The organism is Agrobacterium vitis (genome assembly GCF_037039395.1).
GTDB classification, from domain to species: Bacteria; Pseudomonadota; Alphaproteobacteria; order Rhizobiales; family Rhizobiaceae; genus Allorhizobium; species Allorhizobium vitis_E.
On record NZ_CP146242.1, the window covers coordinates 3,626,264 to 3,740,981 of the forward strand.

Genomic DNA, 114,718 nt, shown 5'->3' on the forward strand with positions numbered 1-114,718 from the left:
GTGACCATTGCCGCCATCCCGGATGAAACGGGCAAGCGGTTGCAGTTCTCCATGGTCAATGACACGGCTGACAGTGTGGATATCGATCTGACCGTGTTTGCGCTGACACTGTCTGGTGAGCGCCGGCCACTCACGACGGCAAGCGGATCATGTTCACCAGACCGGGCAGAGATTTTAACCTCCATCGAACTATCAGCTATCCCCAGTAATGGACTGATAATATGGAATTTCAAGGCATCCAACGGCATGAAAGGCGAGGGCCATTTCATGCCTGGTGGCACCTATAAATCTCTGGAACTGGAGCCATCAGGGCTTGGCTTTGACGCCACACCACAGGCCGATGGTTCGCTAGAGCTAACGGTTACAGCCTCCGGTCTCGCGCTGTTCGTGATGATCGAAAGCCGCATTGATGGGAGCTACAGCGACAATGCCTTCGACCTGACCGCCGGTGAAAGCCGCCGTGTGATCTTCACGCCAGCCACGCCGCTGCCGCCGGGCGAAGTGCCTGATTTCACCCTCTACGATCTCTATTCCTGCCAGGCTACCCAATAGTCCCACACAAACCAGTCATCCGACACATATCGACAGCCCGCGTCATGGGAGGCGCGGCGCTTCATTCAGGAGGAAATGACCATGACCGATCTCGGCTTTCAGCTCTACAGCGCCCGCAATTTCCAACCGTTTTCCGCCATCCTTCCGAAATTAAAGGCGGCAGGCTACACCCATGTCGAAGGCTACGGCGCCATGTATGCCAGCGCCGATGACGCGGCACTGAAGGCGCTTCGTGACGATCTCGACGCCAATGACCTGACCATGCCGACCGGCCATTTTGGCCTCGACCTGCTGGAAAGCGATCCGGCCAAGGCGCTGTCCATTGCCAAGACGTTGGGCGTCAAAGCGGTCTATTGCCCTCATCTCGTTGCGGACCTGCGTCCAACGGATGCAGCGGGTTGGTTTGCTTTTGGCCAAAGGCTGGAAAAGGCTGGCAAGCCTATCGTCGATGCCGGGCTGCTGTTCGGCTGGCACAATCATGATTTCGAATTCGTAGCACTTCCTGACGGCTCGACGCCGCAGGAGCAGATTTTTGCTGGTGGCCCCAGCCTGACCTGGGAAGCAGATCTCGCCTGGGTGGTGCGTGGCCATGCCGATCCCGTGTCCTGGATCGAGAGCTATGGCAAGCGGATCACCGCCGTGCATGTCAAGGATATCGCCCCCGCAGGTGAAAACAAGGACGAGGACGGCTGGGCCGATGTTGGCCATGGCACGGTCGACTGGAAGGGACTGATGGCCGCTCTGGAACGCTATAACGTCCAATATTATGTGGTCGAGCATGACAATCCCAACGATATCGACAGGTTGATCACCCGGTCTATTGCTTCCTTCAATTCCTTTTGAATCATATACTTGTCAGGACAACCTAAGATGACACGTGAACTTAATGTCGGCATCATCGGATGCGGCAATATTTCCTCGGCCTATTTCACCCTTGCCCCGCTTTTCAAGGGCATCACAGTGGTGGCCTGCGCCGATATCAACATGAATGCGGCGGAGCTGCGCGCCGAGGAATTCGGCGTCAAGGCCCAGACGGTGGAAGAGCTACTGGCCAATCCGGATGTGGATGTGGTGGTCAACCTCACCATTCCGGCGGTGCATTACGCTGTCTCCAAACAGATCCTCGAAGCAGGCAAGCATGTCTATTCGGAAAAGCCGCTGGTGCTGAGCCTGGAAGAGGGTGAGAGCCTGCGGCGGATCGCAAAGGAAAAGGGTCTCTCGGTCGGCTGCGCCCCCGACACTTTTCTGGGCGGTGCGCATCAGCTGGCGCGCAAGCATATCGATGAAGGTGGCATTGGCCGCGTCACATCCGGCACCTGCCATGTGATGAGCCCCGGCATGGAAATGTGGCACCCGAACCCGGACTTTTTCTTTCTGCCGGGCGGCGGTCCGGTCCTCGATCTCGGGCCTTATTATATTGCCAACCTCATCAACCTGATCGGCCCGATCAAGCGGGTCGGGGCATTGACCTCAATGGCCAACGAGACCCGCACCATTACCAGCGAGCCGCGCAATGGCGAGGTGATCCCGGTCAAGACTCCGACCAACATTCACGCCCTGCTGGAATTCGTCAATGGCGCGACCATCACCCTGTCAGCCAGTTGGGATGTCTGGTGCCATCGCCATGCCAATATGGAGCTTTACGGTACGGAAGGGTCGTTGTTCGTGCCGGACCCGAATTTCTTCGGTGGCGTGGTGGAAGCCACAGGCCGCAACAAGGAGGTCAAGCCGCTGGAGGACTGGGACCATCCGTTCGGCATTAACAATCAGGAAAGTGCCCAGGGGCCGCGTGCCAATTATCGCACCGCCGGTCTTGCCGACATGGCCCTGGCGATCATCGAGGGACGCGATGCGCGTTGCTCTCTGGACCGGGTTTTGCATGGCGTCGATGTGATGACAGCCATTCTGAAATCGGGTGAAACCGGCGAATTCATCACGCTCTCCACCACCTGTACCCAACCAGCGGCTCTTGGCGTAGAAGAGGCAAGGGCGCTGCTTCGGTAAGGCGCACGAGAGCATTCCAGCCAAAGTGTATCGCGGTTTGGCGTTCGGAAATGCGTAAAAACAAAGAGCTAGAGCATCTCCGCGATTCAACGAAACGCGGAGATGCTCTAGACAAAGGCGGCGGCACTATGCCGTCGCCCATTTCAAGGAGCACATCATGAACTGGCAACCGGCTGAAGACCGCTACGAGCGGATGACCTATAATCGTTGCGGCAAGAGCGGGCTTAAATTGCCAGCGATCTCGCTTGGTCTCTGGCATAATTTTGGCGATGACACGCCGCATCAGTTGAAGCGGGACATGTGCCGCCGCGCCTTTGATCTTGGTATCACCCATTTCGATCTTGCCAACAATTATGGCCCTCTGCCGGGTGCTGCGGAACTCGCCTTCGGCGAAATCCTCAAGACGGATTTTCATGGGCTTCGTGACGAGCTGATCGTCTCGTCCAAGGCGGGTTACAACATGTGGCCCGGTCCGTATGGCGAATGGGGCAGCCGCAAATATCTGATCTCATCCTGCGACCAGAGCCTGAAGCGCATGGGTCTGGACTATGTGGATATTTTCTATTCGCACCGTTTCGACCCTGATACACCGCTGGAAGAAACCTGCGGCGCGCTCGATCATATCGTTCGTTCGGGAAGGGCGCTCTATGTCGGGATTTCCTCCTATAATTCGCAGCGCACCCGCGAAGCCGTCGAGATCATGAAGGGTCTCGGCACGCCGCTGCTGATCCACCAGCCGAGCTATTCCATGCTCAATCGCTGGGTGGAAGATGACAAGCTGCTCGATACGCTTGAGGATGTCGGCATGGGCTCCATCGTGTTTTCACCGCTGGCGCAGGGCATGCTGACCACCAAATATCTCCAGGGTATTCCCGAGGACAGCCGCGCCGCCCAGAACCACTTTCTGAAGCGCGAGTTCATCCGCCCTGAAATAATCGACAATATCCGCAAGCTCAACACCATTGCCGAAAATCGCGGCCAGACGCTGGCGCAGATGGCGATTGCCTGGGTGCTGCGCGGTGGTCGCGTCACCTCTGCCCTGATCGGCGCCAGCCGCGTCTCGCAGATCGAGGATTGCGTCAAGGCACTGGACACGCCTGATTTTACCGAGGCGGAACTGGCCGAGATCAATGTCTATGCCAAGGAAGCCGATATCAATCTCTGGGCGAAATCCGCCGAGCGCGATTGATCGAACCAATCCTCCTTGCTGGCGAAGGCAAGGAGGGTTTTCTCGTGGAGGAGGAAGCATGATCGTCAACCCAATCCTGCCGGGCTTCAACCCGGACCCGTCCATCTGCCGGGTCGGGGAGGATTATTACATCGCCACCTCAACCTTCGAATGGTATCCGGGCGTGCAGATCCATCATTCGCGCGACCTGGTGAACTGGACGCTGATCCGCCGTCCGCTGGAGCGCCAAAGCCAGTTGGACATGCGCGGCAATCCCGATAGCTGCGGCATCTGGGCGCCGTGCCTGTCCTATGCCGATGGGCTGTTCTGGCTGGTCTATACCGATGTGAAGCGCCTCGACGGCAGCTTCAAGGATGCGCCCAATTACATCGTGACATCGCCAAGCATCGAGGGTGAATGGTCCGATCCTGTTTATGTCAATGCTTCCGGCTTCGACCCCTCGCTGTTTCATGATGACGATGGCCGCAAATGGTTCGTCAATATGCAATGGAACCACCGGCTTGAGGCTTTCAATGCCATCGGCCCGCATCCGGCCTTCGACGGCATCCTGTTGCAGGAATGGGACCCGGTGGCGAAAACGCTGACGGGGCCGGTGCGCAACATCTATGCCGGGACCGAGCTTGGACTGGTCGAGGGGCCGCATCTGTTCAAGCGCAATGGCTGGTACTATCTGACCGTTGCCGAAGGTGGCACAGGCTATGACCACGCCGTCACCATGGCGCGGTCGCGCACTCTCGAAGGCCCCTATGAGACCCATCCCGACCGGCATGTGATCACCTCCAAGGATAATGCCAAGGCAGAGCTGCAAAAGGCTGGCCACGGGCAATATGTGGAAACGCCTGACGGGCAGGCCTATCACACCCATTTATGCGGTCGCCCGCTGGCGCCTTATCGCCGTTGCACGCTGGGGCGTGAGACATCCTTGCAAAAATGCGTCTGGAAGGACGATTGGCTCTATCTGGAGCAGGGCGGTCCGGTGCCTGCGGTCTACGTGAAGCCGCCTTTACCGGCAGAGCGTTTGGAAAAGCCTGCGATCACCGAGTACCGTTTCGATCCGTCGGGCCTGCCGATGGATTTTCAATGGTTGCGGATGCCAGAGCCGGAGCGGATTTTCAGTGTGGCGGCTCGACCTGGCTTTTTGCGGCTTTATGGCCGGCAAAGCATTGGCAGCTGGTTCGAGCAGGCACTGGTGGCCCGCCGCCAGCAGCACCACTCATTCCGGGCGCAGACCCGGATCAGTTTTGCGCCGCAAACCTATCAGCAGGCGGCGGGCCTGACCCATTATTATAATCGCTACAAGTTTCATGCCCTGACTGTGACCTGGCATGAGACTTTGGGCCGGACGCTGACCATCCTGTCTTGCCCCGGCGACTATCCAGACGGCAAGCTGGTCTTTCCCATCGATGCCGGATTGTCTCTGCCGGATGGCGACATTGATCTGGCGTTGGAGGTTGCCGATAACGATCTGCAATTCCTCTGGCGTCCAGCAGGCGCAGGCCCGGCCGGTTCCGGCGAGGCATGGCAGACGGTCGGGCCGATCCTCGACGCGGGCGTCATTTCCGATGAAGGCGGACGCGGCTTTGATGCCTCCTTCACGGGTGCTTTTACCGGCCTGTTCGCATTCGACCTGACTGGTCAGGGCAAACAGGCCGATTTCGAGGGCTTCGTCTACGAGGCGCGTTGAAAGCTGGCGTTATCACGGGGCAGGGCCACAACATCGAAATGATCCGGTGCGTGGCCCGCCCTGGCGCGGTCTGCCATGGTGTTATAAGCAGCCTCCAGATGGCGGCAAAACCGTGTTGCATCGAACAAGGGCGCTATGAACCGTTGTTCGGCGATATGCGCCTTCAACCGTGCAATTCTGTCGGGATCATTGATCAGCGCCGTGGCAAGCTCGACGAAATCGTCTTCGTCTCGCGCCACCAGTTCATCGAGACCGATGGCTTTCAACAGGCTTTCCGAGACGCGAGACGCGAAATTCGTACCCCGCTTGGTTATGACAGGCAAGCCTGCCCACAGCATATCCGAGGTGGTGGTGTGGCCGTTACAGGGAAAACTGTCGATGGCAAAATCGGCAGCCCGGGTGCGGGCGATATGGTTTTCATACAGCATTTTCGGGGCAAACAGCAGTTGCGATTGCTTGACGCCCAGCGATTTGAAGAAGGTGGCGGTGGATTGGCGTGCGCCATTGCCATCGACCATCATCCAGAGCAAGGCCTTTGGATTGGCCTTGAGGACGCGCGCCCAAAGGCGCAAGGTTTCCGGCGTGTTTTTCGACTGGCTGTTGAAGGCGCCGATCACCACCCTGTCCGCTGGCAGGCCAAGCGCCATACGGGATGAGGCGGGAGGGAAGGGGCGATGAACCGGATCGTTCGGCTGATAGCTTTCCGGCATTCGGCAGAATTTCTCATGATAATGGGGCTTGGCGCTATCAGGCAACACGACATGATCGCCAATGACGTAATCGCAATCGACATCGCAACAACTGCCGGGAAAGCCGAGCCATGCGACATGAACCGGTGCGAGAGGCCGGTTCATCAGCCCGGAGCGGCCATCGCGCGTGTGGCCTTTCAGATCGACCAAGATGTCGATCTTCATCGCCCGGATCGTCGCTTCGGCCTCATCGTCAGTCTGGTCGGCAATCGAGGTGATCGCGCCCCATTGCTGACGGCCGCCCTTATCGATATCGACGAGATTGCGAGGCGTATGACAGAATAGAAAGATCTCGAAACGACTGGTGTCGTGACTGGTCAACACGCTGCGCAGCAAACGCATCGTGGCGTGATCGTCCCAGAAGTCACCGGAAAGATAGCCGATTCGCAGCTTTTCACCCCAGACATGTGGCAGATTGTGCCGTGTCGTCTGTGAGGCCGCCGCCATCACCTGGGTTATCGTATAATAGCGGGCGCGCCTGTTCAGGCGTTCATCCGCCAGCCACATCAGATTGGCATGGGGCGATTCCATGGTGAGAAAATCTACCTTACCAGCCGCTATGTCCCGATGCAGCAGAGCCTCCTCTGCTGTCAGGATGTCGTAACTGCATTGCATCCGGGCAATCTGTACCAGCGCCATGCGCACTTTCGGCAGGTCCGGCCGCAATTGCCGCAGCCGTGTGTAGATCGGCAGGCAGAGCGGATGATGGATGTCATTGCCGACAGCCAGGGCAGCAAGCACCAGATCATCGATATGATCGCTTGTCCCCAGCGTGGCGATCAGGGCGTCTTTTGCGGCGCTGGACAGAGGAACAGTTCCGGATTTCAGCACCACATAGGCGGCGTCTACGGTCGCTGGGCCAAGTGCGAGGCTGTTCAAGGCAAGAGCGACGGCCTTTTCCTGCTGCATGTCAGTCAGATAGAGACGCGCCGCATGGCCCAGAAATCCCGCCTGAGCGGAGGGATCAAACTGTGCGGCACTGTCGCCGAGAGCGGCAAAGGCTTGTGCAGCATCAACGATCTTGCCCGCCGCTTCCAGATTTTTTGCCGTGCGAATCCGAAGGTCGAGGTCCGAAGCTTGCGAACCCATCTCATCCACCAGCACCGTCATGGCGTCCGTCCTTCTTTTCCCTGAGGAACATCGAAATGGTCCGGCGGCAATCCGGCTTTGGCGCGTTCCGCCATCATGTCGTAGGAGGTTTCAAGGTGGCGGCAAAAGCGCGTTGCATCAAACAACGGCGTCTTGAAGCGTTGATCGACCAGATGCTGTTTCAAGGCGCGCATCTCTTGCGGATCGTTGATGAGCGCGGTTGCCAACGCCACGAAATCCTGTTCGTCCCTTGCCACGAGTTGCGGCAGGCCGACAGCATTCAGCAGGCTTTCCGACACGCGCGACGCAAAATTGCGCCCTTGCATGGTCAGCACCGGCAGCCCGGCCCAGAGCATGTCTGATGTCGTCGTGTGACCATTGCAGGGGAAGGTGTCGATGGCGAAATCAGCCGCCTGCGCCCGGGACAAGTGGGCTGCATAGGCCATTTTCGGCGCAAACAGCAATTGCGATTGCTTGATGCCCAGTGTCTTGAAATGGGCAGCGGTTGCCTGACGCGCGCCATTGCCGTCAATCATCAGCCAGAGCAGTGCCTTTGGATTGGCCTTGAGCACCTCGGCCCAAAGCCGCATGGTAAGCAGCGAGTTCTTGCGCTGGCTGTTGAACGCGCCAATCACCACGCGGTCAGCCGGCAGGCCAAGCGCCATGCGGCTGGCGGCCTCGGGCAGCGGACGATAGACGGGGTCGTTCGGCTGGTAGCATTCCGGCAGACGGCAGAATTTCTCATGGTAATAAGGTTTTGAACTGTCGGGCAGCACGAACCGGTCGCCAATCGCATAATCACAATCGATCTCGATACAGGTGCTGGGAAAGCCCAGCCATTGAACATGCACCGGCGCCAGCGGCCTGTTCATCAGGACAGAGCGACTACCGCGCGTATGCCCCTTCAGGTCGACGAGAATATCAATGTTGTGCGCCCGGATCGTCGCCTCGGCCTGGTCATCGCTCATATCGGTGATCGAAACGATCCTGCCCCATTGCTGGCGCCCGCCATTGTCATAGGCCAGGAACTGGTCAGGCGTGTAACAAAACAGCGTCACCTCGAAGCGCGCCGCATCATGAGCTGAAAGCACCGAGCGCAGCAGCCGCATGGTGGCATGATCGTCCCAATAATCGCAGCTCAGATAGCCGATGCGGAGCTTTTCGCCCCAGCTATGCGGCTGGTTGTGCCGCAAAGCCTGCATGGCCGGAGTGACGGGCGGGAAGCCGCTGATCATCGAGGCCAGACGGTTCAGCCGTTCGTCGTCTTCCCACATCAGGCTGGCATGCGGCGGCTCCTGGGTAAGGCACGCAATTTCGCCGCGTGCCAGTTTTTCCCGCAGTAGCGGCTCTTCTTCCACCAGAACCGGATAATGGCATTGTTCACGCGCCACCCGCAGCAGCAGCATCAGCACGTTATCGTCTTGCGGTCTAAGACGACGCAGTTTCTGCAACACAGTCAGCGTCAGCGGATTGCGGCTGTCTGCCGAGAGAATTTCACCGGCCTTTTGCCAATGCTCCGGCCTCTCGCTGGCGACCAGCGTGGCGAGCAGGGCATTCATGCGCTCCGGCGGGTAGGTCGCCTCTGTATCCAGCGCCAGAAACGCGGCATGAGCGCGCAACCGCGATCCCTCCGGCTCAGGCATGCGGCTTGCGGCAAACTCGAAAGCTTCGACCGCACCCTCCATCGCTCCCAGTTTCAGCAGGATGTCCCCGAGCAGGCCAGGTGCATCCGGGCCGGGATCGTTGGCAACCAGGCTAGAGACTGCCTCCAGTGCCGCCTGATATTGGCCACTATCATAAAGGCGTCTCGCCTCCTGGAGGGGGTGGGCAACATTCAACACGGTTTTCTGGTCTCCCTGCATGGTCGGAAACCGATTCGAGAGTCCGTCAGGTTCAAATTAAACCCGCCAGACTCCGGACACTCACGTTTCCGTTTGTCTTCTCGGGAAAACCCTAGGAAGTCAGGCTTGCCTGAGCCTAAACCTTAAGCAGTCCGGGTTGCCGCCTTAGCCAGTGCCGCCTTCTTGCGCTTCGCCGCCATCAGCCTTGGACGCACCAGCCGATAACCAAGCAACAGGATAACGATGCCGGTATAACTGGCGGGTTCCAGCGTGAAGGACTTGCGCGACAAGACGAAATGCAAAAGCCCAGCGGCAAGAATGATATAGCTCGCCTTATGCAGCGTGTTCCAACGACTGCCGAGCTTGCGGATCGACCAGCGATTGGAGGTCAGCGCCAGCGGAATGAGCAGGATGAGACCCAGCATGCCCAGCATAATATAGGGCCGCTTCAGGATGTCTCCGAGAATGGACGAGAGAATCAGCCCTCTGTCCAAGGTCAGATAGACGGCAAAATGGGCCAGAACATAGTAGAACACCAAAAGCCCCAGCGCCCGGCGATAGGCGATGAGGTTGACTTTCGCCAAATCGCGTAGCGGCGTGATTGCCAGCCCCAGACAGAGGAAACGCAAGGCCCAGAGCCCGAGACGATGCTCGAATTCGCGCACCGGATCGGCGCCGAGATCGCCGAAAATACCGAGATAAAAAGCGTAGAGGCCCGGTAACAAACCAAACGCATAGAGCGCCCAGATGGAGAGCGATTTTTGCCGCGCGGAAAGACTGAAAGAGGCCATGATCAGAAATTCTTGGTCAGGTCCATGCCAGCGTAAAGGCTGGCAACCTGGTCCCCATAACCATTGAAGGGCAGGGTGTCCTTGCGTGAGCCGCCAAACAGGCCGCCACCTTCACCGATGCGCCGCTCTGTCGCCTGGCTCCAGCGGGGGTGATCGACCTTGGGGTTCACATTGGCATAGAAGCCATATTCATTGGCGGCCAGAATGTTCCAGGTGCAGGGCGGCTGCTTTTCCGTGAGCGTGATCTTGACGATGGATTTAATGCCCTTGAAGCCGTATTTCCACGGCACGACCAGACGCAAAGGCGCGCCGTTCTGGTTCGGCAGCGTTTCGCCGTAAAGGCCGGTGGCAAGGATTGTCAGCGGATGACGCGCTTCATCCAGCCGCAGGCCATCGACATAGGGCCAATTGATCGACTGGAAGAAGCCGCTCTGACCCGGCATTTCTTCCGGCCGCACCACGGTTTCAAAGGCAACATATTTGGCGCTGGCCAGCGGCTCAACCCGGTCGAGCAAGGCCGACAGCGGAAATCCATCCCAGGGAATGACCATGGACCAGGCCTCGACGCAGCGCATCCGGTAGATCCGCTCTTCCATGGTGAAGGACTTCATGATGTCCTCAATGGCGATCTTTTGCGGCTTGGAAACCAGACCGCCAACCTCCACCGTCCAGGGGGTCGGCTTGAATTTGCCGGAATTGGTTGCGGGATCGGACTTGTCCGTGCCAAATTCGTAGAAATTATTATAGGTGGTGACGTCTTTTTTCGGCGTCAGCTTGTCATCGACCTTATAATCCGACGGCTTGGCGGTGAGGGGCGCGGCCAGCACATCACCAGCCGCCGCCAGCGCCAAGCTTCCCGCCGCACCACCAATCAGGCTGCGACGTGACAGATAGACGCTCTGCGGTGTAATCTCGGATGCGGGAATATGCGGTGGGCGAAACGCGGCCATGTTAATCTGCTCCCTGTCGATTATGATTGGTCTACGATTGAATACGGCAAATAGATCGAAAAAGTTACGATGACAGACCGATTTGATTGGTTGTTGACTTCACATTGTTGTGCGCCGCTACCATGTCGTTCTTTCCCCCAGCCGCGAGCGTACCGTTTTCGACCATGCTGATAGTGACACAAAGGCCCGACTGCCGTAGATAAATTGCAAAATTCGGCGCGTTTCCGGCGCAATAAAATAGTATCGAGGTGACATCCATGCCAGCCTATCGCTCAAGAACCACGACCCATGGCCGCAACATGGCAGGCGCGCGCGGCCTTTGGCGCGCCACCGGCATGAAGGATGGCGATTTCGGCAAGCCGATCATTGCCGTGGTCAACTCCTTCACGCAATTCGTGCCCGGCCATGTGCATCTCAAGGATCTGGGCCAGCTCGTGGCCCGCGAAATCGAAGCGGCTGGCGGCGTTGCCAAGGAATTCAACACCATCGCTGTCGATGACGGCATCGCCATGGGCCATGATGGCATGCTCTATTCGCTGCCATCACGCGAAATAATCGCCGATAGCGTTGAATATATGGTCAATGCCCATTGCGCCGATGCCATGGTCTGCATTTCCAACTGTGACAAGATCACCCCCGGCATGCTGATGGCCTCGTTGCGCCTGAACATCCCGACCGTGTTCGTTTCCGGTGGTCCGATGGAAGCGGGCAAAGTCGTTATGCATGGCAAGAAGGTGGCGCTTGATCTGGTGGATGCCATGGTCGCCGCTGCGGACGACAAGATTTCCGACGAGGACGTGGCGACCATCGAGCGTTCGGCCTGTCCGACATGCGGGTCCTGCTCGGGCATGTTCACCGCCAATTCCATGAACTGTCTGACCGAAGCACTCGGCCTGTCCTTGCCCGGCAATGGTTCGACGCTGGCGACGCATTCGGATCGCAAGCGGTTGTTTGTCGAGGCGGGTCATCTGATCGTTGACATTACCCGCCGCTACTATGAGCAGGACGATGAAAACGTGCTGCCACGCAACATCGCCTCCAAGCAGGCGTTTGAAAACGCCATGGCGCTGGACATTGCCATGGGTGGCTCCACCAATACCGTGCTGCATATTCTGGCTGCTGCATATGAAGGTGAGATTGATTTCAATCTTGACGACATTGACCAGCTGTCGCGCCGCGTGCCGTGCCTGTCCAAGGTCGCACCTGCCAAGCAGGATGTGCATATGGAAGACGTACACCGCGCTGGCGGCATCATGCGCATTCTCGGCGAATTGGATCGCGGTGGGTTGATCAACCGCGATTGCCCGACCGTTCACGCTCCAACGCTGGGCGATGCCATCGACCGCTGGGACATTACCCGCACCAATTCCGAGAGTGTGCGCGAGTTCTTCCGCGCCGCTCCCGGCGGCGTACCGACGCAGGTGGCGTTTTCGCAATCGTCCCGTTGGGATGAGCTGGACACGGACCGCGAAAATGGCGTGATCCGCTCGGTTGAAAAGCCGTTCTCCAAAGATGGCGGCCTGGCGGTGTTGAAGGGCAATATCGCCTTGGATGGCTGCATCGTCAAAACCGCTGGTGTCGATGAAAGCATCCTGAAATTTACCGGTCCGGCCAAGGTCTATGAAAGCCAGGATTCGGCGGTAAAAGCCATTCTCAGCAATGAGGTCGTGGCAGGCGATGTCGTGGTCATCCGCTACGAAGGACCGAAGGGCGGCCCGGGCATGCAGGAAATGCTGTACCCGACCAGCTACCTGAAATCCAAGGGCCTCGGCAAGGCCTGCGCTCTGATCACCGACGGCCGTTTCTCCGGCGGCACATCGGGCCTGTCCATCGGCCACGTCTCGCCAGAAGCCGCCAATGGCGGCACCATCGGCCTGGTGCGCAACGGCGACACCATCGCCATCGACATCCCGAACCGCACCATTGAACTGATGCTGTCCGAAGGCGAGCTCGCCGCCCGCCGCGTCTCACAGGATGCCGCTGGCTGGAAGCCTGCTGAACACCGCAAGCGCAAGGTGACAACAGCGCTGAAAGCCTATGCTGCGTTTGCGACGTCGGCTGATTTGGGTGCTGTGCGGAAATTGCCTGAGTAACGACGGAATTAATTTGTCATCAAGCCTCTTTCCGTCATTCGGAAAGAGGCTTTTTTATTTGAAGCGGCCTACTGCCTGATCACACTGGAATAATCAGGCGGTGAATTCCCCGCAGCCTGCGCTTTGGCGCTGATGGCGGCGCGGGCGCGCAATTCCGGTTCCGGCAGCTTCCAGACCGAGGCTCCATGCTCTGCAAGATAGCCGGGCAGGTAGCCCGACAGCAAAACGCGGTAATCCGTTGGAATGCCTGGCTCAATCTGGCGGGCAAGATCAAACACCACTGTGGTGCAATTGGTGGTGATTGTGTCGTAGAATTTGGGCTGTTTGGCAAGCTGATCTGCCGAGTTCACGTAGTTCAGAAACAAGGCCCTCATGGCCTGTTTGGGAATATCCAGCGGGTAAAGATAGGTGTCTTCTTTGCGCATATTGGTGCGGAGATAGAGAATGTCCCGCTCATCGGCGGCGAGGAAAGCCAGTTCGTAGGTTTTGAAAAAGCCTGCAATCGACGAATAGGATTCAGTCTTCTCGCGGCGTGTTTCCACCGAGAACACCACGCGCTGACCATCCTCAAACCCGAAACTGATCAGCGTATGGGCAATGGCATCCATGCCCCAATAGGACAGGACCATATCGGCTTCATTCAGCTTGTTGAGATCGTATTGCCGCGTCTCCCACTTGGCATCGGCAACCGTGTCGCTTGTCCAGTTGAAGTTGCGCACATTCTGGAGCGTCACGATGTTGTTCTCAACGCTCCCGGTGACTGTCCTCGACACATCCGTCGCCCAGTCCCGGTCAAGGCTCGGCTTGATCGACTGCCACCAAAGGCCGACGACGACTAGGCTCAGCACAAAAAGGCCGACCGATGCGAGCAGTGATTTTCGGCCCAACGAGATGATGGCAAGAACAAACACCAGCCAAAGCCCAGCCGCCGCTCCGCGAACATATTCCGGCCCGGGAGTGCGATACCAAAGCGCCAGAGCAATCCAGCCTGTCGCAATGATTGCTGCCAGAACCAGAACAGAAAGAAGGATCACACTGACAAAACGAAGAAGAAGTCTCATGCCGCATTCCATTTTTTCACGGCGCTTATCCGCGTACCTGACTGATAATGGTCAAGAATATAGCGAGCGAGTGCGTTTTAACAATGCTCAGAACGGGAGAAGAATAGAGCGTGGCATGCTCGTGGAGGTCGTAAAGAATGACGTTCAGAATGCATCAGTGAACCCTGCCATTTTCAGTTTCTCGTCCCCAGAGCTAGGCGGCAGGCCAAGCCCGTAAAGACGGTCGCGAGAAGATATTGGGGCAGTTTTGGAAAGCGGCGCATTGATGAAAGACGGCTGCGTATCCGGCTGCCGAGGACGATAACCACGCCATTCACCAACATTCCGATGACATTCAAAACTGTGGCAAGCAACAGCATTTGCACGAGCAGGGAGCCTTGTTCCGGATTCACGAATTGCGGAAACAGGGCAAGAACGAAAAGCGCCATTTTCGGATTGAGAAGATTGGTCGCAAGACCTTCGGTAAAAATGCGCTTGCCAGAGAGGCGCTTGAGTGACGATTGAGGAGCGAAGTCAGTTCCTTGCGACCGTATCGTCTTATAGGCAAGGTACAGCAGATAGATGCAGCCCGCCCAACGCACTATCTCATAGGCGACGGGAACGGTGAGGAAAAGTTGCGATAGTCCAAGGGCAGCGGCCGTTGCGTGACAATAGCAGCCAAAGGCGATGCCCGCATATGTCAGAAATCCAGCCGACCGGCCCTGGCTAACACTGCGCGAGGCAATGAGCAACATATCCGGGCCGGGAGTTGCTGTGAGAACCAATGAGGCCGCCGCAAAAAGCATGAATGTAGAAAAATCCGGCATAATATTCCCTCGATATAGTGGAGCCGGAATTGTTGATTATCATCCGCGACGTTGAATGCAATCCGTTTTTGAGGTTAAGGCCTCAATCACCTTATAGGTCATGCTCCGCCGTGTGCCGAGCATCTGCTAACGTCGAAATGCTATCGAAGGTGTCACCCTCAAGATAAGCCTGAGGGTGACATGATCCAAAATAATGCCATTAAAATTCAGCGCTGCTCAGGTCTCTTTCAGCCAAAAACCCGCTTGAAAATCGTATCGACATGCTTGGTGTGATACCCGAGGTCAAACTTCTCACGGATCTGCTCTTCGCTTAGCGCTGCCCGCACTTCGGCATCTCCAAGCAGTTCTTCCAAAAAGTCCTTGCCCTGTTCCCAGACCTTCATGGCGTTGCGCTGCACGAGGCGGTAGCTGTCTTCGCGGGAGACGCCAGCTTGGGTCAGCGCCAGCAGCACGCGCTGGCTCATCACGAGACCTCGGAATTTGTTCATGTTTTTCAACATGTTTTCCGGGTAGATTACCAGCTTTTCAACAACGCCTGCCAAACGGTTCAGGGCGAAATCGAGCGTGATGGTGGTGTCGGGGCCAATGGCGCGTTCAACGCTGGAATGGCTGATGTCGCGTTCGTGCCACAGCGCCACGTTTTCCATGGCGGGGACAACCGACATGCGCACGAGGCGGGCGAGGCCGGTGAGGTTTTCGGTCAGCACCGGGTTGCGCTTGTGGGGCATGGCCGATGAGCCCTTCTGGCCCGGAGAGAAGAACTCTTCGGCTTCCAGCACCTCGGTGCGCTGCATGTGGCGGATTTCGATGGCGACGTTTTCAATCGACGAGGCAATCACGCCCAAAGTGGCGAAGAACATCGCATGACGGTCGCGCGGGATGACCTGCGTCGAGACCGGCTCCGGTACCAGGCCGAGCTTTTCGCAGACATGTTCCTCGACGCTGGGGTCGATATTGGCGAAGGTGCCGACGGCGCCGGAGATGGCGCCCGTGGCAATTTCAGCGCGGGCGTTGACGAGACGGGCGCGGTTGCGCTCCATTTCGGCGTAAAACCGGGCAAAGGTCAGCCCCATGGTGGTGGGTTCGGCATGAATGCCATGGCTGCGGCCAATGCGCACTGAATCCTTGTGCTCAAAGGCGCGGGTTTTCAGTGCGGCCAGCACGCGGTCCATATCAGCCAGCAGCAGATCGGCTGCGCGGACCAGTTGAATGTTGAAGGTGGTGTCCAGCACGTCGGAAGAGGTCATGCCCTGATGCACGAACCGGCTGTCGGGGCCGATGAATTCGGCCAGATGGGTGAGGAAGGCAATCACGTCATGCTTGGTGACAGCTTCGATCTCGTCGATGCGGGCCACACTGAATTCAGCAGCGCCGCCCTTTTCCCAGATGGTTTTGGCGGCGTCCTTCGGGATCACACCCAGCTCGGCCAGCGCGTCGCAGGCATGGGCCTCGATCTCGAACCAGATGCGGAATTTGGTTTCGGGCGACCAGATGGCGACCATTTCTGGCCGGGAATAACGCGGGATCATCGGCTTGATCTTTCTTGCATGAATAACCTATGCCGCCCCATAGCAAACATGGCAGCCGATCTCAACGGCGACGGCGAGAAAGGATGGTGTCAGGGCTTGATTGGCACGGCGAGCCAACGCCCGTCGGAGCCTTCGGAGGAGGGGTTCATGACCAGGACCAGGGCGATCTGCACCACATTGCCACCGGGAACCTGATAGGTGACGACGCCCCCCAGCCTGTATCCGGTCGGACAACGGCGGCTGGCGGGCACATGGCCGTCTTCATAGACCACCTTATCCTGCTTGGCGCCGTTGATTTGCGTCATCTTCAGGCGAAAGCCCTTGATGGTCTGTACCTGGTCCTTGCAGGCGGCAGGGGCGCCTTCGTCCAGCTCTTCCAGCGTCAGCGTATTAGGCTCACCGACGGTCGGCTGGGAGGCGTGGACACGGTAGCTGAGCACATGCGGATCGACGCCAACCTCGCTCAAGGGATTGAAGGCCACCACTTCGCCCGGATGGTCCAGCAGGCCACGGTCCTGAACGGTTTTTGCCACCTGATCCATGCTCTGCTTGCGGATCGTGGCCATGCTGGCCTTGTCGTCATCACCGCGCAGGCGCACCGGCGTATCCGGCAGGAAGGTATTGTTATTGAGGTCTATGGCAAAAATATTCGAATAGGGCGTGTTGCCGCCGCTCTGCACGCCATATTCCTCAAAAGCGAAGACGGACCCGTCGGAAGAAAAACCGATAGGGCGAACAGCGGCGATATCGCCTGCCGTAGCGGGCAGGGCGGCAAGGCTGCCCACGGCAACCATGGCTGCGGAAAGCCAGTGGAGTTTCAAGACCGGCCTCCTTCAGCGGCATGGCGCAGTGCCTTCACCGTTTCGCGATAGGCATCGACACCCTGGCCCTTGTAGATGGCAGATCCTGCCACCAGCACATTGGCACCGGCCTTTGTGGCAATCGGCGCAGTTTCCACGGTAATGCCGCCATCCACTTCCAGCGCAATTGGCCTGTCGCCAATCAGCGCCCGCGCTTGGACGATTTTACCCGCCGCAGCTGGAATAAAACTCTGTCCGCCAAAACCAGGGTTGACACTCATGATCAGGATCAGATCGACATCATCGATGACATTTTCCAGCATGGAAACCGGCGTGGCCGGATTGATCGATACGCCAGCTTTCTTGCCGAGTGCGCGAATGGTTTGCAGGGAGCGATGCAAATGCGGCCCGGCTTCGGCATGGACGGTGATGTAATCACATCCCGCATCGGCAAAGGCAGCCAGGAACGGATCGGCAGGGGCAATCATCAGGTGGCAGTCGAACACCGCTTTGGTATGGGGCCGCAATGCCTTGATAACCGCCGGGCCGAAAGAGATATTCGGCACGAAATGGCCATCCATCACATCGAGATGAATCCAGTCGGCGCCCGCCTCCACCACGTCGGCCACTTCAGCCCCCAGCCGGGAAAAATTGGCGGCGAGGATCGAAGGGGCGATCAGTAGCGGAGGTGTCATTTATCTCATTCTTTCGAAATAGCGGATGTCGTGCCGCTCATAGCATTCCCGCATTAGCGCGACAACCTTTCCTGTGGCCCGGACTGCGAAGTTCGGTTGATTTTACAGCCGCTTTGCGGGTGATCATGATCCGGCCTTGGATGGGTGCGACAGCCGGGTTATGAATGCTTTGACATGACCTATGGGAGGAAATATGGGCAGGTTTGTGATCATCACCGGCGGCAGCACGGGCATAGGGCGCCAATTGGTCCAGGCTTTTGCCGGTCTGGGCGATACGGTCGCCTTCAGCTATCTCGGCGACGATGCACCGGCCAAAAGCCTGGTATCCCTGATGGAGCAACAGGGCCGCAACGTGCTGGCGCTTTCCGCCGATGTCGGAGACGGAGACGCCGTCGAGCAATTCTTCAATCAGGCCTGTGCCTGGGCCAAGACAAGTCCGGCTGTCCTGGTCAACAATGCCGGTGTGCAGACTTGGTCCAGTCTGCTCGATCTCTCTGAAAAAGACTGGAACCGGGTGATCCGCACCAATCTGACCGGCACATTTCTCAATACCAAGGCGGCGGCAAGCCGGATGGTGGCGGCTGGAAACGGTGGCGCCATCGTCAATATCGGCTCTGGCTGCAACAAGCTGGCCTTCCCGAACCTGGTTGATTACACCGCCTCCAAGGGCGGGGTCGAGCAATTCACCAAGGTTGCGGCAGTAGAACTGGGGCCGCATGGCATCAGAGTGAATTGTGTCGCGCCCGGTGCCATTGCCACGGAACGAACCTATGAGGAAGCGCCCGACTATGGCGAAGTCTGGGGCAAGGTTACGCCGCTGCGCCGGGTGGGGACACCGCAGGATATTGCCGGTCCCGTGCTCTATCTCGCCAGTGAGGCAGCAGCCTTCGTCACCGGGCAAACGCTCTGGGTCGATGGTGGCCTGTTTACACGGCCAGTCTGGCCTTACGAATAGGTAACGCTATTCGCTGAGCGGACGCGGCGGCTGAAAACCACCGTCCCGCCATTCCTGCAATTGAAACGGATTGTCGCTGAGTTCATGGCCGTCTGTAAATGATAGCAAACCGATGGCGGTGTCAGCCTTGGTCTTGCTGATGGCCTCAGACAATGACGGTTCGTTCAATGCTGCCGCGGCATGCAGAAACTGGACGCTGGCAAAGGCGGGCAGGGCATAGCCATCCGCTGCGCTACCCTGTGTTCGTAGCGCATCAACCGCCTTCTGGGCGCTCGGCATTCTGGCATAATCAGGCGTTATTACGGCCAATACGCCATCTTGCAGCGGCACGGGCCGGTCCACCGCCCTCATTGCCTCGCCACCCATCAGCGTCAGGGGAATATTCTCGGCTTTGGCATCGCGTGCGATGATTGAGACATCGCTGCGGTCACCGCCGATGAAGACATTGGTCGCGCCCGTCTTCTTCAAGCGCCGCACCAGGGCAATCTGTTGCTCCTGGGCCGGGCGGTAGGTATCGGTGAAAACCGGTTTCATGCCGCGCTGCTCCAGCGACACGCGGATGGCTTCCACCAGTTCACGGCTGCGGATCGTGCCATCATCGAGAAGAGCAAAGGCCGTTCCGGCCCATTGGCTGACGATTACCTCCACCAGCTTTTCACTTTCCGCTTTGGTGCTGGGCGCCAGACGAAAGAGTGGCCATTGGTTCTTCAAGGCATCTTCCATAACGGTGGGCCAGCGCACCGAAAGCGTCACCGCCGGAATACCGGCCGGACCAAGCTTGGCCAGCAAACCATCCAGGCTTTCACTGCACAGAAAACCGATCGCCGCATCGACCTTTGCCGCCACAAGCTTGTCGGCAATCGCCGGGCCGGTGCCCGTGGCGCATGGCTCGTCAATCAGCGTCAGCGTATCGCCGCTTTGCTTTGCCGCAGCGTCTGCCCCCGCCCGCATCTGCTGACCAAGAACAGCATAAGGCCCGCCCTGTGGCGCAACCAGACCGATGGTAAGCGCAAACGCACCCGGCGCTACGAATGCATAGCCCATGCCGAACAGCAGTGAAAAAACACGTAATATCATTTCATTCCGGATCATCATGAATTTTCAGTTACCTTAGCGATATCGCAACGGCAAGGGAATGAAAATGTCTCGGTCGCCGCGCCAGGATGCGGCCCGAGCGTGATGGTTTGGTAAAACTGCTTCACAGTTTTGCATATCTTGTTCTATAGCCATTCTTGACAGGCAAATTGGCAGGGAGTGCAGCGTGGCTATCGATCCTTTGGACTATCGTGAAGCGATGAGCCGCTATGCAGGCCATGTGCAGATCGTCACCACGGAATTTCAAGGCGTCGCCAGAGGCACGACCATCACTGCTGCCTGCTCGGTTTCCGATCAGCCGCCGATGGTGCTGGCCTGCATCAACAATCAGAATGAAAGCAACAAGCCTTTCTTCGAAAGCGACTGCTTTGCCCTGAACACGCTGGCCGCTCATCATCAGGACCTGGCCGGAGCTTTCGCCGGTTTTGGCAAGCTATCGAGCGAAGAGCGCTTTGCGCTCGGCACCTGGGAGCAGATGGTTACCGGCGCACCGCTGCTGACCGGCGCCATCGCCGCCTATGATTGCCGGGTCGTCGACAGGAAAATCACAGCCACGCATACGGTCCTGTTCGGTGAAGTGGTGGGGCTGAAGCTTGGTGAAAAGGCTGCAACGCTTCTTTACCTGCAAAGAGGTTTTCACACCGTCGAATAGGCCAGATCATGGACCCAAATCATGGACAATGCCGACATTGAAGAGATGTTTCAATCGCTGGGTCCGGTCAGCATCCGGCGTATGTTCGGTGGCAAGGGTATCTATCATCACGGCGTAATTTTCGCGCTTTATCTCTTTGACGAGATCATGCTGAAAGCCGACGCGCAGACGGCGCCAGAGTTTGCCGCCGCCGGCGCCCGGCAATGGGTCTATCAGCGACCCGGCAAGAAACCTGTCGCCATGCCCTATTGGTCTGTGCCGGAAGACGCGTTCGACGATCCCGACGAAATGGCACGCTGGGCAAGGCTGGCCTATGAGTCTGGTATCAGGGCAAAAAAGCCTTCAGCTTCAACACGCAGCAGGTGAACCTCGGCGCGGCAACTGCCGCTTAAAACGCCCGGACGCCGTAGCCAGAAGACTGTCGCTTTCGCCACAAAAAAGCACCCAAAAAAGGTCTTTTCGCGAATGCTAGGCGACTTGACGGATATCTAAATCAATAGTAGCAATTTTATTATATTCAACCAAAAGAAGCATTTAACGTCGTGAAGATTTACTCGATCGCTCTTTGAAATCCAGGGGATTTTGAAGGCAAGAATCATTCATATGGCTTCACTCACCAAAGTTTTATCACGGAAAATCAAGCTCGAATTTCCCAAAATTCAACGGACAACCTGAAGACAAAAGCATCATGATGATGCTGATTTCCGACGATGTACCAAAGGGTCCGCATTCAATGGCCAGGCCATTCTCTGCGAGTTCATAAGGGTAAGCCATTCGGCTGATCCCTTTTCCTCACCAACCGTAAGACGTCACTTCCCTCTCCAACGGCGAGATAGCGGGGGGAGGCGAAGCTTTGGCCTATGGGAGGAAAATCCAAAATTTCTGATCGTTTTTTCTTTAAATATCTGGGGGATAATATGGTTTACGTTCGTAAAAGTGTATGGGCAAATGGTAGTGATTTCAGCGATCCAATTCTCTACTGGTATGCCAAGGGTGTTGGCAAGCTGCGCCAAAAGGCATTGGCCGATAACACCAGCTGGAATTTCATGGCTGCGATCCACGGGATTGATATCGATGATCCCGATAGTCTCTGGACGAAATACGGATATTACACGGCTGGTGAGACCCTGCCGTCCCAAGCAGATCAGGATCTCTATTGGAAACAATGCCAGCACGGCAGCTGGTATTTCCTACCCTGGCATCGCGGCTATATCTGGTCGATTGAAGCGCTTGTGCGGGCGCAGATCGTCGCGCTGGGAGGTCCGGCGGACTGGGCCATGCCCTATTGGAACTACAGCGATACGACCAATCCCAAGGCACGGATGATGCCACCTGCCTTCGCGCAGGAAGAGTTTGAAGGTGGTCCCAATCCGCTCTACATCAAGCAGCGCTACGGCTCAGGAACGCCACCGATCATCGTGCCTGTCGAGGATGTGAGCCTGGAGGCACTGGAGTGGCCTATTTTCACTGGTGTGTCCTCAGGCGGTAGCGCCGGATTTGGTGGCGTCAAGACGGGCTTTTCCCACGATAGCGACACATTCGGCCTGTTGGAAAGCACGCCTCACAATGTGGTCCATATTGCTATCGGTGGCGAATATAATGGCGATGAAACCTTGCCAGGCCTGATGGCCATACCCGACACGGCGGGACTAGATCCGATTTTCTGGCTGCACCATGCCAATATCGACCGGCTTTGGGCGCAATGGAATGCCGCGTCCTCACAGCATAAGAACCCTGTCGATCCGGCCTGGTTGAACGGCCCGCAGGACCGTAAATTCGTCGTGCCGAACCCGGATGGAACGCCGTATTACTACAAGCCCTCTGATATGCTGGAGACCACAAGCCCGAAACTGGATTATACCTATGATCAGTTCGTTGTCGCTCAAGCCCCTGTTTTGGCGGCGGCTGTCGCAACAGGAGGAAAAGCAGTGACGCCACCCAAGGCTGCCGAACTGGTCGGGGCGAATGCGGATGTTCTTGCCCTGTCCGGTGAAAAAACCTCATCGGCGGTCCGGCTGGACGATGCCTCCTCGGCGCTATTCGCTGCACCGAAGACGTTGGCTTTGGGGTTGCGCAGTGTCGACGCCCCGCATGACAGGTATTTCCTCAATCTGGAAAACATTCGTGCACAACAGGATGGCTTCGTGATCGATGTCTATCTCAATCTGCCCGATGATGCCGATCATGCTCACCGTCTGGACCTTCGTGCTGGCTCTGTCGGCCTATTCGGCGTTCGCAATGCGTCGAAAACCGACAGCTCCCATGGCGGACGGGGCGTGACGCAGGTTCTTGACATCACCAGACTCCTGTCCGGCTTGATCCATAGTGGCAGTATCGCCAAGAGCGGCTTGAGCGTCCATCTTGTTCCCCGTACGGCTCTGCGAGAGGGTGCGAAGGTGACCGTCGAACGCATCAGCCTTTACCGTCAGCCCGGCTAAGCGGCATGGCTCCCAATCTGTCTCGGCTCAGGGCCGTGGTCTCCTTGCTGAAGGAGCCGCCGTGGCCCACCTTGCTTACTCTCAGCCTCCTCGGCTGGCTCGCCATGGCTTTCACAAGCCATGGCAATGATGCTCTGGATCTTTGTATTTCGGCCTCCGGAGCTCTTCTGGATCGCGGTTGGCGCGCGTTCCAGGTGCAAATATCGATGATGTCGGTGACCGGCGTCGCCTTGTCTCTGATGATCATGCTGATCGCAATGATGTCATTGATTTTGCGGGACCCGATCATGCATATCTGGAACCGTAGCCTCAAGAGGCGGCGAGTACGCTCGTTGGGCTTGTTCCTCATCAGCTATTGCGGGCTTTGGGCCGTGTGCGCACCGCTGCTGGTGGCGGTGGGCATATTGCTGCGGGTTGCAGCCATCATGGCCGACATGCCTGTTCTACTGCTGGCGGCTAGCCTTGTCGCCTTCTGGCAAATCACGCCCTGGAAACAGCATTTCTTGAACCTCTGTCACTGGACGCCGCGTCTGAGCGCGTTTGGCTGGGCGGCTGATCGCGATTGCTTACGCTACGGCCTGCGAGAGGCCTGGCTTTGTGTCGGCACCTGCTGGGCGTTGATGGTGTTGCCCTTCGCCGTGCATGACTACCACCTTCTGTTTATGGCTGCCGCATCGGCGATCATGGTCTCGGAGAGGCTCCGCCCCGGACGTCCCCCTCGCCGGAATGTCCCACGACGAGCGGTCCTGTTGTGTCAGGGGGCGCTGATGGGGTTACGGCGGACAAACACGACTGCTGTGCCGCATTTTATTGGTTCGATCAGCAGCGGCATACGGAAAAAATCAGCGTAAAAACGGCAATACAGCCTTCGTAAAAGCCGATAAAGGCTGCGGCAGGTCATCGAGAGCGAACCAGCCGAAATCCGATAGCTTGTCGGTTCGGTCAAGGTCGGGTCGCCGGAAATGTCGCTGGTCTTATAGAGAAGTGAGACCCAGTGCTGGCGGTCGGCTGCGATGATCTGTTCGCTGACACCGACAAATTCCACGGAGCCGATGGTCAGCCCGGTTTCTTCTTCGGCTTCACGTCGTGCTGCTTGCTCCGCAGGCTCAAGCACATCGACCTTGCCGCCGACAATGTTCCAGAAACCGACTTCGGGCGGGCGCATTCGCTTGTAGAGCAAAAGCTTGCCATCCCTGAGAATGGCAAGGCCAACACCGACACCCGGAAAATCAATTCCGGGCAGCATGTCAGGCTTTGGCACTGGCAACGATCAGCATGAAAGCAGGAATATCATCGCCGAAGCCAACAGGAGTCGGGCCGTCATCATGGTCGCGGTAATGCTGGCGGCGGCGTTCGCGCTGATCGTCATTGGCCGGGTTGGGCGCCTGATTATTGCGATAATCGCGGTTGCCCTGGCTTGGCCGTCTGTCTGTCTTGCGCTCTTGCTTCACGCTATCCACCTTGGTTGCGACGACTTCTACAGCCGCTTCGGTGCTAATCTGCTCTTCTGTCGTGTCAGGCTTGTGACTGCTGCGATGTTCACGATCACCGTCACGCGCACCGTCTCTGGAGCGTTCCCGGCCACGGCCCCGTTCACTACCGCTTCTGTCACTACCGCTCTTGTCACGAGCACCCTTGCCACCACGGCCACGGCGCTCATCACGATCACCTTCAGCCATAGGCGGCAGAGAGGCGACATCACCGTCAAGCCATTCTGGCTTTTCACCGATCAGTTTTTCAATCGCGTCGAGATATTTCGCATCGGACTTTGTCACCAGCGTGAAGGCACGCCCGGAGCGACCAGCGCGGCCGGTACGGCCGATGCGATGGACATAGTCTTCCGCATGAATCGGCACGTCAAAATTGAACACGTGGCTGACATCGGGGATATCGAGACCACGGGCAGCAACGTCGGAAGCGACCAGAAGAGTAATCTGATTATCCTTGAAGCCAGCCAGCATATTTGTACGTGAGCGCTGGTCCATGTCGCCATGCAGGGCGCCGACCGAGAAACCATGACGCTCCAGCGAGCGGAACAGATCGGCCACATCCTTCTTGCGATTGCAGAAGATGATGGCGTTCTTCAGATCGTCCTGGGCGCGGATGATGTCGCGCAGGGTGGAGCGCTTTTCATAATCCTTGTTCTGGCAGGCCACCAGCCGCTGCGTCACGGTCTTGGCGGTCGAAGATGGCGGAGCCACCTCGATCCGTTCCGGATTTTGCAGGAACTTGTCGGCCAGCTTCTGGATTTCCGGCGGCATGGTGGCCGAGAAGAACAGCGTCTGACGGGTAAAAGGAATGAGCTTGGCGATGCGCTCGATATCGGGAATGAAACCCATGTCCAGCATGCGGTCGGCTTCGTCGATGACGAGAATTTCCACGCCGGTCATCAGCAACTTGCCGCGCTCGCAATGGTCCAGCAGGCGGCCAGGCGTGCAGATCAGCACATCGGCGCCACGTTCCAGCTTGCGGTCCTGTTCATCGAACGAAACGCCGCCGATCAGCAGGGCAATGTTGAGCTTGTGATTCTTGCCGTATTTTTCGAAATTTTCGGCCACCTGGGCTGCAAGTTCGCGCGTCGGCTCCATAATCAGCGTGCGCGGCATACGAGCGCGCGCGCGGCCTTTTTCGAGCAATGTCAGCATCGGCAGTACGAAGGACGCCGTCTTGCCTGTGCCCGTCTGGGCAATGCCGCAAATGTCGCGGCGCATCAGGGCCGGCGGAATGGCGCCAGCCTGGATCGGTGTCGGCACGGTGTAGCCGGCATCAGTTACAGCGGAAAGAACTTTTTGGCTCAGGCCAAGGTCAGCGAATGTGGTCAAAGGGAAATGTTTTCCGTTCCGTTCTTGCGAACTCAAGATGAATCGCCCGCGAACAGGCGTTAACGCCAGCGCGGGATAGGCCGAAAACGCCTCAAAGTCAAGGAATAGGCCCTTCGCTGCGCCATAAAGCTTAACGAAACTTCAATTTCCGCGGCCAGATGCGAGGATAGCCACCCCGGCAGCGCCCAAAAAACCTCCGGTCGTGCGGTTGATCAACGCCACGCTGCGGGGTGTTTTCAAGAGGCGTCTGGCCCGTCCCGCCAGAAACACATGGCCGCCGATCACCACGGTCTCAACTGCAAGAATGATCGCGACAATATCGATCAGCGCCGACGCATCGAAGGATGCGGGCACGAAATTCGGCAGCAGCGCCAGATAGAAAAGCGGCATTTTTCGGATTGCCGAGATTGAGCGCGAAACCTGTCAGGTATACGGGAAACAGCGCCCCACGGCGCTCCATAGGCACCATCTGCGGCAGCACAGGCTTTGCCATCCAGAGGCGGATACCCATCCAGATGAGATAGACAGCACCGCCGTAGCGCAAAAGCTCCATCAGCCAGCCCATGTCCTGCGCCAGCACAGACAGGCCGAAAAACGCAAGCGTCAAATAAATCAGGATGCCGGTTAACGTACCCAGGCCATAGGCGAGGCCCGACGCAGGTCCATGGGAAAGAGTGCGGGCCATGATCGTCACATTATCGGGACCGGGACTGGCGGCAAACACCAGAAAGGCCAGCGCAAAGGTGAGCATTGAATGCAGATCCATGGCAATCCCCTTTTCATTCCCAGCGCTTCAGGAGGCCGATTTTGACAGACAGACTATGCCATAAAATTTGACAGACAGACTATGCCATAAAAAAAGCCGGTTGAAACAACCGGCGTTTTTATTTGGAAAAAGAAGATGCGCTGATCAGCGCAGCCGCTTGGCGGCTGGTTCCGGTACCAGTTCGCCTTCCAGGCGGCGATCCAGATAATCTTCGCATTCAGCCATCAGCGTTTCGACCTGGCCGTTGAAGAAGTGATTGGCGCCGGGCAAGGTCTTCTGGGTGATCAGAATGCCCTTCTGGGTCTTCAGCTTGTCCACCAGTCCCTGAACGTCCTTTTCCGGCGCAACCTTGTCGGCATCGCCATGGATGATCAGACCCGAAGAAGGGCAGGGGGCGAGGAAGGAGAAATCATAGGTATTCGGCTGCGGCGCAACCGAGATAAAACCTTCGATTTCCGGGCGGCGCATCAACAGCTGCATGCCGATCCACGAACCGAAGGAATAGCCGGCAACCCAACAGCTCTTCGAATCGGGATGCAGGCTCTGCACCCAATCCAGCGCCGAAGCTGCATCGGACAGTTCGCCGGCGCCGTGGTCGAATTCACCCTGGCTACGGCCAATGCTGCGGAAGTTGAAGCGCAGGGTAGTGAAACCACGTTTCTGGAACATGTAGAACAACTGATAGACGATCTGGTTGTTCATCGTGCCGCCAAATTGCGGATGCGGATGCAGGATGATCGCAATCGGCGCGCTCTTTTCCCTGGAGGGCTGGTAGCGGCCCTCTAGACGTCCTGCGGGTCCGTTGAAAATGACTTCGGGCATGGATACTCCGGTCTTGGCGTGTTTTTTTGCCTTCGCGCCCTTACCCGTCAGAAGATGACTTGACGGGGGCACTCAGCTTTTCTAAAACCCAGTTTAGAACCATTCGAAATTATGGGTCGCTGTGTTATTGAATGTGTCATAGGACAGTCGGGGTGAAAATTTCAAGAAAAATGCATCTTCTAAGGCAGATGCGTGATTTTCTCCGAAAACAGGGCATGATCTAAGACAATACGCAGGTTTTGCGCCTTCCGGTTCAAGATCGCGGCACAACAAAGCGGAACATATCAGAGAAAACATGGCTGAACGCATCTACATGGACTGGAATGCTACCGCACCGCTTCTGAATGAAGCGCGCGATGCCATGCTGGCTGCTTTATCCATGCCGGGCAATCCATCCTCTGTTCACGCCGAAGGCCGTGCTGCCCGCACCCTGGTGGAAAAGGCGCGCCGCCAGGTGGCGGAACTTGTCGGAGCCGCGCCTGCCAATGTCATCTTCACCTCAACGGCAACGGAAGCGGCAAATTTTGTCCTGTCGCCACGCTATAGAATGGGCCGTTCGCTACTGCCCATCGGACGAGCCTATGTCTCGGCCATCGAACATCCTGCCGTACGGCAAGGCGGACGGTTTTCGCCTGACTGTGTGACCGAAATCCCGGTGACCCGGCAGGGCGTGATCGATCTCGATGCACTGGAACAGGCGCTGGCCGACCATCCTGCCGATCAGGGCATGCCGCTGGTCGCCGTCATGCTGGCCAATAATGAAACCGGGGTTATTCAGCCGGTCGAAGCGGTGGGGCAACTGGTTCACGCCAGGGGCGGATTGCTGCTGGTGGATGCGGTCCAGGCGGTTGGGCGTATCCCGGTGGATATTGCGGCCCTGGATGCGGATTTCCTGATTCTATCGGCCCACAAGCTTGGCGGCCCCAAAGGGGCTGGCGCCGTTGTGGCTCGTGGCGAGGCGCTGATGCCGGAGCCGTTGGTGCGCGGCGGCGGGCAGGAAAAGGGTCATCGCGGCGGCACGGAGAACCCTGCCGCAATTGCGGGCTTCGGTGCTGCTGCGGACCATGCTACAAAAGACTTGATAAATCGCAATTTACAGATTGCGGCCTTGCGAGATGCTTTGGAAACAGGCATGCGCAGCATGGCTCCCGATCTGGTGATCCACGGCGCGGGTCAGACACGTATCGGTAATACGAGTTTCTTCACGCTGCCGGGTCTTAAGGCGGAAACCGGGCAGATCGCCTTTGATCTCGAAGGCGTTGCACTGTCCGCCGGAGCGGCCTGTTCGTCCGGCAAGGTTGGACAGAGTCATGTTTTGACGGCAATGGGGCTGGATGCCGGCATTGGCGGCTTGCGGCTATCGCTCGGTCCCGCCACCACGGCCGAGGATATCGAGCGGGTCGTGTCAATATTCGGCAAGATTGCCGGGCGGCGCCAGCTTGCCGGTCACGCGGCATAAGACGCGAAAAGAGTGCCTGAAAAGGCGGAATAAACCCAGGTTTGGGGGTGAAAACTCATCTCCATTCCCTATATGAGAGCGGATCCCCCGCTGAAACGTTGACAAGCTGCCGGACCTTGGACCCGGCGAGATTGGAGAACGCTAATGGCTGCCGTACAAGAAACGATCGATCAGGTCCGCCAGATCGACGTCGATCAGTACAAGTATGGTTTTGAAACCATGATCGAAGTCGACAAGGCCCCGAAGGGCTTGTCGGAAGACATCGTCCGTTTCATTTCCGCAAAGAAGAACGAGCCGGACTGGATGCTGCAATGGCGTCTGGATGCTTACAAGCGTTGGCTGACGATGGAAGAGCCAGAGTGGGCTCGTGTCGACTATCCGAAGATCGACTTCAACGACATCTATTACTATGCCGCGCCGAAAAGCACGGCTGGCCCGACCTCGATCGACGATGTCGATCCTGAGCTTTTGAAGGTCTATGAAAAGCTGGGTATTCCGCTGCGTGAGCAGGAAATCCTGGCAGGCGTTCAGACCTCGAAAATCGCTGTCGATGCGGTGTTCGATTCGGTTTCGGTCGTCACAACCTTCAAGGCTGAATTGATGAAAGCCGGCGTGATCTTCATGTCGATTTCGGAAGCCGTGCGCGAATATCCCGATCTGGTGAAGAAATATCTCGGCACAGTCGTACCGGTCACCGACAATTATTACGCAACCTTGAATTCGGCTGTGTTTACCGATGGCTCGTTCGTGTTCATTCCCAAGGGTGTTCGTTGCCCGATGGAATTGTCCACCTACTTCCGCATCAACGAGAAAAATACCGGCCAATTTGAACGGACGCTGATCATCGCGGAAGAGGGGGCTTACGTCTCCTATCTGGAAGGTTGCACAGCCCCGCAGCGTGATGAAAACCAGCTGCATGCCGCCGTAGTCGAGCTTGTGGCGCTGGATGATGCCGAAATCAAATATTCCACCGTCCAGAATTGGTATCCAGGCGACAAGGACGGCAAGGGCGGCATCTATAATTTCGTCACCAAACGCGGCGATTGCCGTGGAGCGCGCTCGAAAATTTCTTGGACGCAAGTCGAAACCGGATCGGCGATCACCTGGAAATATCCATCCTGCATTCTGCGCGGCGATGACAGCCGCGGCGAGTTCTACTCGATTGCCGTCTCCAACGGCCATCAGCAGGTCGATAGCGGCACCAAGATGATCCATCTCGGCAAGAACACGTCGAGCCGCATCATCTCCAAGGGCATTTCGGCGGGCTTTTCCAGCAATACCTATCGCGGCCAGGTTTCTGCGCATCGCAAGGCTGAAAATGCCCGTAACTTCACCCAGTGCGACAGCCTGCTGATCGGCGACAAATGCGGGGCGCATACCGTGCCCTATATCGAGGCGAAGAACTCTTCGGCTCAGTTCGAGCATGAAGCGACAACATCGAAAATCTCGGAAGACCAGCTGTTCTACTGCCTGCAACGCGGCATTCCCCAGGAAGCCGCCATCGCACTGATCGTCAATGGTTTCGTACGCGAAGTCATTCAGGAATTGCCGATGGAATTTGCGGTCGAAGCGCAGAAACTGATCGGGATTTCGCTGGAAGGTAGCGTGGGGTGATGAGCCGGACGATCGTACTTTTTCGTCCGGTCGGACTGGAAGAATTGAAGCTGATTGAGGAGAGTGGCTGGAAAACTTTTCCGCCCCGTCTGCCAGATCAGCCGATATTTTATCCGGTGACGAATGAGGATTATGCCGCGCAGATTGCGCGGGATTGGAACACCAAAGTTGGCTCCCGGTGTGGCTTTGTCACGAAATTTGAAGTCGACTCCACCTATGTTTCGAAATTCGAAAAGCGGGTCGTTGGTGGTCGAGAACATGAGGAACTATGGGTTCCTGCCGAAGAACTGGAAGAATTTAACCGGCATATCGTCGGAAATATTGTCGTGACGCGGAGCTTCGCGCCTTGAGAGCAGGAAATGCCTTGCCGAAGCAAGATTGAATATACGGGTCCTTGAAACCCGCCATATGAGGGAATTGGAAATGCTTGAAATCAGAAACCTTCACGCCCGGATCGCGGAAGATGGCACGGAGATCATCCGTGGCCTCAACCTGACCGTCAAGGCTGGCGAAGTGGCGGCGATCATGGGGCCGAATGGGTCGGGCAAATCGACGCTGTCCTACATTCTTTCGGGCCGCTCGGACTATGAAGTCACCGAGGGTGAGATCCTCTATAACGGTGAGAGCATTCTGGAGCTTGACCCGGCCGAGCGCGCTGCCAAGGGCATTTTCCTGGCCTTCCAATACCCGGTCGAAATTCCGGGCGTTGCCACCATGCAGTTTCTGAAAGTGGCGATGAATGAACAGCGCAAGGCGCGCGGCGAAGCGGAACTGACGACGCCGGATTTCATGCGCCGGGTCAAGGAAGCGGCTGCCGAATTGAAGATCAACCCTGACATGCTGAAGCGTCCGCTGAATGTCGGTTTTTCCGGTGGTGAGAAGAAGCGTGCGGAAATCCTGCAAATGGCGCTGTTGGCGCCGCAGCTTTGCATTCTGGATGAAACCGATAGTGGTCTCGATATCGATGCGCTGAAGATCGTTGCCGATGGCGTCAATGCGTTGAAGTCACCGGATCGCGCCACCATCGTCATCACCCACTATCAGCGCCTGCTGGATTACATCGTGCCGGACACGGTCCATGTTCTCTACAAGGGCCAGATCATCAAGACCGGCGACAAGAGCCTGGCGCTCGATCTGGAAGCCAATGGCTATGCCGATATCATCGGCGAAGCGGCCTGACCGGTCGAAAAAGGAGTGTTGCAATGAACATTCAAGCTGCCAATCGGTCGACAGCGGCCGAGGCTGCGCTGGTCGAAGCCTACACGGCCCAACTCGGCGACTTGCCGGGCGACGGGACGGTGCTGGGCGCGCGGGATATCCTGTTTGACGACCTGAAGCGGGCTGGCCTGCCAACCCGTCGCGTTGAAGCCTGGCATTATACGGATCTGAAAACCCTGCTGCGGGCCATTCCCGACGCCGCAACGCTAACGCCTTCCAAGGCCGTGGCACCGCTGGTGGAGGCGGCTCGTATCTTCGAACTGCGCCAGGGCTTGAGCCGTGACGTCTCTGCACCCGACGGTGTGACCGTGCGTGCCTATAGTGAAAGCCTGCTGGATGGAACGGCGGCGACCGATCTGGTTGCCTTCTCCAAGGACGATACGATTGGCCGGATCAATGGCAGTTTCGTGCGCGATGGCTATCGGCTGAACGTCGAGGACAATGTCGAGGTCGACAGGCTTATCGAGTTGCAGGCCCATCAGGGTGGCGGTCAGAGCCATGCGCGGTTTGTGGCGAGCTTCGGCTCGGGCTCAAAGGCGACAGTGATCGAGCGCCACCGTAATTCCGGCGAAGCCGCTGGCCTGATCTCCAGCGTCAGCGACCTGGACCTGGGCGAGGGTGCCGAGGTGACGTGGATCATCGTGCAGACCCAGGGTCTTGCCGATACCCATCTGGGGCAGATCAAGGTCGTGCTGGGGACAGATGCCAAGCTGAAGCTGTTCGTGATCAATGCCGGCGGCAAGCTGGTGCGTCAGGAAATCCATGTCAGAACGGCGGGTGAAGGCTCCGATTTCACCCTGCGTGCTGTCAACCTTCTGGGTGGCGAAAGCCATACGGATGTGACCATGACGCTTGGTCATGATGTGCCCAACACCACCTCGACGGAAGTGATCCGCAATGTGGTGTTCGACCGGGCGCGGGGCGTTTTCCAGGGCCAGATCCGGGTTGCTCCCGATGCCCAGAAGACCGATGCGCGCATGGCCTGCAACACGTTGTTGATGTCTGACGATGCCGAGTATTCGGTCAAGCCGGAGCTGGAAATCTTTGCCGATGACGTGCAATGCGCTCATGGTGCAACGGTTGCCGATATCGACCACAACCACCTCTATTATTTGATGGCGCGCGGCATTCCGCAAAAAGTGGCCCGTGGGTTGCTGATCAAGGCTTTCGTCGCCGAATTGGTGGAAGAGCTGGAAGATGAGGACCTGGTAGAAGCCCTGGAAGGGGTCATCGCCGACTGGCTGGAGACCCATGGCTGATCTTCCCGTCAACCTCGATCACGCCGTGATCCACGTTTCCGATTGGGAACGGGCGCGCGATTTCTACACGAACGTGATCGGGGCTGAAGCGGTCGCGACGGCAGCGGGCGGATATGTTTTTCGGCTTGGCGCACAGCAGTTGAATGTTCATGGCCCCGGCGCAATCGGTACGCCGGTGGCCCGCATTCCTGTCGCTCCGGGAAACAGCGATCTTTGCTTCCGCTGGCGTGGAAAGATCAGCGATGCCAAGGCCCATCTCGAGGCCCAGGGGATAGACATCGAACTGGGACCCATTCGTCGCTTCGGCGCTATGGGCGAGGGAACAAGCCTCTATTTTCGCGATCCGGATGGTTCGCTCATGGAGTTTATCAGCTATGACGCTTAATATGGCGAAACTTCCATCGACCTATGATGTCGAAGCCGTCCGAAAGGATTTCCCGATCCTGTCACGGCTGGTGCATGGCGATAAACCGCTGGTCTACCTGGACAACGGTGCGTCTGCGCAAAAGCCCCAGGCGGTGATCGACGCCATCAGTCATGCCTATTCCAACGAATATGCCAATGTGCATCGCGGCCTGCATTTTCTGTCCAATGCCGCGACCGATGCTTATGAAGCGGCCCGCGAAAAGGTGCGGCGCTTTCTGAATGCCGGATCGGTGGACGAGGTGGTGTTCACCAAATCCTCCACCGAGGCCATCAATACGGTGGCCTATGGCCATGGCATGAAAGAGATCGGCGAGGGCGATGAAATCGTCCTGACCATCATGGAGCATCACTCCAATATCGTGCCCTGGCATTTTCTGAGGGAACGCAAGGGTGCAAAGCTGGTCTGGGTGCCGGTGGATGATGATGGCGCGTTCCACATCGAGGAATTCGAAAAGCGGTTGACCGATCGCACCAAGCTGATTGCCGTCACCCATATGTCCAATGCACTCGGAACCGTGGTTCCGGTCAAGGAAATTTGCCGGATCGCCAGGGAGCGCGGCATTCCGGTGCTGGTCGATGGCAGCCAGGCGGCGGTGCATATGCCGGTGGATGTGCAAGACATCGATTGCGACTGGTATGTGATGACCGGCCATAAGCTTTACGGCCCATCCGGCATCGGCGTGCTCTATGGCAAGATGGACCGGTTGCGCACCATGCAGCCCTTCATGGGCGGCGGGGAAATGATCGTCGATGTGACCGAGGATATGGTAACCTATAACGATCCGCCGCATCGGTTCGAGGCAGGAACGCCGCCGATCGTTCAGGCCATCGGGCTTGGTCATGCGCTGGATTATATCGAGGGTCTTGGCCGCGAGGCGATTGCCGCGCATGAGGCCGATTTGACCGCCTACGCCCACGAACGGCTGACGGCGATCAATTCGCTCCGGATTTTCGGCAATGCGCCGGGCAAGGGTGCGATTTTCTCTTTCGAGCTCAAGGGTATCCACGCCCATGACGTATCGATGCTGATCGACCGGCGGGGTGTGGCCGTTCGGGCTGGCACGCACTGCGCGCAGCCATTGCTGTCTCGTTTCGGTGTGACCTCTACCTGCCGGGCCTCTTTTGGCCTATATAATACCCGTGAAGAAATCGATGCGCTGGTGGAAGCGCTTGACTATGCCAAGACCTTCTTCGGCTGAGGATTGAAACCATGAGCGTCAGCGACATGAATACCAGTAAAAATGACGAGAAGCCGGATGTGCGCGAAGGTATCGTTCATTCCAGCATTCCGCCGGAGGAAGTCGCCCGCTTGTCGGACGATATCATCTCGGCACTGAAAACCGTCTATGACCCGGAAATTCCAGCGGATATTTTCGAGCTCGGCCTGATTTACAAGGTCGATATCGAAGACGACCGCATGGTGAAGATCATGATGACACTGACGGCGCCCGGCTGCCCGGTGGCTGGCGAAATGCCAGGCTGGGTCGAAAACGCGGTCGGCTCCGTGGAAGGCGTTTCGGGCGTGCAAGTGGAGATGACCTTTGATCCGCCATGGACACCGGACCGGATGTCTGAAGAGGCGCAGGTCGCCATCGGCTGGTATTGAGTGAGGGCGGCTTGCTGAAAGGCGAGCCGCCTATTACATTGTCAACATGCCGGTTTTGTCTGGCACTGTTCCGGTTTAAAAACCGAACCCACTTTTAAAAAACACCGGGCCTTGAACCCGGATGTGAAAAGGAGAAAGCCCATGGGCTTCGCGGTGATGACCATGACTGATGCGGCAGCTGCCCGCGTCAAGGAAATCGTCGAGAATTCCGGCCCGGATGCCAAGGGCATTCGTGTCGGTATCAAGAAGGGCGGCTGTGCGGGGATGGAATACACCATCGACCTGGTGACAGAACCGAACCCTAAAGATGACCTGATTGCTCGCGATGGCGCCTCCGTCTGGCTGGAGCCAGCCGCAGTGCTCTATCTGCTGGGTACGGAAATCGATTTCGAAACCACAACCTTGCGCTCCGGCTTTACGTTCCGCAATCCGAACCAGACCTCGGCCTGTGGCTGTGGCGAGTCGGTGGAATTGAAGGCCGCGGACCTGGCCGAGCTGGCGAAACAGCGGCAGGCAGTCCACGTCTGATCAGGGCCTATTGTTTCAGGGCTTATTGCTGCCATAAAAGAATGTCACAAAAAGAAACGCCTCGCCTTTCACATGGAAGGCGAGGCGTTTCTCATAGATCCGAATAGAATTCAATTATTTCAACAGGGATCGCAAATCATCTTGCTCACGGCGTAGCGCAGAGATCGTCGAAACGACAGAGTAGACAAACATCGCGCTTATAGCAGCCGAGAGCACGCAGAGAAGCAAGAACATCTTGTTTTCCTTTGTGTCTGATCGTCACTTGTCCAGCCTCAACGGTCATCCTGCGCCAAGGTTCCAATCAGCGGCTGGCGCTGTGGTAAGGCTGTGAAATCGACGTACGGAAATTGGAAGGGGCGCGGTCTTCGTTCATGTGAAAACCAATGCTCGTTGCCAGCATAGCGCCGATCATGGCAGTCCAAACCAGATTAATCATCGTCACTTTATCAAGCATGGGTTTCGTCCTTCGTTTTGACGGGGCCAGTTGCAGCAACAATGGCTGCAACCGCGTCTTGTTCCTGTGAGCAGTGCACTCTTTTTACAAAAGCCGTGCTGAAGCTGCCCTTAACACTCCGTTCATCTGGCGTTCATCTGAGCGGCCAGAAATGCGAAGCAGTCGTCTTCATGTTCATCAAACCAAGCAACCAATGCTTCAAGAACAAATGCGCTGTCAATTGCGATACTCAAAACAACTGCAAGCATTGTTTGTTCTCTTGGCCTTGTCGTTGAACATGATCCCTGTATAAACACCCGGCCTTGAAGCGGGCCTGAATGTGCCGTTCATCAGGCATTCATGGGGCGGGCAGGGGACAGTCCGGCCACAAATATGAACGGAATGGGCGTGAAAACCGGGACGGTAGGCGCTTGCGGTTCCAGCCTGTCCGTGACAAAAGGCGGGCATAAAAAGATGAGGGCGGGGCGAACCGATGACAATTGCCTTTTATCCGGGCTCTTTCGACCCGATGACCAATGGCCACCTGGATGTTCTGGTTCAGGCGCTCAATGTCGTCCCCAAGGTTGTCGTCGGGATCGGCATTCATCCTGGTAAAGTGCCAATGTTCAGCTTCGAGGAGCGCGCAGAACTGATTGCATCCAGCCTTGGCGAGGCCGTGCCTGAGCGGGCAGGGGATGTTTCGGTTATTGCCTTCGATGGCCTGGCCGTCGATGCCGCCCGCCAGCATGGCGCGACGCTTCTGGTCCGCGGCCTGCGCGATGGGTCGGACCTCGACTATGAAATGCAGCTTGCGGGCATGAACCGGCAGATGGCTCCAGACCTGCAAACCGTCTTCCTGCCAGCCGGCACGGCGTCGCGGCCCATAACGGCCACATTGGTCCGGCAAATCGCCACCATGGGCGGTGATGTCAGCGCCTTTGTCCCCCCGCAGGTGTCGCGGGCATTGAAATCCCGGCTCAAGGCTTGAGCCGATCCGAGAAATTACGGAGCCTTCATGAAACTCATGTCTCTTGCTTTCGCGGGCCTGCTCGCGCTTTCCACCCTTGCCACCAACGCCATGGCCCAGGCCGGGGCTAGTGATAACGTCATGACCATTCAGTTGAAGGACGGCCCTGTCGTCGTGCAACTGATGCCGGAGGTCGCGCCCAAGCATGTGGCGCAGATCAAGACGCTGGTTAGCCAGGGCCAATATGACAATGTCGCCTTTCACCGCGTCATCGAGGGCTTCATGGCCCAGACCGGCGATGTGCAATATGGCAATATGAAATCCGGCTTCGACAAGAGCCGTGCTGGCACTGGCGCTTCCAAGCTGCCGAATATTCCGGCGGAATTTTCCAAGACGCCTTTCGTGCGTGGCACGGTTGGCATGGCGCGTTCCCAGGACCCTAACTCTGCCAATTCGCAGTTTTTCATCATGTTCGGTGACGGCAGCTTCCTGAACGGCCAATATACCGTGGTTGGCAAGGTTGTGTCCGGCATGGAATTTGTCGATAAGATCAAGCGCGGCCAGGGTGGCAATGGCGAGGTCAGCGATCCCGACCGGATGATCAAGGTCACCCTCGGAAAGAAGTAGGTTGCCGCCACTTAATTAAGCGCGTGAAGCAGCAGTCACCTCATCCGTTCCCTTCTCCGGTCCTTTCGGACTGCGGAAAGGGGACTGATTTCAAAATCGGGCAAAATGCCCGGAAACCGGAATACCAAGGAGAAAAACATGGCTGAGATCAAGGATCCGGAAAACACCGTCATCATGGAAACCACCAAGGGCAAGGTCGTCATCAGCCTTTTCCCGGACCTGGCCCCCGGCCACGTCGCCCGCATCAAGGAACTGGCCCGCGAAGGCGCCTATGATGGCGTCGTCTTCCACCGCGTCATTCCCGATTTCATGGCCCAGACCGGCGACGTGAAATTTGGCAAAAAGGGTGGCGAAAGCTTCAATCCCGGTCGCGCTGGCATGGGCGGCTCCGACAAGCCGGACCTGAAGGCTGAATTTTCGGCCACTCCGCATGTGCGTGGCACCTGCTCCATGGCCCGTTCGCAAAGCCCGAACTCTGCCAATTCACAATTCTTCATCTGCTTCACCGATGCGCCTTGGCTGAACAAGCAATATTCCGTCTGGGGCCAGGTTATCGAAGGCATGGACGTCATCGACGCCGTCAAGAAGGGTGAGCCGGTCACCGATCCGGATTCGATCATCTCGCTGAAAGTCGCCGCCGACGCCTGATTTCGGCTTTTTTCATAGCCCGCTCCGGTGCTTGGGCGCCGGGGCGGGTTTTCGCGTTCCAAACCCTGTTGCGGTATCATGCGTGTAGACCTGTTCGATTTCGATCTCCCAGACGAGAATATCGCGCTGCGCCCGGCCAGTCCGCGCGATCAGGCGCGGTTTCTGGTCGTTCGCCCGGATGGGTCACCAACGCTGGAAGATCGCCGGGTGTTCGAGCTGCCGTCCTTCCTTAGGGCCGGGGACGCGCTGGTCTTCAACGACACCAAAGTTATTCCGGCCCAACTGGAAGGTGTTCGCATCCGGGAAGGGGCCGAGCGCACGCCAGTGTCCTGCACGTTGCATATGCGCGTGGCCGCCAATCGCTGGAAAGCCTTTGCAAGGCCAGGCAAACGGATCAAGCAAGGCGATGTGATCGACTTTGACGGCCTATTGGCGACGGTTGCAGAAAAAGGCGAGGCGGGCGAAATCGATCTGGAATTTGCCGCCTCCGGTCCTGATCTCGACCGGGCGATTGCGGGTGTCGGCCATATCCCGCTGCCGCCCTATATTGCCGCGAAACGCCCGGAAGATGGGCAGGATCGCACCGATTACCAGACCATTTATGCGCGGGAAGAGGGGGCGGTCGCAGCACCGACCGCCGGTCTGCACTTCACGCCTGCCCTGTTCGAGGCGTTGGATAAAGCCGGGATCGAGCGCCATTTCGTGACGCTGCATGTCGGGGCGGGGACCTTCCTGCCCGTCAAGGCCGACGATACCGACGACCATAAGATGCATCAGGAAATCGGCCATGTCTCGGCTGAGACGGCGGCGGCCCTTAACGCGGTCAAGGCGCGGGGCGGGCGGATCGTCAGTGTCGGCACCACGTCATTGCGACTGCTGGAAAGCGCTGCCAGCGAGGATGGCTGTCTCCTGCCTTGGTCGGATGCGACGGGCATTTTCATCACCCCGGGCTATCGCTTCAGGGCGGTGGATGTGCTGATGACCAATTTTCACCTGCCGAAATCCACGCTGTTCATGCTGGTTTCGGCGTTTGCCGGGCTTGAAACCATGCGGGCGGCCTATGCCCATGCGATCGAGACCGGCTACCGTTTCTATTCCTACGGCGATTCCAGCCTGCTCTTCCGGAAAGACAAATAACAATGAGCGAGCAGTTCACGTTTACCCTGAAAGCCACCAGCGGCAAGGCCCGGCTTGGCGAAATCACCATGCCGCGTGGCACGATCCGCACTCCAGCCTTCATGCCGGTCGGCACGGTCGGAACGGTCAAGGCCATGTATCTCGATCAGGTGCGGGAAGGGGGCGCCGATATCATTCTGGGCAACACCTACCACCTGATGCTACGCCCCGGCGCCGAGCGCGTCGCCAGACTTGGCGGCTTGCACGAGTTGATCCGCTGGCCGCAGCCGATCCTGACCGATAGTGGCGGGTTTCAGGTCATGTCTCTCTCCGGCCTTCGCAAACTTGATGAGCAGGGCGTGACCTTCAAGAGCCATATCGACGGTTCGCTGCATCACATGTCGCCGGAAAGATCCATCGAAATCCAGGGCCTGCTGGACAGCGACATCCAGATGCAGTTGGACGAGTGCGTCGCCTTGCCCGCTGAGCCACGTGAAATTGAGCGCGCCATGGAAATGTCGTTGCGCTGGGCGGAGCGCTGCCGCGTCGCCTTTGGCGAACAGCCCGGCAAGGCGATGTTCGGCATCGTGCAGGGCGGCGATCAACCAGGCTTGCGCATTCGCTCCGCCGAAGGGCTGAAGCAACTGGACCTGAAAGGCTATGCTGTCGGCGGGTTGGCGGTCGGTGAGCCGCAGGAGGTGATGCTCAGCATGCTCGACATTACCCTGCCTGTGCTGCCGACCGAAAAGCCGCGCTACCTGATGGGCGTCGGCACGCCGGACGATATGTTGAAATCGGTCGCGCGTGGCATCGATATGTTCGATTGCGTCATGCCGACCCGCTCCGGCCGCCATGGCCTCGCCTTCACCCGGCGTGGCAAGGTCAATATCCGCAATGCCCGCCACGCCGAGGATAAACGCCCCCTGGACGAACAATCGTCCTGCCCGGCGGCACGGGATTATTCGCGCGCCTATCTGCACCACCTGGTGCGTTCCAACGAAGCGCTGGGCGGCATGTTGTTGTCCTGGAATAATCTATCCTATTATCAGGAGTTGATGCAGGGTATCCGCCAGTCAATCGCCGAAGGCAGGTTTGAGGACTTCATGGCCGAGACCATGGAATGCTGGGCGCGAGGTGATATCGAGGCGGCGTAATGCTTGATCTGCTCAGTGCTCTGCCATGTTCGATAGGGCTCCATTCAGATCAACGCCAGACAGATGCACGGATGAGATCGCAGGCTGCGAAGCCCGCAAGGCCAGGGCCTCGATCAAGGACTGCTGGATGGCATCGCGCAATTGATGCGATGTTTTTACCGTCTGTTTCTTGTCGAGCCACTGCGCCGCGTTGACAAGGTTGGCGCCTTCCTGAACCATGATCCTGTGCGCGCGCTCCAGCGCCCAGGCTTCCCAATCATTGTTGAGCCAATCATTGCCGAGAAAGTGATCAATAGACATATCATTTGCCCCCGGAAACATGTCCGTCATCAAAGCGATTCATTCGCCAAGGCAGACTAACAAATCTTATGATTCGCTAAAAAATAAAAACGCTTTAGATCGGCTTTTTTCGTGAGATACCTGAGATTTACAGGGAGTATTTTCGAGCCATCAAGTCTAAGTTGGGTATTTGACACAGTTGTTTTATTTAAAGTTGCCGACAGACGGACAAGAGTAATAGCTGGCGCGGTTTGAGCGTCAATTTCAATATAGCGCCGTGCGTTTTATAAAACGCACAAACGACGCTGTAACAGTTTAAATCTGCTGCATAATTTTCTCCTGAAATCGTTTCCGATTTAAGGAATTATGCAGTAGCCCCGGTGGTTTCGTCCTCACGCATGATGGGTGGCGCAAATAGGGCAAAATGACATGAGAACGAATAGGACATTGAGCTGGAGAGCATATGCGGATTTTTGTCGGATCGGATTTTCATGCGGACCATCAAGAGAACATGGACTGGCTCCGGCAGATCTCGACGCGCGACTACCGGCAGGACGTGCTGATCGTTGCCGGCGACGTGGCAAACGGCATGGCGCTGTTTCAGACTGTCATGGAACTCCTGGCCCAGCGATTTTTCAAGGTTCTGTATGTGCCGGGCAATCACGATCTATGGGTTGATGGCAAAGGGCAGGGCTCATCCTTCGACAAATTCCAGCGGCTACGAGCTGCCTGCGCCGATCTGGATATCGGCATGGAGCCACTGGCACTCGCCAACACGCTGATCGTCCCGCTGCTTGGCTGGTACGATTACTCCTTCGGCCCGCCCGGCTCTATCCTCAAGCAGTCCTGGATGGATTACCGGCGCTGTGATTGGGAAGGCGGTTCAGATGACGAGGTCAGCCGCTTTTTCGACAGTGGCAATGCGGAGCCCGATACATCAGGATTTTCCTCGATCCTGTCTTTCTCGCATTTCCTGCCACGCATCGACCTGATGCCGGAGCGTATGCCGGAGAAATACCGCTTCCTCTATCCCGTCCTTGGCTCCAGCCGGTTGGAAGACAGGATCGCTGCTCTTGGTTCGCACCTGCATATCTACGGTCACAGCCACCTCAACCGCCGTACCGTCAAGGACGGGCGCACCTACATCAACAACGCCTTCGGCTATCCTTCGGAGCGCCACATTGCGGCAAGGATGCTGATGCATGTGGGTGATGTCTAGGGGGCGTTTGTGCTGTGCTGGTTCCATGCGTGTTGTTGCGCCGGTTGCTTACTTTCAGCACAACGGTTTCCGGAGGGTTAAGCTCAATTTAAGGAGGACAACTCGTGGACGTTAATCTCAAAGAGGCCAGTTGGCTCAATCAACCGGCAGTGTGGCAGGCCACAAAAACTGGCCTTACTCTGACGACCGATGCGAACACTGATACCTGGCGTAAGACCCATTACGGATTTACGCGCGATAGCGGACATTTCCTCGGTACTCCCGTTGACGATGGTTTCACAGCGTGTGTCCGCGTCCAGGGGGAGTTCCGGTCACTCTATGACCAAGCTGGCCTTATGGTGCGCATTGACGAAAATCGATGGGTCAAGACGGGTGTGGAGTTCACCGATGGAGAACGCTTCCTGAGTACGGTCATCACGGATGGGAAATCTGACTGGTCAGTGTCCCAGCCTTTCAAAGACCTCGAGGATTTCTATATTCGGATTACACTGAAGGAAGGCGCGATGCGCATTCAGGCATCGTCAGATGGCAGGGTGTGGCCGCTACTGCGACTTGCTCCGTTTCCAGAAGCTTCTCGTTATCTTGTCGGTTTGACTGCGTGTACGCCGGAACGAGGGGGACTGGATGTTCGGTTCTCAGAGTTCACAATAGACGCGGCGATAACGACCGATCTTCATGACCTTACAGCGTAGCAGTGCCAACAAGCGTTCCGCTGAAAGTGGAATCTACCCCGATGTGAGTTCACGCTGAAGCGCGACCTGCGTGGCTTTCAAGCTAGCTGGCATGTCGCATCTGCGCGAGTAGTTTCTTGCGGAAGACCTCAGCCGGTGTTCGGTAGCCAAGGCATTTACGCGGCGTCTGATTGAGTTGATTGCAGATCTTGATCAGATCGGCATCGGCTACGGACAAGGGGTCGACGTCCCTGGAAAGCCATTTCCGCGCTCGCCTGTTGGTGTTTTCGACCGTTCCCTTCTGCCAGGGCGACTGAGGGTCACAAAACCATGTTTGCGTTCCTATGCCTGCCTGAAGGTACGGCCAGTCGGTGAACTCGGTGCCTCGGTCGAATGTCATCGATCGACGGGCGAGGCGAGGGAGGCTCTTCAGCGCCTGGATGATGCCATCCATGACCGGGCGAGACTGGCGATCATTGTTACGCAACAAGATCGTAAAGCGGCTCACCCGCTCAACGAGCGATGTCACATTGGCCTTGCCGAACTTCTTGCGGAACTGGATCAGATCGCATTCCCAATGCCCGAACTGCTTGCGGTCAGCAACGACATCCGGCCGGTGCAGAATGTTGAGTTCCGGGCCAAACCTTTGACCATGCTTGCGTCTTGCATGTCGTGGTCGTCGCCTGGCCCGATGCTCCGGCAAGTGACGCCACAGTTTGATGGCATGACCATCAGCCGAGTATGCGAACTTGTAGATTGTCTCGTGGCTGACAAAGATCGGATGGTGTTCCAGTCGCATGCGACCGGCGATCTGCTGGGGCGACCAGCCATGCATGATCCGGTCGATCACGGACTGCCTCACATTCGAGAAGCGCGCCAGCTTCCTCAGCTTGGCCCGCCGTTCGCACGCCATGTCATGCGCCGTGACGCAGTAATAGCCATTGAGGTCCGGGACCACCTCATCGATGAACGTATTCCGTTTGATTTCACGAAAGATCGTCGAGCGATGGCGACCGAGTGTCTCGGCGATCATCTCAATACTCTGGCCCGCCATACGCCAGCGAGCGATCTTACGGCGTTCGTCCAAGTCGATATGGGAGTAGGTGCGTTTCATTGCGCTTTCCTTGCAAGGGGTAAATCGTTGTTATCTATTGCAAGTCGCACTTCATCCTTGAACCCACCCGACTACATACAAAAGTTAGATAAGATAGATTATGGAACTAATTGCCATCCAAAGAACGCATTTTACCCGAACCGCGCAACTCGTGTGGCTGCGAGATCGGCCAGCACGGACAAAGCCAAGGACTGGGCATCCCGGGCTCTGTTGAAGATGCCGATTGGAGATTTGATGCGGGCTATGTCGGTTTCACTGTATCCGAGGTCTCGCAGCCGTTTCATCCGCCTTGCATGGGTTCTGGCGCTGCCCAAGGCACCGAGATAAAAAGGCTCCGCGCCAAGTGCTGCCTGAAGAACCGGTATTTCCAAATCGATATCGTGGTGCAGAAGTGCCACTGCCGTATCTGCATCAATCCGGCTGGCATCCGGCTCAAGGTTGGCGTTATCGTGACGATAAACCTCGTAGCCCGCAGCCTCGGCGATCCTGGCTGTCGTATCGACTTCGATGGATCGGCCAGACAGAAAAATCCGCGTCTTTGGGCGGTAGACTGTGACGAAACTTTCGTTTTCCCAACCGGCGCGTTTCGGCGCTTCGATTGCCGTCAAGGCCTGTTTCGACGGTTCGTAGCGCAAACCGGCTGGAAGCCGGCTTTCAAGGCTATCAAGCACGGTGCGGATCGGCGCGCTGTGGCGAAGAACATGGATGGCAATGGTGATGCCGCCGCCACAGGGAAGCACGATATCGAAAAACGGTGAACCTTCGCCAAACAGAACGTGGCGATCCGCGCCTTCGCCAATAGCGTCCACAGCTTCGCTGGCGACCGCCGCTTCGATGCAACCGCCGGAGACGAAACCGCAATAACGGCCATCGTCGCGGATCGCCATATGCGCGCCGAGTGCGCGGGCAGAGCCACCCCGGATCTCTATAAGCGTAGCCAATGCGACGCCTGCCCCGCCGTCGAGACAGTCAACCGCGAACCGCAATATATCGACGGCACTATCGGTGGAAAATGCCCTTTCGGGAACCAAGGACCTGAAGGTCGTTGGGGATGTGTTGTTCATTCAGGCACCACTTTCTTTCCCTTCGCCATACCGTCGGCGCAGACAGCGCCGACGGTATTTACGGGAAGTCTTCCTCAGATGATCTTTTCCAGAGTAATCGGCAGATCGCGGACACGCTTGCCGGTGGCATGGAAGACAGCATTGGCGATGGCTGGCGCGACACCGACAATCCCGACTTCGCCAACTCCTTTGCCGCCAAGCGTAGAAGCTTCGTAGTCAGGTATACCCACTGAAATCACTTGGATATCGGGAATGTCGACATTGGTCGGCACAAGATAATCCGCCATATTATTGTTGACGACCCGCCCGTTGCGGCTGTCCACCAACCCCTCCTCCAGCAAAGCTTGGCCGATACCCATGATGATGCCACCGCGCCATTGGCTTTCCACCATTTTCGGATTGTAAAGCCGTCCACAATCGAAGGCGGAAACCATGCGCGACACCCGAACAGTGCCAAAATCCTCATCGACCCGAACTTCGACAAAATGAGCGCACCAGCTATGCATGGAGTAGTCGCCCATGGTCGGGCCTTGCACTCTTGCCATGCTGGTCCAGGCGCCCTTGTGGTCGGTGGCACTTTGGGCATCGTCGGGCAGTGTATTGCGCCGCACTTCAATCTCATCTCTGTTCAGGGCTGTCATCAACTCGGGCAGGGTGATCGAAGGCCCCTCACCGCGTGACATGGTAATCCGGCCATCGCTCAATGTCAGAATATTGGCGCCGGTCTCGCGGAATGGCGAATTGGCATCATTAAGGGCAAGCGCCAGGATTTCGTCACGGGCCGCCATCGCTGCCTTGTGGACAGCGCCAGTGATCGACCCAGCCAGCATTGATCCGCCGGCAATCGCCGATCCTGGAAGCCTGGAATCACCGAGTACAACATCGATCTGCTCGACCGGCACGCCCAGCGCTTCTGAAGCGGTCTGGGCAAGGATTGTATAGGTACCCTGCCCCATGTCTATGGCGCCGCTGACCACTTCAACGCGCCCATTCGCCAGAATGCGGATCATTGCTTCGCTCGGCGCGCGGATCACTGGAAAGGTGCCGCAACCGATACCCCAGCCGATCAGATGGCGCCCGTCGCGCATGGTCCGGGGTTGAGCGCTGCGCCGTGACCAGCCAAAGGCGTCGGCGCCTTGGGTGAGGGCCTCGCGCAATTGCCTTGTCGACCAGGGTTTGCCCGATTGATAATCATGGTCGGCATAGTTTTTCAGGCGGATTTCCAGTGGGTCCATCCCGATGGCAGCGGCCAGTTCATCCATAGCGCATTCAATGCCAAAGGCACTTGGATTTTTGCCCGGCCCCCGCAAAGCGCCTGGTGTCACAGTATTGACTGGCACGACGCGATGCTCGGAACTGAAATTCTCCACCTTGTAGAGGATCGGTGTCGCGGCGCCGGTCTGCTCGGGATAATCCATGTAGGTTGAGGTCTCACTGGCACCGCGATGAAGGATTGCCTGTAAAATCCCGTCCTGGGTTGCGCCCAAGGCGATGGTCTGGCGCGTCGCGGCACGTCCACCGTAACTGGTGAAATTCTGGGGCCGGGTCACGGCCAGTTTAACGGGACGGCCCAGCTTTCTCGCCGCTGCCGCCGCCACAGCACCATAGGCCAGCGCCCCGCCCTTGGAGCCGAAACCGCCGCCAATAAACGGTGAGACGATACGGACATTCTCCAGCGGCAGGCCGAACCATTCGGCGTAGCTGCGTGCCATGCCGTGGGTCCATTGGCTCGGCTCCCAAAGCGTCAACCGGTCCTCTTCCCACTGAGCGGTCAGGCCATGCGGCTCCATGGCGACATGGTATTCACGCGGTGTCCGATATTCAGCCTCGATGCGCACCGCAGAAGCAGCCAGCGCCGCCTCGGCATCACCCCAGGAAACATTCAGATTATCCATCAGCTTGCCAGGACCAGCATTTGGATCGTCCAGTCCATTGGTTGCCGTAGTTTCTTCATAGACGACACGAACCAGCTTGGCAGCTTCGGCTGCCTGCTCCCGGCTTTCGGCGATGATGGCTGCAATCGTTTGGCCATTGAAGCTTACCGTATTGGACAGGGGATAATAGGGCTGGTTATCCGGCCGATTTCCGTACCAATCAGACGCGGTGATCAGGCCGAGATCATCCTGCGGTGTCAGCACCATCAGCACGCCTGGTGCCGCTTTCGCTGCGGATGTATCGATCGACACAATCCGACCGGACGCAATCGTGCTCTGTACAAGCACGGCGTGGGCAGCATCCTCAACCGGATATTCCAGCGCAAAGGTTGCAGCACCCGTGATCTTTCTCTGTCCTTCAAACCGTGAAAGACGGCCACCAACCGCCCCATCGGCGGCATCGCCGTGCTTGCGTGCTGTCACTATCGTCATGCGAGACCTCCCAGAGTGAGGACGGCGCGGGCGATAACGCGCGGCGCCAGTTGGATCTTGTGGTGATTATCGCCCTGCGATACCGCGCCTTCCATCGAAAGCCGGCTGGCTTGCTCCACGGTTTGCGGCTCAAGCAGCTTGCCCGTCAGCGCCTGTTCAACGGCGCGGACCCGCCAAGGCTTGCTGGCCACACCACCAAGCGCAATGCGAATATCCCGGATCGTGCGGCCATCCTCTTCCAGTTCCAGGCCAACGGCAGCACTGGCTGCGGCGAATTCGTAGGACTGGCGGTCGCGGATCTTCAGATAGGTGGAATTTTCAGCCGCAGCGGATGCCGGAATGGTGATGGAGAGGATCATCTCCCCTGGCGTCAACTGGGTTTCGAGATGCGGCGCATCGCCATAGGGCAAAAAGAAATCGTCGATAGCGATCTCCCGCTCACCCACATCCACTGTGGCATCAAAGGCGGTCAGCGCCACGGCAAGATCGCCGGGATAGCTGGCAATGCAGAGATCGCTGATACCAAGCACTGCATGGTTACGAGTCACGCCGCCGATGGCTGAACAGCCGGACCCCGGTGCGCGCTTGTTGCAGGCCGCAAAGGTGCCCGGATCACGGAAATAAGAACAGCGGGTGCGCTGCATGAGATTGCCACCAACCGTCGCCATGTTGCGCAGTTGGGGCGACGCCGCCAGAGACAGCGATTGCGCAACAGCCGGGTAGCGCGTCTTTATGGCAGGGTGATCGGCCACGGTGGACATTCTGGCCAAGGTGCCAATTGTAGCGCAAGTTTCATTGACGGTAATGGTGCCAAGCCCGGCGAGATGGCTGATATCAAGGACCTTATCCGGTTCAGCAACGCCGGATTTGGCAAGGTCCAACAAACTCGTGCCACCGGCCAGCAGCGCTGTTTCTGGTTGGTGCGTTGCCTCACGAGCCGCTTGTATGGACGAGGCCCGGCTATAGGAAAAGCTCTTCATCATGCAGCCTCCGCCGCGTCACGCACCGCTGCCACGATGCTGTTATAGGCCCCGCATCGACAGAGGTTTCCAGACATATATTCGCGGATTTCCGCATCCGATCCCGCATGCCCCTCGCGGATGCACGCCACAGCCGACATGATCTGGCCGGGTGTACAATAACCGCATTGAAAGGCATCCTGTTCCAGAAAAGCTGTCTGAACCGGATGCAATTCGCCATTTGGCGCTGCAATGCCTTCTATCGTGGTGATCGCATGGCCTTCCGCCTGGGCTGCCAGCATCATACAGGACAAGACCCGCTTGCCATCGACATGGCAGGTACAGGCGCCGCACTGCCCCTGATCGCAGCCCTTCTTGGTGCCGGTCATCGACAAATGCTCGCGAAGCGCGTCAAGCAAGGTCACACGCGGCTCAACGTCACATTCGTGAACCGCGCCGTTGATGGTCAAGCTGAGATGAAGTGTTGCTGGCATGATAAGCTCCGTGCTGTCGCTTAAAAGAGTGAATAGGCGCCATGCGTTTGCATAAACGCATGGCGCCTGCCGTCTCGGACGAAAAATTTCAAAGGCGATTGTGGACAGCCTCAGCTGTCAGAAACTATGCCGGCTTGAAGGGCGGGAGATGCGCACTATTTTTAACATGACATCCTCCCCTCTTCTGGACTATGACTTGGAAGGCCCTCTTAACCGGAGGCGCCTCCGTTTAAACTAGAGGTTTGTCGTCTTTCGTCAAGCCCCAATTGTCCCGGAGCAGAATTTTGGCATCGGCTGCCTCGAACACATCTTCGCCGAAGGCACCTAAAATGCGTGCGGATGCCCTGCGAAACCGGGATAAATTGCTCGAGGTGGCAGCCCTCGCCTTTGCGGAAAAAGGCGTCGAAACCTCGCTTGAAGATATCGCCCGGCAGGCAGGCGTCGGTATTGGCACGCTGTACCGCCATTTTCAGACGCGCGAACATCTCGTTGAGGCGGTTTACCGGCGCGAATTGTCAAGCCTGGCAGAAGCGGGGACAGAGCTTGCGACCACTCTTCCCGCCGATATGGCACTGGAGGAATGGATGCGCCGTTTCGTGGGCTATATCGCCACCAAACGCGGCATGGCCAATAGCTTGAAAATTCTTATGAATTCCAATTCTACCCTGTTTGCGGAGGGCTCCGGCCTGATCCGCGATGCGGTCGCCCGGCTGATGGCAAAGGCGCAGGAGCAGCAGCTTATTCGCGACGATATCGGTGAGGCTGACGTGCTGCATGCCCTCTCCAGCATCTATTCCATGCCCGACACCCCGGAATGGCGCGACCGTTCGCATCGGCTGATCGGATTGCTGATGGATGGATTGCGCCACAAAGGCCAATCCAAAAGCTGACAGCATAATTCCTTAAATCGGACTCGATTGAACGAGAAAATTATGCAGCAGATTGAGCGTGTTACAGCGCTGGGGACCGAAACCTGGAGGCTGAAATCAGCTTCCAGGCTCGATAGTCTCCCTACTGCTTGCCGGCTTTGTCCGACCAGGATGGCGGTGCGCCGACCATGGTTCCAACCATTCCGCCAATGCCAGGCGCCCGCCCAAAGGCTTCACAGGCGGCATTCTTGGGTGCACCGCCCAGTCCCGATTTCAGCTTTTGCCCTGATGGCAAGGACAGGTTGATGCCGGAGGGTTTCTGGCCTTTTTGCAGCATCTGCGAAAACTGGCCGGCAAAGGCTGAGGCTAGGCCATAGGCATCGCCGACTTCGGAGACGCGGGGCCCATTGGTTATCGAGTTTGCGCCCCTGGACCAGACGATTGCCGCGACTTGTGTTCCCTGCGGAGTAAGCGCTTCGGCTTCCACGGCAAGGCCGCCGAGACCGATCGGAAGACGGGGAATACCGACAGGCAAGACGGCGGATGTTCCAAGCGTTGTCACCTTGGAAACACCAGCGGCAAGCTTGCCGGTCGGAACGATGTCGGTAATCTCCGCCTGCACGGTCAAATCGGCTGGTTCGCCGGGACGCACCACGCGGAACCTGTCACTGAGATCGATGCACAATGCCCGATCCAGCGCGTTGGAAACCAGCCGGTCGCTGCCTGGTTCATGGAGCTTCGAGCGCGCCTGCGGCGATAATTTCGTTGGTGAAATGGCGATTGAACGGGCCATCAACAGCGTCTGTTCATCCAGAAAGACCCGCGATTTGCTGAGCTTGCCCTCGACCGGGCCCAGCTTGTCATAGGACTTGAGAGAACCCGATGTCGTCAAGGGAACCGAGCCGCAACCGGAAAGACCAAGACCGAATGCCAAGGGCAAAATCACCGAAAGGCGGGAGCGACCTGCACGTTTTGCCTCGCGACGGGCAAGGGCACACACAAGCACATATGTCATAAAATAAAGACCTTTTCTGTAAGCCTTGGCACCATATGTCGTGATCGATTCGCAAATCCAAAAAAGATGTCGAAGCCAGGGGCAATGGCCTTCTATAGAAATCGATTCAAGGCAATTTCGGGGTGTTCCGAGTGGCAACCGTGAATATCGTGATTTGAAATAAAAGTTATTAATTAAAACCATATTGACGCTTCGAAGAAGCCATACAAATCTCGAGCCGCAAACCATCACACACCTTATCGAGCGTGTGATGGATTTCGCAGTCTCTTAATGCCCATTCAGTTCAGGCCAAAGCCAATTCAGGGCAAGTTAGTTCAGGCATCCAGCATTTCGCGAACGGCGATGGCTAATTGCTTGAGGGAGAAGGGCTTTGGCAGGAATCCGAATTTGGCATCGGCAGGCAGATTTCGCGCAAAAGCATCCTCGGCGTAGCCAGAGACGAAGATGAACTTCATATCTGGATAGGTCTTGCGCAATTCCTTCAATAGCGACGGGCCGTCCATTTCCGGCATGACCACGTCGGAGACGACAATATCGACCTTGCCTTCCAGTTCTTCCATGATTTCCAGCGCTTCGACGCCGGAACAGGCCTCGTGGACCGTATAGCCCCTGGTTTCCAGCATGCGCTTGCCGCCGCGCCGCACGGCGTCCTCGTCCTCCACCAGCAGAACGACAGCGGATTTGCCCGTCAGATCGTCGGGCTCCTTGGAGTTTTCGGATTCGGACGCAGCCAGAACCCGGCCATTGCCCTGTGGGGCTTGCGCGCCCGGTGCAAGGGTCGCATCAATGACAACGGGCTCGACAATATGGCTCGGCAGGAAAATTCGGAATGTCGTGCCTTCGCCAACCTCCGATTCCAGATAGATATAGCCGCCGGACTGCTTGACGATGCCATAAACCATGGCAAGCCCTAGCCCGGTCCCCTTGCCGACATCCTTGGTGGTAAAGAAGGGCTCGAAGATCTTGTCGAGGATCTCAGGCGCGATACCGGTGCCCCTGTCGGCCACTTCGATCAGCACGAAATCTTCATGCGGCAGGCCGCGGTGATTATAGGCGGCCGCTTCGACACCGGTGACATTGCGGGTGCTGATGGTGATATTGCCACCTTGCGGCATGGCATCGCGGGCGTTGACGCAGAGATTGATCAGCACCTGTTCGAATTGAGAGAGATCCGCCTTGACCGGCCAGAGATCCCGTCCGTAATCCACATGCAGCTTGACATTGGTGCCTGAGATCAACCGGTCGACCAGCATGCGCAGGTCGCCGATCACATCGGTCAGGTTCAGCACTGTCGGGCGCATGGTCTGCTTGCGCGAAAAGGCCAGCAGTTGCCGCACCAGAACGGCGGCGCGATTGGCATTGCGCTTGATTTCCATCAGATCGGCAAAGCTAGAATCCGACGGCCGCGCCTGGAGCAGGAGATGGTCGGAAGACAGAAGAATGGCCGTCAGAACATTGTTGAAGTCGTGGGCGATGCCTCCGGCCAGCGTGCCAACGGCATTCATCTTCTGCGTTTGGGCCATCTGGGTTTCCAGGGCCTTCTGGTCGGTGACGTCAACCGCATAAACGATGGCCGCCTCTTCCGGCGCCTCGTCGCTCTGGTCGATGACCGCGTTCACGTAGAACCGGAAATGGCGCATGTCATCCAGGGGATGGCGCGAATCAATCGGTGCGATGTCCACCTGCCGGTCGCGCGCCTGCGACAGCGCCTCGGCGAATACCGGACGCTCATTATCATGCAGGACCGCATCCAGCCGGATCTTGCGGTCGATATCGTCGCGGGAAACGACATCCGAAAAGAATTTCAGGAACGGCGCGTTGGTGCGCAGGATGCGCCCCTGCCCGTCCACCGAGGCAATCGCCATCGGCGTATTGTTGAAAAACCGGGTAAAGCGCATGGAAGCCGAGGAATCCGAACGGTCCCCAGCAATGACTTCCTGACGGGCCAGCACGATCGTCCGGCTCTCCCCCGGCGCGCCATCGCGGGCCGAGCGGACCCTATGGACAAGGCGGGCGGGAAAACTGCGGCCGTCGGCCCGGCGCAGGTCGAGATCGAGCGTTGCGGTCTTCGACAGGCCTGGTTCGGCCTGTACCGATTGAATCAGCGCCATGCCCTCACCCGCAACAAGGTCCTTGAGGTAAATGGCGCCTGGCGAAAACTGCGTGAGATCGATGCCGAGCCATTCCGAAAGGGTGGCATTCAAATAAAAGATCTCGCCCTTGCGGCCTGCCGAGAAGAAGCCAGCCGGCGCGTGATCGAGGTAATCGATGGCGTTCTGCAATTCCTTGAAAAACCGCTCCTGGTCGTCGCGGTCGGCGGTAATGTCGGCAATCTGCCAGATCTGAAGGCCTTTATGCGGCCCCTTCTCCACCAGACGGCGAGCCCGCAACCGGTACCAATGGGCACCGGAACCATTGTCGGAAAACGGTCCGAGCGGTTTCAGCAGCCGGAACTCCTCCTGCCCGTCCCGGTCCTCGCGCAAGCCGTTGATCAGCCGGTAAAGCGCTTCGCCAGCCTCGCGGTGGCGGGATAGCAGCGCTTCCAGCGTCTGCACTTCCGTCGCCCGTCTTGCGCCGGTCATCCGGCCATAGGCGGCATTGGCATAGATAATGTGCCCACGCGGATCGGTGACCAGCGTTCCCTCACTCTGGCTGTCGAGGAAGGCGCGGCCAAGACCGTCCGACGGCGTCTGCGGCATGACTTCGATAAACCCGATGATCGCCGAGACCAGGAAGAAAATACCGACGATGGCCAGGACGCCCAGCACACCCAGCACGATCTGGTTGTCCAGCGAGTTTTTGAAGACCACGAATGCGGCAGCGGCAGCCAGCAGGACAAAGGCCAGGATGACGATGCGAAAGGCGGCCCCGCTACTCGGCCTGCGATCCACCAGCGGGCCTACGCTTTCGTCTGTCTGCTGCTGGTTTGTCATTCGGTCCTCATCTCGGCGTTCATTTGCCTTGTTATCCGGCGCCTTGTCACCCGGCACCTTATCCATCCGGTGCTTTGTCATCCGGCAGCATTGCCACCACGATAGCCGGTCTCGCACGGCCTGTCCCGTCGCCATTGCCGGGAATCACGGTTAGCAACATCTTTACCAACTTGAATGGGCAGCAAAAAGCGCAGCGAGGCCACCATTGCCAGCCATTCACAGCCAATCCCACACTCTCAGGCGCAATCTGGCACAGATCTTCGGCATCTTACCCCTTCACTTCGTGGGCAATCGCAATAAATAGGCAGGGAATAAATGCCGGAGCTTGCTTGGCCATGGTGCGATGCGCCATATAGAGCCGGTATAGCTTTGCCTCGTTTTTCAAAGGCAAAGTCGAAAATTGCGTTGAATGACCACCGATACTCGGACGGAGACAGCCACCATGATGGACGATATTCTCAACGCCTATGGCAGCCGCTTCCTGATTGCCGCTGGCGGGGTGTTTCTCGCCCTCGCCGTATTGGTCGTAATATTGTGGATTTTGAAAAACCGCGCGCCGTCGCCTTTCGTGCGCGGTGGACGTAATCGCCAACCACGCTTGCAAGTGCTGGATGCCGCCGCCGTGGATGCCCGTCGCCGGCTGGTGCTGATTCGCCGCGACAATATCGAGCATCTCATCCTGATCGGCGGCCCGACCGATATCGTGGTCGAAAGCGGCATTGGTGAGCCGAAGGCCTATCTGGCTGGAGAGCTTGCCGCCAACGAGGCACTTGCCAGAAACCAGGACCTCCTCAAGGCTCAGGAATTGGCAGCCCTTGCCTCGCGCCACGCAAAGGAAAACGAACCGGCGACACAAGCCGCCTTGCAAACCCCGCCATCACGGCTGGAAACCCAACCGATCCGGCAGGAGCCGCGTCCGCAACCAGCCTCCGCACCACCTCAGAAACCGACCGCAAGACCGGTTGCTGCGGCTGCGGCCCAGGACACTGTATCCGCTGCGGCCCAGGCCATGCCCGCACCGCCTGCCCCACAGCCCCTTGGGCAAAAGCCGGTGCAGGCCCCTGCCGCGCTAAAGCCCAAACCTGAAGACACTATTCAGCGTACACAGAGCGTCGAACGCCCGCCGCAACCGGTCGCCTCCCAGATTCAGCCAGAGCAGGTTCAACCAGCAAAGGCCCCAGTCGCTCAAACCCAGGCGGCAGCGCAGGCCGAGAGCCGGCCAGCAGCACCCGAACCTGTGACTGCGGCGGTGGCGCCGGAAATTCTCATGGCGTCGAATGTCAGAGCCGAGCCGAGGTCATCAGAGACCATCACCGCCGAGCCTGTCACCGCTGTCTCGTCGCAACCACCGTCAACGGCGCCAGCTGTCAATGCGCCATCGAGCGCGGCTCGGAACGAAGCATCGGCTGAAACCGCACCGGACATTGGCCCGCCCATGGCGGAGACCAAGTCCGCGGACGTGTCGATGCCAGTTTCCGAACCTCGTGTGGCACCCACAACATCCCCGCAGGAAGCCAGTCTGCTGCTGGATGCTGCCCGCGAACGGGTATTAAAGGCACGCGTCGAACCTTTTTCCGCAGATCGCTACAAGAGCCCTACCCCACCCGAAGAGATTGACCTGACACCTGAGCCGGTTGCCGGGAAAGCCCCGCAGGCAGCTTCCGAGCCGGACCTGGACACTCTGAAAAGTGAATTTGAAAAGATCCTCGACGGCGAAATCCTGACCCAACCGGCTGCGCGTCCGAAACCAACCGTTGAGCCACCGGTTGCCCGCGCCATTGCGCCGATGAGAACGCCGCCCGGTGCCAATCCGCAAGCCACAGTGACATCAGACCCCGCGCCGAAGGAAGGCAATTTGCAGGACGAAATCGCCCGGATTTTCGGTGAAATGGGCGCTCCGCGCAAAAATTAGAGTTCGCCTTAGGGAACAGGGAACCCAACTTCGCTGAAAAAACTGCATCTAATACGAAGAGTCATTGAAGATGATTCATCGTATTCCGTTTGCAAATATCTCAAGCCACTGATGCATTTGAGATATTTGCAATCCCTTCAAGGCGAGGATGCGTCAGCATGTCAGAGCCTTGGTATAAGGCAGTCGCCCGTCATCTGGCTGCATTGATGGAAACGATTCAATAACAATCGATTCCTTTGCCGTGTGCCTCATAGAAGGCATCGGCGTTCGGGCAAGCTCAGGTAGGGCTTTTTCTCAACTCGGCTATGATCTGGAAAATCTTCCACAGACCACCGAAACAGAAGAGGCTATTCTAACAAACAGCCGCATAGGCGGACATAATGGGTTTTTAACGCACCGTCTTACGCCACGGAATGCCTACGCCTTGGTCATGCATCTCAGCATAGCGCCGCACGCAGAACCGCTGCGCGCGTTTCCCTATGAAGGCTGGGCCTACTACTTCTGGTCTATTCGTCGCGATAGACTTTTTCGCGTCGCTCGTGGCGTTCCTGCGCTTCAATAGACAGGGTCGCGATCGGGCGGGCGTCGAGGCGCTTCAAGCCGATTGGCTCGCCGGTTTCCTCGCAATAGCCATAGGTGCCATCATCGATCCGTTGCAATGCAGCATCGATCTTGGAGATCAGCTTGCGCTGCCGGTCACGCGCCCGAAGCTCGATTGCGCGGTCGGTTTCCGAAGATGCACGGTCCGCCAGGTCAGGGTGATTGGCACTCTCTTCCGCGAGATGGCCAAGGGTTTCCCTTGCCTCACGCAGGATGTCGTTTTTCCAAGCGATCAACTTGGCGCGAAAATAAGCTCGCTGGTTCGCGTTCATGAACTCGTCGTCATCCGAGAGCACATAGTCGCTAAGATTGATCTTCTCACTCAACGCGATTCTCCTGAAGAACATCTCAATGGCGGACGTATATACTTTGAAAAGGTCGCATTCAAGCCTTACTCAAGGCTTTCCTTGATTTTTAAATCTGTCACAAAAATCAGCTAAAGGACTATTTTTTCATCGTTTTTCACCTGTGTGGCTCATTTGTCGCAGAACCTCTTGACAAAGGTTTACGCCCGGCGCGTCCAGCTGCGTCACCTCCCTCTTCCAGACGGTGCCGACCGCCCTGTTGACGCCGCATGAACGGGCGGGATAGGTAAGGCTTCGATCCAACGGACACCATCTGCATGACCGTCACCGTCTCCAAGCCTTTCCGGACCTATCTCATGCGGCATGCCGCTGCCGATTGGCCTGGAGCCGGGCAAAAGGATTTCGACAGACCCTTGAGCAATACGGGTTACGCCCATGCCGAGATGATAACCGATATGGCTGCCGACAAAGGTTACCGCCCCGATCTGGTGATCTGTTCGACCGCTGTCAGATGCCGCCAGACGGCGGATGCCGTGCGCCGCAGCATGTGCGCCGAGGATGCGGAAATCCGCTATGTCGATGCGCTTTATAACGGTGGCGCCGAGACCTATCTGGAAATCCTGCACTCCTCTTCCCCGCAGGGGTCGATCATGCTGATCGGCCATAATCCGGCAATCGAGGAATGTCTGCATGTGCTGATCGGCGAACAGGCTTTGGCCAGCACCATTCCGCAGGGCTACCCGGCGGGCGGGTTGGCGATTATCGACGCAGCAGACACCCTCAGCCGATGGCAGTTGGTAGATTTTCTTCAGCCCTGAGGGGTCGGCTACCAAAAGCGGATGTGGCAAAGGCGCACGTAGCAAAGGCGCGCAAGCGGTCATGACGCAATGGTCTTAGGCTTGAGCCTTCATCCGCTGGGCCTTCAATCCGCTGGCGCACACCCTATATGCAGGCAAACAACAGGACCATTGCCCAGTGCCGCCATCCATGACCAGCTTTACCGACGAGACCCGCATCGCGCTTGACAATCTTGCCGACCGGGCCTCGAACCTGCTGTATCCAACGATCCGTCTCGGGGTCACGGGCCTGTCGCGGGCTGGCAAAACCGTGTTCATCTCCTCGCTGGTCCATAATCTGCTGAATGGCGGTCGCCTGCCCTTGTTCGAGCCGCTGCAATCAGGCCGGATTTCCCGCGTCACATTGGAGCCGCAGCCGGATGATGCCGTGCCGCGCTTTCAATATGAAGACCATATTCGCGCCCTGGTCCGCGATCGGGTCTGGCCGGGCTCTACCCGGGCCATTTCAGAACTGCGACTGGTGGTGGAATATCAGAGCGCCAGCAGCTGGGGCCGGATATTTTCCTCCGGCAAGCTCGCCATCGATATCGTCGATTATCCGGGCGAATGGCTGCTGGATCTGCCGCTTCTCGCTCAGGATTATGAAACCTTCAGCCGCAACACCGTGGAACTGGCCCAGACCGGCATTCGCAAGGAATTGTCGGCGCGCTGGTTGGGATTGGCGAGCCGTGTCGATCCGGATGCGCCCGCCGATGAAACCACCGCCCGCCAATTGGCGGAGGCCTTTGCCGACTACTTGAAAGCCTGCAAGGCCGATGAGCGGTCGCTTTCAACGCTGCCGCCTGGCCGTTTCCTGATGCCGGGCGATCTTGATGGATCTCCGGCACTGACCTTCGCACCGTTGGCGTTGAAGCCCGACACCAAGATCGTCAGGGGTTCGCTGCGCGCCATGATGGAGCGCCGCTACGAATCCTATAAAAGCGTGGTGGTCAAACCGTTCTTCCGTGAACATTTCGCCCGTCTCGACCGCCAGATCGTGCTTGTCGACGCGCTCCAGGCCATCAATCGCGGTCCGGAAGCGGTGCAGGATCTGGAGCGGGCGCTGGCCGATGTGCTAACTTGCTTTCGCCCCGGCAGTTCCAGCTGGCTGCGGGGCTTGCTTGGACGGCGGATCGACAAGGTTCTGGTGGCCGCCACCAAGGCCGATCATTTGCATCATGAAAGCCATGAGCAATTGCAGGCCGTCACCAGACGGCTGGTGGATGGGGCGATCACCTCCATCGGCATGGCGGGCGCGGGCATTGAGGTGGTTGCCCTGGCCTCGGTGCGGGCAACGCGGGAAGCGACCGTCAAGCAGGATGGTCATCTGCTGCCAGTCGTTGTCGGCACGCCCATGCAGGGCGAAACGATCGGCAATGAGCGCTTCGATGGCAACCGCAAGACAGCGGTCTTTCCCGGCGATCTGCCGGATAATATCGAAAGCCTGTTTCAAACGCCAAAATCGGGAAAAGACACCGGGCCGGACCTCAACATTATAAGGTTTCGCCCGCCGGAACTGGACGAAACTGGCGGCGGCATCAAGCTGTCCATTCCGCACATCAGGCTCGACCGCGCCCTGCAATTTCTCCTCGGAGACCGTCTGGCATGAGCAAGACACCAGAAGAGCAACGCCCAATGCCACGCCGGCCTGCGGCCTTTTCGCTTGAGGAGCCATCCTCCTCCCCTGCCCGCCCGCCTTTTGTCGAGGCGCCCGAACCGCAAAGGCGCACGCCGAAAAGCTTCGATGCCAATGTGACGATCACGCCCGATGCTGAGGACCCGTTCCTGGCAGGCTTGAGCGAAGACGACGCCATCGTCCCGATTGCAAGGCCTGCCAAGCGCCGCTTTTCCTTCGGCAAGCTTGCCGGTGCCGCATTCGGCGCGCTTGCCTCCTTCGCCATCGGTCTCTGGATCGATGACCTGATCCGAGATCTTTTCACCCGCGCCGATTGGCTTGGTTACACCGCACTGACGTTGCTGGGCATCGGCCTATTGGCGCTGACTGTCGTGGTGATCCGGGAATTGGCGGGCATTTACCGGCTGAATGCCGTGCAGGCCATCAAACAGCGCGCCAGCGCACTTTCCTTGCAGGGAACAGCCAGCGAAGCGCGCAAACTGGTCAAGGAGGTCGAGGATCTGACCCAGCACCGGGCAGAAACCGCGCGGGGCCGGAGTGTGCTGAAAGCGGCTGAAAACGACATTATCGATGCACCGCATCTGATTGCCCTGGCCGAGCGGGAATTGCTGGCGCCTCTGGATGCCAAGGCGCGCAGCCTGATTATCAACGCCTCAAAGCGGGTGTCTGTGGTCACCGCCGTCAGCCCGCGCGCCCTTGTCGATCTTGCCTATGTGCTGTTTGAAGTGGTGCGCCTGGTGCGCGCCATGGCGGAACTTTACGGTGGTCGCCCCGGCTCCATCGGCATGTTGCGGCTGCTGCGCGATGTCTTTGCCCATCTGGCCGTGACCGGATCGATTGCCATTGGCGATGGCCTTGCCCAGCAAGTTCTGGGTCACGGCCTTGCCTCACGGCTTTCGGCACGGCTTGGCGAAGGGGTGATCAACGGACTGATGACAGCAAGAATCGGTATTGCCGCCATGGACCTCTGCCGCCCCTTGGAGTTCAAAGCGTTAAGACGTCCAGGCATTGGAGACTTTATGCCAGCGCTAAAACCGACCATCAATCCAGACACCAAGGCATTGTAAAAATTAAATATTCCGCAAGATACTCTTCAAGACATCTCTTATGGGATATCGAGCGTAAACTGCATCGAGACCGCGGCGACTAAGGAAATATTAACCATCTTGGCACTATAAATCAGCAACTAAGTGTTCGTCGATTACGCCAAGGAAAGCCGATGCCGCACCGTTTCTCTTTGCTACTCGGCAGTTTTGCCGTTGCCTGCGCCATTGCCCTTCCGGCAGGCGTTGCCGATGCTGCCCAGAAAGATCGCCAGTTTTTCGAATCTGTTTCCGGTGTCTGGAGCGGACCTGGCGAAATCGTCGCTGGAAAGTACAAGGGTACAAAATTCAACTGCAATTTGACGGGTGAACCTGTCGAGGGTGCCGAAGCTGGCATCAAGCTGGGTGGGACGTGCCGGGTCGGCGTGTTTTCCCAGCCGATGAATGCGGTGATTTCGATGAAGGGCGGCACCTATAGCGGCCAGTTCCTCGACGGCGCCGAAGGCAAGGGTCTCGACATCATCTCCGGCCAGGTGAATGGCGATAAGGTGGTGATGGGCATCAACCGCGCCAAGCTGAACGGCGCCATGGTCGCCAGCATCGAAGACGAAAAGGCCATGAACGTGACCATTTCCGTCAAGGTCGAAGACCGGATGATTCCTGTCATCGGTTTGCGGCTCAATCGCCAGGTTGACCAGGTCGCGGTCGGCTCGATCAAGAAGTAAATCGGCTTTGCCGGTATGCCATTGCTATCGCGGCAACAGTTTTCAAACCCGGCATCGAAAGATTCCCGGGTTTTTGCATTCAGCTCCTTTTCCACCAGAGCGGATCGGTATCGGCGACGACGATATCATGGGCATCCGCCTGCCCCAGCCAGTCGGCCACCGACCTGCCATCTACCACAAGGTCGCTGCCGATATCACAGAGCGGCTGAAGGACGAACGCCCGCTGCACCATGCGCGGATGCGGGATCGACAGGTGATCCTCCTCGATGGTTTGATCCCCATAGAGCAGAATATCGATATCGAGCGTGCGCGGACCCCAGCGCTCCCGACGCTCGCGTTTCATCACCCGCTCAAGCTCCAGACAGACCGAAAGCAGCGCGGATGGCGGCAACGTGGTGCGCACCAGTGCGCAGCTATTGAAGAAATCCGCCTGATCCAGCTTTCCCCAGGGCGGCGTGCGATAAAGCAGCGAGACCGCCAGCACCGTGCAATCCGGGCGCTCGTCCAGGGCTTTTAGTGCTGCTGCCATGGCCTGCGCCGGTTCGCCGATATTGCCACCCAGCCCGAGCGCTGCGATCACCGGGGCGCGCTTATCGGTGATGGTCAACGGAAACCTCGACATAATCGAGCATGCCGGTAATCGGCGCGCTCGGCTTGCGCACGGTGATCTTCGCCCGCAGGATCTGTTCGAACCGGTCACATAGCGATTTGGCGATATCAAGCGCCAAAGCCTCGATCAGGTAGCGGCGCTTGCCGGTGACGATTTCTTCGATGAGGTTGAAGGCTACGCCATAATCAACCGTTCCTGCCAGTTCATCGGTTTCCAGAGCCGAGGAAAACCGCAGCTCCAGTTCGGCATCGATGAAAAAACGCTGGCCCAGAAATTTCTCCTGCTCATGCAGGCCGTGCCGGGCGAAAAACCCGCAATTCTTCAGTGTGATTGTATAGGTCTCAGCCATCGATCCGTCCTTCCCGCAGCCGCGCCTGCGCGGCGGGCCCGTCATCGGGGGCCATGGTTAGCATTGCATCCGCCACTGCCAGGGCATCGCGATTTGTCCTTACATCATGTACTCTGAATATGGCAGCCCCCTGTAGTCTTAGCAGAACCGAGCTTGCCGCCGTTGCCACATCGCGCCCCGCCGCGTCGCGCCCGGTCAATGTGCCGAGGAAGCGCTTGCGCGATGTCCCCACCAACAGCGGATAGCCCAGATCCAGCAATTCATGACAGCGCGCCATCAGGCCGATATTGGCCTCCACGGTTTCCTTGGCAAAGCCGAATCCGGGATCGAGCACAATCGTCTCTGCTGCTACATCGGCATTACGGGCGATAGCAAGTGAGCTTTCGAAAAACAGCCGCTGATCGGCAATCGGATCGGCCAGAACATCGCGGCCCCGGCCGGTATGCATGATGCAGAGCCCTGCCCCGGCTGCGGCAGCCACATCGGCAATCTCCGGCTCGCGCTGCAAACCATGCACATCATTGACGATATGCGCACCGGCGGCCAGTGCCAGCCGCGCCGTCTCGGCCCGATAGGTATCCACGGAGATCAGCGCATCGGTGTCGCGCGCCAGGGCTTCGATGACCGGCAGGATGCGGTCCTGCTCCTGGGTGGCAGAGACGGCATCTGCCCCCGGCCTTGTCGATTCGCCACCGATATCGAGGATATCGGCGCCATCCTCGAGACATTGCAGCGCAAAGCGCAGGGCCTCATCACGGCTGGAATGGGCGCCACCATCCGAAAACGAATCCGGTGTGACATTGACGATCGCCATCAGGCGAGCCTGAGGCCCGAGCGTCAGGCTACGGCCATGCGCCAGATGCCATTGCTGATTTGAGATCTTCACGCGGTTTCCTCATGCCTTGCAGAAAAGACCGTTGCCGAGACGGCGCAGGGCGCCATATACAAGGCAACTAGATTGGCCGTAACACTTTATGCCACCTGCATAATTCCTTAAATCCGGTCGGGTTCGGGAATTTATGCGGCCTTTCCTTGAAACGGCTGAAATTCGCAGTGAAAATCACCTTGAAAAACAAGGGTTGTTCAGAATGGCTGGCACATCGGGTCGATGTCGGCGCTGTATGCCCCAAACCGGGATCAAGTTCAATGTCGTGGATACGTTCAATGGCCAAAAGAAAAGGCACTCTGGTTTGTGCCACGCTCGTCTCCCGCATGATTGTCTCTGGCATGGTACTCGTGGTCATCGGCACGGCAGGCATGGCACAGGCGGAAACCATTATCCGCAAATCGACCGTCTATTTCCCGATTGGCGGGCGAACAGCGACTGATCTCGACCAAGAACTGGAGCGCAAAGGCCCGCACACGGTCAGCACCGGAACCCGCCACCCGGGCGCGACACGCATCCGTTTTGGCGGCACCATGGACTATGTGCGTCATCAGGGCAGCTGCGCCATTAGCAATATCAAGGTGACGGTGTCGATCAAGGTGATTGTGCCGCGCTGGAAAAACCGTCATTCGGCCAATCCGCAACTCGGATTGATCTGGGATACGCTATCGGCCGATATCAATCGCCACGAATCCCGTCATGCCGAAATCGCGGTGCAGCACGCCCGCGACCTCGATCAAAAGTTAAAGGCTCTGCCCAGCGCCACCTCCTGCGAAGAACTACAGGAAGAAGTTTCGGTGTTGACGGATCAGGTCACGCAGGAACACGACGCCGACCAGTTGCGGTTCGACCGCATCGAAGCGGTTAATTTCAACGACCGGATCATGAGGCTGCTGAAATACCGCTACACGAAAACGCAAGCCCATCACGACTGATCGAGCCAACGTCTTTGATAGATTCCCTATGGAAAACGAGTGCTTTTCACAGGAGAAAACTGGATTGGTGGATTATCCCTGGCGCTCAGGCACATGCACGACAAGACCGTCCAGCGCCGGGCCGATCTTGATCTGACAGGAAAGCCTGGAATTGGGCCGCACATCAGTTGCGAAATCCAGCATGTCCTCTTCCATTGGCGCTGGACCGCCGGTCTTTTCCACCCAGGCTTCGTCGACATAGACATGACAGGTGGCACAGGCGCAGGCTCCGCCGCATTCGGCATCGATGCCGGGAACCGAATTGCGCACGGCGTTTTCCATCACGGTCGAGCCATCGGCGGCATCAAGGTCAAAGCGGGTGCCATCAAAGGCGACAATGGTCAACTGGGTCATGGGATCTATCCGGGGCTTGAAGAGCACGCCGCGCGCAACAGTCAGCACGTCGCGGCGATGAAGACAAAGACGACAATCTGGCCGGATGAACAAGGCCGCTGATATCAGCGGCCGGCGCAGCCGTCAGGCGCGCAGTCTTCTGACAAATCCACAGACCAGTCAACCGGGGCATAGCCACCTAAACCTTGACTGGCGCGGACACGGCGCCTTCGTTTCAGATACGGCAAAGCTTCAGAATGAAGTGCTCGGCTTCAACGACAGTTGCGGTAATCGCCGCAATCCGGGCTGCATCGGGGCCCTTGCCTTCGACTTCGGCAGCAGCATCTGCGACCTTGAACGCACCGACGGCGCTGGCCGCACCCTTCAGACGATGGGCAATGGCAACCGGATCAGCGGACGCATTGGCAAGCCCCTGCAGACAGCTGCGTGCCTGCTTTGCAAACATCTGCAAAACCTCGATTTCCAAGGCCTTGTCGCCCATGGTCTGCGTGGCAAGATGGACCAGATCGATCGGTCTGGCCTTGGACGGGCTCAGTCCGGATTGTACTTCTGGAGCTTCGAAAGCGATATTGACGGCAGCCATGACCCTTAAGATCCTTTTTGTTATGATACGGTTCTCATATTCAGGATGGTTGTCAATCGTGGGATTGGGGTTAAATTCGGGCCAGGCGCCTGCGGATATTTCTACTTATGGTTAATTTCCGTTAAAGGCCGTCAGATTATGTGTTTTCACGACTTGAGATCCTTTAAATTGTGTTAATAAGCCTGATATCTCTTTGGGATAAGCCGTGTCGTTAATTGTAACATTATCGGGAATGTGTCACTACGGAACGGGTAGAAAGGCAGATTACCTCAAGGCTTTGCTGCTAGTCCCTGTAGTGCTATGGATGACCATTGCAGCCCAGGGCATTATGCACAAATCCGGCGAGATCTGCCGAAATTCAGTCCGGATGGCCGGGAAAACCGGCCGAATGGGTGCGGGGACTGGATGATTAAGGTGTTAGCCGCGTTTGCCGGGCCTTATAAGCAATCCGGTCGGGCAATGCGGCCTGAGTAGGCGTAAGCGAGGCGTACCTATGGCGACCAAAAAGACAAGCGAGTCGATTGACGATAGCGCTTTCCAGGCCCTCGAGGCAGCCCTGAGGATCGACTTCGAGGAAGAAGACGATACGCCAGTGCGTAGCCCCGCGCCTGTAGCGGCGGAGGCAAAAGTGTCCGACACACCGAGACAGACCAAGCCTGCTCCACGGACATCCGCCCCGCAAGCGGATACGACAGCCAATGAAAAAGAACGGTTGCGGGCCGCCGCCCAGGCAAAAGCCGCCAAGGCCCCGAAACCTGCTTCCGCTACGCCCACCGATCCCGCGCCGAGATCCCCTTCCCTTGCGCCTGCCAACGATGCATCCCGCCGCAGTTCATCCGCTGTCTTGAAATCGCTTGACGGCGGATCGATGGGCGGCGCGCTGCGCAATGCCACCATCGTTTCGCTGCTCTGGGGCGCCGGCGGCCTGGCTCTGTCGCAATTGCTCTATGGCTCCCAGATCTGGAGCGGCGGCGTGGCCGCCATTTTTGCCAATCCGGGCATTATCGCCATTCTCGTCGGCACTATTTTGCCGATCTTCGTGTTCTTCTCCTTTGCCATCATGATGTCGCGGGCGCAGGACATGCGTAATGCCGCCCGCTCCATGGCAGAAGTCGCCTTGCGCCTGTCCGAGCCGGAAACCGTCGCCTCCGAGCGTATCATGTCGGTCGGCCAGGCCGTGCGCCGCGAAGTCTCGGCGATGAACGAGGGCATCGAGCGCACCATCGCCCGCGCTACCGAGCTGGAGACCCTGGTTCATTCCGAGGTAACAGCGCTGGAGCGCAGCTATACCGATAACGAGCTTCGGGTCCGCAGCCTGGTGCAGGAATTGTCGGCGGAACGCGACGCCATCGTCAACCATGCCGACCGCATCCGCTCTTCTATCGTCGGTGCCCATGACCAGTTGAAGGAAGACCTGTCGCTGGCGACAGAGGAAATCGGCATCCGCCTGGCGACATCCGGCGAGGCTTTTGCCTCGATGATCGATATGCGCGCAGCAACGATCATGGAGAAATCCAACACCGCCGCCACGACGCTCGGATCTCTGCTGACCGCCAAGACCGACGAAATGGTTCAGACGCTGGGCGCCGCCGGATTCTCGCTGTCCAGCGAATTCGACACCCGTTTGCAGGCCCTCACCGGCTCGATGTCCAGCCACGGCGAAGAAATCCTGCGCCAGTTCGAGACCCGCGCCTCGACGCTCGATGCCAATACCGAAAAGCTCAATGCGGCGCTGAACGACCGCGCCCGCCAGCTCAATGAAACTCTGGTCGCCCGCACCCGCGAAATCGCCCAGAGCTTCACCCATGGCGAAGCGTCGATCACCGGCAGCCTGGATAGCGCGCTGTCTCGCCTCAACGCCTCTCTTGAAGAAAAGTCTGTTTCCTTCCGCCAGAGCCTTCAAACCAATGCCGAAGATGCGCTTGTTGATATCGACATTCGCTCCGGGCTGTTTGAAGACCGGATGCAGGCGACGATTGGTCAGATCAACGCCACGTTCGACGACCGGATGACCGAATTCGCCACCGCTTTCGACCAGCGTGCCGGCACGCTTGACAGCAAGCTGAATGAAAGCCTGCTGCGCATCAACGAAACCATGGCGGGCGGCTCGGAAGCCATTGACGGGATGCTGACCACCTCGATCGACCGTCTCGGCAATACGATGACCGATCAGTCCTTTGCGCTGGCGGCAACCCTTGGCGGCAATCAGGAAGCCCTGACCGAAGCCCTTTCCAGCCATTCACGGGAACTGGCTGAGGCCCTAGAGCGCCGCCGCCGCGAACTGGACGAAACCATTTCCAACGCCCAGAACCGCATCGACCAGATCATGGCCGAGCGTGGCACAGCCTTGACCGAAGCCCTCAATACCAGCCAGACACGTTTTGACGAAACGCTGGGCAGCCGCTCTGAAGCCGTGATCAACCAGCTCACCGGCAGCCATGATCGCATTTCCAACCTGCTGCAAAACGCCTCTTCCGGCATTGTCGAAGCCGTCACCTCCTCCGAAAGCCGTCTGGCCGACACGCTGGACCGCAAGGCGCAGACGATCATAGAGGCCGCCGACGGTGCCGACGCCCGCATTGAGGCCGCGCTCAGCGACAAGGCCGATGCGATCCGCGCCGCCTATGAGACAAACCATGAGCGGTTGACCTCGGTTCTCGATGCTAAGGTCGAGCAACTCGAACAGACGGCCATTGCCGTCGATAGCCGCGTTGAGGCTGCTTTCGGCAACAAGGCAGATGCGATCCGTGCAGCCTACGAGGAAAGCGAAGCGCGCCTTACCCGGACGCTCGACGGTAAGGTCGACCAGATCACCGATGCGGCGACCGAAGCCGACATGCGCATTGAACTGGCGCTTGGTAACCGCATGGACACGATCCGCGCCGTCTACGAAGACAGCGAAAGCCGTTTGGCCAGCACAATCGATGCCAAGCTTGGCGCCCTGACCGAGACGCTCGGCAATGCCGATAATCGTATTGAACAGGCGTTCGGCACCAAGGCCGATCAGGTTCTCTCGGCCTATGAACAAAGCGAAGCACGCCTTGCCCGCACGCTCGATAGCAAGATCGAACAGATCAGCGATGCCGCATCCGAAGCCGACATGCGCATTGAACTGGCGCTTGGCAACCGCATGGACACGATCCGCGCCGTCTACGAAGACAGCGAAAGCCGTTTGGCCAGCACAATCGATACCAAGCTTGGCGCCCTGACTGAGACGCTCGGCAATGCCGATAGCCGTATTGAACAGGCGTTCGGCACCAAGGCCGATCAGGTTCTCTCGGCCTATGAGCAAAGCGAAGCACGCCTTGCCCGCACGCTCGACAGCAAGATCGAACAGATCAGCGACGCCGCCTCTGATGCCGACATGCGCATTGAACTGGCGCTCGGCAATCGCATGGACACGATCCGCGCTGTCTATGAGGAGAGCGAAACACGGCTGTCCGGCACAATCGATGCCAAGCTCGGCGCTCTGACCGAGACACTCGGCAATGCCGACAGCCGTATCGAGCAAGCCTTCGGCTCCAAGGCTGACCAGCTCCGCGCCGTCTATGAGGAGGGTCAGGCCCGTCTTGCACAGACCCTTGACAGCAAGGTCGAGCAACTCAGCGATGTGGCGGCAGAAGCCGATATGCGCATTGAGTTCGCCCTGGGCAGCAAGGCCGATTCGATCCGCTCGGTCTATGAAGACAGCGAAGCGAGACTGGCTGGAACCATTGATGCCAAGCTTGGCCAGTTGATCGAAACTGTCGGCTTTGCCGATAGCCGTGTCCAGCAGGCGCTTGGCGCCAAGGCCGACCAGATCCGTGAAGCCTATGAGGCAAATCACGGACGTCTGGCCGAAATGCTCGACAGCCGTATCAACCAGGTGATGGATACCGCCACGGAAGCCGATCTGCGCATGGCGCTCGCCTTCGGCAACAAGGCTGATGATATCAGGGCCGCCTATGAAGAAAACCAGGGCCGCCTTGAACAGTCACTGGAAGCCCATTCCAGCCGCTTGACGGAAACCCTTGGCCAATCCACAGACCGCGTCGAACAGGTCTTTGGCCGCTCGACCGACCGGGTTGAGCAGGTATTGGGATCTGGCGTCTCAAGGATCGAGAGCGACATTACCGGCAGCGTTTCTCAGCTGGAAACCACGTTCGAAAACAATCACAATCGCCTGCGCCAGACGCTGGACGAGCGTGGCAATGCCATCACCAATGCCCTGCAGAATGCACGCAGCGGATTGGAAGAAACCTTGAATGAACAGGGCATGGCTATCGGCGCATCGATTGCCGCCAGCGCTGGCATGCTGGAAATGTCGCTGGAAGAGCAGCAGGACAATCTGCGCGCCACCATCGACGCTTCAAGCCGTGATCTTCAGGACAGGCTGCGCGGTTCGGCTGGCGCCATTGCCGGAGAATTCGGTCAGGCTGCCCGCGAAATCAGCCGCACGGCGGAAGAGTTCTCCACACGGGTCGAAGGCTCGCTGGACGGCGTCGCCAACCGGTTGTCCGAAACCGGCGCCCGGATCGAGACCAGCCTCGGCAGTCTCGAACAGCGTATTCAGGGCAGCCTCGAAGGCGTCGACCTCAAGGTCAGCAATGCCGGTGACAATGTTGCCGCCAAACTCTCCGAAAAGGTTTCCGACCTGGAGCGCGTCACCATGGATGCCACCCAGCGGATCGAGCAAACGCTGGGCGACGCCACGCAGCGCGTCACGGATACCTTCGACAGCCGCACGTCTGTTATCGACGAGCGCCTGTCGACCATGGACCGCGCGCTGAATATCGGCTTGCAGAATGTGAACAACACGATCGAGGGCAAGGCCGCAGGTCTCGCCTCTTCATTGCGCGAGGCCGTTATCGGCGCCACCCGTGAGATCGACAGTGAGGCGCAGAAATCCGCCGAATTGCTGGGCCGGACCGGCCAGGAATTCTCCGAGACCATGAATGCCCGCAACGAGGAATTCACCCGTTCGGTTCGCGAACAGGCGGAAGACCTCACACGCCGGATCTCCGATACCCAGAACCGGCTCGCTGGCCAGGGCGCGCAGATCGCCCAAAGCTTCTCGGACGCTGGCGATGCCATCGTCAGCAAGGTTTCGGCGGCCGAAGCCACCATTACTGCCAAGGCGGGCGCCATCGCCGGCACGTTGACCGATGCCGAAAAGGCCCTGGAAGAACGCGCCACGGCGATCCGCGCCGCGCTGTCTGCAACGACCGGCGACATGACCGACGCCCTCGACAGCGTCGATAAGGCGCTGGACGCCCGTGGCAATGCCATCCGCACCACGTTGGACGAGCGCACCCGCGAGCTGAATTCGATGCTGTCAGGTCGCACGTCGGAATTGGCACGCCTGATCGAGGAAAAAGCCAAGCCGACTGTCGAGCAATACGCCCAGGTTGGCCGCGATGCCGTCGAACGGATCGCCCAGGCCGCCGACCAGAGCGCCCACAGCCTGCGCCAGGAAAACGCCAAGCTGGCCGATGCTCTGGCAGCCCGTGCCGCCGAAGCCGCTCGCCAGATGAATGCTGCGGAAAGCAGCCTGACATCCAGCGCTGGCGAAATGATCGACCGGATCAGCGAAACCAACCAGACGCTGCACGCCGTCGTTGAACAGGCAGCCCAGTCCATGGCCAATGCCGACCGCCAGTTTGGCGCGACGACAGATCGGCTGGCTGCGACCACAGACAAGGCCGCCGATGTCTTGGCGACCTCTGGCCGCTTGCTGGAAAGCAATCTGGAGCGGCTGTCGAATGTCTCCAACCAGGCCCTGTCTCAGGTGACGGGCATTGTCGGCCGGTTTGGCGAGCATGCGAAAGTGCTTGGTCAGGCGTCCGAATTGCTCGGAGCTGCGCAGTCCAACCTTGCGGGCACTCTCGAAGAGCGTCAGCAGGCCCTGCGCGACCTTTCCATCGGCATCGTCAAGCGGTCGGAAGAGATCGAGAATACCATGAAGTCGCTGGCCGGCATGGTCGATGGCGCCTTCAGCCAGGCTGAACAGCGCTCCAGCCAGGTGGCCGGAAACCTGCGTCAGGGGATTGAAACATCCTTTGCGGATATCGGCCAGATCCTCGGAGAGACCGAACAGAAAGCCAAGTCCGCGGCTGGTTCCATGCGTGATTCACTGCTCTCGGCTGGCGAAGACGCCACCCGCGCCATCGAGCGCACCTTGGGTGATGCGGAAAAGCGCTCCAGCGAACTGGCAAACCGCCTGCGCGGTGGCCTGTCGTCGTCGCTCGCTGATGTCGACCGCATCCTGGCAGAGGCCGGTCAGAAATCGGATGGCACGGCCAACCAGATGCGCGAAGCCGTGCGGTCGGCTGTCGAGGATGCGCTTGGCCGCTTCTCCGGCGCCACCGACGAGATCCGTCGTTCGGCCCAGGAAATCCGCCAGGAACTCGACCTGACCCGCACCGAACTGAAGCGTGGCGCCTTCGACCTGCCGGAAGAAGCCAAGGAAAGCGCCGGCGCCATGCGTCGTGCCGTTGCCGAGCAGATCAAGGCCTTGCAGGATATTTCACAACTGGTGGGCCGCAGCGCCCAGCAGCTGGAAATTTCTACACCAGCACCTCGCTCTGCCGCGCCTGCCCCTGCTGCTGTTCAGCCACAACCGGCTCGCCCAGCGCCGACGGTTCAGGCCCCGGCACCAGCGCCACAGCCCGCACCGGCTCCGGTCTCCGCGCCTGCCCGTCCGGCAATTTCGGCGGCACCAGTCCAGCAGGCTCCACGCCCTGCCGCCAGCCCGCTTGGCCTGCGTGGCAGCCTGCAAAGCGAACAGCCTGCCTCACCTGCTGGCGAAGGCTCCGGCGGCTGGATCAGCGACCTGTTGCGAGGCGCTTCGCGTGAGGAGCAGACGATCACCTCACCTGCCCGCGCCGCTCGCCCAGCTGGAGAAGCACCGCGCAGCAATGACAGCCGCAACCCGCGCCATATGGTCGAATCGCTGAATTCACTTTCGGTCGATATTGCCCGGGCTATCGATCACGATGCTTCAGTCGATCTATGGCGCCGCTACCAGCGCGGCGAACGCGACGTCTTCACCCGTCGCCTCTACACGCTGAAGGGTCAGCAGACCTTTGATGAGATCAAGCGTAAATACGACCGCGAGCCGGAATTCCGCACCGCTGTCGACCGTTATATCGCCGATTTCGAAAAGCTGTTGTCCGACGTGGCCCGCACCGACCGCGACAAGTCGATCACCCAGTCCTACCTGACCTCGGATACCGGCAAGGTTTATACCATGCTCGCGCATGCCGCAGGCCGGTTTAGCTGACAGCGATTGGACGCCAGAATATCAACAATGAACAAAACCCCGGAGCGCAACTCCGGGGTTTTGTATTTATAAAGTTCAATAATTTAGCGGCAGACCTTTTCATTCCTGCCGCATGATGGCCCCAATGACATTGACGACAAGACGTGCAGCGGTCAAAGCGGAGAGGTTATCGATGTCAGCGGGAGGATAGAGTTCGACAAGATCGAACCCGGCAATTCTGCCCCGCTTGCCTACACCCGCGATCAGGTCGATGACCTGGATGTAAGTAAGACCGCCAGGCGTCCGTGCCGTGACACCCGGCATGACCGAGGGATCAAGACCATCGCAATCGAGAGTAATGACGGTTTGTGCGCCCTCCGGGATGTGCTGGAGCACGGCTTCGATACCCCGAGCGTGAACTGTGCGAGAGGTTATTATGCGACTGCCATACTGCTGCGCCGCCTCAATTTCGGTAATACCTGCACTACCGACGCCGCGCATGCCGACCTGCACGATACCGGCGACATGCGGCATTTCACTGATCCGGCGCATCGGGCTCGAATAGCCATAGCGTTCGCCATCTATGTCGTCGCGCCAATCAATATGGGCATCGATTTGCAGGACCCAAACAGGTCCGTGCTGCGAAAAGCCTGAGACAAAGGGAATCGGGATGGAATCATCGCCGCCCAACACGACTGGAACAGCCGAAGATGCCAGGATCTCCCGTGTTTTCGCCTCGATTTTGGTTCTGTTGCCAAGATTATCGTGCATGATCGTCGAGATATTACCGACATCGATGCAGCAAGCCGGTTTGTTATCGAAAAGCAGACCCCCGAGATCGAAATCCCAATGGTCGATCAATCCCGCATCTTCCTGGCTGGCAACGCGGATAGCATCCGGAGCCAAGGCGTGACCGCCGCTATCCCGTCCTGCATAGGTGCTGCCGTGAGCAGCTCCGAAAATCACGATTTCGGGTTTGCGTCCCTCCGAGAGCCGCAACGGAAAGCCAAGAAAGGAAGGATTTGCGCTCATTTCCTAGATCCTGGTTCATTGCCCAAAGGAGCAGCCGTCGCGAGGATTTGCAGCATGGTCACGAAATGGCTTGTTCGAATGCCTTTGGGATTTTGTGAAGCGTCGACAACCTGCACGACGACCAAACGTTTTTGAGGGATAATTGCTATAGCCTGACCGCCATAGCCGGATGCCAGAGCCGCTCCTTCCCCGAATACGGCAGGGTTCAATGTCCACCACAGATAACCATAACCCATGCTTCCCCGATCGGTTTGGGAGTAAGGCTTTGTGGAATCCTTTACCCATGATCCGGGAATCACCTGCCTGCCGTTCCATCGACCGCCATCCAGATAAAGCTGACCAAAACGGGCGGCATCCCTGGCGCTGAGACTGACCGGGAAAGCAGGATGCTCCGACTGAGCAACATTTATATAATGGCCGTCACGCACCGAGAAATCCTCCATGCCGAGCGGCGCAGCAATGCGCTGCGCAAAGCTCTGGAAAATATCCTCGCCTGTCTGCTGGCGATAGATCGTGCCGAGGGCATTGAAATCCCAGTTGTTGTACCACCAGAACGAGCCCGGTGCATGGCTTCCACGTTCTGGCCGTTTGCTCCGCATCTCGTCGGTTTCGGAGGCCGCAGGATGATAAATTCCTGATCTCGCCATCAGCAAGTCACGGATAGTCGCTTGTTTTTCTGCCGCGGTAAGGGCGGGAGGCTTGTCATCAATCTTCAGATTTTCAAGTGTATTCTCGAGGTTTATGCGGCCCTCGGATACGGCTATTCCGTAGAGCGCACTCAACAAGCTCTTCCGGATCGACGCCACGTTCACCTTGCGCGAAACGTCACCCCAACGAGCAATCACCTTTCCATCCTGAACCACCATAACGGCGGTCGGCTTCAACCGAGTGGAATAATCCTGAGCGGCTTTCAGCCTGTCGACATTCCATCCAGCTACCCCCGGATCAATACTCTGCCAGGGCTGAGCATGGGCACTTCCCAGGGAGAGCGCCATGAACAGAGTCAGTGAAGCTTGGAAAAGTAAACGTTTGAGCATCCAGATCAGGTTCCGCACTTATCACGCAAATTCGATACGCATTCTGCTGCCAATGCTCGAATGCAGTACAGGATTTTGCGATGGAGCAATGACATTCTTCCGAACCGATTTTATCTTTTACGCCCTCGAAAAGCAAAACCCGCCTTGCGGCGGGTTTTGTTTGCATAGTCTTGATGATCTGAAGGCCTCAAACCAGCCGGCTCTGCTCCAGAGCCGCTTCCACGAAGCTCTTGAACAGCGGGTGCGGGTCCAGCGGGCGGGACTTGAGTTCCGGGTGATACTGCACGCCGACGAACCATGGGTGATCGGGGTATTCCACCGTTTCCGGCAGAAGGCCGTCAGGCGACATGCCTGCAAACACCAGACCGCAATCTTCCAGCCGTTGCTTGTAGTCCACATTCACTTCGTAGCGATGGCGGTGACGCTCGGAAATCTCGGTAGAGCCATAAATGTCGGCAATCCGCGAATCTTTCTTCAACGCAGCCTTATAGGCTCCGAGACGCATGGTGCCGCCAAGATTACCGGCAGCAGAACGCTTCTCAAGCTCATTGCCCTTCATCCATTCGGTCATCAGGCCGACGACCGGTTCCGACGTCTGACCAAATTCAGTCGAGGAGGCCTGTTCGATACCTGCCAGATGGCGGGCGGCTTCCACCACAGCCATCTGCATACCAAAGCAGATGCCGAAGTAAGGAACCTTGCGCTCACGCGCAAACTGCGCGGCCAGGATCTTGCCTTCCGACCCACGCTCGCCAAAGCCGCCGGGTACCAGAATGCCATGGACCTTTTCGAGGTAAGGAGCCGGGTCTTCCTTCTCGAACACCTCGGATTCGATCCACTCAAGCTTGACCTTCACCCGGTTGGCAATGCCGCCATGGTGAAGCGCTTCGATCAGCGACTTATAAGCATCCTTGAGGCCGGTATATTTGCCAACGATGGCAATGGTAACCTCGCCTTCCGGGGTGCGGATGCGGTTGGAAACCTCTTCCCAGGCATCGAGACGTGGCTTGGGAGCCGGTTCGATGCCAAAGGCAGCCAGGACTTCATTGTCCAGCCCTTCCTTGTGGTAGGCCATGGGCACGTCATAGATATTGGCAACATCCAGCGCCTGAATAACCGCCGACGGACGGACATTGCAAAACAGCGACAGCTTGCGACGTTCTGGTTCGGGAATTTCCCGATCCGCACGCACCAGCAGAATATCAGGATGAATACCGAGAGCCTGTAATTCCTTGACGGAATGCTGGGTTGGCTTGGTCTTCAACTCGCCAGCCGCTGGAATGTAAGGCATCAGCGTCAAATGCACATAGATCGCAGCGCCGCGCGGCAGCTCATTGCCCAACTGGCGAATGGCTTCCACGAAAGGCATGGCCTCGATGTCGCCCACTGTGCCGCCGATTTCGCAGATCACGAAATCATAGTCGCTATTGCCCTCAACGATGAAATCCTTGATCTCGTTGGTGACATGCGGAATGACCTGAACAGTTGCGCCGAGATAATCGCCGCGCCGTTCCTTGTCGATAATGTTCTTGTAGATCCGTCCGGTGGTGATGTTATCGGTCTTGGTGGCCGAGCGCCCCGTGAAGCGTTCGTAATGGCCGAGATCGAGATCCGTCTCGGCGCCGTCGTCGGTGACGAAGACTTCACCGTGCTGAGTCGGGCTCATGGTGCCCGGGTCAACGTTGAGATAGGGGTCCAGTTTGCGCAGCCGCACGCGATAACCACGTGCCTGTAACAAAGCCCCGAGTGCCGCAGCCGCTATTCCCTTACCAAGAGAGGAAACCACGCCGCCTGTGATGAATACATATCGCGCCATGGGCTTCACCGGATACCGTTTCGATTCTGATTCCGCCAGCGTTATTTTTACACCGGCGACAATACACACAAAGAAAAACCGGCGGACTGTTTAAGTCCGCCGGAGCGAAGACGAACCAGACCGATCAGTTGCCGGTCGGAACTGCGCCGGGCTGGGCCGGTGCGGGCGTTGTCGCAGCGCCATTGGCTGGTGCCTGCGCACCGCTATTGGCAGGAGCTGTCGCCGGTGCGCCAGGCAGTTGGTCAAGAATATTGCCTGAAGGTGCCTGCTGGCCAGCCGGAATACGATTGAGAATATCGGTCGGCTTTGCCTCGAACCGCGACAAGATGCCAAGTCCGAGCGACGTGATGAAAAACAGCGTCGCCAGAATAGCCGTTGTCCGGGTCAGGGCATTGGCCGCGCCGCGTGCGGACATGAAGCCTGAGCCGCCGCCGATCCCAAGCCCGCCGCCTTCGGACCGCTGGATCAGCACGACGCCGACAAGCGAAATCACGATTATGAGGTGAATGACGATCAGTACGGTCTGCATGGACGATCCATCCTGCCCACGTAGGGCCAAGTCAAAACAACATTCGGCGGCTCTCTACACGAGGAGCCGCCGCAAAGAAAGCCCTTTTCAACAAAGATCAGGCTGTCAAATCCGAATAGACACCGTATATGGCAAGGAAATCAGCGGCTTTCAAGCTTGCGCCGCCAATCAGCGCGCCATCCACATTGGCAACGCCCATCAGTTCCCGTGCATTAGACGGCTTGACGGAACCGCCATAGAGGATTCGCATTTTAGCACCCTCATTGCCCAACCGGCGCGTCAACTCGGCCCGCATGAAAGCATGGGCCTCGGTCACGTCAGCAATAGTTGGCGTCACCCCGGTGCCGATCGCCCACACCGGCTCATAGGCAATAACCGTGTCTTCGGCGAGCGCTTCGTCCGGCACGGAACCGGAAAGCTGGCGCTTGAGAATATCCAGCGTCTGTCCCGCCTTGCGCTGATCGGCTGTCTCGCCGATGCAGATGATGGCCGTCAGCCCCGCCGCATGGGCCGCGACCGCTTTGGCGCGCACCAGATGATCGGTTTCTGCGTGATCGGTACGGCGTTCGGAATGACCGACGATGACATGGCTTCCGAAGCAATCGGCTACCATTTCCGCCGAAATATCGCCGGTATGGGCACCAGACGCATTCTGATGGCAATCCTGCGCGCCAATAAGCAGCGGGCTGTCGTCACAAAGCGCGGTTGCCACGTAAAGCAGCGTGGCAGGCGGGCAAATCAGACTGTCCACTTTCTCGCTGAGCGGGCCTTTCACGCCTTCGGCCATCGCCTTGATCTGATCCAGCGCGTCGCGGGTTCCGTTCATCTTCCAATTGCCCGCAACAAGCGGACGTACATCTGGTGTCATATCGATCCAACCCACCCTGATTCCATGACCCTGATCCATCGGACACCGCTTTTTTGCGCCTCAACCGACACCAGGGAAATCACAAACAATAATCTTCCACATTAAAGCGCGGCATATTCCATTGAATTCAACGGTGTCGCGCTTTGATTTATTTTTCGCATGTCCGTTATCGCTCAACTGATTCCAGTTGAACGCGACAGGCTATAGACGCCCTATAAAAGGACGTGGCGGCAAAAAAGGCAAGTTGCAATGCAACATGCCGTTAATTCATGCAGGATGGCAACTTAACCCTGTGATTTTAGGGATTAAAATAGAGTTTTTCAGGTTAAATCGGAGCCGGAATTTTCCGAAAAAGAAAAACGACAGCAGTAAAAGCTTAGGGTCCGTCTACTTCAATAGTCTCAAGACCCAATCCTGGTCTGTCTGCGTAGGCGATTAGGTCTTCGCAAAACTTTTTAAATTGTTCTGACGTTTCTCGATGATGGCGCTTCTCCAAAGCGGTATTTCGGCGTATGCGGAAAGCTAGTTTCCCCTTAGCCAATCGGAGAGCCGCAATGGCCACCGTATCCCTTGAAGCCATCGACCGGCAAATCGCCCGCGGCTTCAAGGCGTTGCGGTTCAGCCCTGCCGTAGAGGCGGAGTTTCTTCAGGAATATGTCGCCAATCGGGTCAAACTGACACCCTTTTGGGCGGTGGTCGGCACGCTTATCTACGACGCCGTTTTCATCGGTGACGCGACGATGATGGCCGATGTGTTCGACAAACTGTTGATCGTACGGTTCGGGATATTCACGCCTTTCGCAATTATCAGCGTGTTTGCCGTCAGGCGCTGGCGCACGGCCCTGAATTACGAACTTCTATCGCTGGGAATAGGCACATTCAGCATCCTCTTGCCGATGTCGGTCGCAATCTACAGCCAAAGTCCGTACATGTTTGTTTATCAGAACGGCAATGTCGCGGCCTTTCTGTTCTTCGTCATTGCGCTACGGCCACGGTTTCATATCGTAGTGATCGGCTTGACGCTGATGTGCGGCGTGCTGCTGAAAACCGCAAAGCTGAACGGCTCTTTCGACGACATCACCTATAGCGGGCTGACCAGTTTTTACATCACGATCGCGATTTTCCTGGCGCTCAGCGCCTATTTTCTCGAACATGCCGATCGAATGAATTTCCTAAACCGGCTGCGGGCTGGCCTGTTGCAACAGCAATTGGAGCATAATGCCGCCCGTGACGAGTTGAGCGGGCTGCTGAACCGACGCTCGCTGGTGCAGGTTGCGACCGACATGTGGAAAGGCAAATCGCCGGCAACACATGTTTGCGCCATTATGCTCGATATCGATGATTTCAAGCTTTACAACGATGTGCACGGCCATCTGGAAGGTGATGAGTGTCTGCGCACCGTTAGCCGATGCATTCGCGACAATGCCGGTGAAAAAGGCTTCGCCTTCCGCTACGGCGGCGAAGAAATGCTCGTTTTGCTGCCAAATACCGATGTCGAGGCCGCGTGTGCGATAGCAGAAGCCATCCGCCGGGCCATCGAGTGCATGAACATCCCGCATTTGGGCAAAGGCAGGGGCCAGGTGACAACGGCAAGTCTGGGCGTGGCGGCTGGCTCTACGGCAACAGCTTCATTGGAAGACCTGCTGAACCGCGCCGACGCGGCCCTTTACGAGGCAAAGCGCAGCGGGCGCAACCGAGTTTGCGTGAGCGGATCAACGCAGTCTCGATCTGGAATTTGCCAGGGAAAAGTGACACCCGGCGCTCCCCAAATGGCAGACGAAAACAGCAGATTCTAGCGGATCAGCCAGTTGAGCACGGCGCGCCAGTCGGTCATGCGCACTGGTGTCCCGTGAGAACCGGTTAGAAACAACGTGAAACGGGTTGGATAACCGGTGCGGTGCAGACGTTCGTAAAGCGCGATCTGGTCACCGGCGGCATAGACGCTATCACGGCTGCCGTGGGTGAACCACATCGGTAGCTTGCGTTTGAAGGCCGCACTGGCGGTAAAATCCGGATCGCTGGCCCCACCCAGAATGGCCATGCCGGACAGTTTCGCAACGATTCGCTCGTCACGGGTCAGGCCCCAACAGATGAAACTGCCCATGGACGCGCAGGACAACACCACCGGTCGCCCACCGGAATGGGCTGAGGCATAATCGATCAGAGCCGCGACCTGCGTCACCCCCGATTGGTCGAAGGATCGCACGGAAGGTGCGTAATAGGTTCCACCATTGTCGCTGGAGAGATTTTTCAGCCGGTTGAAATTACCGCCGAATTTGTAGTCATCGGCTCCAAGGCGGCGGTCCCCGCCCCGGCCATGAATGAAGATCACCGTGAATGCCGCACCATCGGCAGGTCCGGTCCTCGTCACATCCAGCTTGCCGGCATCACCGAGATCCAGCGTCTCATCCTTCTGCTGGTGACGCACACCAAGCGAAACGTAGAAGGACTTCACCCGGCGCTCGGGAATTTCGTCGCGACCATTGATGTCGCGCATTTCCTGATAGTCGATGGTCTGGAAATCACCCTTGTCGCGGCTTTCCAGCACCGTCTGGCCGGAAAACAGCTCGTCCTTGAACGGTTTGAGGCTAAAGGCAGGCGCACTCGTTGCAGGCAAAGAGCTGGCAACCGAGCAGAGAGCGGCCAGAACCACGGGGGCGAACAAATGAACTGTGGACATCCGCATCGGGATCAGGTCTCCTTAACGGCGCAGCCTTGCCACGCCGTCACGAGAAACGCAAAAGTTTTCCTTGAAAACAGGCTGAATGGACATGGTTTGACCAAGTGCGACATAATTCTCCCGCGTCCTTGCTGCAACAGGCAATAAAGGAATGGGCGGGCTTGGACGCAATCGGTTGATTGTTGCCGAGAATATGCGCTAATCAGGAACAAACCGGAAACTGTGCTGCACGGGCCAGAGACGGACGGGCACATGCCCTATCGCGAGACAGAATTCTTCACGGCGCTCCGCTGAAGACCACAAGCAAATGACAGACAAGATCATGGACGATAACAACGACCTTTTCGCTGCCCTGCCGTCGACGCCCCCCAAGGCGGCGAAGACGCAGAAAGGTGCTGCCGATGTGACGGCTGCTAGTGCCACGACTGTTACTGCCGCCCAGCCGGAAACCCCGGCCAAGGCAGTGGCTTTCGGCTCAGCTACGCCCGCCTCCACCGGCAAGCCCGACGATTATGGCGCGTCCTCCATCCGTGTTCTGGAAGGGCTGGAGCCGGTGCGGATGCGTCCCGGCATGTATATCGGCGGCACGGACGAAAAGGCCCTGCACCATCTCTTTGCCGAGGTGATCGACAATTCGATGGACGAGGCGGTGGCCGGCCATGCCAATTTCATCGATGTCCATCTGGATGCCGAAGGCTTCCTGACGGTTTCCGACAATGGTCGCGGCATTCCCGTCGAGCTGCATCCGCAGGTGCCGGGCAAATCCACCCTTGAAGTGATCATGACCAAGCTGCATGCGGGCGGCAAATTCGACGGCAAGGCCTACGAGACCTCCGGTGGCTTGCACGGGGTTGGCGTATCCGTCGTCAATGCGCTGTCCGACCTGCTGGAAGTGGAAGTGGCCCGCAATCGCAAGCTCTATCGCCAGCGGTTTTCGCGCGGCGTGCCGCTGGGCGGGTTGGAAGAATTGGGCGATGTCCATAACCGGCGTGGTACGCGGGTGCGCTTTCACCCCGATCCGCAGATCTTCGGTGATCACGCGAAATTCGATCCGGGCCGGATTTTCCGCATGGCGCGCTCCAAGGCCTATCTGTTCGGCGGCGTGGAAATCCGCTGGTCCTGCGATCCGGCGATCCTGACCACCGGCGGCGACATCCCGGATAAGGCAGTGTTTCACTTCCCCGGCGGGTTGAAGGATTATCTGGCCGCGACCCTGGGCAAGGAATTTACCGTCACCCGCGAAATTTTTGCCGGCAAGACCGAAAAGACCGGCGGCCATGGCGCGATGGAATGGGCGATCACCTGGTATGGCGGCGATCCGCAGGTTCATTCCTATTGCAACACCATTCCGACCCCAGAAGGCGGCACGCATGAGGCCGGTTTGCGCATTGCGCTGACCAAGGGCTTGAAGAATTATGCTGAACTGACCCAGAACAAGCGCGCCCAGCAGATCAGCACCGATGACGTGATGATTTCGGCGGTTGGCATGCTGTCGGTTTTCATCCGCGAACCGGAATTCGTCGGTCAGACCAAGGACAAGTTGGCGACGGTCGAGGCGCAGCGTCTGGTCGAAAACGCCCTGCGCGATCCTTTCGACCACTATCTGGCCGACAACCCGAATGAAGCCGCCAAGCTGCTGGACTGGGTGATCGAGCGGGCCGAGGAACGGCTGCGGCGGCGCAAGGAAAAGGAAGTCAACCGCAAGACGGCGGTGCGCAAGCTGCGCCTGCCCGGCAAGCTGGCGGATTGCGCCCAGAACACCGCCGAGGGCGCGGAACTGTTCATCGTCGAGGGCGATTCGGCTGGCGGCTCGGCCAAGCAGGCCCGTAATCGCTCCAACCAGGCCATTCTGCCCTTGCGCGGCAAGATCCTCAATGTCGGCAGCGCCAGCCGTGAAAAGCTGATGGCCAACCAGCAGATTGCCGACCTGATCCAGGCGCTCGGCTGTGGCACCCGCACCAAATACCGTGATGAAGACCTGCGCTATGAGCGCATCGTCATCATGACTGATGCCGATGTGGACGGCGCTCATATCGCTTCACTGCTGATCACCTTTTTCTATCAGGAAATGCCGGAACTGATCCGGGGCAATCACCTCTATCTCGCCGTGCCGCCGCTCTACGTGATCCGCCAGGGTGCAAAGACGGTCTATGCCCGCGATGACGCCCACCGTGCCGAACTGATGGAAACCACCTTCAAAGGCAAGAAAGTCGAAATCGGCCGCTTCAAAGGCCTCGGCGAAATGATGCCAGCCCAGTTGAAGGAAACTACCATGGACCCGGCCAAGCGGATGCTGCTGAAAGTCGAGATCGACGATGTCGATTTCGAAGGCACCCGTGATGCCGTGGACGCGTTGATGGGTACAAAACCGGAAGCCCGCTTCCGGTTTATTCAGGAACGGGCAGCCTTTGCGGAAAACCTGGATATTTAGCCCTTCAACGAAGAAGGCCGAAACCAAACAGATTTTGGGCTTGGCCTATTCAAGCTGATGGATTTTCCAGGCGTTTTTCCATGAACAGGCTGAGCGGATCGGGACGGTAAGAGCCGAATGGCGAAATTTCCTGGAAGCCTGCCTTTCGCTAAAGACCAATCGCTTCAGGCTGGCTGATGCCCGTCTCAAGGCGCAGCGCTTCAAGGCCAAGCTTTTTTGCCTGGTCTTCCAGCGCCGTCATTAGCTTTTTGCCGAGGGACAGGCCTCTTGATTGCGGGTCGACAAACATCCGCTTGATCTCCGCCGTACCATCGCCAGCCTCGACAATTGCGGCGCAACCCACCGCCTGCCCTTGATGGCGCGCCACGAAAAAATGGACATCAGGCTTTTCCAGCGACGAAACATCCAGAAGATGGTTGCTTTCTGCTGGATAGAGTGCAGCCATATAAGCATCGGAGAGATCCAGCAACCGGATCACGTCGGGCTGGCGGGGGGGTTCAATGGTGATTGCCAAATAAGGATTGTTCACGGACATCTATCGATCCTGAGAGACCAACGACCGGACAAAACAGATTATGCATTATAATTTTCTGTTCGAGGGCCGATTGGTCTTGGTTGCGCCAATCTTGTTGCGTTACTGATAACTTTACTGACTGGAAGGACGAGCCGATGCAAGCCTCACTCGTGATCATGACCATTCTGGGATGCAATGACAGCGTCAGCCAATGCCAGTATATCGCCACTGCGGAGCAGCGCTGGGTTTCGGTGGAATTGTGCAATCGCGATACGGAAAATGTGCTGGGGCAATATTCCAATGTGAATTTCCCCAGCGTCGTTGCCTTTTGCCAGCAGCAGACGGTGACATCTCCCCAGACGACCGTGACAGCGGTCCCCGCAACGCCAACCGATCCGGTGCCGGAAGCTGAAAAGCGGTCTCTGGCGGATCGTGCCATCAAGAGTGTTAAACAGGTTCTGCCCGGCAAGGAGGATATCAAGATGGTATTCACCACCCCGGTGCATGTGGTCACCGATACCTATGCCTGGGCCGCGAAAAAACTGACCAAATAACGCGGAACGACCACATCCCAGAAGAGATCAGGCAGCGTCGACCACAAGATGTGCGGCATATTGGCGGGCCTGACGGCGCTCGTCCTGGTGAAGCATGATTTCCACCAGATCCAGCAATTGCCGCGCTGCCTCGCTCGACGCCAGCTTGCTGCCCTTGGCGAGAAGCGGCTGGCAAATGCTGCCGATCTCACCATGGGTCGCCGTCTGCACGGCATGGCGCCAAAGCAGCACAGCCTCGACGAACAGCGGTGCGATTGTATGGTCAAGACCGGCTGACAGAAGCAGCGCCCGCACAGCATGCATACGGCCCGTGGCCAGAATCGAGCGCACCCGGCGCTCATGCAAGCCACTCAGCGATTCGATGGCACTGGCAAAGAAATCCACCTTGCCCCGGCACAGAAGTTCGATCAGCAAGGCGGGCGTCAATTGGCCATTGATGCGCATCTGCTCGACCAGATCGGGAATTTCATCAAAGCTGACTTCACCGGCAATCACTGCGGCTGCGCTGACGCCGATTTCGCGGTTCAGCCGTGTGAGCTTGCTTTCCCCAAGGGAAAACCGCAGCAGACCGGAGGACGCAAGCGCCTGACTGGCTTGTGAAACCAGCAGGTGCCTTGCCCGGCCCGGCAAGTCCAAGCGCTCCAGCAACACACCCCTCACCGCATCATGCGCACCGTGGCGCTCGGCCAACCGCAGCAGGCTGAAAGGCGAAATGGCGGCGGTGGGATTATCGAGCAGAACCAGGCATTCCGGCAGGTCGCCAATCTCGCTAAGGGCGGCGGCAACGGCAGAGGAAAGCTGCGGACGCGCGGCAATGAAGGCCCGTGTCATGCCGCTGCCTCGACCGGCCAGATCGACCAGGTCACGGTCTTGCAGCACGGCCGAGCAGAGAATGACCCGCGAGGCGATCTCCGGCTGGTCTTCACACAAGGAAATCAGGATGGCGCGCGGCGCCCCAGCCGAACAGGCCAGCGCCTCGGCCAGCGCCAGCCGCACTTTGGGTGAGGGATCGTCCAGAAGATAGGTCATGGCGACATAGGTGGAGCGCCGGTCGTCTTCGGTCATTGGGGAATGCAGATAGGCTCGGCCCAGCGCATTGGCGGCCTTCGCCCGGTCGCATGCCTTTGCGGTTTCAGACCAGCGAAAGAAAGCCTTTACAAGCACTGACAACCCCAATCAAAACAAAACCCGACCCATTGCAACTATGGTATGCGAGAAAAGTTTAAGATTGGTTCACCATGTCGATTAACCATGAAGATCGGAAGGATCAGCGTTTGCTTTTCTTCAAGGAGAAACCTTGCCAGGTGCTATTGCTGATCGAGACAGAACAAGGGGCCTCACCCGATGCCCCGGAAGCACTAATTGACACGCTGATTTTTGGCAGCACCGATCCAGCCGCAGTGTATGCCAGCTGGCGACATCAAAACCCCTCACCCACCCTGCCCGTGCTGTTTACTCTTTCCGCCCGGCTGGACCATGATGACGTCGCCGCTCTTCTCGCCCGGCTGATGGCGCTGGAGCCGGATGGGTTGATGCTGACGGATGCAGCAACAGCCGCCGATATCCAGCGGCTGGATGCGCTCTTGCGGGTCGAGGAAGCGAGAGCCGGGCTTGCCGATGGCAGCACTCCCTTCATTGCCCTTCTCGGCGGCAACCCTTCCGGCTTTTTCCAGGCATCCGATATCGCCGCCAGTTCGGCCCGGCTGATCGGCCTTGGCCTGGACGAAGGAGCGGTCGCCACCGCTATCCAGGCCGAGACGCCGCGCCATGCACAGCCGGTGCTGGAAACCTGCCGCAGCCTTGTGCAACTGGCCGCCGCCAGCGCCAATCTGCCCGCCTTCGCCCGCCCATGCAGCCCCGAAGATAGTGACGCCGCAGAAGGTCTGGTCAAGCGCGGCTTTAGCGCGCTGATCGGCGATAGCGGCAAGGCGGTGGCAACGATGCGCGCCGCCTTGCCTTGAAACTCAGGCCTTTGAGGGCCGCACCATCTGAAACACTTCGGTCACCGCCGCATAGTCCAGATACCCTAGCCGTGACAGGGGTTGCACCAGCGTCACATCGAACCGGCCATCGCGCATGGCACTGTCAGCGAGATGAATGCCGACGACTTCGCCGAACACCACGAAATTCTCGCTGGGTTCGCCTGACAGCGTCTTTGGCGAAATCACCTCGGTAACCTTGCATTCCAGCACGGCATAGGCTTCGTCCACATAAGGCGCGTCCACCAGCCGGGCCATGACGGGGGTCAGCCCGGCAAGCTCGAATTCGCTCGTGCCATAAGCTGCCGGTGCAGAAGACCGGTTCATGGCCTCGCCCAGGTCGCTGCTGACGAAGTTGGCGGTGAAGCAGCCGTTTTCCTCTACATTGCGAAGGCTATCCTTGCGGCCGGAGGAGGAAAACATCACCATTTTCGGCTTGTCGGAAATGGCGTTGAAAAAGGAGTAGGGCGCCAGGTTGAACGATCCATCCTGGCCTTTAGATCCAATCCAGCCGATAGGACGTGGCGAGACCACGGCCTTGAACGGGTCGTGCGCCATGCCATGGGCGTTGGTCTTGGTTTCGTAAAACATCAATCCGTGTCTCCCATCCAGCTGACCACGTCATCTATGCTCGGACGCGGGCGCTCGACAATCGGAAATGTCGTGGACCCCATGTGAATAAAGCCCGCTACCTTCTCGCCCGGTTTGATGCCCAGCAAAGGAAACGCCTTTTCATCGAAGGCAAACCATTCGGACAGCCAATTGGCCACATAGCCATGAGCGTTGGCCGCCATCAGCAGATTGAGGCAAACGGCGCCCGCCGACATGACCTGTTCCCATTCCGGCACCTTGGGATGCGGTCCCGCCGTGCTGATCACGCCGATCACCACAGGAGCGCGGGTAAAGCGGGCGCGCTCCACCTTGATCATTTCGTCGTCCAGCTCCGGCTTTTTTTCCAATGCCATGGCCAACAGCGCCTCGCCGATTTCAACCCGCTTGTCGCCGCGATAGACGATGAAACGCCAGGGGGCGATCTTGCCGTGGTCGGGCACGCGCACCGAAAGCTTTAGGATAGATTCAAGTTCTAACCTAGAGGGGCCGGGTTCGCACATCTGAAAAGCCGGAACGGAACGACGGGTGGCCAAATAATCGAGAAGGGTGATATGTTCGTACATGTTAACGTATTTTCCTTGAAGATCGGCGGAGCCTTGAAGAAAGTCAGATCAGTGGTCGTGAAAGCCCGCCATGCGAAAGCGTCGGAATTCGGAGCCCGAATACTGGAAAACTGGAGTAGAAAATTCAGGAAATTGCAAGCCTTGAATTTGCCTTGGCGGTCGGATTGTAGTACCAGCCGATCAACACGCCAATCATCGCGGTTGAATCGGTCGGGCATTCATATGATATCTTTTTCCTGCCGTCTTCCCCTGATCCTCGCAGCCTCGCTGCTGACGGCAAGCGCCGGACCCGGCATGGCCGAGGATGCGTTCAAATCCTTCAAGCAATTGGATAGCACGGCGAAAATGCCGAAGCTGAATGCGTTTTCCACGCCGATTGCCCCTGCCCCCCAGTCCCATTCCAAGCTCATCTGGTTTGAAGCAAAGCTCGACAATGACGGCCAGCCCTTGCAGCAAGGCCTGGAATGGCGGGTCTATAGCCCGATTGCCGGTAGCGACGGCAAATTACCGATGGTCGCCAGCAGCCAGGGCGGCTCGGCGGAATTACAATTGGCGCCCGGAGATTATTTCGTCAACGTGTCCTTTGGGCGGGCCGGGGTGACCCGCAAGCTGGATGTTCCCTTAGAAGGCGAGGTTCAAAAGCAGGTCATGGTGTTGGATGCTGGCGGCATGGTCTTGAATGCCGTTTCCGGCCCCGATACCCGGATCAAGCCCTCCAAACTGAAATTCAAAATCTACGCAGGCGATGGTCCCGAGGACAATGATCGCGGCCTGATCATGGACAATATCGAGCCCAATACCCTCGTCAGCCTCAATTCCGGCACCTATCACGTCGTCTCGCAATATGGCGAAGTCAATGCCTTGGTGCGCGCCGATATCAAGGTCGAAGCAGGCAAGATCACCGAGGCGACGCTCCAGCACCGCGCCGCCCAGATGAATTTCAAGCTGGTCTCTGAACCGGGTGGCGAAGCGATTGCCGATACCGCCTGGTCGATCCTGACCTCCTCCGGCGATGCCGTGGCGGAAAGCGTCAGCGCCTATCCGGTTCTGGTTCTGTCTGAGGGCAATTACACCGCAATCGCCCGCAACAAGGACCGGATCTACCAGAAGGAATTTCAGGTCAAAGCCGGGGTAAACGCCGATGTCGAATTGCTGCTGAAAGACAGCCAGCAGAATGTTCAGCAACAGGCTGGATACGACACCAACTGAGCGTCCTCACTCGGCCTCGACAAAATCCAGACCGATATCCAGCACCGGCGCGCTATGGGTGATCCAGCCGACCGACAAGAGATCGACGCCGCTTTGCGCCACCGCCCTTGCCGTTTGCGGGGTGATGCCACCGGATGCCTCGGTGATCGCCCGGCCTGCGACGATTTCCACTGCCTCGCGCAGTTGCTCCGGCGTCATATTGTCGAGAAGCACCGCATCCACACCGATCTCCATCGCTTCGTGTAATTGGTCCAGCGTATCGACCTCCACCTCGATCTTGACCATATGCCCGACGCCCGTCCGCGCCCGCAGGATGGCTTGGGTGACGCTACCGGCAATGGCAATGTGATTGTCCTTGATCAGCACGGCATCGTAGAGCGCAAAGCGATGGTTCATACCACCACCCATCCGCACTGCATATTTCTCCAGCGCCCGCAGGCCCGGCGTGGTTTTGCGCGTGCAAGCCACAGCGGCCTTGGTGCCGGAAACGGCATCGACAATCTGGCGCGTCACCGAGGCAATGCCTGAGAGATGACCGAGAAAGTTCAGGGCCACCCGCTCGCCGGTCAAAAGACTGCGAGAGGAACCGGAAATCGTTGCCAGAACATCGCCCGCCTTGACCGCCGCCCCATCGCTGACATGGCAGGTCATCACCAGACCGGGATCGACCAGTTCGAAGGCAATGGCACTGGCATCGAGCCCGGCAATCACCCCGTCCCTGCGGCTGGCGATCTGCACCGTTGAACGGTGGTCTGACGGGATGACCGCCATGGAGGTGATATCACCGGCCAGTCCCAGATCCTCCGAGAGGGCATTGCGCACCAATGGCTCGACGATGACACGTGGCAGGGAATGAAGAAACATGTCAGGCGCTCCGGGCATAGGGCTGCAAGGCAGGGGAAACGGTGTCGTTTGCAAGGGAAAGGGCGTCATCCAGCGTCATGCGTTGACGCAGAGGTTCCGGGCAGGATTGGGAAAAATCGGTTCTCGCATGGGCGCCTGCGCAATGGCGTCGCGCATGGGCAAACACTGCAATCAGCAGCGCCACCACAGCCGGATCGCTGGCTGGACCGCCTGCTTCAACGAGTGGCAGAAGATCTGCCATTGCCGCCTGCAAGCGGGTTTCATCACGTAATACGCCAAGCTTGGCCGAGACGATCGCCCGGACCGGGGCAATATCGTCGGCTGGCGGCAAGGTTTGCGGCCTGGAAGAAGTAGTCTGCCGGGATGCCACGCCCGCTACATCCTCTGCGACCCGCATCCCCATCACCGCCGCTTCCAGCAGCGAGTTGCTGGCCAGACGGTTGGCGCCATGCAGCCCGGTGCAGGCCACCTCGCCTGCCGCCCAGAGACCGGCAACCGAGGTTCTACCGAAACAATCGGTCTCCACACCGCCCATGTGATAATGCGCGGCGGGGCGCACCGGGATTGGCTGCGACGACGGATCTATACCAGCCGCCCGGCAAAACGCGTCGATGGCCGGAAACCGGTGGGGGAAATCGGTGCCAAGTGCCTTTCGGGCATCGAGGGCAACCGTGCCCCCCCTGGCCCGCTCTGCGCTGATCGCCCGCGCCACCACGTCACGAGGTGCAAGTTCGGCTCCAGGGGTAGAGGCCATGAACCGCTCGCCGCGCTCATTGACCAGCACAGCGCCTTCGCCGCGCACGGCTTCGCTGACCAGCGGCTGCGGATAAAGGGGGACATCCAGCGCCGTCGGGTGAAATTGCACGAATTCCATATCCGACAGAACCGCACCAGCAAGGGCGGCGAGCATGATACCCTGCCCGTAATTGCCGGAGGGATTGGTGGTTGCATCATACAGCCCACCGAGGCCGCCGGTGGCCAGCACCACCCGCGAAGTGGCAATCTGCACCGGTCCTGACGCCGAGGCACAGAGCAATCCGGTGATCCCGTCGTCATCAACCAGCAGGCGGCGCACCTGAAGTCCGCTCATCACCGAAATCGATGGCGTGGCCAGCACCGCTGCCGTCAGACTGCGCATGATTTCCGCGCCAGACCCGTCACCCCCGGCATGGACGATGCGCCGACGGCCATGGGCGGCTTCCAAACCGAGCGCCAACTCGCCCTCGCCATTCCGGTCGAAACGGACGCCGAACCGTTCGAGCATGGCAATCGCCGCAGGGGCAGCCGATGTGATCATCTCGACAATATCACGGTCGCAAAGTCCATCGCCTGCCGCAAGCGTATCCGCCGCATGCAGGGCTGCACTATCATCGGCCCCCATGCTGGCGGCAATGCCGCCTTGCGCCCAGGCGCTGGAGGTTTCCGCACCGAGAGCGGCGCGGGTAACGATAGTGACAGGATGCGGCGCAAGGCAGAGCGCTGTTACCAGCCCGGCCAAGCCGCTGCCGATCACGACAATCCGATCTTCTGTAGTATCCAGCGCGCTCATACCGCCAGCATCCTTTCCACCGCCCGGCGCGCCGCATCGGCAATGGCGGGATCGACGGTCACTTCCTGTCGATTTTCCTCCAGTGCCTGGCGGATATTGGCAAGCGTGATGCGCTTCATATGCGGGCAGAGATTGCAGGGCCGCACGAAATCCACCTCGGGATGATGGACAGCGACATTGTCGCTCATCGAGCATTCCGTCAGCAGTACCACACGGGCCGGTTTGTGATTGGCGACATAATCCGACATCACCGCCGTCGATCCGGCAAAATCCGCCGCCGCAACCACATCCGGCGGACATTCGGGATGGGCAAGCACGACGACACCGGGATTGGCCTCGCGCAGCTCGGCAATATCGCCTGCGGTGAACAATTCATGGACTTCGCAATGGCCATGCCAGGCGATGATTTCGACATTGGTTTCGCGCGCCACGTTGCGGGCCAGATATTCGTCCGGGATCATCAACACTTTCGGCACGCCGAGGCTTTCGACCACGGCCTTCGCATTGCCGGAGGTGCAGCAGATATCGGAGGCCGCCTTCACTGCCGCAGACGTATTGACATAGGTGATCACAGGCACGCCGGGATGGGCGGCACGCAACAAGGCAATATCCTCAGGCGTGATCGAATCAGCCAGCGAACAGCCCGCCGCCATATCAGGAATCAACACGGTTTTTGTCGGGTTGAGAAGCTTGGCGGTCTCGGCCATGAAATGCACGCCCGCCAGCACAATCACATCCGCATCGACCTCCATGGCCTTGCGGGCGAGGGCCAGACTATCGCCAACAATGTCGGCAACGCCGTGGAAAATCTCCGGCGTCTGGTAGTTGTGAGCAAGGATCACGGCATTGCGACGCTTCTTCAGCTCCAGGATCGCTGCGATGTCATCTTCGAAAGACATCCACTCGGCCCTCGGAATAACCCGGGAGACCCGATCATAGAGTGTTGACAGTGAAGGGGCGGTATTCATCGGCTTTCCCTTTTCTACTCATTTTGAGTATATCCTCAAGCCAAGAGTTATTCTCGATTGGAGTTTATGTCAATCGCGCGACAATTATTTTTACGGAAGGGACAAAACTACCCTTGATGCGCATCTACAAAGGAGATGCCATCTCATTAAATTCTGCAATATCAGTGATTTATGACCTAGACAGCGGCAGTTTGGAGCCAGACAAGGCGCGGGCTTCCAACACAGCGTGACGATAGCGGAAAAGTTTTGCCGGGCGTCCACCCGTTTCGCTTGCCATGTCGCCGGTCTCCTCGATCAGCTCCTGCTGGTCGATCTGGCGGCGGAAATTCGGCTTGTGAAGCGTGAGGCCAGCCAGCGCCTCGACACAGCGTTGCAGTTGGGAAAGCGTAAAGCTTTCCGGCATCAGCTCGAACACGACAGGGCGGTATTTAATCTTGGCGCGCAGACGCGCAATGCCGGTTGCCAGGATGCGGCGATGATCGCCAACCATCACACGGCCAGAGGCTTCAGCAGCCCCGGCTTCCTGCACCAGACCGGCCTCATACATCAGCTCATAGCGCTGCAAGACCAGATCCTCGTTCCACTCCATGCCGTTAAGCCCGAAGGAAAAATCGAGCCTGCGCTGGCGATGTTCGCGCCGGCTGGTATCGGCCACCGCCCACGCCTGAAGAGCATCGAGAATGCGGGCCAAACTCTCCGGTGGGCCGCTGCGGCGGTCTTCCCAGGGAAAATACTCGTACCACCCATGCCAGCCGGGCCGTCCGGCGCCGGGCGCGGCCTGCTCGCGCACCAGACCCAGATAACTGATGGAAATCGTCCGTCCACCGCCGACATCCGTGTCACGATCCCGGTCAGCGAAGGTGTAGAGTTGTTCCAGATAGCCGACCGGATGCCCGGTCTGATCCTCGATCCATTCCCGCAAACCGCCTTGCAAACTGCGATGGCCAAGCTCGAACGGACCGGACGGCAGGGCATCGCCACCCCGCACCGTCATGACGCGCGGTTCATCCCCGGTCACAGCCGTCAGAACAGCAATCAATTCGGCATGGGCGATGGCATTGAGCAAGGCGATGGTCCTGCGTGGGATTGGCGTGGGAATGATGGCTACAATGTCGTTGTCGTTGGAAGGCTTACAGAAAATTCTCTTTCTTTTCAATTGATTGACTTTGAATATCAAATCATTGAGGCAACCATGCCCTTTCTTTCAAAAAATCGGCAAGCAACCAACTCATAAACCGGACTATCTAAAAGAGTTTTTTGAGATTTAAAGCTCGGCATTTTCCCCATCTATTATCCGGCAGCAAAATACCAGATCCTTACCGAGGTAATTTTACAGTAAAAAATATTGGATTATTAAATGATAGAGAAATTTATATTTTTAACTTTTATAATGACATCAGTTTTAATGTCATCAGGTGCAAGCCGGGCTGAAAACTGCTCAGCCGCGATCAGCGAAGCCGATGTCCTACAGGCCGAGGAGAGATGGGGCAAAGGATTGGTCGAAATTGGCGCAGCCGAAGACGCAAGAACGGCGGCAACAAAATTCATAGCCGACACCTATGGCTATCAGGAAGGAACGGTCCTGTTCAAGCCAACCAAGGCTTCCGTGGTTGAGTTTCGAGATACGCCGGAAGACGCGCTATCCTATTTCGTCACCGGAAGACTGGCAGAGGACCACGGATTTGCACTGACGCCCTACACGAATGTGCGGTTTGAAAACCACGCCATCATTTACGACTGCAAAACGGCGATCTCCATGGGCAATTACTACTTCACCGCCAAGGACGGCTCAGTGACCAAAGCCGATTACACGTTGGGCTTTATCAAAACCGCAGATGGCAATCTGAAAATCAATATCCAGCATTCATCGCTGCCATATACGCCGAGTCATTGACGGCTATTCACAAGGGGCGGAAACACCCGCCCCTTGCTTTGGAAAAACCCTTAAGCCAGTTTCCTGGCCGCCCGCTTGCGCTTCACATCCGGCGGTGTGGCCTCATCCACCAGGCTGGCGATGGCCTCATCCAGCGTCATCGACACCTGATCCTGGCTGCCGAGCCGACGGATATTGACCGTGCGTTCTTCGGCCTCGCGCTTGCCGCAGACGATGATGACAGGCACTTTGCCGACCGAGTGTTCACGGACCTTGTAGTTGATCTTCTCGTTGCGGAAATCGGTTTCCACTTCGAGACCGGCATCGCGCAACTGTTCAGCCACGTCGCGACCATAGTCATCAGCCTCGGAGGTAATGGTCGCCACCACCACCTGCAAGGGCGCAAACCACAGCGGCATGTGACCGGCAAAATTCTCGATCAGAATGCCAAGGAACCGCTCCATCGAGCCGCAAATGGCGCGATGGATCATCACCGGCTGGGTCTTTTCCGAATGCTGATCGATATAGAAGGCGCCGAAGCGTTCCGGCAGATTGAAGTCCACCTGCGTCGTGCCGCATTGCCATTCGCGGCCAATCGCGTCCTTCAGCGTATATTCGAATTTTGGACCGTAGAACGCGCCCTCACCTGGCAGGATACCGGTCTTGATGCGCCCACCGGACTGCTCTTCGATGGCCTTCAACACGTCGGTCATCACGCTTTCGGCGCGATCCCAAAGCTCGTCAGAACCGACACGCTTTTCCGGGCGGGTCGACAACTTGACCACCACTTCCTTGAAGCCGAAATCCTCATAGACCGACAGGATCAGATCGTTGATCCGCAGGCATTCCGCCGCCATCTGCTCTTCGGTACAGAACACATGCGCATCGTCCTGCGTAAAGCCGCGCACACGCATCAACCCGTGCAAGGCGCCGGAGGCTTCGTAGCGATGCACGAGACCAAATTCTGCAAGGCGAACAGGCAGTTCTCGGTAAGACTTCAATCCATGCTTGAAGATCTGCACGTGGCCAGGGCAGTTCATCGGCTTGAGTGCAAAGACGCGCTGATCGGCTTCCGGGTCGTTCGGATTGGTAAAGGCATGGGCGGATTTCACCGCAAACATGTTTTCCTGATACCAGCCCCAGTGCCCCGAGGTTTCCCAGAGCGATTTGTCCAGCACCTGCGGCGCGTTGACTTCCTGATAGGTATTGGCCAACCGACGGCGCATATAGGCAGTCAGCGACTGGAACATTTTCCAGCCCTTGCCATGCCAGAATACCACGCCCGGGCCTTCTTCCTGGAAATGGAACAGGTCCATTTCACGGCCGAGCTTACGGTGATCGCGTTTTTCGGCTTCCGCCAGGATATGCAGGTAATTGTCGAGCTGTTCCTGCTCGGCAAAGGCTGTCCCGTAGATGCGCGTCAGCATCGGATTGTTGCTATCACCGCGCCAATAGGCACCGGCCACCTTCATCAGCTTGAAGGCTGTGCCGATCTGGCCGGTGGAGGCCATATGCGGTCCACGGCAAGGATCGAACCAGTCCCCCTGATAATAGATCTTGATATCCTGATCTTCAGGAATCGCATCGATCAGCTCGACCTTGTAGGACTCGCCCTTGGCGGCAAACACTTCGCGCGCCTTTTCACGCGACCAGACTTCCTTGCGGAACGGCTGATTGCGTTGGATGATTTCCTTCATCTTCTTTTCGATCTTCGGCAGATCTTCCGGCGTGAACGGCTCGTTTTTGGCAAAATCGTAGTAGAAACCGTTTTCGATCACCGGACCGATGGTCACCTGCGTGCCCGGCCACATTTCCTGCACGGCTTCGGCAAGAACATGGGCGGTGTCGTGACGGATCAGTTCCAGCGCACGCGGATCGGCGCGGGTGACGATCTCGATTTTTCCATCGACAACCGGGTCGGCAAGGTCGCGCACAACGCCATCGAGCGCAATGGCCACGGCCTTCTTGGCCAGTGACTTGGAAATCGATTCGGCAACATCACGACCGGTCGCGCCAGCCGCGAAGCTGCGCACGGAACCATCGGGAAATGTAAGGGAAACGGTGTCGGACATGTTTTAAAGGCTCCTGATCCAGTCCCGCCAACCAATGCGGGTGGTAAAAAGTACCGGCACAGAACGGCCGGGATTGAAGCGGCTGAATACTGAAATTCGGCTTTTCAGTAAAGCTTATTCCGCAGGGAGATCGAAGAGTCAAAATCTCAGCGCCTCGCGCGCGAGGCCTGACCGTATTCTTCCGGTACGGTCATGAAACCTGCCTTGAAGGACGCTTGCGTCCAAAAGTCCACAGGGTCCACACCTGCCAGGGGCGAAAGCGGCCACCAAGGGTGTGCGGCACATCATCCACGCCCCAGGTACCACCCGGCCCGCAGCGCCCGACCCGAAACAGGGTGAGCCAGCCGCCACTCCATAATCCGTGGCGGGCGATGGCCTCATAGCCATATTCCGAGCAAGTCGGGGAATGGCGGCAATGGCTGCCAACCAGGCTGGAAAGCGTCAACTGGTAAAGCCGGATCAGCCCCATGCCCAACAGCCGGTCCGGTGTCTTGCGAAAGGGTCCGTGATAATTCCGGCCCCTATGGCGCGGCTTTTCATCGTCGTCCTCAAGATTTTCGCAATGTTGGCACATCGGCGAGACAATCCTAGCCAGCCAGCGCCGATTGGCGGGCCTCGACCTGGTCGAGACAGTCGCAAAGCGCATCCAGAATCAGCATGGTCGAGGCATGGCGGGCCTTGTAATCCTTAACGGGCATCAGGTAGCGCATGTCCTCAAAGCGGCCCTGCGGCCCCTCGCCGCCTTCCTTCAACATGGCCAGCATATCGGCACGGGCCTTGCGGATCTCGTTAAAGCTGGCGCCAACCACATGGCGCGCCATGATCGATGCGGAGGCTTGTCCCAGCGCGCAGGCGCGCAACTCCTGCGAAAAATCAGTGACTTTATCGTGGTCGACGGTTACAAACGCCTTCAGACGTGAACCACACAAGCGGGAGTGCTTTTCAGCCACGGCATCGGCATTGCTCAATGCGCCGACGCGGATGATATTGCCGGCAAATTCCAGGATCTTGCTATTGTAAATATCATCCATCGCCAAACTTTGCTCCAAAAGCCTGTCCATACGCAAAACCCGACCTGTTGGATTATCCATTTTTGCGCAACACTGTGTCGCGTTTTGGCGTATGTCGTGACTGTGCGAGTTCTCTATATATCACATCGTATGTCGGTGTAGAAACATCAAGGCGAAAAGTTTGAAACACGCCCACGAGGATTGGACTTGCCATCATGGCTCGAATTACGCAATTAAAGCCTGGATCGTCGAAAAAGGCTTCTGCCAGTATGAGTGACCGGGAGAGTAATGGCATGGATGCCACAGTGAAAAAAATGTCGCCTGAAATGTCCCGCCCCAGCCGCGAGGAAGCCGAAGATGCCGTGCGCACACTGCTGCGCTGGGCTGGCGACGATCCGAGCCGGGAAGGCTTGCTCGACACGCCAAAGCGTGTGGCCAAAGCCTATGGCGAACTGTTCGGCGGCTATAATGTCAATGTCGAGGATGTCCTTGGCACGACATTCGAAGAGGTTGGCGGCTATAACGACATCGTTCTGGTGCGTGATATCCCGTTTTTCTCTCATTGCGAACATCACATGCTGCCAGTGATCGGCAAGGCGCACGTTGCCTATCTGCCGAATGGCCGGGTGCTTGGCCTGTCGAAAATCGCCCGCGTCGTCGATCTTTTCGCCCGCCGCCTGCAAACCCAGGAAACCATGACGGCGCAGATTGCTGATTCCCTCGTTCAGTATCTTCAGCCACGCGGCGTTGCCGTCATGGTCGATGCGGAGCATATGTGCATGGCAATGCGCGGCATTCAGAAATCCGGCTCCACAACGCTGACCACCACCTTTACCGGTGAGTTCAAGACCGATGTCGCTCAGCAGGTGCGGTTCATGACCATGGTGCAAAACCGCTGATCGCCTCAGCGCTTGCGGCCTGGCAGTTTTGATGGAATACAATAACGTACCGCATTGCCGCGGTGCGTTATTTTTTGCCTTTATATTGGATCGACGGAATGATCAGCTTTTCAGCCCCTTCGACGGACAAGACCCTTCTGGAAGGCGCTGGCGTATTGACGCCGAAATTCGACGCGCATGGCCTGCTGACCGCCGTTGTGACCGATAACCGCGACGGCGAACTGCTGATGGTTGCCCATATGAATGCCGAGGCCCTGGCACTGACCATTGAAACCGGCCTTGCCCATTATTACAGCCGCTCGCGCAAGAGCCTTTGGAAAAAGGGCGAAAGCTCCGGCAACATGCAGAGCGTCAAGGAAATTCGCGTCGATTGTGATCAGGATGCCATATGGCTCAAGGTCGAGGTTGCCGGTCATGATGCCACCTGCCATACCGGTCGCAGATCCTGTTTTTACCGCTCCGTTCAGCTTGCCGATGGCGAGGCGAAAATGGTGATTACCGACGATCACAGGCATTTCGATCCTGCGCAGGTTTACGCCGGCAAGGACCAAAAATAGACATTTGCTATTTTAAACATCAAAAAGTCTTTACAGAAACGCTTTGGTAAACAAGGCGGCGCAGACTACCCCGGAAATACCGCATTTGAAGGCAGAGTAAATCTGCTGCATGCTCTCAAAACAGAGTTGGTGGACATGAAAATGCGGGTGGGCGTTACGACGTCGCCACAGCATAATGCGTCATATGAAACGCACTATGTTGTAGCACTTTGAATTTGCAGCATAATTCTCTCCTTGGATCGGGTTCGATTTGAGGAACTACGCGGCAGACGCCCATAGCATTGCGGTACATGGGCATTGCTGTACAGGGGCATTGCTGTACATGGCAGCGCCGTGCATCGGGCGTGATGCACCACTGCATGGTTTCTGGCCTGAGCCAACGGCGGCTTCAGGCAATGCAGTTGGGGACTGTTCGGTCGAAAGGGTGTTCTGGAAATGCTGAACTGGAATTTAAGAGGTCAAGGGGCCGGTCGGTCCGCAAAGCCAGGAAACCCATCGGGCGGAAGCACTGTCGCCGAATTGCCGCCGCCGGTCGTCAAGCCTAAAATTGCGCTTGCCCTTGGTGGCGGTGCGGCCCGTGGCTGGTCGCATATCGGCGTTTTGCGCGCCCTGGATGAGGCTGGCATCGAAGTCGGCATGGTGGCGGGAACCTCTATCGGCGCGCTGGTTGGCGGCTGCTATCTGGCGGGAAAGCTGGACGAGCTGGAGCAATTTGCGAGATCCCTGACCGTGCGGCGCATCGCGGCCCTTCTCGACCTGACCATTGGCGGCGGCGGCCTGTTGGGCGGCATGCGCCTGACGAAACGCATGCAGGAACATCTGGAAGGCCTGACCATCGAAGATCTGCCGCAGCCCTTCGTGGCGGTTGCCTCCGAACTGACGAGCGGCCACGAAGTCTGGATCGATGGCGGCAATCTGGTCACAGCACTTCGCGCGTCCTACGCCTTGCCCGGTATTTTCGAGCCAGTGCGTTGCAACAATAGGACGCTGGTCGACGGTGCGCTGGTCAATCCCGTTCCGGTATCGGTCTGCCGCTCCTATGAGCAACCGTTGGTGGTGGCGGTCAATCTTCACTACGATCTTTATGGTCGCTCCGCAGTGGTCAAGCACAAGGTCGGCCCGATCGGCCCGGATACCGGCGCGGTAAAACAACCGAACCGGCTGGGGCTGACAGGCGTGATGGTGCAATCCTTCAACATCATCCAGGACCGGATTTCCCGCGCCCGGCTTGCAGGCGATCCGCCCGATCTGGCGCTGCATCCGCGTGTCAACGATATCGGACTGTCTGAATTTCACCGTGCCGGTGAATGCATTGCGCGTGGCTACGAAGAAACCACCGCCCGTATCGCTGAAATCCGCCGAATGCAGGAAGCTGTGATGCGATAAAGCATTGGACTAAACCGCGGAAACCGGTTTTCGGTCCAAGGCTTGGAGGCATTCTCTCCAAGCACATAAAAAAGCCTGCCCGGACAAACCAGGCAGACCCAATACTCACGCGGAAAACTGGCGGGTTATCCCGTAACGGTTACACCAAAAACCAGGCACAACACCGGCATTATCCGGCAATATAGGCCTTGATATGCTCGGCCTCCAGCTCCACCTCGCGGATGCGTTGCTTGACCACGTCACCGATAGAAACGATGCCGATCAGCTTGCCGCCATCTTCCACCGGTACGTGACGGAAGCGTTTGCTGCTCATCATTTCCATCAACTGGTTGACGGTGGTTTCTTCGCTACAGCGAAACACGTTGGCGGTCATGGCTTTCGACACCGGCAAGGACAGAGCCTCGACGCCGCCTTTGCCGATGGCTGACGCCAGATCGCGCTCGGTGAAAATCCCGACGATCCGGCTTTCCATGCCGACAACCACCACCGCACCGATCTTGTTGTGATGCAGCACCTTGGCGGCCTCGGCCAGACTGACCGTCGGACCGACCGTAATTACATCACGACCTTTTTCGCTGAGAATATTCCTTACTGTCACAGACATATGCGCCTCCTCCTGGCAAATCTCCGGGCATTCAGGATTGAGCGTCGTTCCTCCTCCCGGATCGACGCCCCCTGATCAGGAATGCTGCCTGTATTTGCTAGAGAACGCAACCAATTGGATGCATCGGCACAGCTTTTTTTAAACATCCACCGGTTTTTGCCCAGTAGGACGGTGGTCAAACAGCGCAAACCCCAGAAAACCCAGGGCGAAACCACCCAGATGTGCGTCCCACGCGATGGCCGCGCCCGGATCGCCGACCAGCGGAATCCCGAAAGCGATGATCACGTTGCCAGCCAGGAACATGATAATGAAGACAAGGACGGTGCGCTCGGACAGGCTGGCCAGGACGCTCAACCGGGGTGGAAAGGCATCCTCTTCGCGCAGCCGCAGTCCGGAGCGTCCGGGGCCGAAGGCAAACCGGCAGGCAGCCCCCATCAGGCCGGAAATGACGCCGGAAGCGCCGATCAACAGGCTTGCATCGCCCCAGTTCAGGCAGACATGCGCAACAGCGCCAGCGGCTGACGTCGCCAGCCAGAATAACCAGAAACGAACTGCGCCGATGCGTCGCCAGACCGGCGTGCCGAAGGCAGCGAGCCAGAGGCCGTTGAAGCCGAGATGCTCGATACTGCCATGCAGCAGTGAATAGGTGAACGGCGTCCACACCCAGGCCAGATCCTGATTGGAAAAATCATAGACATAGCGCACCGGCGAAAAGCCGAATTCCACCATGATCCAGTCGGAGATTTCATCAGACAGTATCCAGCCGGTCAGGGCATAGATCATCACCAGCAGCAATAGCGCCAGAAGAATGCCGCCCGGCATATTGAACACCGGTTCGCGTCCACCGGTCTCCGGGCCGAGCCCCTCGTCCAGCGGATCGTCCCCATCTTCAGGCTCGCGGTCCCATTGCCCCTTCGGCCTGTCGTCCATGCATCTCTATTCCTTGTGATCCGTGAGCATCAGCATATAGCGAGAGATCGGCAAAAGGAAATGCAGGAGATCGCCGCTGTCAGAAAACTGTTGCACACAGACCTTAAGCAATCGCCAGCAAGACGGCTTCAGTCCACTACGCCCAAGATTGACACGGGAAATTCACAGCTATTAATCTACCAACCTGACGAATAACAACCGCCGCTGCCAAAGCCCGGAAAACGCAGCAGATCAGCGGCAAGCTCTCGTTATCGCAGGGTTTCCAAAGCCCCAAGAGAAAGGCCATCCATGAAAAAACTCTCTTCAATCGCCGCTTTCGCGGCTGTCCTTTCACTTGCAACAGCGCTGACGCCAGCCTTCGCCGATGGCCTCACCCTACCGCCCGTTCCAGCCGGGGTCGGCCATGCCGATAGCGCGCCGCCACCGGCAGGCGTCATGGCCTATGTGGATACGGGCGCCACCAACCAGCGCGGCGATGCCTGCCATGCGACACCGCAAACCAATGCCGGCGTACGGGTTCTCTCCGGTTTCCTGGATCTTTGGACACCTCGCACGCCCTTCGTCGATGCCGATCAGGAGGCAGCGGCCAAGGATGGCTGCCCGGCGATTGCCAAATCGGACTGGAGCGGCATTCCCGGCAGCCCGACCGATGGCATCAAAAAGCTCCCGCAATTGCATGAGCAGAATCTCGCCTATTCCATCAAGGTCACCGGCGAACATACGCCGGAACGCGATCTGGCCGCCTATCTCGATGACCGGCGCGGCAAGAATGTTAGTATTACCGATGGACTTGGCCCCCTGGCCGACGCCTGGCGCCAAGGCGTGCGGCAGACAACGACGATCACCGGCATGCCCGCTGACGCGACCACCGTCAAATATGATGACAAGGGCAATAATCGCGGTGTCGGCTCCAAGGACAATACCGATCTCGGCAAGGCAGTGGACTTGATCGAGGCAGGAAGCGCCGATGGCTCGACCGAGCCTGCCAAGCGTTATTACAAATATGCCCGTCCCTACCGCGCCAGCGACAAGGTGCGGATCGTGCCGCAACTGGAACTGGCCAAGAGCGACAAACCGGCCTCCGACGGCGGCTTCCCCTCCGGCCATACCGCCGAAGGCTGGCGCGATGCGCTGGTGATGGCCTATCTGGTGCCGCAGCGCTATCAGGAAATGCTGACCCGCGCCGCCATGCTCGGCGAAAACCGCATTCGCGCTGGCATGCACCAGACCTTCGACGTGCTGGGTGGGCGGGTGTTGGCCACCGCCATCGTCGCCTATAATCTCAACCGCCCGGACTATACGCCACTGCGCAGCGAAGCCTATCAGCAGAGCCAGACATGGCTGATGAAGCAAACCGGTACAAAAGACAGCCAGGCGCTGCTGGCAGCGGCCCATGCCCTGCCGAAATCGACGGATGCCTATGCCGATTATGCCTGGAACAGGCAATTTTTCGAACCACGCCTGACCTATGGCTATAAGCAGATTGGCGATCCATCCTTGGCGCCCAGCGTGCCCAAAGGTGCCGAAGTGCTCCTGGAAACCCGCCTGCCCTATCTCAGCGCCGACCAACGCCGGGTGGTTTTGAAAACCACGGAACTGGCCTCCGGCTATCCAATCATCAGTGATCCGGAAGGCTGGGGCCGCCTCGACCTGTTCCGGGCAGCCGATGGTTATGGGGCGTTTGACGGCGATGTTACCCTTGTGATGGACGCCACCAAAGGCGGCTTTAACGCCGACGACACCTGGAAAAACCCGATTTCCGGCAAAGGCAAGCTGACCAAGCAGGGCAGCGGCACCCTGACGCTGTCTGCCAAGAACAGCTGGACCGGCGGCACAGTGATCGAGGATGGTCGCCTAGTTGCGCAATCACCAACCGCCTTAGGCAAGGGCGACGTTTATCTTGCTGGCGGCACGATGGAGATTGCCTCCGCGCCTCTGACCGTGACCGGCACACTGACGCTGCGCAACGATGCGACCTTGGACATCACACCCGCCAAATCCATGAAAGCGCCAAGCCTTGCTGTCAGCAAGACGCTGTTTATCGACGGCGGAAAACTGGTGGTCAAACCTGACGGTCAATGGAAAGCCGGACAGACCGTCAAGCTGATCACCGCCGCCAGGATTGCCGGAAAATTCGGCGCCATCGAGGTTGAAGGCCATAAGGTCAAGCCGGTCTACGGTAAGAAAACCATCTCCCTGCGCATCGAAGAATAATACCCAAAAGCCGATAGCCTGTCTGGTTCAACCCGAGCTTGGCAGGCTATCTTTTCCTTTGTTTTCGTTTGTTTTTCGGGAAGATCGGGTCCATTTTTCTCTGGTCTATCTTTGGATAGAGCCCCTGAAGATCAGTGGACAGATCGGTGAACAGCAAAACACTCTGTTAACGCATAGCGCCTAATATTTCAGGTGACTCAAAGCGTTGAAGAATCGTTGCATGTATTCCTATCATCAGGCCCCCAATAGCGGTTCAGCACGTCCCCCGGTTCAGCGGGCGTTTCAGCGCGTCTCCGTGAGTCTTGAAGGCCGGCTGATGGTGCCGAGCGAGGATGAATATGTCTGCCTGACGGTGGATATGTCGCCGGGCGATGTCCGGGTGATCTGCGCGGCCCGCCCCGTGCCGGGCGAAAGGATCATTGCCTATATCGACCATATCGGCCGCATCGAAGGCACCGTGATCAAGACCACCGATGACGGCTTTGTCATCAGCATCGTGGCAACGGAGCGCAAACGCGAAAAGCTTGCGGCTCAATTGACCTGGATTGCCAACAAGCACGAGTTGGGGCTGCCGGAAGACCGCCGCCACGACCGGCTGACACCAAAGCAGCCGCGCACCGAACTGATCTTTGATGACGGGCGCAAATACAACTGCCGGATCATGGACCTGTCCCTTTCAGGTGCGGCGATCGATATCGATATTCGCCCACCGCTCGGCACTGCGGTACGCCTGGGCAGCATGCGTGGCCGCGTCGTGCGCCACTTCCTGGAAGGCGTTGCCATAGAGTTCACCACCCTGCAATCCCGCGAGGCCCTGACAGAGTTTCTGTAGGACCCATCAGATTTATATTGAACCGGTGGCCGCTTGATAGTCGCTATCTTTTCGCGAAATCGGGTTTCACGTCTCCCTGATCGTCTCAAGCATGTGCACAGAGGGTGCCGCCCTCGGTTTTCGGCTGATTACATTTTTCGGGCTGATGATTGGTCCCCATTCCGTTCATCCATCATTCACCAAAACCCATGCATTTCTACAGGAATTTGAGTATTTCCAGCGGGTTTTTGACAGGAAATCCCTTTTTGGGGCCACTCAACATCAACGTCCGCCGAAACTCTTGGGACAATGATGCATTCTTTCGGCACAACACGTCACAATCTTCCTGACGTATTTTTCAGTCAATTTTCGATATTTTTCAATTGGATAGAGATCTTCTTATCCCGTTGGCATAGCCGTTCGCACCAGTCAGTGCCCTGTCAATTCCCATAGAAAACAATAGTAAATTGCCTAAAATTTTATTTTAATTTTATACTTATTTTCTTCGATTTTGTACTTATTCCTACCTTCCAATTTTGCCAGACGGCAAAGTATCACTGTCATTGTATTCCCATAACGGGGAGACACCCAATGACAAACAAGAAGACAACAACAGGTTTCGCCATCATCGCCGCTATCGTGGCATTCGCCAGCGCACAAGCGGCTTTTGCCGGCCAGCCTTCGATGAAAATCAATGGCAGGGCCAGCCAGCCGATAGGCCATTACGAGTTCTGCCAGCGTTACGCCAGCGAATGCCGCCCCTCCGGCAGCGACAACGGTCCGCAACAACTGACGCCAGCCATCTGGCAGAACATTCTTGAGGTGAACTACACCGTCAACACCACCATCAAGCCGGAAACAGATATGGAGCTTTACGGTGTCGAGGAATGGTGGGAATACCCAACCGTTGCCGGTGACTGTGAAGATTACGCCCTGCTCAAGCGTCGTCAGTTGATTGCGAAAGGCGTAGCCGAATCCAACCTGCTGATAACCGTGGTGCTGCAACCCAATGGCGCTGGCCACGCCGTGCTGACCGTCCGCACCGATCGCGGCGATTTCATTCTCGACAACATGCGCAACAAGGTGCTGCTGTGGTCGGATACGGAATATACCTTCCTGAAACGCCAGTCCTCCGACAATCCGGGGCAATGGATGAAGATCCAGGATGGCCGTGCCGCAACGGTTGCCGCCCTTCCGAAGAACTGACCGCCAAGGCGAGGACGCTCCCGCATCCACGACATCTGGCAGATATTGGCCCCGGTCGTCCCCGCATCTCCGTCCGACCAAGGCCAAGAGCCGGCTCCGCTGCCACGGAGCCGGCTCACTTTTTTGGATATTGCAGACGGACGCAACTGCACCATTAACGCACCATTAACCATGTGCTGGCCATGCTTCCAGGTGCGACTCGGGTCCCGTCTTCTTCAGGTTGTCGGCCAGTGCCTCACCCATGATGACGTGGAAGGGTTGCGCAGCCAAGAAAAGGCCAGTCGAAGCATGGACGATGCCGTCAAGTTACCCGCAACCAACATTGAGAAGCCCCTGATCTCTCCCAGGGTGCTGACTGTTTGTTTTGCGGTTCTCGGCCTTCTCCTCGTCTTTTCCCTGGCTCTGTTTCTGGGCAGCGACTGGATTGGCCGCGCGCTGACAAGTGATCGGCGCAGCGAGAGCACAACACCGCGGGCGATCACCATCGGCCTTGATCATCTGCGCATTGAAGACAACACCATAAGGTTTCAACGCCAGCGCCACGATGGCGCTCTCGCCCGCGTCGATCTGGCCCTGACATGGCCGGAAATGCGCGGCTATAGCCAGGCAGACCGGCTGCGTTTCGACGATATCAGCCAGTCGAACGATTTGATTTTCCTCCAGATTTCCCAGAGCACCATGTCACGCGACATGTCTGGCCGGATTGAACCGATCTACAAGCAATTGTTCGAAGGAGCGCCTCAGCCGGGGCCCTTTGGCCTGACCGGCCACCGCTTTCGGGCGGGCAGCGGCTATGACGGCGAAATTCTTTACACGGCACCCCGGCCGGGTCGCCCGGACTTCGCCATCCGCTGCCTTTCCCCCGATCAAGCCGGGCCGCAACAGGACGGGCCAACCGTCGATACCTGCCAGCGCGATCTCAACGCAGGCCACGATCTCAGCGTGCTTTACCGGTTCTCGCGCCAGAAATTGGCCGACTGGCGGCAAATCGATACCGCTGTCGAAGCATTCGTTGCCTCCCGACTTACGGTGTCGAGCGAGTAGTCCCGCACTTTGCCCAGACCTGACCCGGAACTGGAGGGGAATCGGCAAAATTTTAGAAAAATGCAGCAGGGACCGGCAACCTGTTGTTCATCATAAACCACTTGGTAACGCTGTGGTGTTAGCGTCAGGAAATATGTCGCTGGGGGGCGGCCAAAGCAGGAATTCATACGCATAGCACCAGATCGGGCATTTCGCCCGGTGCCTATGCGTGATCAGGGCTGGAATTCTGGAATTCAGGAAAGAGTGCAGTGGTAAATATGCGAGTTGCTAGCCTCCTTGGTCGAAACATGATTGTTCGGCCTGTCATGCGTGTGTCTCTCACCGTGGCTCTGGTCTGCGCCACGTTGGTGGCTCCGGCTCCTGAGGCTGCTGCTGCATCGCGCTATGCCGACATCGTCGTGGATGTGAATAACGGCAAGGTTTTGCGCGCCACCGACGCTGACAGCCTGCGCTATCCCGCATCGCTCACCAAGATGATGACCCTGTATCTGGTTTTCGAAGCGCTTGAAAAAGGCCGGATCCGGTTGAACTCCTCTGTTCCCGTGTCTGCCCATGCTGCCTCCGAACCGCCATCCAAGCTTGGCCTGAGGCCCGGCGGCAGCTTTACCGTAGAGCAAGGCATCCAGGCCCTCGTCACCCGCTCCGCCAATGACGCGGCAACTGCGTTCGGCGAATATCTCGGTGGTTCCGAGGCCCGGTTTGCCCAGATGATGACATCAAAGGCGCGCGCACTTGGCATGTCCCGCACCACCTATCGCAATGCGAATGGCCTGCCAAACTCCGGCCAGATGACCACGGCCCGCGACCAGGCGCGGCTGGGCATGGCGCTAAGACAGCATTTTCCGCAATATTACGCTTACTTTTCCACCCGCAGCTTCACCTATGGCCGCCAGGTGATCGGCAATCACAATCGCCTCATCGGCTCGGTGCGCGGCGTTGACGGAATCAAGACCGGCTTTACCAATGCCTCCGGCTTCAACCTCGTCACCTCCTTGCAGATCGACGGTAAATCCGTGGTTGGCGTGGTGCTGGGTGGTGCCTCAGGTGCCGCACGCGACAACCAGATGCGGAAACTGATGGCAACCTATCTGCCGGAAGCCTCCCGTCGTGGTGGCGCAAGCCCGCTTATTGCCCGCCAAAGCACCGTGCCGGAGCCGATGGCACCTGTTGCCCGCGAAACCGCCCTTGCACCGCAATTGCCTCAATCCGGTGTACCCGTGCCCGGCGGACGCTATGACACGGGCAGCCTGAACGAAACGGCTTATGCCGGTGGCGGAGGCGCCAACGATGCGGTTGCCGCTCTTGCCGAGCAGGCGGAAGCAAGCCAGGCCCTGGAGACAGAGGCGGCTCCCATGCCGCAGACCCGCAAAAGTGCATCGCGCCATTCCAAATCATCTGGGCCCAAGCCACCAGCTGATGTCGACCACACAGTCACTTTTTCCACCAAGGCGCCAGCTGCGGCACCTTCGGGCTGGACCGTCCAGATCGGTGTTTCGGATAGCCAGGAAGCGGCAATGGACCTACTGAAAAGCGCCCGTGCCAAGAGCGGTATTTCGCTCAAGGGTGCTCGGCCTTTCGCCATGGCCTATGGCGAAGGCGCATCCCAGGTCTATCGTGCCCGGTTCGTCGGCTTCGATGATCAGAAATCTGCGATCAATGCCTGCAATCGCCTGAAAAAGGCAGGCGTTAGCTGCTGGGCCGCAATGCAGTAGTCACTCTGTCTTACCGTGGCCTGCGCAGGTGTTTGCGCAAGGTCCGGTCAGTTCACCTCGAAATGTAATGCGTACGAGGATGTAATCATGGCAAACAATGAAAACCACCTGAACACCGGCCAGGTCGTGGACCAGACAGCCGATCAAGCGGTTGGCAGCGATCCGGCATTTCGCTTCAACCCGCGGGCTGGCCTCAATCCACTGCACGAGGCGGCGATCCGGCTGGCCGATGGCATCAACAAGCCGCGTGCCAAGACGCGGGACCTGATGAACCTGCTCCTCTGCCACGGCGCGCGTGCCTGGCGCTATTCTCAGCCGGAAGCGCGTATTCACCTGCATCTGGACCCGCATTCCCGTCGGGTACCGGTAAAGCTACGGCTGCGGTAAAACCATAGGCCCCGAACGAGCACGTTAGAGCAGATCACATGTCCGCTGCCTCGGCGAACATGACCAAGAATTGATCCAATCTCACTCGCTGGTGAATTGGATTTGAACGGATTAAGCGCGAGGATCTCCTTCACCGGCTAACGAGTTTTTCTCGCCGGTTTGTTCCTGGAGGAGTGAACCCATGTCTTGCACTGTCAACTCTCGCCCTGCCAAGTCTCGCATTGCCAAGTCTCGCATTGCCAAAATTTCTCTTGCCGCCGTTCTCTCAACCGCCGCCATGACTGGAGTCAGCCATGCAGCCGTGACTGCCGCTGACAGGGCGCTGGCAACAGATCACAATCCCCGTTTCATGATCAGCACACCGGATGAGATCGAAAAGCATGACACATTTCAGGACTTTCTCGGGTCCTTGACGCCAACCAGCCCGCAAGCACGCGAAGTTCAGGCCGCCATTCGCGAAAACCCGGTTCTGCGCAGGCAATTGCTGTCACGAAACGTTGAGCTCAAGAATGTGATTTACGCTGACCAAGCATCCGATGGCAGCTTCGTGCTCTATATCCGGTGATATATCCCAGTGAAAGGGGCCGGACATACGCGCCCGGCCCGAATCTCATTGCCATGGCGCGGCACGCCCCCTCTTTCCCACCGGGTTCAAAGCTCTTGCTTTTCTGAGGCTTATCCCGAAAGATCGGTGGCAGATCGATAAAAGGACCTGCCATCATGCCACTTTACACCCTCGGGGATCTGAAACCGCAGCTGCCTTCCGCCGACCGTTACTGGCTCGCGCCCAATGCGCAGGTCATCGGCAATGTGGTCATCGGTGAGGATGTCGGCATCTGGTTCGGCGCGGTGCTGCGGGGCGATAATGAGCCGATCACCATCGGCGCAGGCTCCAATGTCCAGGAAAACGTCACCATTCACACTGATATGGGCTTTCCAACGACCATCGGGCAAGGATGCACAATCGGCCATAATGCCATCATTCACGGCTGCATTCTGGGCAACAACACGCTGGTGGGCATGGGGGCGACCGTGCTGAACGGCGCCAGGATCGGCAATAACTGCCTTATCGGCGCCAATGCGCTGATTACCGAGGGCAAGGAATTTCCCGACAACTCCCTGATTGTCGGCTCACCGGCGCGCGCCATTCGCACTCTCGATGACAAGGCCGTGGAAGGCCTGAGGCGCTCCGCGCAAAACTACATCGCCAACTGGCAACGTTTCGCTAGTCAATTAAAACCGCTCTGAAGGCGTGATTTCAGACGAGGCACTCCGCGCAGATACCGCGAATTTCGATTGTGGTTTTCTCCGCCTTAAAGCCCTGGCCCTTCGACCAGTCTCCCAGCCGATGGTCGATAGAGTGATCGTGAAACTCCTTCACCTGCCCGCATTTGCTACAGATTGCGAAGGCCACGGTTCCATGATCGCAGCAATCATGCTGGAGGTGGGAGCAGACGACAAAGGCATTGAGGCTTTCCAGCCGATGGACAAGGCCGAATTCCAGTAGCTTTTCTAGGGCGCGGTATACTTGTAACGGGGCGCGAAAACCGCTGTCGCGCAGCTTGTCGAGGATCGTATAGGCTGAAAGCGGGCCATCTGCCTTTTCGAGCGCCTGAAAGACCAGGCTCTGATTGCGGGTCAATTGCGGTGTGGACATCGGACCATCATCCTTTCTTCACGGTAGCCGTTGAAAAACGGCGTATCGGCAGCAAGCTGAGAATAAACAGGACAAGGGCGGCCACCACGATCGAGGGGCCGGACGGCGTGTCGTAGGTCAAGGAGGCGAACAGGCCGCCAACCACGGCAACCGCACCGATAACAGACGCCAGCACCGCCATGATTTCCGGCGTCATGGAAAACCGCCGGGCGGTAGCAGCCGGAATGATCAGCAACGCGGTAATCAGCAGAATGCCGACAACTTTCATGGCAATGGCAATCACCACGGCCATCAGCAGCATGAAGATCAGTCTGGCCCGCGCTGGTTTCAAGCCTTCCGCCTCGGCCACATCCTCATTGACGGTGGCCGCCAGCAAGGGCCGCCACAACAGGCAAAGGCACAGGATGACGCCGAGCCCGCCAATCCAGACCGTGGCAATATCCTGCGGCGTCACGGCAAGAATATCTCCAAATAGATAGGCCATCAAATCGACCCGCACCCAGGTCATGAAGGCAACCAGAACAAGGCCGATCGCCAGCGTCGCGTGGCTAAGAATACCCAGCAGCGCATCGGCGGAAAGCCCGCGCCGGTTCTGCAACAGCAACAGCAGCAGCGAGACGATAGCCGCGACCAGAAACACGCTCAGCGTCAGATTGACGGAGAACAGCAGCGACAGCGCCACGCCCAGCAACGAGGAATGCGCCATCGTATCGCCGAAATAGGCCATGCGCCGCCAGATCACGAAGCAGCCGAGTGGCCCGACCGTCAGCGCCAGCCCGACACCGGCCAGCAAAGCCCGAACGAAGAAATCATCCATCATGACGGTCGCCCCTTCCCGAAGTCACGGACGGCCCCTCGCCGTGGTGGTGATGATCGTGATGGTTCTCTTCAACCTCAAGCGCGTCATCGTGACGATGATGAGCTTCTTCACCCCGGCCATGATGATGGCTCTTTCCATCCCGGCCATGATGATGGCCGTCATCAGGATGGCAGTGATCGGTCACCGACCCGTCCAGATGCTGAACCCGGCCATCCGGCAGGTGCGTATGGTCATGGCGATGATTGTAGACCGCGAGCGTGCGCGCCGCAGCAGCCCCGAACAGCCGCTGATATTCCGGGCTTTGGCTGACGACATCCGGTGTGCCACGGCAGCAGACATGACCGTTCAGGCACACGACAATATCGGTCTCAGCCATTACCATATGCAGATCGTGCGAAATCAACAGCACGCCGCAACCGGTCTTGCGCCTGATATCGGCGATCAATTCGTAAAGGGCGATTTCGCCGGCAAAATCCACACCCTGCACCGGCTCATCCAGCACCAGCAGGTCCGGCTTGCGGGCCAGAGCGCGGGCCAGAAGCGCCCGCTGGAACTCGCCACCGGAAAGATGCTGGACTTCGGCGTGCAGCAGATGGGAAATGCCGACAGCCTCCAAAGCAGCCTCGATTTCCGTCTTGGAGAGCTTGACTGTCAGGGTCATCAGCCGGTCGACCGTCAGCGGCATGGTCCAGTCGATGCTCAGTTTTTGCGGCACATAACCAACCGTAAACGCCCGCTCACGCACCACCTCACCCTCGTCGGGCTTCAGCACGCCAAGCGCCATTTTGGCTGTTGTCGATTTGCCCGATCCGTTTGGGCCGATCAGGGTGACAAGTTCGCCTTTGCGGATCGAAAGCTCGACACCGCGCACCAGCCAGCGCCCGCCGCGCCTGATGCCGGCATTGCGCAATGTCACCAATGGCTTTTCACCCAGCACCTTCAACACGGATACCGAAACTCCACAGATTGAGTGTTGCAACCGGCTATGACACACGTTATAGCGTTACGCAATCAATGTAATAACATTACATATGCGATACAAGGAAGCATCCTTGCTTTCAATTAGATAAATTGGAGACCGCCTTGCCTGTAAAGACAATGCCCCTGCTCAGCCTTATCCCCATGCTTCTGCTCGCCCCCGGCATGGCCGCCGCAGCCCCTGACGTGGTCGCCTCGATCAAGCCGGTCAATTCCATCGTCGCCGCGATCATGAAAGGGGCTGGCACGCCGCATCTTCTGGTCGAAGGCGCAGGGTCCCCGCATGATTATAGCCTGAAGCCTTCCAAGGCCAAAGCGCTGCAACAGGCTGACCTGATATTCTGGGTCGGGCCGGGGCTGGAAACCTTTCTGGACAAGCCGCTGGATGCGCTGGCAGGCAAGGCCAAAGTGGTGGCGCTGGCCGAGGCAAAGGGCGTGGAACTGCTGCCCCTGCGCGAGGGCGGTCCTTTCGAGGCCCATGACGATGGCGACGCGCATGAAACCGGGCATGGACATGACCACGATAAAGGCCACGGGCATGACCATGAAGACGAGCATGGCGCCAATGACATGCATATCTGGCTCGACCCTGACAATGCCAAGGCGATGGCTGCAAGCATCGCCGAAGCCTTGAGCAGCGCGGACAAGGCCAATGCCCCGCTTTATGCCGAAAATCTTGTCCAGTTCCAGGCGCAGGTCGATGCCATGGACAAGCAGATTGCCACCATGCTGGCCCCGGTCAAGGACAAGCCTTTCATCGTCTTCCATGACGCCTATCAATATTTCGAGCACCGCTACCATGTGACGGTTGCCGGCTCCGTCACCGTCAGCCCGGAAAAGGCTCCCGGCGCTGAACGTGTGGCCGCCATTCACGCCAAGGTCAAATCGCTGGACGCGGCTTGCATTTTTGCCGAGCCGCAATTTGCGCCAAAACTGATCAAGGTGGTGTCCGAAGGCAGCAATGCCCGCACTGGCACGCTCGATCCGCTCGGCACGGGAATAGCCGATGGCCCCGACCTCTATCCCGCCCTGATGACGGATCTCGCCACCGCTATGACCACCTGCCTGAAGGGCTGACAGACGCAATCACCAAAGGCGAGCACCTCTGCTCGCCTTTTTCAGAACCATCAATGTAATGTTATTACATTAAGGAGTTGAAGATGGATAACAAGCTTCCCGTGACTGTGCTGTCCGGCTTTCTCGGTGCCGGTAAAACCACGGTTCTCAATCATATTCTCGGCAACCGGGCCGGGCTGAAGGTCGCGGTGATCGTCAATGACATGAGCGAGGTCAATATCGATTCCACCCTGGTGCGTGATGGAGGCGCCAATCTATCGCGCACCGACGAGCAATTGGTGGAAATGAGCAATGGCTGCATCTGCTGCACCTTGCGTGAAGACCTGCTGACGGAAGTGCGGCAACTGGCTGATTCTGGCCGGTTCGACTACCTGCTGATCGAAGCGACCGGCATTGCCGAACCGCTGCCGATTGCCAGCACATTCGAATTTCGTGACGAAGACGGCAACAGCCTCTCGGACATCGCCCGGCTGGATACCATGGTTACGGTGGTCGATGCCGCCAACCTGTTGCGCGATTACAGTTCCAGTGACTTCCTCTCCGACCGGGGCGAAACGGTGGGCGAAGACGATAACCGCACGCTCGTCGACCTTCTGGTCGAGCAGATCGAGTTTGCCGATGTCGTGGTGCTCAACAAGGCCGAAACTGCCGGCCCTGCCCGGCTGGATGCGGCCCGCAAGATCATCGTTGGCCTCAACCCGGATGCGCGGATTATCGAGACCGATTTCGGCCAGATCGAACCGAAGGACGTACTCGGTACCGGGCGGTTCGATCTTGGCCGGGCAGAGACCCATCCGTTGTGGTTCAAGGAATTGCACGGCTTCAAGGACCATGTGCCTGAAACCGAAGAATATGGCATTCGCAGCTTCGTCTACCGCGCCCGCCGCCCGTTCGATCCGCTGAAATTCCAGGATTTCATTGATAGCGACTGGCCGGGCGTGATCCGCGCCAAGGGGTTTTTCTGGCTGGCAACCCGGCCCCATCATGTCGGAGAACTGAGTCAGGCCGGACCGCTGGTGCGCACCGGGCGCATGGGCCTGTGGTGGGCCTCAGTACCCAAGCAACAATGGCCGCAGGATAAGGGTTTCCTCAATGCCATGAAACCCTATCTCGACCCGATCTGGGGTGATCGACGCCAAGAACTCGTGTTTATCGGTGCGGATCCCATGGATGAAGCCGAAATCCGCGCCCGCCTGGATGCCTGTCTGGTGCCTGTGGATCGCTTCACGCCCGGTGCTTGGCGCGATATGCGCGACCCGTTCCCCAACTGGGCACCGCCGCAATTTGCCGAGGCTTGAGCCTGCTTCTGTCTAAATGAAGTAGCGCATTTTGAGTGGCAGAAGCGCCGCACCGATGACTGCGGCATCACCCTTCACTTCGCTGAGCACCAGTCGGGCCTCCTTTGGCCCGACGCCGTAACGGTGAACCCGCTGCGAGGGCATCGGGCATCTTTCGATCATCATCGCGCCCAGCGCTGGCGGCAATTGACCGCCAAAAACGATAGTCTGCGGATCTATCACAGCGATCAAAACCGCCACCAGCCGCTCGACCTGTGGCATGGTTGCCTCCAGCCACGCCTCCACGCCTGGCCAGCCCGGATCGAATGTCCGGTAAAGGGTATCGACGGAATCAATCTCGATGCCGTGGTCTTGAAGGCACTTAAGCAAATATTGAAGGGCTGGACGCCGAGGTGCCTCGGTCGGGTCGTAAATCCCGGACAATTCCGCGGCATTGCCATGAAAACCGTAGAACGGCTGGCCATTGAGGATCAGCCCGCCACCGAAACCATAGTTGAACGACAGATAGGCAAAGGTCTGGCACCATCGCCCTACACCTTGCAAGCTTTCGCCGATAGCGCCCGTGGTCGCGTTGTTCTCCTGCCAGACGGGAAGCTGAAACGTCTGCTCCAGGACCGGGCGAAGATCCGTCAGCGACCAGTCCTGCAAGGGCTCCGGCGCATTGAATATTCGGTCATCGGCAACAGAAAATCCCGACAGGGCAAATCCCAACCCAAGCAGCCGCTCACGCGGCAGATTATGAGTCTCAAGCATCTCATCCAGCGTCCGTGACAAGGCAGCAAGGGTGGCCTCACGGCTGAACGGCAGGAGATCGAGCTTCTTCTGGACAATCACGCCGCAGCTGAAATCAGCAAGGCAGATAATCGCCGAATCGGTGTTGATCGATATGCCCAGCGACGCCACGGATTCCACAGCAAGCTCAATGGTCGGGCTCGGCTGGCCACGCGTGCCCTTCAGCGGCGCGCCGATGCGCAGCAAACCGCGCTCGATCAGCCCCTCGATTAACCGATGCACCGATTGCTGGGTCAGGTTGGTATGGGCGGTGATGACCGATCGGGCAATTGGTCCGTGACGGCGGACGATGTCCAGAATCAGGCGTTCGTTCTCGCTGGCAAGCGGGTTTCTGTCAAAGCGAGAGGGCTGTTTGGCTTGGGTCGTCATGGTTGAACATCTATCCGGCGTCTCGTGATCAGGCAATCACAACTCGACCGCGGGCACAAATTTCGCGGCCTGTCACAAATATTACACTCAAAGTGTATTATTACGCCTGCAATTGATCCAGCTCTGATGGAGACCCCAATGCAGATGAAGTTCCTTGCTATCGCGGCCCTGACGCTCACGGCTTCCGTCGCTCCGTGTTTGAGCGCCGAAACCAATATGAAAAACCTGGATTTCGATCTCTCCAAGGTGACGAGGGAGAATTTCTACGACCTCGTCGTTCCCGCCGCCAAAGCCGAGGGAACGGTGACCATGTATAATTACGCCGGTAGCTTCGGTGAGACAT

General features: G+C 58.0%; 107 protein-coding genes and 3 pseudogenes (2 of these 110 cut by a window edge). 56 read left to right on the forward strand and 54 right to left on the reverse strand.

Annotated elements, in window-relative coordinates; genetic code table 11:
- The 5 genes from V6582_RS19305 to V6582_RS19325 all read left to right on the forward strand — a co-directional run.
- Window positions 1-552 carry the end of a beta-mannosidase gene (locus tag V6582_RS19305; protein WP_156630706.1) on the forward strand. Its footprint begins 1,896 nt before the window's first position, so the window shows 552 of its 2,448 coding nt (coding positions 1,897-2,448); its start codon lies off the left edge, out of view; its stop codon occupies window positions 550-552.
- An 81-nt stretch (window positions 553-633) separates the two neighbouring features.
- Window positions 634-1,395 carry a sugar phosphate isomerase/epimerase family protein gene (locus V6582_RS19310; RefSeq protein WP_156630707.1) on the forward strand — a complete coding sequence of 254 codons (762 nt, stop codon included), beginning with the start codon at window positions 634-636 and terminating at the stop codon, window positions 1,393-1,395.
- Window positions 1,396-1,422: 27 nt separating this feature from the next.
- Window positions 1,423-2,556: a Gfo/Idh/MocA family protein gene (locus V6582_RS19315; protein WP_156630708.1), complete on the forward strand. Its 1,134-nt coding sequence runs from the start codon at window positions 1,423-1,425 to the stop codon at window positions 2,554-2,556.
- Window positions 2,557-2,713: 157 nt separating this feature from the next.
- Window positions 2,714-3,745 (forward strand): L-glyceraldehyde 3-phosphate reductase, encoded by a 1,032-nt coding sequence (gene mgrA, locus V6582_RS19320; protein WP_156630709.1) that lies wholly within the window; start codon window positions 2,714-2,716, stop codon window positions 3,743-3,745.
- A gap of 58 nt (window positions 3,746-3,803) precedes the next feature.
- A complete protein-coding gene (locus V6582_RS19325; protein WP_156630710.1) occupies window positions 3,804-5,429 on the forward strand; it encodes a glycoside hydrolase family 43 protein in 1,626 nt (541 codons plus the stop codon).
- On the opposite strand, the gene V6582_RS19330 is transcribed toward V6582_RS19325, so the two are convergent.
- From V6582_RS19330 to msrP, 4 genes are all read right to left on the reverse strand, one after another.
- Window positions 5,414-7,288, reverse strand: coding sequence for a hypothetical protein (locus V6582_RS19330; RefSeq protein WP_156630711.1), 1,875 nt, complete (start codon window positions 7,286-7,288; stop codon window positions 5,414-5,416). The genes V6582_RS19325 and V6582_RS19330 overlap by 16 nt on opposite strands.
- Window positions 7,285-9,108, reverse strand: coding sequence for a hypothetical protein (locus V6582_RS19335; RefSeq protein ID WP_337739175.1), 1,824 nt, complete (start codon window positions 9,106-9,108; stop codon window positions 7,285-7,287). The genes V6582_RS19330 and V6582_RS19335 overlap by 4 nt, the downstream gene beginning before the upstream one ends.
- Window positions 9,109-9,251: 143 nt before the next feature.
- Window positions 9,252-9,899, reverse strand: coding sequence for a protein-methionine-sulfoxide reductase heme-binding subunit MsrQ (gene msrQ, locus V6582_RS19340; protein WP_156630712.1), 648 nt, complete (start codon window positions 9,897-9,899; stop codon window positions 9,252-9,254).
- A gap of 2 nt (window positions 9,900-9,901) precedes the next feature.
- A complete protein-coding gene (gene msrP / locus V6582_RS19345; RefSeq protein ID WP_156630713.1) occupies window positions 9,902-10,849 on the reverse strand; it encodes a protein-methionine-sulfoxide reductase catalytic subunit MsrP in 948 nt (315 codons plus the stop codon).
- A gap of 257 nt (window positions 10,850-11,106) precedes the next feature.
- Between msrP and ilvD the strand changes: the two genes are divergently transcribed.
- A complete protein-coding gene (ilvD, locus tag V6582_RS19350; protein ID WP_156630714.1) occupies window positions 11,107-12,942 on the forward strand; it encodes a dihydroxy-acid dehydratase in 1,836 nt (611 codons plus the stop codon).
- Window positions 12,943-13,010: 68 nt separating this feature from the next.
- Here the strand turns inward: ilvD and V6582_RS19355 are convergent, their stop codons facing one another.
- The 5 genes from V6582_RS19355 to rpe all read right to left on the reverse strand — a co-directional run bounded on the left by V6582_RS19355 (window position 13,011) and on the right by rpe (window position 17,833).
- Window positions 13,011-14,003, reverse strand: a complete 993-nt coding sequence (locus V6582_RS19355; RefSeq protein ID WP_234889575.1) for an Lnb N-terminal periplasmic domain-containing protein — start codon at window positions 14,001-14,003, stop codon at window positions 13,011-13,013.
- Between the two features lie 173 nt (window positions 14,004-14,176).
- Complete coding sequence (locus V6582_RS19360; protein ID WP_156630716.1) at window positions 14,177-14,809, reverse strand: LysE family translocator; 633 nt, start codon at window positions 14,807-14,809, stop codon at window positions 14,177-14,179.
- Between the two features lie 227 nt (window positions 14,810-15,036).
- Window positions 15,037-16,338 (reverse strand): adenylosuccinate lyase, encoded by a 1,302-nt coding sequence (gene purB / locus V6582_RS19365; RefSeq protein ID WP_156630717.1) that lies wholly within the window; start codon window positions 16,336-16,338, stop codon window positions 15,037-15,039.
- Window positions 16,339-16,427: 89 nt separating this feature from the next.
- A complete protein-coding gene (locus V6582_RS19370) occupies window positions 16,428-17,159 on the reverse strand; it encodes a DUF2259 domain-containing protein (RefSeq protein WP_156630718.1) in 732 nt (243 codons plus the stop codon).
- Window positions 17,156-17,833 carry a ribulose-phosphate 3-epimerase gene (gene rpe, locus V6582_RS19375; protein ID WP_156630719.1) on the reverse strand — a complete coding sequence of 226 codons (678 nt, stop codon included), beginning with the start codon at window positions 17,831-17,833 and terminating at the stop codon, window positions 17,156-17,158. Before rpe ends, V6582_RS19370 begins: the two co-directional genes overlap by 4 nt.
- Before the next feature lie 193 nt (window positions 17,834-18,026).
- Between rpe and V6582_RS19380 the strand changes: the two genes are divergently transcribed.
- Window positions 18,027-18,788, forward strand: coding sequence for an SDR family NAD(P)-dependent oxidoreductase (locus tag V6582_RS19380; protein ID WP_156630720.1), 762 nt, complete (start codon window positions 18,027-18,029; stop codon window positions 18,786-18,788).
- Window positions 18,789-18,794: 6 nt separating this feature from the next.
- Here the strand turns inward: V6582_RS19380 and V6582_RS19385 are convergent, their stop codons facing one another.
- Complete coding sequence (locus V6582_RS19385) at window positions 18,795-19,865, reverse strand: branched-chain amino acid ABC transporter substrate-binding protein (protein WP_234889576.1); 1,071 nt, start codon at window positions 19,863-19,865, stop codon at window positions 18,795-18,797.
- Between the two features lie 217 nt (window positions 19,866-20,082).
- Between V6582_RS19385 and V6582_RS19390 the strand changes: the two genes are divergently transcribed.
- Window positions 20,083-20,535, forward strand: a complete 453-nt coding sequence (locus V6582_RS19390; protein WP_070165128.1) for a flavin reductase family protein — start codon at window positions 20,083-20,085, stop codon at window positions 20,533-20,535.
- A 21-nt stretch (window positions 20,536-20,556) separates the two neighbouring features.
- Window positions 20,557-20,901, forward strand: coding sequence for a TfoX/Sxy family protein (locus V6582_RS19395; protein ID WP_156630722.1), 345 nt, complete (start codon window positions 20,557-20,559; stop codon window positions 20,899-20,901).
- 261 nt (window positions 20,902-21,162) lie between these two features.
- On the opposite strand, the gene V6582_RS19400 is transcribed toward V6582_RS19395, so the two are convergent.
- Window positions 21,163-21,309 carry a hypothetical protein gene (locus V6582_RS19400; RefSeq protein WP_156630723.1) on the reverse strand — a complete coding sequence of 49 codons (147 nt, stop codon included), beginning with the start codon at window positions 21,307-21,309 and terminating at the stop codon, window positions 21,163-21,165.
- Between the two features lie 143 nt (window positions 21,310-21,452).
- On the opposite strand from V6582_RS19400, the gene V6582_RS19405 reads away from it, so the two are divergent.
- Window positions 21,453-22,973: a tyrosinase family protein gene (locus tag V6582_RS19405; protein ID WP_197434286.1), complete on the forward strand. Its 1,521-nt coding sequence runs from the start codon at window positions 21,453-21,455 to the stop codon at window positions 22,971-22,973.
- 5 nt (window positions 22,974-22,978) lie between these two features.
- A complete protein-coding gene (locus V6582_RS19410; protein ID WP_156630725.1) occupies window positions 22,979-23,824 on the forward strand; it encodes a DUF2182 domain-containing protein in 846 nt (281 codons plus the stop codon).
- Here V6582_RS19410 and V6582_RS19415 read toward each other — a convergent pair.
- The 4 genes and pseudogenes from V6582_RS19415 to V6582_RS19430 form a co-directional block, all read right to left on the reverse strand.
- A pseudogene (locus V6582_RS19415) lies at window positions 23,816-24,219 on the reverse strand (NUDIX domain-containing protein). The gene V6582_RS19410 and the pseudogene V6582_RS19415 overlap by 9 nt on opposite strands.
- A gap of 1 nt (window position 24,220) precedes the next feature.
- Entirely contained in the window at window positions 24,221-25,795 is a 1,575-nt protein-coding gene (locus tag V6582_RS19420) for a DEAD/DEAH box helicase (RefSeq protein WP_070164729.1), read from the reverse strand.
- Window positions 25,796-25,936: 141 nt separating this feature from the next.
- Window positions 25,937-26,561, reverse strand: a pseudogene (locus V6582_RS19425) (LysE family translocator).
- A gap of 144 nt (window positions 26,562-26,705) precedes the next feature.
- On the reverse strand, window positions 26,706-27,383 hold the full coding sequence (locus tag V6582_RS19430) for an alpha/beta hydrolase (RefSeq protein ID WP_156630726.1): 678 nt from the start codon (window positions 27,381-27,383) through the stop codon (window positions 26,706-26,708).
- Between the two features lie 295 nt (window positions 27,384-27,678).
- Between V6582_RS19430 and V6582_RS19435 the strand changes: the two genes are divergently transcribed.
- The 9 genes from V6582_RS19435 to sufA all read left to right on the forward strand — a co-directional run bounded on the left by V6582_RS19435 (window position 27,679) and on the right by sufA (window position 35,493).
- Window positions 27,679-28,842: a cysteine desulfurase family protein gene (locus V6582_RS19435; RefSeq protein ID WP_156630727.1), complete on the forward strand. Its 1,164-nt coding sequence runs from the start codon at window positions 27,679-27,681 to the stop codon at window positions 28,840-28,842.
- A gap of 144 nt (window positions 28,843-28,986) precedes the next feature.
- Window positions 28,987-30,456, forward strand: a complete 1,470-nt coding sequence (gene sufB, locus V6582_RS19440) for a Fe-S cluster assembly protein SufB (protein ID WP_156630728.1) — start codon at window positions 28,987-28,989, stop codon at window positions 30,454-30,456.
- Window positions 30,456-30,806 carry a hypothetical protein gene (locus tag V6582_RS19445; RefSeq protein ID WP_156630729.1) on the forward strand — a complete coding sequence of 117 codons (351 nt, stop codon included), beginning with the start codon at window positions 30,456-30,458 and terminating at the stop codon, window positions 30,804-30,806. Before sufB ends, V6582_RS19445 begins: the two co-directional genes overlap by 1 nt.
- Window positions 30,807-30,879: 73 nt before the next feature.
- On the forward strand, window positions 30,880-31,635 hold the full coding sequence (gene sufC / locus V6582_RS19450; protein ID WP_156630730.1) for a Fe-S cluster assembly ATPase SufC: 756 nt from the start codon (window positions 30,880-30,882) through the stop codon (window positions 31,633-31,635).
- Window positions 31,636-31,658: 23 nt separating this feature from the next.
- Window positions 31,659-32,933 (forward strand): Fe-S cluster assembly protein SufD, encoded by a 1,275-nt coding sequence (gene sufD / locus V6582_RS19455; protein WP_156630731.1) that lies wholly within the window; start codon window positions 31,659-31,661, stop codon window positions 32,931-32,933.
- Complete coding sequence (locus V6582_RS19460) at window positions 32,926-33,318, forward strand: VOC family protein (protein ID WP_156630732.1); 393 nt, start codon at window positions 32,926-32,928, stop codon at window positions 33,316-33,318. Before sufD ends, V6582_RS19460 begins: the two co-directional genes overlap by 8 nt.
- 1 nt (window position 33,319) lies before the next feature.
- Window positions 33,320-34,558 carry a cysteine desulfurase gene (locus tag V6582_RS19465; RefSeq protein ID WP_156630733.1) on the forward strand — a complete coding sequence of 413 codons (1,239 nt, stop codon included), beginning with the start codon at window positions 33,320-33,322 and terminating at the stop codon, window positions 34,556-34,558.
- Window positions 34,559-34,584: 26 nt separating this feature from the next.
- Window positions 34,585-34,965, forward strand: coding sequence for an SUF system Fe-S cluster assembly protein (locus tag V6582_RS19470; protein WP_070165127.1), 381 nt, complete (start codon window positions 34,585-34,587; stop codon window positions 34,963-34,965).
- A gap of 141 nt (window positions 34,966-35,106) precedes the next feature.
- A complete protein-coding gene (sufA, locus tag V6582_RS19475) occupies window positions 35,107-35,493 on the forward strand; it encodes a Fe-S cluster assembly scaffold SufA (RefSeq protein ID WP_156536475.1) in 387 nt (128 codons plus the stop codon).
- Window positions 35,494-35,794: 301 nt separating this feature from the next.
- Here the strand turns inward: sufA and V6582_RS19480 are convergent, their stop codons facing one another.
- The gene (locus V6582_RS19480; protein ID WP_156536474.1) at window positions 35,795-35,947 is read right to left on the reverse strand and encodes a hypothetical protein; all 153 of its coding nucleotides are present in this window, start codon (window positions 35,945-35,947) and stop codon (window positions 35,795-35,797) included.
- A gap of 122 nt (window positions 35,948-36,069) precedes the next feature.
- The gene (locus V6582_RS19485) at window positions 36,070-36,195 is read right to left on the reverse strand and encodes a hypothetical protein (protein WP_272950767.1); all 126 of its coding nucleotides are present in this window, start codon (window positions 36,193-36,195) and stop codon (window positions 36,070-36,072) included.
- Between the two features lie 224 nt (window positions 36,196-36,419).
- Here V6582_RS19485 and coaD point away from each other — a divergent pair, with 224 nt between their 5' ends.
- The 5 genes from coaD (at window position 36,420) to tgt (ending at window position 40,438) form a co-directional block, all read left to right on the forward strand.
- Window positions 36,420-36,914 (forward strand): pantetheine-phosphate adenylyltransferase, encoded by a 495-nt coding sequence (gene coaD, locus V6582_RS19490; RefSeq protein ID WP_156630734.1) that lies wholly within the window; start codon window positions 36,420-36,422, stop codon window positions 36,912-36,914.
- A 27-nt stretch (window positions 36,915-36,941) separates the two neighbouring features.
- Window positions 36,942-37,520: a peptidylprolyl isomerase gene (locus V6582_RS19495; RefSeq protein ID WP_156630735.1), complete on the forward strand. Its 579-nt coding sequence runs from the start codon at window positions 36,942-36,944 to the stop codon at window positions 37,518-37,520.
- A 138-nt stretch (window positions 37,521-37,658) separates the two neighbouring features.
- Window positions 37,659-38,168: a peptidylprolyl isomerase gene (locus tag V6582_RS19500; protein WP_156630736.1), complete on the forward strand. Its 510-nt coding sequence runs from the start codon at window positions 37,659-37,661 to the stop codon at window positions 38,166-38,168.
- A gap of 78 nt (window positions 38,169-38,246) precedes the next feature.
- Complete coding sequence (gene queA, locus V6582_RS19505) at window positions 38,247-39,305, forward strand: tRNA preQ1(34) S-adenosylmethionine ribosyltransferase-isomerase QueA (RefSeq protein WP_156630737.1); 1,059 nt, start codon at window positions 38,247-38,249, stop codon at window positions 39,303-39,305.
- Window positions 39,306-39,307: 2 nt separating this feature from the next.
- A complete protein-coding gene (gene tgt, locus V6582_RS19510; protein ID WP_070164716.1) occupies window positions 39,308-40,438 on the forward strand; it encodes a tRNA guanosine(34) transglycosylase Tgt in 1,131 nt (376 codons plus the stop codon).
- Between the two features lie 12 nt (window positions 40,439-40,450).
- Here tgt and V6582_RS19515 read toward each other — a convergent pair whose 3' ends face one another.
- On the reverse strand, window positions 40,451-40,738 hold the full coding sequence (locus V6582_RS19515; protein WP_197434288.1) for a hypothetical protein: 288 nt from the start codon (window positions 40,736-40,738) through the stop codon (window positions 40,451-40,453).
- A gap of 442 nt (window positions 40,739-41,180) precedes the next feature.
- Here V6582_RS19515 and V6582_RS19520 point away from each other — a divergent pair, with 442 nt between their 5' ends.
- A complete protein-coding gene (locus V6582_RS19520; RefSeq protein WP_156630738.1) occupies window positions 41,181-41,936 on the forward strand; it encodes a metallophosphoesterase in 756 nt (251 codons plus the stop codon).
- A gap of 104 nt (window positions 41,937-42,040) precedes the next feature.
- Window positions 42,041-42,628, forward strand: coding sequence for a DUF1349 domain-containing protein (locus tag V6582_RS19525; protein ID WP_337739176.1), 588 nt, complete (start codon window positions 42,041-42,043; stop codon window positions 42,626-42,628).
- Between the two features lie 82 nt (window positions 42,629-42,710).
- Here V6582_RS19525 and V6582_RS19530 read toward each other — a convergent pair whose 3' ends face one another.
- The 5 genes from V6582_RS19530 to V6582_RS19550 form a co-directional block, all read right to left on the reverse strand.
- Entirely contained in the window at window positions 42,711-43,721 is a 1,011-nt protein-coding gene (locus tag V6582_RS19530) for an IS30 family transposase (protein ID WP_156634948.1), read from the reverse strand.
- Between the two features lie 131 nt (window positions 43,722-43,852).
- Entirely contained in the window at window positions 43,853-44,785 is a 933-nt protein-coding gene (locus tag V6582_RS19535; RefSeq protein ID WP_156633392.1) for an XdhC family protein, read from the reverse strand.
- 74 nt (window positions 44,786-44,859) lie between these two features.
- Complete coding sequence (locus V6582_RS19540) at window positions 44,860-47,151, reverse strand: xanthine dehydrogenase family protein molybdopterin-binding subunit (RefSeq protein ID WP_156633391.1); 2,292 nt, start codon at window positions 47,149-47,151, stop codon at window positions 44,860-44,862.
- The gene (locus V6582_RS19545; protein ID WP_156633404.1) at window positions 47,148-48,131 is read right to left on the reverse strand and encodes an FAD binding domain-containing protein; all 984 of its coding nucleotides are present in this window, start codon (window positions 48,129-48,131) and stop codon (window positions 47,148-47,150) included. Before V6582_RS19545 ends, V6582_RS19540 begins: the two co-directional genes overlap by 4 nt.
- On the reverse strand, window positions 48,131-48,604 hold the full coding sequence (locus tag V6582_RS19550; RefSeq protein ID WP_156547673.1) for a (2Fe-2S)-binding protein: 474 nt from the start codon (window positions 48,602-48,604) through the stop codon (window positions 48,131-48,133). Before V6582_RS19550 ends, V6582_RS19545 begins: the two co-directional genes overlap by 1 nt.
- A 329-nt stretch (window positions 48,605-48,933) precedes the next feature.
- On the opposite strand from V6582_RS19550, the gene V6582_RS19555 reads away from it, so the two are divergent.
- The gene (locus tag V6582_RS19555; protein WP_156633390.1) at window positions 48,934-49,494 is read left to right on the forward strand and encodes a TetR/AcrR family transcriptional regulator; all 561 of its coding nucleotides are present in this window, start codon (window positions 48,934-48,936) and stop codon (window positions 49,492-49,494) included.
- 121 nt (window positions 49,495-49,615) lie between these two features.
- On the opposite strand, the gene V6582_RS19560 is transcribed toward V6582_RS19555, so the two are convergent.
- Together V6582_RS19560 and cckA are read right to left on the reverse strand one after the other, a co-directional pair.
- Window positions 49,616-50,488 carry a DUF3313 domain-containing protein gene (locus tag V6582_RS19560; RefSeq protein WP_156633389.1) on the reverse strand — a complete coding sequence of 291 codons (873 nt, stop codon included), beginning with the start codon at window positions 50,486-50,488 and terminating at the stop codon, window positions 49,616-49,618.
- A gap of 314 nt (window positions 50,489-50,802) precedes the next feature.
- The gene (gene cckA / locus V6582_RS19565) at window positions 50,803-53,421 is read right to left on the reverse strand and encodes a cell cycle histidine kinase CckA (protein ID WP_156633388.1); all 2,619 of its coding nucleotides are present in this window, start codon (window positions 53,419-53,421) and stop codon (window positions 50,803-50,805) included.
- Between the two features lie 409 nt (window positions 53,422-53,830).
- Here cckA and V6582_RS19570 point away from each other — a divergent pair, with 409 nt between their 5' ends.
- A complete protein-coding gene (locus V6582_RS19570) occupies window positions 53,831-55,333 on the forward strand; it encodes a flagellar biosynthetic protein FliO (protein ID WP_156633387.1) in 1,503 nt (500 codons plus the stop codon).
- 506 nt (window positions 55,334-55,839) lie between these two features.
- On the opposite strand, the gene dksA is transcribed toward V6582_RS19570, so the two are convergent.
- Window positions 55,840-56,259: an RNA polymerase-binding protein DksA gene (gene dksA / locus V6582_RS19575; protein WP_041696655.1), complete on the reverse strand. Its 420-nt coding sequence runs from the start codon at window positions 56,257-56,259 to the stop codon at window positions 55,840-55,842.
- A gap of 296 nt (window positions 56,260-56,555) precedes the next feature.
- On the opposite strand from dksA, the gene V6582_RS19580 reads away from it, so the two are divergent.
- The 4 genes from V6582_RS19580 to V6582_RS19595 all read left to right on the forward strand — a co-directional run bounded on the left by V6582_RS19580 (window position 56,556) and on the right by V6582_RS19595 (window position 60,478).
- Window positions 56,556-57,056, forward strand: a complete 501-nt coding sequence (locus tag V6582_RS19580) for a SixA phosphatase family protein (RefSeq protein WP_156633386.1) — start codon at window positions 56,556-56,558, stop codon at window positions 57,054-57,056.
- Between the two features lie 157 nt (window positions 57,057-57,213).
- The gene (locus tag V6582_RS19585; RefSeq protein WP_337739342.1) at window positions 57,214-58,683 is read left to right on the forward strand and encodes a YcjX family protein; all 1,470 of its coding nucleotides are present in this window, start codon (window positions 57,214-57,216) and stop codon (window positions 58,681-58,683) included.
- On the forward strand, window positions 58,680-59,777 hold the full coding sequence (locus tag V6582_RS19590) for a YcjF family protein (protein ID WP_156633385.1): 1,098 nt from the start codon (window positions 58,680-58,682) through the stop codon (window positions 59,775-59,777). Before V6582_RS19585 ends, V6582_RS19590 begins: the two co-directional genes overlap by 4 nt.
- Before the next feature lie 152 nt (window positions 59,778-59,929).
- Window positions 59,930-60,478 (forward strand): hypothetical protein, encoded by a 549-nt coding sequence (locus V6582_RS19595; RefSeq protein ID WP_156633384.1) that lies wholly within the window; start codon window positions 59,930-59,932, stop codon window positions 60,476-60,478.
- 79 nt (window positions 60,479-60,557) lie between these two features.
- On the opposite strand, the gene folK is transcribed toward V6582_RS19595, so the two are convergent.
- Genes folK through folP form a run of 3 tightly spaced genes read right to left on the reverse strand, consistent with a single transcriptional unit; the run spans window position 60,558 to window position 62,323 of the window.
- A complete protein-coding gene (folK, locus tag V6582_RS19600; RefSeq protein ID WP_272950795.1) occupies window positions 60,558-61,085 on the reverse strand; it encodes a 2-amino-4-hydroxy-6-hydroxymethyldihydropteridine diphosphokinase in 528 nt (175 codons plus the stop codon).
- Window positions 61,069-61,437 (reverse strand): dihydroneopterin aldolase, encoded by a 369-nt coding sequence (gene folB, locus V6582_RS19605; protein WP_156633382.1) that lies wholly within the window; start codon window positions 61,435-61,437, stop codon window positions 61,069-61,071. Before folB ends, folK begins: the two co-directional genes overlap by 17 nt.
- The gene (gene folP, locus V6582_RS19610) at window positions 61,430-62,323 is read right to left on the reverse strand and encodes a dihydropteroate synthase (protein WP_337739341.1); all 894 of its coding nucleotides are present in this window, start codon (window positions 62,321-62,323) and stop codon (window positions 61,430-61,432) included. Before folP ends, folB begins: the two co-directional genes overlap by 8 nt.
- A gap of 278 nt (window positions 62,324-62,601) precedes the next feature.
- Here folP and V6582_RS19615 point away from each other — a divergent pair, with 278 nt between their 5' ends.
- Entirely contained in the window at window positions 62,602-63,258 is a 657-nt protein-coding gene (locus V6582_RS19615) for a DUF922 domain-containing Zn-dependent protease (protein ID WP_234889785.1), read from the forward strand.
- 72 nt (window positions 63,259-63,330) lie between these two features.
- On the opposite strand, the gene V6582_RS19620 is transcribed toward V6582_RS19615, so the two are convergent.
- A complete protein-coding gene (locus V6582_RS19620; RefSeq protein WP_156590582.1) occupies window positions 63,331-63,651 on the reverse strand; it encodes a 2Fe-2S iron-sulfur cluster-binding protein in 321 nt (106 codons plus the stop codon).
- A gap of 214 nt (window positions 63,652-63,865) precedes the next feature.
- Complete coding sequence (locus V6582_RS19625) at window positions 63,866-64,234, reverse strand: Hpt domain-containing protein (RefSeq protein ID WP_156547752.1); 369 nt, start codon at window positions 64,232-64,234, stop codon at window positions 63,866-63,868.
- A 493-nt stretch (window positions 64,235-64,727) separates the two neighbouring features.
- Here V6582_RS19625 and V6582_RS19630 point away from each other — a divergent pair, with 493 nt between their 5' ends.
- Window positions 64,728-71,495, forward strand: coding sequence for a hypothetical protein (locus V6582_RS19630; protein ID WP_156633377.1), 6,768 nt, complete (start codon window positions 64,728-64,730; stop codon window positions 71,493-71,495).
- Window positions 71,496-71,594: 99 nt separating this feature from the next.
- Here V6582_RS19630 and V6582_RS19635 read toward each other — a convergent pair whose 3' ends face one another.
- From V6582_RS19635 to tpiA, 5 genes are all read right to left on the reverse strand, one after another.
- Window positions 71,595-72,506: an agmatinase gene (locus V6582_RS19635; RefSeq protein ID WP_156633375.1), complete on the reverse strand. Its 912-nt coding sequence runs from the start codon at window positions 72,504-72,506 to the stop codon at window positions 71,595-71,597.
- On the reverse strand, window positions 72,503-73,543 hold the full coding sequence (locus V6582_RS19640) for a serine hydrolase domain-containing protein (RefSeq protein WP_234889784.1): 1,041 nt from the start codon (window positions 73,541-73,543) through the stop codon (window positions 72,503-72,505). Before V6582_RS19640 ends, V6582_RS19635 begins: the two co-directional genes overlap by 4 nt.
- Window positions 73,544-73,730: 187 nt before the next feature.
- On the reverse strand, window positions 73,731-75,368 hold the full coding sequence (locus V6582_RS19645) for a CTP synthase (protein ID WP_081341883.1): 1,638 nt from the start codon (window positions 75,366-75,368) through the stop codon (window positions 73,731-73,733).
- 115 nt (window positions 75,369-75,483) lie between these two features.
- Window positions 75,484-75,888 (reverse strand): preprotein translocase subunit SecG, encoded by a 405-nt coding sequence (gene secG / locus V6582_RS19650; RefSeq protein WP_156633373.1) that lies wholly within the window; start codon window positions 75,886-75,888, stop codon window positions 75,484-75,486.
- 97 nt (window positions 75,889-75,985) lie between these two features.
- A complete protein-coding gene (gene tpiA / locus V6582_RS19655; RefSeq protein ID WP_156633371.1) occupies window positions 75,986-76,756 on the reverse strand; it encodes a triose-phosphate isomerase in 771 nt (256 codons plus the stop codon).
- 554 nt (window positions 76,757-77,310) lie between these two features.
- Between tpiA and V6582_RS19660 the strand changes: the two genes are divergently transcribed.
- Window positions 77,311-78,552, forward strand: a complete 1,242-nt coding sequence (locus V6582_RS19660; protein WP_349508902.1) for a GGDEF domain-containing protein — start codon at window positions 77,311-77,313, stop codon at window positions 78,550-78,552.
- Here the strand turns inward: V6582_RS19660 and V6582_RS19665 are convergent.
- Window positions 78,549-79,442 carry an alpha/beta hydrolase gene (locus V6582_RS19665; RefSeq protein ID WP_156633367.1) on the reverse strand — a complete coding sequence of 298 codons (894 nt, stop codon included), beginning with the start codon at window positions 79,440-79,442 and terminating at the stop codon, window positions 78,549-78,551. The two genes, V6582_RS19660 and V6582_RS19665, sit on opposite strands and share 4 nt — an antisense overlap.
- Before the next feature lie 301 nt (window positions 79,443-79,743).
- Here V6582_RS19665 and parE point away from each other — a divergent pair, with 301 nt between their 5' ends.
- Entirely contained in the window at window positions 79,744-81,867 is a 2,124-nt protein-coding gene (gene parE / locus V6582_RS19670; RefSeq protein WP_420360215.1) for a DNA topoisomerase IV subunit B, read from the forward strand.
- Between the two features lie 49 nt (window positions 81,868-81,916).
- On the opposite strand, the pseudogene V6582_RS19675 reads toward parE, so the two are convergent.
- Window positions 81,917-82,402, reverse strand: a pseudogene (locus tag V6582_RS19675) (GNAT family N-acetyltransferase).
- Between the two features lie 134 nt (window positions 82,403-82,536).
- Between V6582_RS19675 and V6582_RS19680 the strand changes: the two are divergent.
- Entirely contained in the window at window positions 82,537-82,935 is a 399-nt protein-coding gene (locus tag V6582_RS19680; protein ID WP_156633365.1) for a hypothetical protein, read from the forward strand.
- A gap of 27 nt (window positions 82,936-82,962) precedes the next feature.
- On the opposite strand, the gene V6582_RS19685 is transcribed toward V6582_RS19680, so the two are convergent.
- Complete coding sequence (locus tag V6582_RS19685; protein WP_337739340.1) at window positions 82,963-84,099, reverse strand: DUF2336 domain-containing protein; 1,137 nt, start codon at window positions 84,097-84,099, stop codon at window positions 82,963-82,965.
- 74 nt (window positions 84,100-84,173) lie between these two features.
- Here V6582_RS19685 and V6582_RS19690 point away from each other — a divergent pair, with 74 nt between their 5' ends.
- Window positions 84,174-84,896 carry a hypothetical protein gene (locus V6582_RS19690; protein WP_349508903.1) on the forward strand — a complete coding sequence of 241 codons (723 nt, stop codon included), beginning with the start codon at window positions 84,174-84,176 and terminating at the stop codon, window positions 84,894-84,896.
- A gap of 3 nt (window positions 84,897-84,899) precedes the next feature.
- On the opposite strand, the gene V6582_RS19695 is transcribed toward V6582_RS19690, so the two are convergent.
- Window positions 84,900-85,505 carry a flavin reductase family protein gene (locus V6582_RS19695; RefSeq protein ID WP_156633358.1) on the reverse strand — a complete coding sequence of 202 codons (606 nt, stop codon included), beginning with the start codon at window positions 85,503-85,505 and terminating at the stop codon, window positions 84,900-84,902.
- Window positions 85,505-86,089, reverse strand: a complete 585-nt coding sequence (locus V6582_RS19700) for a nitroreductase family protein (protein ID WP_156633356.1) — start codon at window positions 86,087-86,089, stop codon at window positions 85,505-85,507. Before V6582_RS19700 ends, V6582_RS19695 begins: the two co-directional genes overlap by 1 nt.
- 222 nt (window positions 86,090-86,311) lie before the next feature.
- On the opposite strand from V6582_RS19700, the gene V6582_RS19705 reads away from it, so the two are divergent.
- The gene (locus V6582_RS19705) at window positions 86,312-87,298 is read left to right on the forward strand and encodes a hypothetical protein (RefSeq protein WP_156633354.1); all 987 of its coding nucleotides are present in this window, start codon (window positions 86,312-86,314) and stop codon (window positions 87,296-87,298) included.
- A 6-nt stretch (window positions 87,299-87,304) separates the two neighbouring features.
- Here V6582_RS19705 and nadC read toward each other — a convergent pair whose 3' ends face one another.
- The 4 genes from nadC to V6582_RS19725 form a co-directional block, all read right to left on the reverse strand.
- A complete protein-coding gene (gene nadC, locus V6582_RS19710; RefSeq protein WP_156633352.1) occupies window positions 87,305-88,162 on the reverse strand; it encodes a carboxylating nicotinate-nucleotide diphosphorylase in 858 nt (285 codons plus the stop codon).
- Between the two features lies 1 nt (window position 88,163).
- Entirely contained in the window at window positions 88,164-89,711 is a 1,548-nt protein-coding gene (locus tag V6582_RS19715) for an L-aspartate oxidase (RefSeq protein ID WP_156633350.1), read from the reverse strand.
- Window positions 89,708-90,679, reverse strand: coding sequence for a quinolinate synthase NadA (gene nadA, locus V6582_RS19720; protein ID WP_156633349.1), 972 nt, complete (start codon window positions 90,677-90,679; stop codon window positions 89,708-89,710). Before nadA ends, V6582_RS19715 begins: the two co-directional genes overlap by 4 nt.
- A gap of 169 nt (window positions 90,680-90,848) precedes the next feature.
- Complete coding sequence (locus V6582_RS19725) at window positions 90,849-91,745, reverse strand: NUDIX hydrolase (protein ID WP_156633347.1); 897 nt, start codon at window positions 91,743-91,745, stop codon at window positions 90,849-90,851.
- Between V6582_RS19725 and V6582_RS19730 the strand changes: the two genes are divergently transcribed.
- The gene (locus V6582_RS19730) at window positions 91,725-91,913 is read left to right on the forward strand and encodes a hypothetical protein (RefSeq protein WP_156633345.1); all 189 of its coding nucleotides are present in this window, start codon (window positions 91,725-91,727) and stop codon (window positions 91,911-91,913) included. The two genes, V6582_RS19725 and V6582_RS19730, sit on opposite strands and share 21 nt — an antisense overlap.
- A 171-nt stretch (window positions 91,914-92,084) precedes the next feature.
- Window positions 92,085-92,573, forward strand: a complete 489-nt coding sequence (locus tag V6582_RS19735) for a hypothetical protein (protein ID WP_349508904.1) — start codon at window positions 92,085-92,087, stop codon at window positions 92,571-92,573.
- Between the two features lie 50 nt (window positions 92,574-92,623).
- On the opposite strand, the gene thrS is transcribed toward V6582_RS19735, so the two are convergent.
- The 3 genes from thrS to V6582_RS19750 all read right to left on the reverse strand — a co-directional run bounded on the left by thrS (window position 92,624) and on the right by V6582_RS19750 (window position 95,655).
- Complete coding sequence (gene thrS, locus V6582_RS19740; RefSeq protein WP_156633341.1) at window positions 92,624-94,624, reverse strand: threonine--tRNA ligase; 2,001 nt, start codon at window positions 94,622-94,624, stop codon at window positions 92,624-92,626.
- A gap of 190 nt (window positions 94,625-94,814) precedes the next feature.
- Complete coding sequence (gene yidD, locus V6582_RS19745; RefSeq protein WP_156633339.1) at window positions 94,815-95,198, reverse strand: membrane protein insertion efficiency factor YidD; 384 nt, start codon at window positions 95,196-95,198, stop codon at window positions 94,815-94,817.
- Between the two features lie 13 nt (window positions 95,199-95,211).
- A complete protein-coding gene (locus V6582_RS19750; protein ID WP_156633337.1) occupies window positions 95,212-95,655 on the reverse strand; it encodes an iron-sulfur cluster assembly scaffold protein in 444 nt (147 codons plus the stop codon).
- Window positions 95,656-95,927: 272 nt separating this feature from the next.
- Between V6582_RS19750 and folE the strand changes: the two genes are divergently transcribed.
- From folE to V6582_RS19765, 3 genes are all read left to right on the forward strand, one after another.
- Window positions 95,928-96,533, forward strand: a complete 606-nt coding sequence (folE, locus tag V6582_RS19755) for a GTP cyclohydrolase I FolE (RefSeq protein WP_156633335.1) — start codon at window positions 95,928-95,930, stop codon at window positions 96,531-96,533.
- A 98-nt stretch (window positions 96,534-96,631) separates the two neighbouring features.
- Window positions 96,632-97,090, forward strand: coding sequence for a phosphoribosyl-AMP cyclohydrolase (gene hisI, locus V6582_RS19760; protein ID WP_156633333.1), 459 nt, complete (start codon window positions 96,632-96,634; stop codon window positions 97,088-97,090).
- Window positions 97,091-97,525: 435 nt separating this feature from the next.
- Window positions 97,526-98,476, forward strand: coding sequence for a patatin-like phospholipase family protein (locus V6582_RS19765; RefSeq protein ID WP_060715532.1), 951 nt, complete (start codon window positions 97,526-97,528; stop codon window positions 98,474-98,476).
- Window positions 98,477-98,645: 169 nt separating this feature from the next.
- On the opposite strand, the gene V6582_RS19770 is transcribed toward V6582_RS19765, so the two are convergent.
- Both V6582_RS19770 and V6582_RS19775 read right to left on the reverse strand, forming a co-directional pair.
- On the reverse strand, window positions 98,646-99,080 hold the full coding sequence (locus V6582_RS19770; RefSeq protein WP_070164678.1) for a CBS domain-containing protein: 435 nt from the start codon (window positions 99,078-99,080) through the stop codon (window positions 98,646-98,648).
- 138 nt (window positions 99,081-99,218) lie between these two features.
- On the reverse strand, window positions 99,219-100,010 hold the full coding sequence (locus tag V6582_RS19775; protein ID WP_156633330.1) for a rhomboid family intramembrane serine protease: 792 nt from the start codon (window positions 100,008-100,010) through the stop codon (window positions 99,219-99,221).
- Between the two features lie 288 nt (window positions 100,011-100,298).
- Here V6582_RS19775 and V6582_RS19780 point away from each other — a divergent pair, with 288 nt between their 5' ends.
- The 8 genes from V6582_RS19780 (at window position 100,299) to V6582_RS19815 (ending at window position 108,632) form a co-directional block, all read left to right on the forward strand.
- A complete protein-coding gene (locus V6582_RS19780) occupies window positions 100,299-102,224 on the forward strand; it encodes an acid phosphatase (RefSeq protein WP_156633328.1) in 1,926 nt (641 codons plus the stop codon).
- 220 nt (window positions 102,225-102,444) lie between these two features.
- Entirely contained in the window at window positions 102,445-103,056 is a 612-nt protein-coding gene (locus tag V6582_RS19785) for a PilZ domain-containing protein (protein WP_156633327.1), read from the forward strand.
- A 570-nt stretch (window positions 103,057-103,626) separates the two neighbouring features.
- Window positions 103,627-104,241 carry a transglutaminase-like cysteine peptidase gene (locus V6582_RS19790; RefSeq protein ID WP_197434445.1) on the forward strand — a complete coding sequence of 205 codons (615 nt, stop codon included), beginning with the start codon at window positions 103,627-103,629 and terminating at the stop codon, window positions 104,239-104,241.
- Window positions 104,242-104,529: 288 nt separating this feature from the next.
- Window positions 104,530-105,285, forward strand: a complete 756-nt coding sequence (locus V6582_RS19795; RefSeq protein ID WP_156633325.1) for a hypothetical protein — start codon at window positions 104,530-104,532, stop codon at window positions 105,283-105,285.
- 287 nt (window positions 105,286-105,572) lie between these two features.
- Window positions 105,573-106,997 (forward strand): D-alanyl-D-alanine carboxypeptidase, encoded by a 1,425-nt coding sequence (locus V6582_RS19800; protein WP_234889783.1) that lies wholly within the window; start codon window positions 105,573-105,575, stop codon window positions 106,995-106,997.
- Between the two features lie 87 nt (window positions 106,998-107,084).
- Window positions 107,085-107,384, forward strand: a complete 300-nt coding sequence (locus V6582_RS19805) for a hypothetical protein (RefSeq protein WP_156633321.1) — start codon at window positions 107,085-107,087, stop codon at window positions 107,382-107,384.
- A 181-nt stretch (window positions 107,385-107,565) separates the two neighbouring features.
- Complete coding sequence (locus tag V6582_RS19810; RefSeq protein WP_156633319.1) at window positions 107,566-107,949, forward strand: hypothetical protein; 384 nt, start codon at window positions 107,566-107,568, stop codon at window positions 107,947-107,949.
- A gap of 155 nt (window positions 107,950-108,104) precedes the next feature.
- Window positions 108,105-108,632, forward strand: a complete 528-nt coding sequence (locus V6582_RS19815; protein WP_156633317.1) for a gamma carbonic anhydrase family protein — start codon at window positions 108,105-108,107, stop codon at window positions 108,630-108,632.
- Window positions 108,633-108,642: 10 nt separating this feature from the next.
- Here V6582_RS19815 and V6582_RS19820 read toward each other — a convergent pair whose 3' ends face one another.
- The 3 genes from V6582_RS19820 to V6582_RS19830 are packed head-to-tail and all read right to left on the reverse strand — an operon-like array spanning window position 108,643 to window position 110,807.
- Window positions 108,643-109,041: a Fur family transcriptional regulator gene (locus V6582_RS19820; protein WP_070164671.1), complete on the reverse strand. Its 399-nt coding sequence runs from the start codon at window positions 109,039-109,041 to the stop codon at window positions 108,643-108,645.
- A 7-nt stretch (window positions 109,042-109,048) separates the two neighbouring features.
- A complete protein-coding gene (gene znuB, locus V6582_RS19825) occupies window positions 109,049-109,861 on the reverse strand; it encodes a zinc ABC transporter permease subunit ZnuB (protein WP_156633315.1) in 813 nt (270 codons plus the stop codon).
- Window positions 109,851-110,807: a metal ABC transporter ATP-binding protein gene (locus V6582_RS19830; RefSeq protein WP_337739339.1), complete on the reverse strand. Its 957-nt coding sequence runs from the start codon at window positions 110,805-110,807 to the stop codon at window positions 109,851-109,853. Before V6582_RS19830 ends, znuB begins: the two co-directional genes overlap by 11 nt.
- Before the next feature lie 176 nt (window positions 110,808-110,983).
- Here V6582_RS19830 and znuA point away from each other — a divergent pair, with 176 nt between their 5' ends.
- Both znuA and V6582_RS19840 read left to right on the forward strand, forming a co-directional pair.
- Complete coding sequence (gene znuA, locus V6582_RS19835) at window positions 110,984-111,916, forward strand: zinc ABC transporter substrate-binding protein ZnuA (protein ID WP_156633397.1); 933 nt, start codon at window positions 110,984-110,986, stop codon at window positions 111,914-111,916.
- Between the two features lie 83 nt (window positions 111,917-111,999).
- Entirely contained in the window at window positions 112,000-113,214 is a 1,215-nt protein-coding gene (locus V6582_RS19840; protein WP_156633313.1) for a GTP-binding protein, read from the forward strand.
- Between the two features lie 12 nt (window positions 113,215-113,226).
- Here V6582_RS19840 and V6582_RS19845 read toward each other — a convergent pair whose 3' ends face one another.
- Window positions 113,227-114,375 (reverse strand): ROK family transcriptional regulator, encoded by a 1,149-nt coding sequence (locus V6582_RS19845; protein WP_156633311.1) that lies wholly within the window; start codon window positions 114,373-114,375, stop codon window positions 113,227-113,229.
- Window positions 114,376-114,513: 138 nt separating this feature from the next.
- On the opposite strand from V6582_RS19845, the gene V6582_RS19850 reads away from it, so the two are divergent.
- A protein-coding gene (locus V6582_RS19850; protein ID WP_156633309.1) for an extracellular solute-binding protein crosses the window boundary here: on the forward strand, window positions 114,514-114,718 show its beginning. Its footprint extends 1,025 nt past the window's final position; the window shows 205 of its 1,230 coding nt (coding positions 1-205); the start codon lies at window positions 114,514-114,516; its stop codon lies beyond the right edge, outside the window.

Coding starts and splice junctions, on each gene's coding strand:
- V6582_RS19795 (WP_156633325.1), top strand. CDS start 104,530: ATGGACGATGCCGTCAAGTTACCCGCAACCAACATTGAGAAGCCCCTG.
- tgt (WP_070164716.1), top strand. CDS start 39,308: ATGAGCGAGCAGTTCACGTTTACCCTGAAAGCCACCAGCGGCAAGGCC.
- V6582_RS19630 (WP_156633377.1), top strand. CDS start 64,728: ATGGCGACCAAAAAGACAAGCGAGTCGATTGACGATAGCGCTTTCCAG.
- V6582_RS19555 (WP_156633390.1), top strand. CDS start 48,934: ATGCGTGCGGATGCCCTGCGAAACCGGGATAAATTGCTCGAGGTGGCA.
- V6582_RS19445 (WP_156630729.1), top strand. CDS start 30,456: ATGAGCCGGACGATCGTACTTTTTCGTCCGGTCGGACTGGAAGAATTG.
- V6582_RS19470 (WP_070165127.1), top strand. CDS start 34,585: ATGAATACCAGTAAAAATGACGAGAAGCCGGATGTGCGCGAAGGTATC.
- V6582_RS19665 (WP_156633367.1), bottom strand. CDS start 79,442: ATGCGGATGTCCACAGTTCATTTGTTCGCCCCCGTGGTTCTGGCCGCT.
- parE (WP_420360215.1), top strand. CDS start 79,744: ATGACAGACAAGATCATGGACGATAACAACGACCTTTTCGCTGCCCTG.
- V6582_RS19615 (WP_234889785.1), top strand. CDS start 62,602: ATGGCCAAAAGAAAAGGCACTCTGGTTTGTGCCACGCTCGTCTCCCGC.
- V6582_RS19435 (WP_156630727.1), top strand. CDS start 27,679: ATGGCTGAACGCATCTACATGGACTGGAATGCTACCGCACCGCTTCTG.
- V6582_RS19560 (WP_156633389.1), bottom strand. CDS start 50,488: ATGACATATGTGCTTGTGTGTGCCCTTGCCCGTCGCGAGGCAAAACGT.
- V6582_RS19660 (WP_349508902.1), top strand. CDS start 77,311: ATGGCCACCGTATCCCTTGAAGCCATCGACCGGCAAATCGCCCGCGGC.
- V6582_RS19770 (WP_070164678.1), bottom strand. CDS start 99,080: ATGTCTGTGACAGTAAGGAATATTCTCAGCGAAAAAGGTCGTGATGTA.
- rpe (WP_156630719.1), bottom strand. CDS start 17,833: ATGACACCTCCGCTACTGATCGCCCCTTCGATCCTCGCCGCCAATTTT.
- V6582_RS19520 (WP_156630738.1), top strand. CDS start 41,181: ATGCGGATTTTTGTCGGATCGGATTTTCATGCGGACCATCAAGAGAAC.
- sufD (WP_156630731.1), top strand. CDS start 31,659: ATGAACATTCAAGCTGCCAATCGGTCGACAGCGGCCGAGGCTGCGCTG.
- thrS (WP_156633341.1), bottom strand. CDS start 94,624: ATGTCCGACACCGTTTCCCTTACATTTCCCGATGGTTCCGTGCGCAGC.
- V6582_RS19625 (WP_156547752.1), bottom strand. CDS start 64,234: ATGGCTGCCGTCAATATCGCTTTCGAAGCTCCAGAAGTACAATCCGGA.
- nadA (WP_156633349.1), bottom strand. CDS start 90,679: ATGAATACCGCCCCTTCACTGTCAACACTCTATGATCGGGTCTCCCGG.
- V6582_RS19790 (WP_197434445.1), top strand. CDS start 103,627: ATGACAAACAAGAAGACAACAACAGGTTTCGCCATCATCGCCGCTATC.
- V6582_RS19815 (WP_156633317.1), top strand. CDS start 108,105: ATGCCACTTTACACCCTCGGGGATCTGAAACCGCAGCTGCCTTCCGCC.
- folB (WP_156633382.1), bottom strand. CDS start 61,437: ATGGCTGAGACCTATACAATCACACTGAAGAATTGCGGGTTTTTCGCC.
- V6582_RS19430 (WP_156630726.1), bottom strand. CDS start 27,383: ATGCCCGAAGTCATTTTCAACGGACCCGCAGGACGTCTAGAGGGCCGC.
- purB (WP_156630717.1), bottom strand. CDS start 16,338: ATGATCCCGCGTTATTCCCGGCCAGAAATGGTCGCCATCTGGTCGCCC.
- V6582_RS19810 (WP_156633319.1), top strand. CDS start 107,566: ATGTCTTGCACTGTCAACTCTCGCCCTGCCAAGTCTCGCATTGCCAAG.
- yidD (WP_156633339.1), bottom strand. CDS start 95,198: ATGTGCCAACATTGCGAAAATCTTGAGGACGACGATGAAAAGCCGCGC.
- V6582_RS19570 (WP_156633387.1), top strand. CDS start 53,831: ATGACCACCGATACTCGGACGGAGACAGCCACCATGATGGACGATATT.
- V6582_RS19775 (WP_156633330.1), bottom strand. CDS start 100,010: ATGGACGACAGGCCGAAGGGGCAATGGGACCGCGAGCCTGAAGATGGG.
- cckA (WP_156633388.1), bottom strand. CDS start 53,421: ATGACAAACCAGCAGCAGACAGACGAAAGCGTAGGCCCGCTGGTGGAT.
- V6582_RS19580 (WP_156633386.1), top strand. CDS start 56,556: ATGACCGTCACCGTCTCCAAGCCTTTCCGGACCTATCTCATGCGGCAT.
- V6582_RS19550 (WP_156547673.1), bottom strand. CDS start 48,604: ATGCCAGCAACACTTCATCTCAGCTTGACCATCAACGGCGCGGTTCAC.
- V6582_RS19545 (WP_156633404.1), bottom strand. CDS start 48,131: ATGAAGAGCTTTTCCTATAGCCGGGCCTCGTCCATACAAGCGGCTCGT.
- V6582_RS19750 (WP_156633337.1), bottom strand. CDS start 95,655: ATGGATGATATTTACAATAGCAAGATCCTGGAATTTGCCGGCAATATC.
- msrP (WP_156630713.1), bottom strand. CDS start 10,849: ATGGCCGCGTTTCGCCCACCGCATATTCCCGCATCCGAGATTACACCG.
- V6582_RS19780 (WP_156633328.1), top strand. CDS start 100,299: ATGAAAAAACTCTCTTCAATCGCCGCTTTCGCGGCTGTCCTTTCACTT.
- sufA (WP_156536475.1), top strand. CDS start 35,107: ATGGGCTTCGCGGTGATGACCATGACTGATGCGGCAGCTGCCCGCGTC.
- V6582_RS19840 (WP_156633313.1), top strand. CDS start 112,000: ATGGATAACAAGCTTCCCGTGACTGTGCTGTCCGGCTTTCTCGGTGCC.
- V6582_RS19535 (WP_156633392.1), bottom strand. CDS start 44,785: ATGAACAACACATCCCCAACGACCTTCAGGTCCTTGGTTCCCGAAAGG.
- V6582_RS19820 (WP_070164671.1), bottom strand. CDS start 109,041: ATGTCCACACCGCAATTGACCCGCAATCAGAGCCTGGTCTTTCAGGCG.
- hisI (WP_156633333.1), top strand. CDS start 96,632: ATGATCAGCTTTTCAGCCCCTTCGACGGACAAGACCCTTCTGGAAGGC.
- V6582_RS19360 (WP_156630716.1), bottom strand. CDS start 14,809: ATGCCGGATTTTTCTACATTCATGCTTTTTGCGGCGGCCTCATTGGTT.
- V6582_RS19705 (WP_156633354.1), top strand. CDS start 86,312: ATGATATCTTTTTCCTGCCGTCTTCCCCTGATCCTCGCAGCCTCGCTG.
- V6582_RS19845 (WP_156633311.1), bottom strand. CDS start 114,375: ATGACGACCCAAGCCAAACAGCCCTCTCGCTTTGACAGAAACCCGCTT.
- V6582_RS19515 (WP_197434288.1), bottom strand. CDS start 40,738: ATGTCTATTGATCACTTTCTCGGCAATGATTGGCTCAACAATGATTGG.
- V6582_RS19695 (WP_156633358.1), bottom strand. CDS start 85,505: ATGTTTTACGAAACCAAGACCAACGCCCATGGCATGGCGCACGACCCG.
- sufB (WP_156630728.1), top strand. CDS start 28,987: ATGGCTGCCGTACAAGAAACGATCGATCAGGTCCGCCAGATCGACGTC.
- coaD (WP_156630734.1), top strand. CDS start 36,420: ATGACAATTGCCTTTTATCCGGGCTCTTTCGACCCGATGACCAATGGC.
- V6582_RS19380 (WP_156630720.1), top strand. CDS start 18,027: ATGGGCAGGTTTGTGATCATCACCGGCGGCAGCACGGGCATAGGGCGC.
- V6582_RS19395 (WP_156630722.1), top strand. CDS start 20,557: ATGGACAATGCCGACATTGAAGAGATGTTTCAATCGCTGGGTCCGGTC.
- folE (WP_156633335.1), top strand. CDS start 95,928: ATGGATGCCACAGTGAAAAAAATGTCGCCTGAAATGTCCCGCCCCAGC.
- secG (WP_156633373.1), bottom strand. CDS start 75,888: ATGCAGACCGTACTGATCGTCATTCACCTCATAATCGTGATTTCGCTT.
- V6582_RS19690 (WP_349508903.1), top strand. CDS start 84,174: ATGTCGATTAACCATGAAGATCGGAAGGATCAGCGTTTGCTTTTCTTC.
- V6582_RS19460 (WP_156630732.1), top strand. CDS start 32,926: ATGGCTGATCTTCCCGTCAACCTCGATCACGCCGTGATCCACGTTTCC.
- znuA (WP_156633397.1), top strand. CDS start 110,984: ATGCTTCTGCTCGCCCCCGGCATGGCCGCCGCAGCCCCTGACGTGGTC.
- V6582_RS19735 (WP_349508904.1), top strand. CDS start 92,085: ATGTCATCAGGTGCAAGCCGGGCTGAAAACTGCTCAGCCGCGATCAGC.
- V6582_RS19330 (WP_156630711.1), bottom strand. CDS start 7,288: ATGACGGTGCTGGTGGATGAGATGGGTTCGCAAGCTTCGGACCTCGAC.
- V6582_RS19595 (WP_156633384.1), top strand. CDS start 59,930: ATGCCGCACCGTTTCTCTTTGCTACTCGGCAGTTTTGCCGTTGCCTGC.
- V6582_RS19405 (WP_197434286.1), top strand. CDS start 21,453: ATGGTTTACGTTCGTAAAAGTGTATGGGCAAATGGTAGTGATTTCAGC.
- V6582_RS19715 (WP_156633350.1), bottom strand. CDS start 89,711: ATGAGCGCGCTGGATACTACAGAAGATCGGATTGTCGTGATCGGCAGC.
- V6582_RS19355 (WP_234889575.1), bottom strand. CDS start 14,003: ATGAGACTTCTTCTTCGTTTTGTCAGTGTGATCCTTCTTTCTGTTCTG.
- sufC (WP_156630730.1), top strand. CDS start 30,880: ATGCTTGAAATCAGAAACCTTCACGCCCGGATCGCGGAAGATGGCACG.
- ilvD (WP_156630714.1), top strand. CDS start 11,107: ATGCCAGCCTATCGCTCAAGAACCACGACCCATGGCCGCAACATGGCA.
- znuB (WP_156633315.1), bottom strand. CDS start 109,861: ATGATGGATGATTTCTTCGTTCGGGCTTTGCTGGCCGGTGTCGGGCTG.
- queA (WP_156630737.1), top strand. CDS start 38,247: ATGCGTGTAGACCTGTTCGATTTCGATCTCCCAGACGAGAATATCGCG.
- tpiA (WP_156633371.1), bottom strand. CDS start 76,756: ATGACACCAGATGTACGTCCGCTTGTTGCGGGCAATTGGAAGATGAAC.
- V6582_RS19500 (WP_156630736.1), top strand. CDS start 37,659: ATGGCTGAGATCAAGGATCCGGAAAACACCGTCATCATGGAAACCACC.
- V6582_RS19495 (WP_156630735.1), top strand. CDS start 36,942: ATGAAACTCATGTCTCTTGCTTTCGCGGGCCTGCTCGCGCTTTCCACC.
- V6582_RS19400 (WP_156630723.1), bottom strand. CDS start 21,309: ATGGCTTACCCTTATGAACTCGCAGAGAATGGCCTGGCCATTGAATGC.
- V6582_RS19800 (WP_234889783.1), top strand. CDS start 105,573: ATGATTGTTCGGCCTGTCATGCGTGTGTCTCTCACCGTGGCTCTGGTC.
- mgrA (WP_156630709.1), top strand. CDS start 2,714: ATGAACTGGCAACCGGCTGAAGACCGCTACGAGCGGATGACCTATAAT.
- V6582_RS19530 (WP_156634948.1), bottom strand. CDS start 43,721: ATGAAACGCACCTACTCCCATATCGACTTGGACGAACGCCGTAAGATC.
- V6582_RS19310 (WP_156630707.1), top strand. CDS start 634: ATGACCGATCTCGGCTTTCAGCTCTACAGCGCCCGCAATTTCCAACCG.
- V6582_RS19765 (WP_060715532.1), top strand. CDS start 97,526: ATGCTGAACTGGAATTTAAGAGGTCAAGGGGCCGGTCGGTCCGCAAAG.
- V6582_RS19385 (WP_234889576.1), bottom strand. CDS start 19,865: ATGATATTACGTGTTTTTTCACTGCTGTTCGGCATGGGCTATGCATTC.
- V6582_RS19640 (WP_234889784.1), bottom strand. CDS start 73,543: ATGCTCAAACGTTTACTTTTCCAAGCTTCACTGACTCTGTTCATGGCG.
- V6582_RS19485 (WP_272950767.1), bottom strand. CDS start 36,195: ATGCTTGCAGTTGTTTTGAGTATCGCAATTGACAGCGCATTTGTTCTT.
- V6582_RS19465 (WP_156630733.1), top strand. CDS start 33,320: ATGGCGAAACTTCCATCGACCTATGATGTCGAAGCCGTCCGAAAGGAT.
- V6582_RS19390 (WP_070165128.1), top strand. CDS start 20,083: ATGAGCCGCTATGCAGGCCATGTGCAGATCGTCACCACGGAATTTCAA.
- V6582_RS19315 (WP_156630708.1), top strand. CDS start 1,423: ATGACACGTGAACTTAATGTCGGCATCATCGGATGCGGCAATATTTCC.
- V6582_RS19730 (WP_156633345.1), top strand. CDS start 91,725: ATGGGCGATGGCATTGAGCAAGGCGATGGTCCTGCGTGGGATTGGCGT.
- V6582_RS19325 (WP_156630710.1), top strand. CDS start 3,804: ATGATCGTCAACCCAATCCTGCCGGGCTTCAACCCGGACCCGTCCATC.
- nadC (WP_156633352.1), bottom strand. CDS start 88,162: ATGTTTCTTCATTCCCTGCCACGTGTCATCGTCGAGCCATTGGTGCGC.
- msrQ (WP_156630712.1), bottom strand. CDS start 9,899: ATGGCCTCTTTCAGTCTTTCCGCGCGGCAAAAATCGCTCTCCATCTGG.
- V6582_RS19590 (WP_156633385.1), top strand. CDS start 58,680: ATGAGCAAGACACCAGAAGAGCAACGCCCAATGCCACGCCGGCCTGCG.
- V6582_RS19540 (WP_156633391.1), bottom strand. CDS start 47,151: ATGACGATAGTGACAGCACGCAAGCACGGCGATGCCGCCGATGGGGCG.
- V6582_RS19680 (WP_156633365.1), top strand. CDS start 82,537: ATGCAAGCCTCACTCGTGATCATGACCATTCTGGGATGCAATGACAGC.
- V6582_RS19700 (WP_156633356.1), bottom strand. CDS start 86,089: ATGTACGAACATATCACCCTTCTCGATTATTTGGCCACCCGTCGTTCC.
- V6582_RS19785 (WP_156633327.1), top strand. CDS start 102,445: ATGTATTCCTATCATCAGGCCCCCAATAGCGGTTCAGCACGTCCCCCG.
- V6582_RS19805 (WP_156633321.1), top strand. CDS start 107,085: ATGGCAAACAATGAAAACCACCTGAACACCGGCCAGGTCGTGGACCAG.
- V6582_RS19480 (WP_156536474.1), bottom strand. CDS start 35,947: ATGCTTGATAAAGTGACGATGATTAATCTGGTTTGGACTGCCATGATC.
- V6582_RS19620 (WP_156590582.1), bottom strand. CDS start 63,651: ATGACCCAGTTGACCATTGTCGCCTTTGATGGCACCCGCTTTGACCTT.
- V6582_RS19410 (WP_156630725.1), top strand. CDS start 22,979: ATGGCTCCCAATCTGTCTCGGCTCAGGGCCGTGGTCTCCTTGCTGAAG.
- V6582_RS19635 (WP_156633375.1), bottom strand. CDS start 72,506: ATGAGCGCAAATCCTTCCTTTCTTGGCTTTCCGTTGCGGCTCTCGGAG.